Genomic DNA, 93,137 nt, shown 5'->3' with positions numbered 1-93,137 from the left:
TTTCAGGATAGTTGAATAAGAACGGTGAAGTTCTACCTTTCTGAACATTTTTTGACTATAAATTTTGATGAGGTTTTGTTCTTCTGTATAATGAACCACGCGATCAAGGTCAAAATTTTTAATTTATGACTACGAACATAAAAATGGGAACAAAAAAAGACCGACAAAACGTCGATCATGTTATGCAACTAACGCACCCGTTAGCTGAACAAATATATTCAATATTTTTAAACTATTTTGTTCTCTGTTCCTTTTAAAATTCTCTTTATATTTTGTCGATGAAGAATGATTATTGATACGCTTATTAGTAGCGATAATGTTATGATAACTTTATCTTCAAATATTAGACTGTAAATAAATAATACTATACTCGCCAACATTGAACTTAGTGATACATACTTAGTAAATAACAATGTTAGTAAAAACACAACAAAACCAACCAAAACACCTAAAGGTGTCAAAAATAAAAAAACTCCAGTTGTTGTCGCAACAGCTTTTCCGCCTTTAAAATTAGCAAATACAGAAAATATGTGTCCTAATATAGCTAATAAACCACAAACAATAGGGTTAATCGTAGAACTAAGTATTAGTGGAAGTAAACAAGCAAGTGTACCTTTTAATATATCACCAATTGCAACAATTGCTCCTGCTTTCTTTCCAAGAACCCTATAAGCATTAGTTGCACCAAGATTTCCACTACCATAATCACGAATATCTTTCTTATAAAACACTTTACCGATTATTAAAGCAAATGAAATTGAGCCTATTAAGTAACTCAAAATCAGAGTTAGAATGTTCAAATTAGGTATTATCTCCTCACTTAGTTTGTTATTTTAAGTATTTCTATTTGTTGTATATCATTTCCTGCAATGCTTCTTGCACTAAACTGCCATTTACTTCAATAAAAAAACGAGCTGCAAGCAACTCGTAATCTTCAACTAAAGCATGCGTTAGTTGAACAACGATTTCTAGACTCCTCAATCAATTATGTTCATAACAATCGTTAATAAAAAAGCAATCAAAAAGAAAAAAATGATAAAATAGCCTAAATATTTAATGGGCTTGGGTAAGCTATTGAGCTTCGCATTTGAAGCGCGAGGAGTATTTCCCTCAATTTTATTAAAATGGTCAATCACATCATTAAATGGCTGTCTTTCACTCAATACCTGTATTTCTTCTAATGACTGTGTTTCCTTTAATGATTCTTCATCTTTTTGCATTTCATCACCCCTAATAATTTTAAATTACCTGATTGAACTATACAGCTATAGAGTGAAAAAGAGATTAATTAACGATAATCTTCTATTTATTATTCAACTAAAGCATGCGTTAGCCATCCATGAACCCTCGATTCACAACAGTGAATGGAAGTTTATATACTCCCATGGTAGTTCAATAAGAATGTATAAATAGAAACGAATATATTGAACCCAGATACAAGTATAAGTGAATAATTAAGAGGTTTTCGTTTTTCTTGCAAACCCATTATCAATAACATTACTCCTAAGAAAAATAACATATATGGCATTACAACAAATCTATCTGTTATTAAAGCATATACTGCTAAAACAAATGCAAATAGTCCAAAAACATTTTTGAATATTTTTAACAAAGAACTACCTCCTTAATAAAAAATTTAAATGAATCCCATTAAAATTCTACCATATTATTCCAATTTCGTGTTTTAAACTTTCGCTAATTAACCTGCCAGTTTTTTCAATAAAAAAAGCCACATATGCGACTCTTGATCTTGTTCAACTAAAGCATGCGTTAGTTACATATCACGAGTTGCTCGCAGCTCGTTTTTTTATTGTAGTGACTGGCAAATTAGTTAACAAGTAATGTAATTAATAAACTCATCTAGATTATCTCAATACCGATAATTTTAAAATATCTACATATATGTATTAGTAAAAGTTTAGTTTTTTGAAGGTAGTTATACCCTTATGCAAAGAATAAAATTTATGATTAAATCGTTTATGAACGAGCCATTGTGGTTCAAAATACTAATCTCTACAACTTTTCTTGCTTCAATAATTTTAAGCAGTTCAGTTTTTTCAAACTATGCTTATTTGCAAAGTTGTTCTAAATTAGCTGCGGCTATTTTCTTTGGTGCTTATGGTATTAAAATTAGGAAAAATTTTAAAAGAGCGCTAGTATTAATTGGTTGTTCTCTTATATGTATTTACCTATCAATCATGTCAATATATTAATGTTACTAGTAATTTTTAATGAAATGAATTAGAAACATATCATCCTTTAAATATTCAGTATTAACTCAACTAACGCATGCGTTAGTTATATAAGGAAATTTAATTGTTTCTTAATTTTAATAATCAAATAGTATTGACTAAATATAAAATGTAAGAATCACTTGCAATAATAAAAAGTACCAGTACTAACATCGAAAAAAATATATTTGAGGTGATTTTATTTTTCTTATTTAACATTTTTAATTTAAATAAAATTATTAAACACAAAATAATACTTACCCCAAGAAGCGAATTTAGGAGCAAAATTTTTCTCCTCTCATACTAAATTTAATTATTAAATCTCTGTCTAAGAACTAAATTACCATAACAGTTCAAATGATCTTTAATTAACGCATGCGTTAGTTACATAAGGTTTTACATTATTTTTTCTTCTCTAAAATACTAATTCTCTGTTCTAACTCATTAATCTGTCTTTTTAATGTCGATGAATTATTCGTTATAAATTCGATTACTTTTTTTATGAGTATGAATAGAACAAATCCAATTAAAAATACAATTGATAAACTAAATAACGTATTTATTAAACTAAAATGCCCCAATTTATTCTCTCCTTACAATCGTATTTTCATTTGTATTATTGAATTTTATTATTAATTATATCAATTGCGTAAGTGCTTGTAACTTGGGGGAATTTTATGCTTGGTTACTTGTAAAACTACATAAATTTGAATGTTAATATGTCGAAAACCCCCAAAAAAAAAAACACAGAATATGTAATATTTAGGCTAAATTTAATGTGTCATCAAACAAAAACAAGGGGGAATTTTAATTTATTCTATTAACTAACTTAATTCAACTAAACTGCCATTTAGCTGCATAAGAAAAACGATCCTTCGTTATTGAAGAATCGCACACGTTATTTAGATAAGGAATTATTAGTCTTATCAAAAATTAATTTGTAAACGAAGATATAAATTTAAAGAAAATTCTGTCTTTTTTTACTTTGAGGTAGTTACAAAGCATCAAAATTTTTACTAATTGTAATAGAATTACTTAATTTCATTGTTAGTTTCTCAAAATCTTTTATTAATAAATTACTTATAAAAATATCAATTTCTTCCCCAGAATGCGTTGCTAAAATGAATTTATCACTAATTATAAAAGCTCTTTCTATATCTTCAACTTTTATTTCCTTTCTAGAACTAAATATACCTTGATGATGGATAGAGAGTATATTATTCTCAAACCTCAAATAATCAATTGAATTAAGTTTAATAAAAAATAAAGCTTTTGGAATAAACAACAAAATAAAGATTATGAACGGTATTAATGGTATTAATAATAAAAAATACGTATGACTGAATACATCCCAAAATGAATATACGAAAAATAGTATGAGTAAAAAAAATATAAAATTACTCAGTAAAATACTATATCCAAACATCTTCGCTTTGGGAAGTTCTTTGTATTTCAGTTTCAAAATTCTACCCTCTTTCTTAGATTTTAAATCCTTTATTAATTGTATAATTCGCTAGATACATAACAAACTCCTTGTTCAACTAAACTGCCATTTTGTTGAATAAAAAAAAATCGACTATAAGGAAAGTTATTTATTTTTAATTTCTTCTAATAAAGTAATCATTTCTTTATTTTGTTTAATTAATTTGCTATATTTTGCTTTCTAAGATTTGCAAATTGAACGATACACACTATTAATATTATGATTATTAAAATACTCATCTTACACCTCCAATTTTAATAGGAATTACTTCAACAAGGTTCACCTAAAAACCTTTGCATCGAAGGCGGGTTATTTTACTCTTAATCTAAAAGTATTTTAAACATGAGCAGGGAAATAAAAATACGAGCTGTACCTAACAGCTCGTGATCTTCAACTAACGCATGCGTTAGTTCAATAAGAATTCATATACTCTTCAATTTTATCTATAATTTCATCTTTTTTCTTTGAGATAAATTCTACTAAAGGATTTTCCCAGTTAAGATTCTGAATTAGATTTATTTTAAAAAATCCAGATTTCAAATTGCGTTCTCCATACCAACCTAAATCCAAAATTAGATTCTTATCGCTGTTTTCAAGTTGCAATAAGTCTTCATTAAATTCCCACCAGTTTTCATCATCGTCATCAATTAATTCTTGTGGATCCACTTCCATGAAAGCGTTGAAGCAAACTTTCCACCCAGTTTGAATCCGAAGAGGTTGTAATTTTTTCATTAAATCCTCCTAATATACAAGATTCTCTGCACAATCTAATGCAACTAAAGCATGCTTTAGTTGAATAAGAACTCCAATCAATGACTAAGGCTTTGTATAAAAACTCCTTGTACACATATGTTATTAATGGAGGTGTAGGAATGAAAAAAATATTTATAGTCTCAATTTTATTCAATTTCCATCGGTATATCTGCCTTTTTGGGTGTAACCAATGCAAGTAATAATGAAGTGATAGATGTTTCATCAATGAAATTTTCATCGTTAGACAAAGTAAATAATCGATTTTACGAAACCTTTGTACTAGATCTTTATCGTAAAGAAATAATGAACAGTATCAAAAATTATTATAAAAACAAAAATGAAAAAGTTCGAGGTTATGTGACCCCAGAAGATGAAAAGTATGTTTCCATACAATCAGCAAGAAATGTAAAAGGTTTAGAAGGAAAATTTAGTTATGTATTAAAAATTACAATACGTCCAGTGGAAAAAGATGAAAGCATCCTTGGTCTAGACACATTATATTTAGCTGTTGAACCATACAGAATGGACATGACTAATCTTCCTAAAGGTCTTACAAAAACGAAGTTATTAAAATATGATCATAAGGAAGTAAAAAAATAATATTAGTTATTAATTTTTATTTACATAAGAATATATATATAGGAAATAAAAGGGGACTTTCTCATGGAAAGTCCTTTTGCTACTTATCCAACTATCGCATGCGTTAGTTGCATAAGAAATTTTTTTAAATGTCTTATTTCATATTTTCTTTACAACGATTAAACCATCTTTTTCTTATAATTCATTCCACTCTTCACGCAACAACCCCATACGAATTGAGTCATAATAATTCCCATCATAAAAACGACATTTTCTTAATCTTGCTTCCATTGTCATTCCCAATTTTTCTCCAACTTTAATCATACGATGATTACCCGACCAAGTTGTATAACCTACACGTACAAGAGGTAGTGTATTAAATAAATGATTAATCCAAAGTTTTAAAGCTCTTGTACCAAAACCTCCACTCCAATAGTTGGGATCATAAATACCTATCCCCATTTCAAGCCAATTAGATGGTTTATGTTCCCAATAGAAGCTGACTGTTCCAATGACTTTCCCATCTACCTCTATAATCCATTTATCCTCTTGATTTACAACAGAATTCTTAGTTTTTAAATAGTCCTCAAAAGTGACAGCTTTATGTTCAAAATATGGTGCATCCCATTTCTTCCACTCTGGTGAACTCTCTTTATACATCAAAGTCCAAAGTGAAAATAAGTCCTCTTCATAAATTGGTCTAATTCGTAATGGTAAATTATTATTCAACTTATTTGCTCCTTCAATTATTAAAAATATTGGTAGATTTCAAAATACCTAAATTAGTTAAAATTTTATTCAACTTATGCATGCTTTAGTTGAATAAGGTTATGAATAACCAAAATGAAATTGGTGCTAAAACAAAGAGAAGAATGAACAACCAAATTAAGACTCCTCTTTTTTCAAACCATGCTTTTATAAATCCTTGTCTTATCTTTTTATTAAAAATGCAGATTCCTATTAAAACCAATAATGCAATTAAATCGCCGAATTTAGTATATTTTAGAAAAGGTATTGTTAATGCAATAATAATGACTAAAAATACTTTTCCTGATCTTTTCATTGTCATTTTATATCCTCATCTACCAACTTTTTTAATAAGATTCTACCATTAATTGTCCCTTCCTTGTTCAACTAATGCTTGCTTTAGTTGCTATCCCATTAAAAAAATTTCTCCTCTTTATAGCTTAATTTGATGACGAAAGGGAAAAAAATAATAATAAGTATAACGAATATCCAACTTAAATATCCTAAGCCCAATATAACTTCTTTATCTTTAAAAGTTGCAAATTGTTTGGTTCTGCAATTTGGACATTCTTTCCCTTTTTTAGTAAAACCGAGTTGCCATATGTCTTTTGCTTTCCATTTATAGTTACAATTATTGCAATGTGCCACAATTTACCTCCATTCCCACTATCACGCTTTTTTTAAAATACTTCTTTAAGAAAATTATACCTATAAAACGGGTATTAGTAATTTGGGGGAATTTCGCCTTTTTTCACAAAAAATAAATCATTCATATTCAACTAAACTGCCATTTTGTTCAATAAAAAAGGACCGACAAATCGTCGATCACGTTGTTCAACTAATGCATGCGTTATGTTAATCTCATATTTCCTTCTTTTTATAAAAGCCTTCTAAATCTTAAGACCTTAATCTCATTTATTGGTTTGTTAATTTCAATTGACAACTCAGATTTAATAAGTTTATCCAATTCAGTTTCATTTTCTGTATGAGCAACTTCTATTATAGAGCTTCTATTATAGTTTTCTGCTATGTAGTTACGACCGTTCCAATTAAACAACCTATATTTGACTTCTATTTTCATTTCATCACCTCTCTAATCATTTCGACAAAGAGAAATTTTAATCCTTTAATTCAAGAACCACAACTAACGCTGACCCCAAACATAGTTAGTATAAGTACAAATAAAAAATTTAGATTTGGAAACGTTCTTGCTTCCATAGATATTTTCAGTATGATTCTGAAAGAGGAAAATAAGATTCCAAATAATAATAGATTGAAGAAAAAAATTACTAGCCAAATGTTAGCTCGAGACATCTAAACGGTTCCCCTTTAAATAATTATTGATAAATTAACTAAGATGTTTTTCTAATTAATATCGTTAATCATTTTTTTAAACAGTTCCAATGGAATAATAAACTTAGTTGTATTCTCATTCTTCCAATAAGTGATAATTTCTACTTGATTCCCTTTTTTCTCAACTTCCAGTAATGAATTCTCCCCTTTATCTCTTACAGAGACAAATCGGTTACCATTTTTCTTCTCTTTTTGTTTGTATTCGTAATTTAAATTTATATATTTCATATATACACTCTCCTAATAAAATCCGTAAATTAATATTACCATATATTGGAATTATCAGTTCTTTTTTACAAGGATTTTCTTAAACTATACTGCGAGTTACTTAAATAAAAAAAGCCGCATTAAGCAGCATGTGTACTTCAACTAACGCATGCGTTAGTTACGTAAGAACTAGTTAAATATATTCTTTTTGCCTATATATTTTTTGTATAAAATATAGAACCAAAACTGAAGTAGCAACTAATAGACAAAAACCAATAACATTGATTCTAAAACCATGTTTAAAGAAAATAAAAGCATTTAAAATATTAGTGTTAAACAAGTGACCTATAAAAAAGTAAATAAAGTAAACAGCGAGTATTACAAATAAAACAAGTATTTTTAATCTCTTATTTTTTTTAGAAAACATAACAAATATGAGGGGTATAACAATTCCAATAAAAGGAAAAATCTGTTCAAATAAATCCACGACAATAATTCACATCCTCTTGCACAATGACTATTTGCTTAATCCAATTTTATCAAATCTCAACTAATGCAATGCGTTAGTTGCATAAGAATGGCTGAATATGTTAGTAAGTAACGTTACCATTTGAAATCCACGAATTTATACAAGAAAATGTACAATTAAATGCACAATATTTGTTCTCCGAGGTAATACTTATAGTTCCCTATTTAATTATTCATCTTTTTTATTAATCCAACATCTGAGTATTTAATATACGTTATTTTGCCATCCTTGTTGAGATATACTCTTCAGGTCCAGTAAACTGTTGTTTTAAGACTGATTTGATTGTTGTAATGTTTTTGTCTTGGGGTGCTGCGTTTAATGATTTAATTCCAGAACAACCAGTTACTAAAATAATTCCGAATAATAGTAACGACATAACTTTCCATTGATAGAATAGTTGCTTAATTTTTTTTTTCATTTGTTCCTCCAAATTTCGATAAAATGAATGATATTTACTTAAATACATTCCATTTTTCCCCTCAAAACTCCTTTTCCTAATACAACTAACCTGCCATTATGTTGAATAAGAAAAAGCGATCTTCTATTGAAGTATCGCATGCGTTAGTTGAATAAGGTCTTCTAGCAATTAACATATTATAGTAAATTTGCATTCTTTAATAAACCAAATAATACCAGTAGAAGACCTAAATAAAATAGACTAGTAAGTCCAACAAATGGCTCTAAAACAAAATTAAAAAATACACCTAATCTATCCTTTGTAGATGTTGCTTTCTTGATATCATGTAAAAAGATACCTAACGAAATTATTAAACAAATACCACCCGCAATTAAAGATAAAATTCCCATTTTTTCATCACCATCTTTTATTAAATGAACTTGTTTTCAGATCAGCTGCCGAAACAGTCCCAGTGTTATTCAACTAACGCATGCTAGTTGCATAAGGTTCCTGTAATAAATTATTCTAAATACCTTTTTACAACTTGTTGCTGTTTTTTACTAAGAGATTCAAAACTTGAATAGAGATTTAATTTTTAAAATAATTTATCATAAATGTAATATCCTTTTTCCCCTATAAAATAATATGATCTATAAAATTCTTTATATTGGGTAATTGAGGAATCTAATAGTTCTTGATTCTTGTAAAATTCTACATTTTTTACAATAGCCGACGACTTATCATTAGGAATTGTTTTTATAATTATTTTTAATTCCTTATTTAATTTAATGACGTGATTTATAACAAACTCTCTGTTTATTTTATTTACACTATCAGCAAAGTAAAAAAATATTAATAGCAAGATTATAAATATACTTCCATACAAGTCCAACTAGTTATCCTCCTAAAAATAAAAAGTCCCATTTGATATTAATATCATTTTACCATTTTTAAATATAACCGTTTTAATATAATGATTATTACTGAAAATTTGTTATTCAACTAAACTGCCATTTAGTTTAAGTGTAATCCTTCACAATATCATTCTTCAACAAACTTCATTTAAAATTTTCATTGTTTTTCCATCAAAATCATGTCAAAAAAAGAAATTAGAGATCTATATATTTTTTAAAACATTTCGAAACAAATATGTATTAATCATTAATTTATTAAAATTGATAAGTACTTAAAAATTAAATAGTGAATGTTTGAGTTCTAAATGTTGATTCCCATTCTTAATAGCTATATACACACAGATAACCAACCTAACTCAAACTATTAGGTTGGTTGGTTGCTTACTACCGATATTGAACTTCCGCAAGAGCTGTAAAATAGCCCACTAACATTGATGCATCACTCATAAACATCTTTTTCTTTAATAAGATAATCTTCAAATCCTCATTTAACTTTCGTTTAAAATCGGTCTTGGATGTCCAATCACGGAGTGTAGTGACACGTTCTTCGATGAATTGGTGAAACTCCACCGCAATACTCTTTAACTCATCCTCATCTTTTTGTCCTTCAAACACTTCGAATAATTTATTATAGAATGGCTCTTGTTCCGAAGATAATCCGCTTTTGGTCTGACCTTCGACTTTTTTTACTAGGTCCTCACGAGTCTCATAGAGCTTTTCGATTAGTTCATAGATATTCATTTATCGCTCTTTAAATTTTTCTAACAAGTCCTCGACCTTTTTCTTGAGAGACGTGTAAAATACTTCATCTTCTTTCATTCGGACGGAAATTTCATGTTTGATTGCATGCTCAATTTGAGCAGCCTTTGTTTCTGGTAAAACATATGCCTCTACTTCTTCCTTAATAGAAGCATCTAAAATAGATATTGGATCACGTACAACAAATACCTTCTGATTGTAAATGTTTATAAACGAGATTTCGAACCTTTTCCCCGCAATCGGAAATATCCAGTCCGTCATCTACCGAAAAACGTGATTTCGCTAACTGACGAATTATCCCAAGATGTTTTAAATCACCTACAAATTTTTCAGCTTTCGGACTTGGCATAACTTTATCCATACTTTCTGCAAATCGTTTATAAGCAATATCAAATTCCGCCCGGGCATCTTCATCCGAAAGGCGTAGAACACTCTCTTCTTGCTGTGTTTTCTTTAGTCCATCAAAAAAAACGCATGGAGGAACGATGACGCTGTTCCAATCGTGGTAACTCTTCGTCAATCGAGTGTAGAGCTCCTTTCACATCATTCGCACTAAAGATTTCAAGCGCTTGATCGTGGCGGCCTTGCCGTAAATGGAACAGGAACCTACGGAATGTTCACGCTCGTCCGTACAGACCGTGGTTATCGGTCCATTTAACACCGAAGCGACACATACGGAAATGACAGTAATGTTCACTTTTCCTTACTGATCGGTCCGTCGTGCTGCCCGCCTGACTTACATTCTTAACGTTCATTCAATTACTTTTCATAAGAAAATAGGTTGCTAGAAGGCAACAAGTTTTTCACTTACCAGCAGATGTCAGGACGATTTGCTTGTATTTATCTGAGATCGCAGCCACCCATAAATATTCGACGTTACGATGACGACATTCTTCTATATAAAATGGCGCATCGATAAGAAAAACTTCTTCCACCAAGAAGACAAATCGAAGTTCAAGTAACAATCTCATTGTGTAACTAAAGCATCCGTTTTTACCGAAGTCTATAACTGAAAAGGAGGACTCTTCAACTCCTTCTACTTCCTGTTCAAATATTTCAAATTCTTCTTCATCTTCAAGGCAAAACCAAAAATGAACAATTAAACGTTAAATGACAATATAATTGTTCAATTAAAGGGCCATTTTCTGGAATAACACTTAATGGGGTACCACCACATACCCATTAAGTTAAAGTTTTGTAGTACCCCCAGAACGAAATTTTGGACTTTCTTGTAACTTATAAGCTCAATTTATCGTTTTGGGGGTGACCTATTTTCTTGGCTTGATGGGCATGCGGATTTCCTCGTTATAGGCTACTCAGCTCGATTATGTGAATTGTACAAGAGGGAAATCTAATCATCAAAAAATAGGAAAATAATCATTATTGGTGCGTTGATCCAGGAAGGATTAACGCTTTTTTTGTTAAGTTTATTGTATTAAGGAGCAGCCTGAAATTTTATTATTTATTTTAAAATTTTTTTTATTTAAGATTGACATTTATGCTAAGATTGTTTATATTAACATTGTTTATATCAACATTGTTTATATCAACATTGTTTATATCGATGTTATTAATATAGATAATGTCAATATTAATATTAATATTAAACAACATAAGTAAATTAAAGGAGGATTACTGAATTGAAAAATGTATATTTATCCTTATTAAAAACGCCGAGCGTTATTATTGGGTTAATAACTGCAATTATTTTTCAGGTGTTATTTAGCATTATCTGGCTTACAGGATATGATCATGTTACTGACCGTACTGATCAATTTAAAATTATTATTGTAAATGATGACTCTAAAATGGGGGCACAAATAGCAAAGAATTTAGAAGAAAACTTAAAATTTAAAATTACTCATTCTTCAGTCTTAAAAAGTGCAAAGGAAAAGCTAGATGATCGTAAAGTTCAAATGGTAATCTATATACCAGAAGATTTTACTACTACGCTTCAAAATAATGAAAAGATGGCAAAAATCATTTACTCTTTAAATGAATCAAATCCAAGTATGGTAAAAAGTGTAATGCAAACAGTTGAGGATAAAGTAACTAGTACGATTAATAACGAATCGGTAAAGTCGGGCTTAAAAGTTACTTTTGAGCAAATGCATGTACCTTCCAATCAAACTATTGGATTATCTCAAGGACTATCAGAACGTGTACGTCCTGTTGTTGATGATATTAATAAAGTTTCAAATTTTTCAAGATTGATGGTTCCAATGATGTTAGTAATGGCATCCTTTACTGGTTCAATGCTATTTATTATGGAAATGAACAAAGCTGTTAAAGCTTACAAGAATTTATACAATCGTTGGCAAAGGTTCGGGGCTAGAGTTCTTTTAATTGTTACGGCTACCATCCTGATTTCTACCTTTGGATCTATTATGGTTTATGTAATGGGCGTACATTCTCCTCAAGGGTTTATAACAATGTGGTTTTTCCAAATAATATATGTACTAACATTCCTATTCCTTGCCCAGGTTCCATTTTTTATTGTGGGTGATGCAGGTGGATGGGTAAATATTGCTATGTTATCTTTTCAACTGTTATCATCTGGTGCAACTATACCAAGAGAGTTATTGTCATATTTTTATCAAACCGTAAGTAACTTTCTACCAGCAACTTATGCAGTTGAAGGAATTATGAACCTGGTTACTGGAGGTCCATCCATTTCTCATGAGATAATTATGCTTTGCAGGATTTTAATGGGTATTATCGTCATTACATTAATACTAGTGGCTCTACAAAGGGAAAATAAAAAAGAAAACATTCATAAATACACTTTTGAAAAAACGGTAAAATATAAAAAAGAGGTATAAACAATGAACATACAAAATGTTATTCTAGGATTTTTGTCCGAAGAACCAATGAGCGGATACGATATTAAAAGAAAAATGGAAGTAACAGTTGCTCACTTTTTTGATGCTTCTTTTGGAGCAATTTATCCAGCATTAAGAAGAATGGAGAAAGACGGATATGTAAAAAAAGAAGTTATTCAGCAAGAAGGGAAGCCAAATAAAAATTTATATGTGATTACCAGTAAAGGACAAGAGGAATTTCAGCAGTACATGGAAAGCCCAATAAATCCGACCATTATGAGGTCAGATTTTTTTATCCGATTGTTTTTTGGGAAATTTACAAAGAAAGAAAACATTCTTCAATGGATGGAAAATGAAAAAGAGCATGTTAAACGAGATCTAGAAAGTTTATTGAAGGTGCAATCAAATTCACCAAATACTGATAAATATAAAAAAATAACACTTGAGTATGGACTGGAATATTCAAAAATGACAATAAAGTTATTAGATACACAAATTAAGTTTTTAAGGGAAGAATATAAAGGAAAATTCTAAAAGTTAAATGCTGTTAGGATTCTACATCTTGGAAGCACTTCACATATTTGTTTAAGTACAGAATTATTATTTCACCTGTTGACAAAATAGTTACATGTAAATTAAATGGATACATGTAATTGATGTTATTACAGGTAGAACTAAATTGGAGGGAATATTAATGAAAATATTAGTTACCGGAGCAACAGGGAAATTAGGTTCAAAGGTTGTAGAATCATTATTGAAATCTATACCTGCAAGTGAGCTGGCAGTGAGTGTTCGAAATCCAGAGAAAGCAGAAGGACTTCGTGCTCGTGGAATAGAAGTTCGTCAAGGAGATTTTGATAATCCAGAAACATTAGACAATGCTTTTACGGGGATTGACCGTTTATTAATTATTTCTGCCGATGGTGACAATGAAACGAGAATTCGTCAACATACTAATGCTGTTCAAGCAGCTGAGCGTGCAGGAGTAAAATTTATTGCTTACACAAGTATAGCGAATGCAACAGAAAGCAAAAATCTAATGGCTCCACCTCATGTTGGGACAGAAGCAGCTATCATTAGAACGGGTATTCCATATTCTTTCTTGCGTAACAATTGGTATCTAGAAAATGAAATCGGAAGCATTCAAAGTGCTATGGCAGGAGCTCCATGGGTAACTTCTGCTGGAAAAGGTAAAGTAGGCTGGGCACTGCAACAAGATTATGCAGATGCGGCGGCAGCAGTTCTTGTTGGAAACGGTCACGAAAATACAGTGTATGAACTTTCTGGTCCCCTTTTAACTCAAGAAGAATTGGTATCTGCTCTTGGGGCTGTATTGGGTAAAGAAATACCTGTACAACAAGTTAGTGACGAAAAATATGCAGAGATTATGAAAGGCTTAAGTTTACCTGATTTTGTGATTCCGATTGTAGTAGGAATTCAAGAAAGCATTCGGAACGGTTCACTAGAAGTTGAAAACAATGATTTTGAGAAAGTTCTGGGTCGTCCAGTTACGCCGATAAACGAAGCACTGACCCAACTTGTTAATTCAATTACACAAAAAAGTTAAAAATGAACTAAAAAAAACCGACATTAGTTGTTTTTTTTTGCAGAATTATGTTTGCAAACCTAAAAAGGAGGTTCTATAAGAATCTAACTGTAAAAGAACTGAATCTGATATCAGAATTTAATTTATCAATCAATTTACATTGCAAATTTCAGATTTGTTATTAGGATAATCCTCTCAAAATATATGTATTTTACACATTATCATTATATTTAATGATTAACTAAGGAAAGTCTATAAAGCCTGGCACCGTATTGTCTGATGTAGAAAATATAGACACTGCTGCAGTCGTTGCTCATGCGCTACGTCTAGATATCCCAGAAAATTGGGATGCACAACTTCCTACGGGACTGTTTCAACTCAAAAAATAGGAAAGTAAAAAACAGATACATTTTTCATGAATTCTCCATTTATTCCCTTTCATAAAGAAATTAATTATATTTTTTAAATCAAGACGACGCAATATTAAAAATCGGTGAGACCAATATCATGATTGCTGATATGTTTCCAGGTTTACAATATCGAAACGGCAACAATGTTAACATCTGTATTACTACCAATGAAATAGAGAAAACAAATAAGTTTTACGAATTGTTGAAACAAGATGGTCAAGTGGTGATGCCACTGAAACAAGTTCATTTTAGTCCTGCTTACGCTATTGTAACCGACAAATTCGGTATTACCTTTCAAATTTTCACAGCACTATCAGAAGAGGCTGTAAAAAGAGGTCATCAAAAAGAAAATTGACCGTTATGAATTTATTGCACAATAGGCAACTATTTAATACCTAATTTTAAATTAGGTATTTTTTATAGGTAATAAAAGTTACATTATAGCTATTGACCTTATTACCTAATGCATTTGTAGTGTTTAAATATTTGGCTCTGTTAAACTAAAATATGAGTTAGTTGATTAATGAAAACAAAAGAACCTTCCATGATAGAAGGTTCTTCTTTCTATTCTCCAGTTTCAGCAAACTGTTTAATACGAAGTCCAATTTGGTCACGAACTCTTTGGAACACATCCCATTCTTGACCTGCAGGATCATCAAATCCCCAATGAACACGTTTCACTTGTAGTGGCGTTACTGGACATACATCATTTGCATGACCACATAAAGTTACCACTAAATCTGCATTATTTAAGATATCATTATCGATTACATCTGATGTTTGATTTCGGATATCGATGCCAACTTCATCCATTGCTTTAATAGCATTTGGATTCACACCGTGTGCTTCAATCCCAGCCGATAAGACATTCCATCCATTTCCTAAATATTGTTTCCCCCAAGCTTCTGCCATTTGACTGCGGCAGGAGTTTCCAGTACATAAGAAGTAAATTGTTTTTTTATTATCTGCCATGTGGATTCCACCTTTATTTAAATTTATATTGTTGTTTCTTTTGCAAAATATTTTCTTCTCATCCACAACGCTGCGTTAACCAACGCAATCATTACGGGTACTTCAACCAATGGACCAATTACTGCTGCAAATGCTGCTCCTGAATTAATTCCAAACACTCCAACCGCAACTGCAATTGCTAATTCAAAATTGTTACTTCCAGCTGTGAAAGCTAGAGTTGTTGAAACTCCATAGCTTGCTCCTGATTTCTTCCCTAAGAAGAAAGAAACAAAGAACATAATGATGAAATAGATCAATAAAGGAATTGCTATACGAACAACATCTAAAGGAAGCTCTACAATTACTTCTCCTTTCAATGAGAACATCACAATAATTGTAAACAATAATGCAATTAACGTAATTGGACTGATTTTTGGAATAAATTCTTTTTCATACCAATCTCTACCTTTGGCTCTTACAAAAATTAACCTTGTAAATAGTCCTGCTAAAAATGGAATTCCTAAATAAATGAAAACTGATTTTGCCACTTCTGGCATTGTAATATCGATTGACATACCTTCTAATCCAAAAACTTTTGGTAATACTGTTACGAAGAAATATGCGTAAACAGAGAAGAAGATCATTTGGAAAATGGAGTTAAAGGCTACTAATCCCGCCGCATATTCACGATCACCATCAGCTAAATCATTCCATACGATAACCATCGCAATGCATCGTGCTAAACCGATCATGATTAAACCAACCATATACTCTGGATAATCTCTTAAAAAGATAATTGCTAATAAAAACATTAATACTGGTCCAATTAACCAGTTTTGAATTAATGATAGAAATAATACTTTTACATCTTTAAATACTCTTCCGATCTCTTCATAACGAACTTTAGCCAGTGGTGGATACATCATTAAAATCAATCCAATAGCTAAAGGTATTGAAGTCGTTCCAACTTGTAATTTGTTTAGGCTATCTACAAATCCAGGTGTTGAAATGCCAAGAATTATCCCAATTGCCATTGCTACGAATATCCAAAGGGTTAAATATCTGTCTAAAAATGATAATCGTTTCATTCTCTTCTCCTTTTACACACTAACAACAAGAATTAACTTTAGATGCAGTGGAAGTATTACAACAAGACTTATTTTCTATTTTTTGAACATCACTATCTGCTTTGGTATAGAAGAATTCCCACTCATTTCCGTCTGGATCCGTTAACCAAAACTTATCTTGAACCGCATAACAACAAGTTGTATCCATTTCTTCACGTGCAAAGAAACCTTCTTTTTCTAGTCTTTCCTTATGGAATAAGATTTCTTCAGATGATTCAACTTGAAAACCAAAGTGATTTACTTGATTACCCTCAACTTGATCACGAACATTTAGAGTGAAATTAAGACCTGGATTTTCTAACAGAAACTTCGTATATCCTTCTTTCACTTTAATAGGTGCTAAACCGAATACCTTTTCATAAAAAGCGATTGATGCCTCTAAATTTGTTACGTTAACCCCTACATGAACATATTTCATACAGAATTCCTCCCTTAATTTATTAAATCAAAAAAAATTGATTTAATGATTAAAAAAATTAACAACAATTACTGTTACGTTTACCGTTATCTGATTTTCGGAAAATACAACAAAGCTCTTCTGAAAGCAAGTTGTTAACTTCTGTGTCGTTCAAGTCATAATAGCTCCATGTACCTTTCGTCTCTTTTACGATGAGCCCTGCATCCAGTAAGATTTTCAAATGATATGATAGCTTTGATTGTGTCATATCGAACGCTTCCGTTAAATCACATACACATGTACTTCCTCTTTGACAAAGCTCATACATGATTTCTAGACGCTTCTGATCAGCTAACGCTTTAAATTTCTGCTCATATTTCAGGAACTGTTGTATCATCTCAGTCATATGCTTACTCCTTTATCAACTTTTCTTGATGAATTTAGTTTATGTTAATTTACCAAATAAATGCAACATATTAATCAAAAAAAATTGATTTATTTTAAAACTTCTAATGCAACTAAACTGCCATTTAAACAGCCAAACAAAAAAACGATCAAAAATGATCGTTTTAGTTTTAATTAATTGGTGCCCCATATTTAACAGGATATAAGCTTCCTTTATAAGCGAAAGATATATTTCCTGTTTCTTCTGATACAACTAGGGCAAGTGCATCGCTTTGTTCGGAAATTCCAACTGCTGCTCGGTGCCTTGTTCCAAGTTTTTTATTATCGTATGTAATTTTAGAAAGTGGAAGTACATTACCTGCTGAAATGATCATGTTATTTTCAACTAGTACTGCTCCGTCATGTAACGGGCTACCTGGATAAAAAATTGATTCTAATAATGCTGGGGACAGTTTTGCTCCGACGTGGATCCCAGAACTCATCAATTCTTCAAGTGAGTCGTCTCTTTTTACAACAATTAATCCGCCATGTTTGCGTTTGGATAAGTGTTGAACTGTGATTGCCAATTCATCAAAGATATCAGTGTACGGAGAAAGATATGAATTTAAATAAAATGAGGCTGCATCCATTTGTAAATTATTAAAGACGCTATGGATATTTTCAAATTCAGTTAAAATGCCGCATCCTTTATTTTCAATTCTTCCAATCATGCCTTCGATTTTTAAATTAAGTTGAGTTAGTGTTTTTGTTATATTTTTTCTTACAGTGGGATTTAATTGAGACTCGAATTCATCCATTTCAATTTTTCATCTCGCTTTCGGACCGAATTACCTCCACTTAAGTTTCCCAAAGTTGACTGTGTTATACCAATCATTACCATACTTGAATCAATGACAATTGATGGTACGTAACGAACTTGAGTTGATTATCTTGCTGCCTTTGCTTCAACTTCTATTTTAATATCTGGATTTGCTAAAGCTGATACATAAGCATAAGTTGTTGCAGGTGGGTTACCAGAATGAAATTGGCTCCAACAGTTTTGTACCTACCAAAGTACAGGACCAACAGATTGGGGAAAATACAAAAATTTAAGGCGTATAAATTTTGGAATAGTTTACCTATTAGTAATTTATACATGATATTATGAAAATGAAAGGTGGTGATATTGTGGTATGGTTTATTGTAATTGTAATTGTAATAATAGGTATTATACTTAAAATGAATAGCACTTCTAGCCATAACGAAGAAAAACATTCTCTTGAAGAAATCGTAGAAATTGCAGAATTCGAACTTAAATTCAGGTCAGAATTTGCAAAAAATAAAATGTTATTAAAGAGTGGTAGGATAACAGATAGACAATCAATGGAATGGTCAAAAAACTTATTGGAAGAACACAATGAAATTCAAAGAAAATACAATATAACAGAAGAAGAAATGTCTGAATACTATGAACTTGTATATTCTAAATCAAGCGTGCGTTTATCATAATTAAAATTATTTTTAATCCTTAGTAAAACTAGGGATTTTTTTGTAGTCCCTAAGTTCCGGACAAACTTGACCTGATAAAACAACTAGTTCTGCATGTCTTGGGACAATTGTGACATGACTATATTGGCCAACTGGTGCAGCAACAGATTCGGGATTTACTTTTTTAATTTTCATTTTTATTTCCTCCTTTTTTCTTTCAAAAAACCTCAAATGCCATAAACATTTGAGGTAGTCACTTTATATGTATACATATTATCTTAATAATTCTATTACTCTAGCTAATCCTGTAGGTGTTATTGAAATATTAAATAATGAAGCAATTTCTTTTTGATCTATGTCACTTTTAATCCAAGTTAATCCGTTTATAAATCCTTGCATTTCCAATTCTATTAATGCAGGTTCGACATCATCTATTTCTACTCCTACTTCATTATGAAGCCCTTTTTCAAAGTCTGGCTCTTTTTCTTGAAGTTCTTTAAAAATAGCCAATAGCATTAATCCTGCATCTGAAATCTTACTAGCCAGAAAGAACACCACCTTTTTAGACTATTTTATTCGACAAAAGGTGGTAATTTCCTTTTTTTGCTAATTTTTCTACTTATTTAATAACTTATTTGTTTTTTCAACGAGCTTTTGAAGATCCATCGGCTTTACTTGATTATTATCTAGTTTATATTTTTGTTTAAGTAAAATGATTCGTTTTACACTCTCGTTTATACGTTCTTCTGAAATTGTTTTGTTTTTGACGGCTGTTTCGATTTCTTTATAAACAGCTTTTACTTTGTTAGGATCATGAGCAACCATAATGATATCACTTCCAGCTAAAATGGAAGTAACTGCTGCTTTTTCTAAATTATAATTTTTTCCAATTGCATCCATCGTCATATCATCCGTCATGACCACCCCATCATATTTTAAATCATCCCTTAACATTGAAGTAATGATCATTTTAGACATTGAAGCCGGGTATTTGGGATCAATTTTTGGTAATAAAATATGCGCAACCATAACAGCATCTGCGTTTTGGTTGATCGCGTCCTTAAACGGTATTAATTCCAAAGATTTTAAATCAGTATACGATTTGTTTACAACTGGTAATTCTAAATGGGAATCAACTGAAGTATCACCATGGCCCGGAAAATGCTTTACAACCGGGATGATTTTCTCTGATTGAATCCCTTTCATTGTTTGTATTCCTAAATTACTTACTATTTTTGGATTATTACTAAATGAACGATCACCAATGACCGGATTTTTAGGATTACTATTTATATCTAAAACAGGTGCAAAGTCCATATTTAAACCAAAAGCTTGTAGCTGTTCTCCTAGTATTTGACCAATTTCAAATGAGAATTGTCCATTATTTTTCTTTCCAATTATTCCATTTGACGGGATCTGACCAAGATTTCCTGGTAAACGTGATACCCTCCCGCCTTCTTGATCAACTCCGAATAAGATCGGTAAATGATTATTTCGATTAGCAGCCTTTATAGAATTTACAAGTTTTACCGTTTGACTGTTATTCGTTAGATTTTCATTGTAAAAAATAAATCCACCAATATGATATTGTTCAACTAGTTCTTTTAAACTATTTGAGTAATTCGTTCCGTAAAAACCTGAGATAATCATTTGACCTATTTTTTCTTGAAGTGTCATCGCATTTAAAAGCTGATCTAGATTAGTGCCAGTACTAGGATTAAGCTGCTCAATAATTGATACTGATGTATGATGCAATGTTGGATTATTATTTTCACTAGTTGGTCTTGGTAAGATAAACTTCAGATCAATATGATTTGGCAGTTCATAAACTAAAATAATTTGATCAACTTGTTGGTCCTTATAATATTTAATCTTACTTGGCTTTTTTAATTGTTTCAGAATATCGTCATAGTGAATTTGTTTTAAATTAGAATCATATGATCTTACTTCATAAATTCGATTTTGATGATCATATCCTACTACAAATCCCTGTTTTTGATAGGTTAAGTAAGTACCATTAGCAACCTGATCTTTTTGGGTAGATTCCCCAAACTGCTCCGTTAGATCTTTTAAAGCAGTCTTCCCTACTTCTATATTTTTTTGGTTTGGAATTCCCCCTTCTTTAGCGCTTGAAAGTATATTATTTAAAATTTCTTCCGTTGAAAGTTGACTCGAATGATTAGTCTCCGTTTCCGTTTGATGATTTGTATTTTTATTTGGATTTGATTTTGATGAATCTTGGAAAACTTTATCTTTTACCGCAAAGTAAACACTTGTACAAATAATTAACAATAGTATTAATAAAAAAATAGCTTTTTTGATAATATTCTCCTCCTAAAAATATTATTTTCCCCTCTTTACTTACTTATATTTCCATTAGTTAAGTGGGCACCTTCTAACGAATAGGTGCATACGATGAGAAAGATTAACGAGGAGGGACTAATTAGCATGACCAGTAAAAACTCCCATGAAATGATTCAACCTATAAACTACAGAAATCAAAATATGAATCCAAATCAGAATAATCCTTACTATGATTATCACCAATATTGGTATAACGAATATCCATCATATCCTATTCATCAACAGCATCATTCAATTGACCAATCTGACATTTTTTATCGTCAGCATGCTCAAGCTACTTTCGTTTTAGTTCACGGCTCATGGGTTGATCCATTCTTTTGGCATGGAATAACACGAGAACTACAAAAAATGGGACATATTGTTCACACACCACAGTTACCTGGGCATGGTACAGATAAAGATAAAAATGTAAATCATGAGATGATTACAAAACAAGTTGTTCATTATATAACGTCTAATAAGCTTAATAATATTATTTTGATAGGTCACAGCTTTGGTGGTACTGTCATTCAAAAAGTCGCTGAACAGCTTCACGACCGAATTAAACGATTAGTTTTTTGGAATGCTTTTGTTTTAAATGACGGTGAAAGCCTGGCAGATCAATTTCCACCACAAGCACAAAAATTCCTTTTAGACTTAGCAAAACAATCTTCTGATAATACAATCAAACTACCATTTCAATACTTCCGGGATGTGTTTGTTAACTTGGCTGATTTACAAACGGCGCGGCAAATTTATAATGCGACAACACCTGAACCGGCAACGCCCCTTGTCGAAAAACTAGATTTAAAAACGTTTTACCAATTATCTACTCCAAGAAGCTTTATTAATTTACAAGAGGATACGGTAGTACCTGCCGGCGAAAATTCGGGTTGGTATCCTCATATGGCTAGTAGATTAGGAGTTTATCGTTTTATTCAAGGAAGTGGCGATCATATGTCAACTGCTAAAATATACCCAAGAAGAATGGCACAATTAATCGTAAATGCCTCACGAGATTAAAAATGGACTTTGCTAGTTTATGATTGTATCACTTAATTTATTTACCTTTAAGTGAAGTGAATTGATTTAACTTCATTTAAAGGTAATTTAAATTAGATTTAATCCTATTAATATATATTTAATATTTTTGTAACATGTAATATACTAATAGTATGAAAAATTTTAATATTATATTATTAGGAGACCGAAATGAATAAATTTAAGAAAATCGCAACTATAGCAACTGCAACAACTCTATCAGCAGGTATTCTATTAGGTATGCTACCAACTGAAACACAAGCTGCAACGAATACTAAAGTTGTCCAAGCTCAAAATGATTTAAAAAAACAAGTAAGCTCTTATATTAAAGTACTAAACAGCTTAAAAAGTGAAATCTATTATACAGATCAAGATGTTTATGATTATTATAAAGAATTACAAACTGATGTTACTTTATTTAATAAGTACGGATATACAGGTAAAGACGAACTAGTGAAAAAAACAGCGAGCTTTAAAACAAGAATTGATAAAGCACGTAAAGATAATGCAGCAGTAGATATGAAAAAAATAACAGCACAGTTTAATACATATATTAAAAATGTAGATTCAAAGGGTGCTAAAACTTACTTTACAACACAAAAAAATAAATTGACGGCAATTAGAAATTATCAAAACCACACATATGATTCGATCGAGTCATATGTATACGATATCGAGGATCAAATTTATACGGAAAATGAAATTTATATTCGTAAGCAATTACCTGCTGAATATAAAAACTATGAAACTGAATATTCTTTAGTAAATCAGCACTTTTTTGGGATAACAGCTAAAGATCAAGAAATTATTAGCTATGCATATGATGTTCTTGATATGGATTACACAACACATCGTCAAATCGAAAAAGATCTAGATTCTATGTTTGATAAGTATTTTAAAGATGGTTTTGATGAGATCTATGATATAGAAGATAGTGAAAGCTTAGATAATGCAATTCAAAAAAGAGATGTAGCAAAAGCAAAAGTTGTTCTTGTAAATTCAACTGCCGTTTTTAAAAAATTTAATACTTATTACAATCTATTTGAAGCTGCGGCCAACACATATAAAACAAATCTAACAGTTAAATTCGCTGATAAAGTAAAAAATGCACCTGCTACACAACAATAAGATCAGCATCTAAATAAAAACAGTCCTTTGTTTGAAAATCATCTTTTCCAAAGGACTGTTTTTTATGTTTAACTTGATTTAATTTTTCTTGTTTCGTTTTTGTTCTACGCGTATTTAAATCTAACATCGCAAACGAACTTCTACTTAATTCTGGATTTCGGTTACCTTCTCTAACTAGTTTGTCTCGTAATTTTCTTGCTTTTGATTTGCTCATTCTTTCCACCTCTTTTAACTTTATTCTTCTATTATATACATGCTTTCAAACTTTTCCACTAACACTTCATAATTTATTTTTTTGAAATTGGAATAAAGTGATTAAATAAACCGACAACCTTTATTTCCTTGTCTAAGGCCTTAACCTCGTAAACTGAAAAAAAGACATAATCTTTTTTAGTTGTAACCTTACTAATAAGTTTTTCACCTAATAAGTCAATCCCAAAATCAACATATTTATTTTTTGATTCCAATTTAAGTTGATCCTTTGCCCAAGTGACAAACTCTCCTTTAGATGGATTTGTTTGTACAGAAATAATTAAACAGATTGCTAAAGCCCCGATAACAAGTAATTTTTTCATAAAGTCACCTTTTCATTATTTTTACTATTTATATGATAAAGGATATTACTGAATTGTCCAGAAAATATCCATATTTATTAATAAAATGTCTAGAAATAATAAAAAAGGGTCCTAATTGAGACCCCTAAAAGTAAAAATAAGTTCATTTTGAAACTTATTTAATTACTGCATTTTTTACAATTTTTGAATCTAAAAATGGAATCACTGAAAAAATTTCATTAATGCCATGTTTTGATATAGCATCTAAAGCAAGTTCATTAAGTAGGTCACCTTCAATAAATGGACAGATTGGTGCTAATGACTTGATCCCATGTAATTCATAACTCTTTCTTGTGCATTCATCAATTATTTCATCACTAATAAATGGCGCCATCGATGCTAGTCCATTCATACCATTTGTTTCAAACTCTTTCTTTGCACATTCATCGATGATCTCGTCGCTAATAAATGGTGCCACCTGAGTTAATCCTTTTATTCCATTCGTTTCAAACTCTTTCTTTGCACATTCATTCATTACTTCTTCGCTGATAAAAGGTGCCACCCGAGTTAATCCTTTTATTCCATTTGTTTCAAACTCTTTTTTTGCACAATCATTCATTACTTCTTCACTGATAAATGGTGCCACCTGAGTTAATCCTTTTATTCCATTCGTTTCAAACTCTTTCTTTGCGCATTCATTCATTACTTCTTCACTAATAAATGGTGCCAAAGTTGTAAATCCTTTTATTCCATTCGTTTCAAACTCTTTTTTCGCTAATTCATCAATTAACTCTTGAGATATAAATGGTGCAACTCGTGTTAATTCTTCAATTCCATTGGATTCAAACTCTTTCTTCGCAAATTCATCAATTACATCGTTACTAATATAAGGTGCTATCCTTGATAATTCTTTGATTCCATTCGAATCAAATTCTTTCTTTGCACATTCATCGATTAGATCTTCACTAACAAATGGAGCAATATCCGCTGTATCACTAATCGTAAGATCATTCTCAACGTTTCTAAAAACTAAATCTGCTTGATCGATATTAAGAATCGGTGCAACATTTAAAAATTCTTCTTTTTCAACTTTTAACTCAATTGAAGAATCAGGATTATCTTTTTCTATTAAATTATTGATCAACTTCACGCCTTTTTCATTTCCTAAAATTTCATCAATGCTTACATTAAATATTTCAGCAAGCTCGGGTAATTTTGAAATATCAGGCATTGTCTCTCCACGTTCCCAGTTACTAATTGCTTGAAAGCTAACACCTAATTGATCAGCTAGCTTCATCTGTGTAATCTTGTTTGCTTTCCTTAATTGAGCGATTTGTCTACCTACTTTTTTCATATCAAACAATTATATCACCTCTATTTAAAAGTTAATTTCATTGTATCTAGTTAATAGAATAGTTAAAATCAAGTGTTACTTGAATTGAGGAAAAATGGACTCAAGTAATACTTGAGTTACTAAAAAGGCTGCCATTTTAGTAAAGTTTTGTAATTAACTTAAAGTGTAGCTTTCTGTCTTGAACTTAACTTAATGCTTAATTTATTATAACAATTTTTATAAGTTTAAGTATTTGAATTTTCAAGCAATAAAAAAAACAACCCAAAATGAGTTGTCTTCAGAAATAGCATTAAGTTTAATCTTTTGTAGTCCATTCGTAAAGTGCTTCAAAATTTAATTTTTCTAACCAATGTCGTTCCGCTAAAATAACTGGGTGAATCAATATATCCTTCCGATTTGAGTCATCACAAAAATTAAATAATTTATCTTTATAAGGTTCTAGCAGATCTAGAACTTCTTTTATTCGCCACTTAAATCGTTTACTTGAACCCCAACCTACTATAATAATGTCTGCATTACTAATCGCTAATTTAATTGCTTCATCGTTATGTTCGCCAACTTCGCATTCTTTCCCTCTTAGCTTTGTTGAATCCGGTTCCATTAATGCAAAAAGATTTACTAGTTCTAGCGAGCCGAAGTTACCTTTCTTATAATCTATAAAAAAGTTAAGACATCTCGCCAATATATAATCACTCTTTAGATGGTTTGCTCGACAAGGATTAAGTAATACAAGAGTAGCTTTCTTTTTTGATTCATCCCAAGTTCTTGTAAGCGAATATCGCATTAATTTATTTTGTTTATCGAAGACCGCCTTCGTATTAATTTGCATTGAATGACAGTTTACAAAATCTTCAAATGACATATACTCACTCTTTTCATCATTAATTAAAACAAAATCAACAAGGTATTATATTCCATTTAATCGTCATTTGTACTATATTCTTCATTTAAAATAAATAATCACTACATTGTATCTAAAAAAAAGTAAAATTTTAGTAGCTTCCTATTTACTAATTCATATTTTCCTAGTACGATAGTGGATAATTTATACAGTTCATATTAGGAAGGGGCTTTTTTATGATTAAAGGAATCATTTTTGATTTGGATGACACATTACTTTGGGACCAAAAAAGTGTTCAAGTTGCATTCACAAATACATGTAAGCTAGCTACAGAAAAATACGGTATTGATCCAGCTGAATTTGAAAATGCCGTTCGTGATGCGGCTAGAAAGCTTTATGAATCATATGATACATACGAATTCACAAAATTAATTGGCATTAATCCATTCGAAGGACTATGGGGGAATTTTTTAGATGATCATGATCAATTTCCAAAAATGAGGGCGAATTCACCTACCTATCGAAAAAATGCATGGACGCTTGGCTTAAAAGCATTTGGAATAGATGATCCAGAATTTGGTCATTTATTAGCCGAAACATTCCCTGAAGAACGCAAAGGAAATCCTTTTGTATACGATGAAACATTTGATGTGCTTGATCGATTAAATGGACAGTATAAACTACTCTTACTAACAAACGGCTCCCCTGATTTGCAACATACGAAACTTTCAATTACACCAAAGATTAAAGAATATTTTGATCAAATTCTAATTTCTGGAGACTTCGGAAAAGGTAAACCTGATCCAAGTATTTTTGAACATGCCTTATCATTAATGGAACTATCAAAAGAAGAGGTCATGATGGTTGGAGATAATCTTATGACTGATATTTTAGGCTCAAGCAGAATTGGAATGAAAAACGTATGGATTAATAGGCATAATAAAGAGCGAAATGAAGTTGTACCTACATATGAAATTACTCATTTAGAAGAGCTTTATCCGATTATTGATTCTTTGAATAAGTAGGTTTTGTTAAAAAAATCTAGTGGTCCATTATTGTGGGGACTTGCTGGATTTTTTTTTGATTGGGTATTAGTTCGTAATTCCTCAAGCATGTGCAATTAAATTCCCGAAATCGCAATTAAAAATGGCAAATCTGCAATTAAATTCACGGAATCGCAATTAAAAATTCTAGAAATGCAATTAAAAGGATGAAAAACGCAATCAAACTAAAAATATACCCATACTACTACCCGTATATCGGACTACTTTTTATCATTAGCTGATGCCTTTAAAGAATTTTTTTAGTCTAACTAGTCAATTCGTTCAAAAAATCAAATCAAATTTGCAAATTCACATCGACATTATTTTATAAATATTACGATTTTGACTAGATATACCCCATATTTATGTCAATGATCTTAAAAATCTTTCCTTTGAAAGACTGCTCGTCCTATAAATTTTCTTAACTAATGAAATTGACCGTTTCGATGAGTAGGATTCGTTACATAAAATGTGGTATCAAGTTTATGGAGGTTAACTATTGTCGGAACAACTTGGAATTAGCATATCTAAAAGTACTTCACCAGAGAATAGAAGTCATGTTTTAAAAAGAGCTCAGAAATTACTTGGGAAAAAGGTATTTTTGGAGACATTTTTATTTAATTATAGAGGAAGATTAGTATCAATTAATGAAGACCATTCATTAAATATTATCATTTTGGCTTCTGATGAGGTGTTTAGGCAAATTAGAATTGATTTAGCGTTGGTGATTGAGATTGGTAAATTATCTTGTAAAAGTGTTTCTTCAAGAAATGAGCAAGGAGATTTTTCAAGTAATAAGTCATGGCAGGAAAAGAGACATTATATAACTGTATCTGAAACAACGTCTCCTCAAACACAAAAAAGGATTAATCGTCTTGCAAAAGAGTTTAAAGGTGAGGTTGTCATCGTAAAAACACTAATTTATCATTATGTAGTTTGCATTAATGAAATTCATGATTCATATATAACAGTCCACCAACTCATTGATTTTGATCCACATTTTGCCATTGAGTTTAGGATTGATAAAAATATTATTTATGAAATTGTTGATTTTCCAATTTAATATTAGAGCTAAAATAAAAAGTACTTTCTAAGAAAATTTTAGAAAGTACTTTTTTATCAACTAGAGATTAACATAATGTATTGCTACTAGATTTAAGTAAAGCTTGTTGTAAGTCCGAAACGATATCTTCCCATGCTTCTAATCCAACTGACATGCGTAGCATATTTTCTGTTATGCCCATCTTTTCTCGTAACTCTTTTGGAACGACTGCATGTGTCATCGTCGCTGGATGCTGAACTAATGTTTCTGTATCACCAAGACTTACTGCTATTTTTATCATTTCTAAATGATTAATAAATTCCTGTGTATCTGCCTTTGTCCCGTCAATTGTAAATGCGAAGACTCCTCCGCCTTTTTTCATTTGCTTGCTTGCAATAAAATAATTTTGACTTTTAAAATCTCCAGGGTAAAATACATCCTTTACCATTGGATGCGATTGTAAAAATGAAACGACCTTTTTGGCATTTTCACATTGACGGTCCATTCGAACTGCTAACGTCTTTAATCCTCGAAGCAGCAGCCATGCATCAAATGGTGACATAATCGCTCCTATATCTTTTCGAATAGGGATCATATGATCAGCTAACTCTTTTGTTTTACAAACAACAATTCCTGCAACTACATCACCATGACCACTAATATATTTCGTTGCACTATGTAGCACAATGTCACAGCCTAGTGTTAATGGCTTTTGTAAATAAGGTGAACAAAATGTATTATCAACTACTACGGTAATATTATTTTTCTTTGCAACTTCGACAACCATTTCAATATCAATGACTTTCATTGTAGGGTTGATCGGTGTTTCAATAAATATAACTTTCGTGTTTTCTTGGATTAAGTTTTGAATTTCTTCCTCAGTATCCATTTCACAAAAGTTATGTTCAATTCCAAATTTGCTCTCAAGCATTTCTAAAAATCCATACGTACATCCGTATATGCCTTTTGAGCATAAAATATGGTCTCCGCTGCTAATTAAAGAGAAAATTGTAGCAGACACAGCAGCCATTCCAGAACCAAACGCTAACGCTACTTCTCCTTCTTCTAACGCAGCCATTCGTTCTTCCAAAATTTGAACAGTTGGATTTCCCAACCTTGAATAAATAAAGTCATCTCTTTCTCCAGCAAAGGACTGTTCTCCATGTTGTGCAGATGGAAATGTATAGGTAGACGTATGAAATAATGGAGGAGTTAAACTCCCGTTATACTCACTAGTTTTGTAGCCTTCGTGAATCAACTTTGTATCAAACTGATTTTTCTTCATTTCTAATTAGCCTCCTTAATTAAGTGCATGTTGATCAAACGTTAATTAAAGCAAAAAACTAAAATGAAAACCCTTACAAAATATTCACTTAGACTACTTCTATATATAGGAAAGTAATACCTTTAAACAGGTCTTACTATAGGTAAGATTACACAATTTTAAACCAACATAGTACTCAAATTTAAAATAGAAAGAACCAAAATATTCTATTTTATATTGGTTCTTTTTAATTATTTATCATAATTTTTCTATCTATCTTTTTCCCTATTACATTTTTCGTCAGTAGAGCTTTTACATTACCTGATTTAATGAATTCAGGTCACTATTATCAAACAAAAAGGAATCAGCCTATTTAACTAAGCTGATTCCTCTATCTTAATAGATAATGTAAAAAAGTACTCTCTATAAACTAGAAAGTACTTTTTTATTTTCATTTTAATCTTATTTCGTTAATCTTCTAACCACTTCAGAATTTCATCAATCCCAATCGCTTCTTCAACTTCTGGAAATTTCTTAATAAAATTTAAATCGGTATCATTTGGTATCAATTCATCAAATTCGTTTGGATCATGGAAGCTCATTGACTACACCTCTTTAGTAAATTTTATTTAATTTTTGTATTGTTAACAAACTTACTTAATTAAATACATATCCAATTTTTAATGAAAAAAGTACTTCGATTAACGAATGAATTAATAATAATAATAGTTCGTAGTTTTTTTATTTTTTCCTCTTTTTTATCACAAAAAATCTTGTACAAATTAGTTCATAGTCTAGTACAAACTCTTCCTTTCGAACATTTAATATAATATCTATTTAATTAGATCTATTTTATGATCATATTTATTACCGAGTCTATATAACGAAGATTTTCTACAACATTTTATTACTGATTATAAAATCATCCCTATAATTACTTCTTCTAGCCTTATATTTAATCTAAAATTAGCACTTTTCAATTCGAAACTTCTTCTCCTAAACTACCCTTTCCACTTTTTCCCCGAATTGATTTTAAAAGTAATACAAGCCATTATGAAAAAATTTCATTTATGTAGATTTCGGTCCAAATAAAGTAGGTGTTATCTCAGATAGAAATAACATCTACTTTTTATTTACGTTCCTAAACTTCCTTCTTACTTCACCATTCCATTCCTAAGTGCCGTTACGACTACTTGTGTTCGGTCTTCACAGCCAAATTTTTGTAATATACGATGGACATGTGATTTAACAGTACCTTCCGTTATAAATAATTTCTTACCGATTTGGTCATTTCGAAGTCCATAGGCCATTTCCTGAAGGATTTCTTGTTCACGATCCGTTAGTTTTTCGAACAGAATTGATTCACCTTTTTTACTTGGTATGGCAAATCCAGAAACAATCGCTCTAGAAAGTGCTTTTGCTGCAAGGGTTGTTTTAAAAATGGCTTCACCTCGAAAGGCTGAGCGAATCGCATCAAGCATTTCTTCAACTTCAGCATCCTTTAATAAAAATCCTACAGCTCCTGAGCGAATTCCTTGGTAAATATATTCTTGTTCATCAAATGTAGTTAAAATAACTATTTTCGTCATAGGTAATTGTTTCATTATTTCTTTTGTAGCATCTATTCCTGAAAGATTTGGCATTTGAATATCCATCAAGATGACATCTGGGAGTTTTTCTTTTGCTAACTTGATTGCTTCTATTCCGTCGGACGCCTCACCAATTAAGTTCATATCATCTTGTAGATTTATTACATAACTAAAACCTTGCCTAATCATCGTTTGATCATCAACTAGTAAGACTTTTATTTTTTCATGTGACATATTTTCTCACCCTTTCCTTCGTCACAATGGTATTTTTGCAACGATTTCAAAGCCATGTGGAAAAATAACTGAATAAGAAAGACTACCATTCATTTTCTCTAGTCTTTCTCTCATTGATTTTAATCCAAATCCTTCACTAATTTTTTGAGCATTTTCTAAATCCCCATTATCCCTTATGGTCATATTGATGACTTCAGATTCCTTTTTTAGTACAACATCTAGTTTTGTAGCTTGAGAATGACGTATAACATTTGTAATTGATTCTTGTAAAATTCTAAACAGTATTTTGTATACCTCTACGTCTATTTCAACATCACCAATCTCCGCTTTAAAGGAATATTGAATAGTTGATGAGGACTCCATATGTGTCAATAAAGTTTCTAATGTGCCAATTGCAGATTGAGGTAGATCATCAGCCAGAGAATGAACGGATTTTCGTATATCATCTAAACCTTTTCGAGCAACTACTAACATATCCTTTAAACTTTGTTCGGCTTGATTTGGATCCTTTTTTATCATATATTGTACAGCTTGCATTTGAACGATGATTGAAGTTAAACTATGTCCCACGGCATCATGAATATCTCTTGCAATTCGATTTCTCTCTTCTAAAACTGCATTTTGCATAACAGTAGAAGACGCTTCTTGTAATTGACTGTATGCTTTTTCTAAATTAACGACATATTGTTTATTCAATTCATACATTTCATTTCGCTGCATTCTACTTCTAATATTTAAATAAATAATAATGGAGATCAAAATATAAGTTAAAACATTTAATAAATCTTGGTGTCCGAATCGCGTATAGATTAAAGCAATGACAATCATAACGATCATTGATGTAATCGGAGTCCTCGATAAAGATGACCGAATAATCGTTACGTGAAACATAAATGCTAAAAAATACAACACATTTATTTCTTTAAACAGAATTAATCCTACCAACGCTTCAATCACCATAATACTAAACGCAATAACTAAATTTACATTCGACCATTTATCTTTAGGAATCAATAAAATACATGTTAAAGTAACCCAAATCGTTAAATAAAGTGCCGTTTTAAGAGGTGGTCCATCAAATAATTTCCCGGTACTCATGAAAATTAAAATAATAGTAGCACCTATGATTGGTCTTAATAAGAAGACATTATTCTCCTTCAAAATAAACTTACTCCTCTCAATTACCCTTTAAAAAAATTCACTTTTAATTTTAATCAATATTCTTCCTGTTTTCCTCTATCTCTAGTTATAGACTTTATGAATAAATTTCTATCAAATAGAAGTCGATTCAAAATAAATAAAAGAATATCATATGAACATACAATACAAATTAAGGAGAAAAAAATGAATCAACAATATATTTTTATTGGAGTTATTATTTTACTTTTAGTTTATCGCATCCTTAAAAGGGTCCGCCGAAGTATTGGATGGCAGCAATTGAATAAGAAGAGAATGCGTATAAGTACAGTTATCTTCTTTATAATTGGAGCATTAATACTATTTCAAGGTGGTTTAAAACCAATTATTTTAACTTCAGATATTGTTGGTATTTTAATTGGGATTGGGCTAGCTTATTTCGCTTCAATCAAAACAAATTTTGAAAATAGAAATGGAGTATGGTTCTATCATACTAATATTTGGATAAGTGGTACTGTTACACTACTATTCTTCGGTCGCTTGGTTTATCGAATTTATGATATTTATTCAATTGAAAAACTAAGTGGATTACAAAATGATGTTTTATCTAACAGATTACAGAGAATGGCTTCTGGATGGTCTGCTGGGCTAATGCTAATCATGTTTGCCTATTATATTGTCTTCAATTTATATATGATTCGAAAAGAGAAAACACTTGCTCAAGCAAACAACGATTTCCCTATTGAAGGTTAATTACTGTACACCTTACTGAAATAGTTCTAAATGGTGAAATATGAAAACCCACAAGGAATTTTTTATACCTTGTGGGTTTCTTTTATTATTGAATATCTAAAGCAAAATCCACAGCACTTTCAGCATGAATTCTTGTTGTATCAAAGACAGGGATATTGCAATTTTCCTGAGAGATTAACATCGTTATTTCAGTACATCCCAAAATAACCGCTTCCGCTCCGTGTTCAATTAAATGATCGATTATGTTTAAATAAACTTGCTTAGATTCCTCTTTTACAATTCCAAGACAAAGTTCTTCATAAATAATAGTATGTATCAGTTTTCTTTCCGCTTCATTTGGGACAATAACATCTAAACCAAACTGCTCAATTAATCTTCCTTTATAAAAATCATGCTCCATTGTAAATGCTGTTCCTAACAAAGCAACTTTTTTAATTCCATTAGTAACAATTTCTTTAGCAGTTGCATCTGCAATATGTAATAAAGGAATTTTGACGGATTCTTCAACTTTCTTTGCCATCTTATGCATTGTATTCGTACAAATAACAAGGCAATCTGCTCCATTTGTCTCCAGCTTTTTAGCAATTTCAATCATAATTTTCGTTAACTCATCCCATCGATCCTCAAACTGAAGCGTTTTAATTTCTTGAAAATCGACTGAATACAGTAAGCTTTTTGCGGAGTGATGTCCGCCAAGCTTTTCTTTCACACGTTCGTTCATAATTTGATAATACAGTAATGAAGACTCCCAACTCATACCACCAATCAGCCCAATTGTTTTCATCATCATTCAGCTCCTTTTTTTAAAAAAATTTTTACTCATCTGTTCATCAAAAAATTCAAAATCTATTAATATCTCTTAGTTTAACAAGGAAATTTAACAAGAACTATAGAATAGTTTAAGCACATTAATATGAAGTAGGAGAGAACAAAATGCATATTGAAAAAGAAAAAATATACCCTAATTGTCCATTTATTACTAGAATAGTAGAAATTGGTGGCCAAACGAAATCCCAGTTAATCGAGAAACTAAAACAAGCCTCTATCTCAATGAACGAATATGGTGAGATGCTATTAAAAGATGATCGATTTACAGTATCAAATATAAAGTACAGCCTTCAAACAGTTGAACTAACGGTTGGCGATCTTGGATTTTTAGAAGGAGCTACAACACCTCAAATTTATAAAAAATCAAAGGAACTAAATTTGCACTTGTGCCCTCTTGAGCTAGGACCTTACATAAGACTATCCTATTTAGATCAACCAGAAGGTTTTATAGGGAATTCTGTAAAGCAACATCAAGCTCCATCCGGTTCAATCACAATTTCATCTGAGGCACTATCTGAAGATGAAGATTTTCCGAAAGGTTTTTACATTAGACGAATTAATGGTGTACTATGGCTTCGCGGATACCGTGCCGACCATCTACATGTTTGGAACAACGATGATCATTTTATCTTTTGTCAAAAAGAGTGATTAGTTTGCTTTAGATAATCGATCAATTGCTTCTAGTTCTGTTGTAACAAAAAATACATTATTCCCTTTATTACACTCATAAATGAAATCTTTTAGTGACTTACTTGTATAACTAGAAAAGTCACCTATAATCGCAAACTTAATATTGTAGTTAACGAACTTTTGAAGCACCGCACCTGCAAGTTTTGTACTAAGATTGAAAAAATCTTCTGAAATTGCTTCTTTGTTAAGTGCTATACGATTACTATTATGCTCATAGCTTATTGTCATAATCAGATCTAAAGCACTTTGCTCATCTGTAAGAATTACTGAATCTAAATTGGCGATTGCAATTAGATGTCCATTTACTTCAGTTGTATTAATATTCATCTACTCTTCCCCTTTTCAAAGTTTTTATTATTTCTACTATTTTAAAACAAAGAATATGTAGCATGAAGCGATACTTTTGTTTTTATTTTTAATAATTCATTATAGATGAACACCAAAATACCATCTATTTTTGTCGGACTGATAAAAATAGATGGTATTAAAATCAAACTCGGGATAACTTTCTTTGAAGACGGGAGACTACCAACAGCTTCAAAAAAAGTCATAAACCCTAGCAAAAAATCATTTAATAAATTTGAATAAGAAGTTAGGACCTAATAAGCTTGTCCTTTTCTTCTCCAAATATTATTAGCCGAGTTTTGCTACTACTTGTGCTAACAATGCAATTGCAGCTTGAATGACTGCTTCAAATTGCAGTTCAGTTTGTGTTACGACAATTCCATCTGCTTTTTCAATGAAAACAGATTGTGATTGTAATTGAAGGTTTTCTAAGGATTGAGCAACTTTTTGAAGTTGACTAATTCTTGGATCATCACCAAAAATAAGAACCACAGCTTCAATTGCAGCACTTAGTGAAAGTTGTACTAAAACTAAAGCTTGAGCTTCAGTCTGAGCAACTGTAATATTGTGTGCATCACGAATTACTAATCTTTGAACTTCTGCTTGTGCATTTTCTACTCTATTAAAAGATCCTTGTCTTTGATTTACACTAGCATTAGCAACTGGACGAATTGAATGCATTAAATCACCTCCTGATATTTTAATATAATTTATTCAAAATACTAGAAAGTAGATTGGACAAGTATCCTAGTATAAATATGGAAGTTTTAATAGATTTCGATTTTTTAAATGGCAAGCTGGAATAAGTCATCTAATTAAGACCGAGAAAAGATAAGCTGTTTTGTACACAGACCTAATAAAATTAAAAGTCTTTTTTTAAACCTCAAAGTTCTTTATAGTAATGAGTAGTTAATCACGGATGTAAGTTTCATCCAACTTACTTAAAGAGAGGAATCACTATGAAAATCGATACACCTACTATCCCCAAAGAATTAATAGCTAAGAATTTTTATGATATTTTTTATGAAGAGGACCCAGAATTAGGAATGTGTGAGATTTCTGGCTCTGTTTTTGAAAATGAAGTTGTAGATCGAGTATTTTTATATAAAGCGGTCATCAAGAATTGTAAATTTACGAATTCAGATTTTAAAAATATCAGTATGACTGATGTATATTTTGAAGACTGTGATTTATCTAATTGCAATATGAGAAATTCTTCGATCCACAAAGTTATCTTTAAAAATTGTAAATTATTAGGTGCAAATTTTACGGAATCTAGCATTGGTAATGTACAGTTCGAAAATTCTGTTTTGAATTTGTCACTATTCGGTGATTCAAAACTAGAAAAGGTAATTTTTCGAGACTCAGTTCTAAAAAGTACTGATTTTTATGATTGTAAATTCAAAAAAGTTGATTTTAATAGATGTAATATTGATGGAGCAAATTTTGAACAAACATCTCTCAATGGCATCGATATTAGTAGTTCTACTTTTAATGAATTAACAGTTTCAATTAGTAATTTAAATGGCTGTAAGGTTTCATCAAATCAAGCCGTTCAATTTGCAACATTGATGGGTCTAAAGATTGTAGATTAAAAGTAGAGTATTTGATTAAATCTTAAGATTTTAATTAGAAGTACGATTTAAATCCTGTTAGTAATTGGAGGTAAAAACATGAATTATCCTTCACCGAACAAAACGGAGTTAAAAGTGAAAAAGTGGACTAAAGATGCTATAGCAGCAGGTTATCGTCATTCCGTCGGGCTTATATCGGATGGTACTGTGACAGCTGTTGGTGATCATAAATATGGCAAACTAGAAGTAAACGATTGGTGCGATATTGTGGCGGTTGCTGCGGGGAACGCTCACACGGGAAATTCTCATACAGTTGGACTTAAATCAGACGGTACTGTTGTTGCTGTGGGATGGAATAAGCATGAACAATGCAATGTAAATGGATGGTTTGATATTGTGGCGATTACGGCTGGTTGGCGTCGTTCTGTCGGACTTAAATCAGATGGTACGGTTGTAGCTGTAGGTCGAAACAACGATGGTCAGTGCAATGTAAGTGATTGGCACAACATTGTGGGGATTGCGGCAGGTGACTGGCATACAGTCGGACTTAAATCGGATGGCACAGTTACAACTGTAGGTAATAATCGGTATGGCCAATGTAAAGTGAGTGGATGGCATGATATTGTTGCGGTATCGGCGGGTTATCTTCATACCGTCGGGCTAAAATCGAACGGCACGGTTGTCGCTGTAGGATTGAATAAGGATGGTCAATGCGATGTAAGCGAATGGCACGACATTGTAGCGATTTCGGCTGGTAGTAATCATACAATTGGACTTAAATCGGACGGCTCAGTTATAGCTACCGGGTTGAAGAGACATGGCGAATGTAATGTAAGTGACTGGTGCGATATTGTAGCGATTTCGGCGGGTTGCACACATACTATCGGACTTAAAGCAGATGGCACAGTTGTAGCTGTAGGTAGTAATGAATTTGGCCAATGTGATGTAAGCAACTGGCACGGTATCCAACCAAATGCAAAATAGATTTAAATTACAACAGGCAAAAATTTGCTGAAAATACCCCTTCTACTCTACTGTCAATAATGATATATTTTCTTCTATAAGGTGTAAAAAATATCCAATTATCTAAGGGGAGATTTATAAATGAAAAAAACAGCTCTATTAGTAATTGATGTACAGGCTTTTATGTTCTCCGAATCTAATCCGGTTTATAAAGGTGAAACATTATTAAATAATCTAAACAAATTGATCGATCAAGCAAGAGCTACGAATACTCCAATCTTTTATATACAGCATTCTGAAGAAGGTTCTCCACTTGAATATGGTACACCTGGTTGGGAAATTCAGTCAGATATTGCTCCAATTGATGGTGATATCATTATACATAAAACAACACCAGACTCATTTTTTAAGACGAATTTAAAAGAAGAGCTGGCAAAACAGGAAATTAATCATTTAGTCATGGCGGGAATTCAAACGGAAATCTGTGTTGATACAACGACTAGAAACGCCTTTGGAAATGGCTATGAAGTTACACTTGTTACGGACGCACATAGTACATGGAATTCAGATGAGCTGACGGCTGAGCAAATTATTAATCACCATAATCAGACACTGCGCTGGTTAGCTGAGCCTAAAACTACTAGTGAAGTTGAATTTTAATAGCCAAGCAGCTAATAAGCTGCCTGGCTTTTGTTAACTTACGCTCTCTTTCTTCTTTGCTTCGCCTATCTGGTACTCATTTACGTCTTAGGTAAATTCACCCATCAAAAGGCAAGCACTTGCATTCAGTCTAGAAATCTTCTGAAGGGATGCCTTGTTTTCCCTTAATTCTTAAGTATGCGAAACAATTATTTCACAATCTCCATCTAAAACAAATTCTCCAAATCCAACAGGAATGATGAAGTTCGAGCCTTTTGATAAAATATATTCTTCTCCGCTATGGATCAGTTTTCCATTACCGTTTATTACAGTTAAAAGTAGATATTGATCATTATAGGTTAAATAAGCTTTTCCAGTAATATCCCATTTATATACGGTAAAAAAATCCGAATCTACAAATGTATTAATCTTTATATTTTCTTTTTCTTCCGTCTTGAATTCCACCTCTGTTTCTTGATGGGGAACTGTTGTTACATCGATTGCTTTATTTAAATGAAGCTCTCTTAAATTTCCTTCATGATCTTTTCGATCATAATCGTATACCCGATAAGTTGTATCAGAGCTTTGTTGTGTTTCTAAAACAAGAGTTCCTTCACATAATGCATGAATGGTTCCACTTGGGACATAGAAAAAATCACCTGGCTTAATTTTTACTCGGCGAAGTAAATCTGACCATTCGCCTTCTTTAATTTGGCTAATTAGATCTTCTTTTGTTTTGGCATTATGGCCAAAAATCATATGTGCATCTTCTTTACAGTCAAGAATATACCAGCATTCTGTTTTACCGAGATCACCATTTTCATTAACTTTTGCATAAGAATCTTCAGGATGTACTTGAACAGATAAATCCATGTTTGCGTCTAATATTTTCGTTAAAAGCGGAAAAACTTTTTCCTTTGGGTGACCAAATAATTCGGGTTGCTTTTTCCATAATTCATTTAATGCTATACCTGCAAATGGGCCATTTTCAATAATAGATGCACCATTAGGATGAGCTGAAATTGCCCAGCATTCACCTGTATTTTCATTTGGTATATTATAGTTAAAATCTGATTTTAAAGCTGTTCCACCCCAAATTCGTTCTTTAAATACTGGTTTTAAAAATAATGGTTGCATGCTCATTTCCTCCTATAGGCTATTTATACTAGTGCATTTTTAGTTAAAGCATTATGTGCAAGCAAAAGAGCTCCAGTAATTCCAGCGTTATTACCTAAACCAGGTGGTACTATATACTCATTCAATTCTGGTAAACTAACATAATCGCAAACTAGCTCATTCAAATATTTGTAAACACTTTCAAAAACTTGCTTTTGATTCATTACGCCCCCACCAAGAATGATTTTCTTAGGCGAAAGAATTAATATGTATTGCATAAGTGCTTGGGCAATATAATATCCTTCTAAATCCCAAACCTCTTTTCGATTGATCAGATTTGAACCTATTTTCCCCCATCGTGCTTCTATTGCAGGACCAGAGGCTAAGCCTTCTAAGCAATCACGATGGTATGGACAGTTCCCTACAAACTCATCATTCGGATGACGTCTCACTAATATATGTCCCATTTCAGGGTGTGTGATTCCTTGAAGTAAATTGCTATTTACGACAGCTCCAGCCCCTATACCCGTACCAATTGTTAGATATAAACAGCTATCTAACCCTTTTGCTGCACCTAAAGTAGCTTCACCTAGTGCCGCTGCATTCACATCCGTATTAAAACCAATTGGAACAGAAAAATGCTGACTTATTGCTTGTACGAAAGGAAAGCCTTGCCAAGCCATTTTAGGGGTTGATGTAATCGATCCATAAGTAGGGTTCGTCTCGTTAACATCAATCGGACCAAATGATCCAATACCAATTGCTTTTATGGGATAGTTCTTAAAAAATTCAATTACTTGTGAAATCGTTTCATCTGGCACAGTTGTCGGGAATTGAATACGCCTAATTAAATTGCCATTTTCATCTCCGATAGCACATACAAACTTTGTTCCACCTGCTTCGATTGCACCTAACATTTGCCATTACCTCCAATTAAAATAAACTAATTAAACCTTACATTATTTAAAGTAGTTAGAAGCTCGCCTTACTTTTTTTGTATATAGAAACATTTTCAAAGAAAATAATGCAATTAATTTCATATGATTTATTGGACAAAATATATTTTTTAATCCATATATACTTATGAAAGTTATATAAAAATAAGACTCTTTTCATCTTCAAAAAAAGAAGCCCCTCTCCCTCGAGCGACTTCCTTTTTAGTAAATTTAAAACTAAACTCCAAACGCCTAATTAACCGATTTGCCCAATCCTAAGCTAAATAAATACATGGAATTGCATATCATATTTATTAAAATCAAACACTTGTCCATATCATTTTGCTTGTCCAATCATAAGATATCGAGATGAAATTAAAGGAAAAGGTAGTGTTATAATGGGTTGCAACTGTAACAATGGAAGAAATAATGAGAGAAATAACGAAAGATTTAGTGATAGAAATAACGAAAGATTTAATGATAGAAATAATAATAGAAATAATAGAAGAAATAACGAGGTTACGTTTAATGCGAGAATCACAGTTGATCAAGAAGACTTCTGTCGTGCAGTAGATCGTTGTGACGATGAAAGACGAGATAATTCCGGTCGTCGTAGTGACAGATGGTGGAACTTTTAAGTTCAAAAAACAGAAAAAAGGAAATACGATTTTTTACTATACTATGAATTGATTAAATTTTAGTATATTCTTAGATTCTTTTACGAGAACATCTGTCCCTGCTTTTAATTGGATAGATGTTCTTTTGCATTTAAAAAATGAAAAATTGAATTGATTAATTCTCGCAAAAATAGAATTATGACAATTTCCCATATAATAGAAAATGAGATTGTATTAGAAGTTATTTCAAGGAGGAGTTTAGTGCTTGCTATACTACCAGTGTTATTTCTAATTGGGGATATCGGTTTTAGCTGTTATAGTAATTGTATTTATCTTTGGTGCTGTTACGTATTTAAATTTATCAAATTAAGGGTCCCCTACGAATGTCCAATTAGGCATTCTTTTTTCATAAAAAAAGAAGCCGCTATAACTCAAGCGACTTCCTATTATAATACTATTTAAACTAAACTCTCCAAACGCTTATTTAACCGAATTCTCCAATCCTCGGCTAACTCAGGAACTTCCAATATCGCTTTTATTCCTTCAATATTTTTTGGATCGTGGAAATAAATCTCATTACAATTAAGAACCGAAACTTTATTTTTTTGAGTTTCGATTAATTCTATTTTCGAATCTTTTCTAATTGTTCCCTCTTTTAATACACGGCATAAGTAGCCTGTAAAACCAGTTTCTACGATTCTCTTAAGTGCCACATTCGTTCTCCTTGTAATTGTGTCACAAGGTATTCTGCTTTGTGTAATTTGTATAATTGCATCGCCAATTTGGTAGACATCGCCAATGCATACTTCTTTTTCTAACATATTTGTGACAGTAATATTTTCTCCGAATGCCGAAAGTGGTAAATTTATATTAAACTCTTTTTCCCAAAGTTCGTAGTGTTCATATGGATAGACACATACAGCTCGATCTGGCCCACCGTGATGTTTTAAGTCAGCTACTCCATCACCTTTAAAGCCTTCTTTTGATAAGTAAACTTCTTCTATTCCTTCTTTACAAATCCCCGTTATCATTTCTTTGTTTTCGCCGTATTCCATTTTACTCGGTAATCCTACTGCAAGATTAATTAACTCAACTTTATTTGCCATACCTTCCACCCTCTCATTTTTAAGTTTCTAATTGTAAAACTGGGCTTTATTTTATGTAAACTAAAATTTTGGAATTAAAAGGAAAAATATCCTATATACAGCATTATATACTAATTAGAGACAATACTAATCTGCAAAATCATTTTTGTTTCAATTGTACGACTAACAGCATAATAAAAGAAATTAAGACCATTGAAAGTACCCATAACCAAGCCATTTTCATATTTCCAGCATCAATTGCTAAATAAATTGCTGTCGGGACAGTTTGTGTTTTTCCTGGAATATTTCCTGCAAACATAAGTGTAGCACCGAATTCCCCTAGTACTCTTGCAACGCTTAATATACTCCCTGAGATAATGGCTTTTAATGAAAGTGGAATTGAAATCAAGAAAAAGACATTCCATTCATTTGCTCCACAAACTCTTGCTGCCTCTTCAATCTCATTGTCTACACTTTGAAATCCAGTTTTTGCAGATTGATACATAAGTGGAAACGCTACAATAATTGATGCAATTACAGCGGCCCACCAAGTAAAAACAATTGGTTGATTAAATAACCATTCGATCATTTTTCCAACGAAGCTTTGTCTTCCGAAAATGACTAATAGTAAAAACCCTACAACCGTAGGAGGCAGAACTAAAGGTAACATTAAAATTGTTTCTAGAAGTGTCTTACCTTTGAAGGATTTCATAGAGAGAATTCTTCCAGCTATAGTCCCTAAAATAATAACGATAAAACCTGCCACGATCGTAACCTTAAGGGAAATCTTAAGGGGAATTAAAAACTCTTCAAACAATTAAAATTCCTCATTTCAAAATAAACCATATTTTCATCTGTTTTTTTGATTTTCTATGAAATTACCTTTTGACATTTCATTCATCAAGAAATCTAAATAATGTTCTTCATCATAAAGATGGAAATATTGATAATCTTTCAATCGATCCTCTTCAATCTCAAAATGGCTGATCACACAAATAATATTCGTTAATGAATCGAGTAAATTTAGATCATCCTCACTTCTTATTAATACTACTTTTGGATAACTTTCCCTTTTATAACCTTCAATAAAAATAATATCTGTTGAAAAAAAGCGATATAATTCAATTGTTTTCTTTAAATCCCAATTAATAAAATTTGTTCTTAATTGCAAGACTCCATCACCTTCAACACTAGAAACAATTGCTCCAGCATCCAAGTGACGACTACTATCTTTACGTTCTATTTCTAAATCAGGCGCACCGCCATGACCATGATGTTTTATAGTAGCAGCTGATAATCCTTGGTGATTGGCCTGTTTAATGAGTTTTTCAATAAGAGTTGTTTTCCCACTATTTTGATAGCCTACAATTTGCAAAATGGAATAGTTCTTTTTCATCGCTCTCAATTCCTTTTTATTAAATAATTTTATTATAAGGAGCCTACTGAAAAAACACCATTAATACAAAAATCAATTTAATCGATTCTTGTATTGATGGTGGAGCAGTTTAGTAAAGCCTTTAAGAAGATGTTCCCTAAAAGTTTTTTCCTTTAAATTTTCTAATCATTGTTTTATGATAAGAAAAACGAAAATTAATTTAAGGGGTATATGTAATGTCAAAAGTCATCCATGAATTTAATGACTATATACGAAAACTGCGTAAAGAATTATTTGGAAAAGGCCCTGAAAGAATTCATACTGTTTTTGTTGAAAATATGGCTGTTTCAACTTTGTATGGAAATCTGACACCTACTGAGCTATTTATCGCTCAAACTTCTGAAGGCCGTGATATCGTACATAATGCTAGAACTAAGATGATTCAAGATGTATATGCGAAAAATCATCCAGTTAAGCTAGAAGAAATTGTTGATGCAAAGTTTATCAATCTTTTCTCGGATATGAAAGTTGAAGAAGATATTGCAATTTCCGTTTTTTTATTTGATAAAAAATTAGAAAACTTAATTGATTAGATCATGCTACTAATCAATTAAGCTTTTGTTCCAATCTTATTTATGGAAAAAGTCGCCGCTTTTGCCACCTTTTTTTTGAACTAAAAACGTTTCTTTTATGACCATACTTTTATCAACGGCTTTACACATATCGTAAAATGTAAGGCCAGCTATACTTACAGCTGTAAGTGCCTCCATTTCAACTCCAGTTTTTCCACTGCATTTCACTGTCGCACGAATGATTAAATCATATCCATTAGATGCCTCTACGTATTCGAATGTAAAGTCGGTTCCTGAAAGTGCGATTGGGTGACACATTGGAATAATGTCAGAAGTTTTTTTAGCTCCCATAATTCCAGCAATTTGTGCAACATTTAGTGGATCACCTTTTTTAATTAATCCATTTTGAATTGCTTCATATAATTCCGTTGAGATTGCAATTGTACTTTGCGCAATTGCAACTCTTGTAGTGATGTCTTTGTCTGATATATCGACCATTTTCGGTCTTCCTTCTTCATTCCAATGTGAAAATTCACTCATGGGAGTCCCTCCAGGTAAGTCTTAAATTTGAAAATTAAATCCAGTCATTCGGACTATTGATATTCTTAAAGATGAGTTCGTCACTTGAAAATTGAACAGTCATTACATTTACTTCAGTGAATAATAACTGAACTTTTCGATTGTTTTTATCTAAAATCTCTTTCATTTTTTTGATGCAATTTCGATGATAGAGCGCAAATAGTGGTTGAAGTTTATCGGACTGGATTGGAACGATTGCATCAACATTCGTATTTGCTGCCCTTTCGACCATGTTTTTTACAAAGTCAGCTGTAATAAAAGGTGTGTCGCAAGCTAGGACAAAATACCAGTCTTTGTTTGGTATGTTTGAAAATGCATTATACATCGCATACAAAGGTCCTTGGTATTCTTTGGCTTCTCCTTCAATGACAAAGTCTAGATCATTTTTACTAAAATACGGAACTAGTTTTTCGTTCGTTGAAATGATAATTGGAGAAATTGAATTTTCCTTTAAAGCTTCTACACTATATTCATACAATAATTTATCTTTATAAGTTTCAAACATTTTTGGTTTACCGTAACGGGATGACCTTCCACCTGCTAAAACGACGCCAGCTATATTCATTGCCTGTTTAATTCTTCCATAAAGTGTTGGCATGTCGGTAAAATTAGTTTTGTCATTGCTAGATTTACTGCGTTTTTTGAACCTGGAATTACGTAGATCGCTTTATCATGAAAGCTACCTGCGATTGCTCTACTGAACATAGCTTTTGGACCGATTTCTGTATAACTTAAGGAACGGAACAATTCTCCAAATCCTTGCATTTCTTTATCGAGTATTTTTGAAATTGCTTCATATGTAACATCTCTTTTCGTAAAACCAGTGCCACCTGTTATGATCATAACTTGAATCGTCTCAGCTTCACTCCATGTTCTAACAATCGCTTCGATCAATGGTATTTCATCTTTTGTGATTTTATAATCATGGACGATATGTTTTTGCTCGTCTAATAAAGCTTTAATTAGAATACCGCTCTCGTCATTTTCAACAGTTCTAGTATCACTAACTGTTAAAACCGCTGCGTTAATAATCGCTTTTTCATTATGTTTATGCATCATTCTACCTACTTTCAAGCTTTATAAAATCCATTAGCCCCCACTTACTGGTGGAATAAATGCGACAGTATCTCCATCATTTACAATTTCTTCATCCGTTACAAACTCTTCATTTACTGCAGTCATAATCTGATTCAGTTGTGGTAAATCATAGTTAGTCATAAGCCAATCTTTTAGCTCTTTTACGTTTATTCCATTTTTATCCGTCACTGTCAATTCATCCGTTCCAGCTTTCTCTCGTAAATGAGCAAATAATAAAACTTTAATCATTTTGATTCCTCCACACTTGGTTTTCCTTCTTGGTATGGTGTATTTTCTAATTGGTCACCGATCCACATCGTACCATCTTCCCAAAACTCTTTTTTCCAAATCGGAACGATTTGTTTAATTCGTTCGATTGCGTATTCGTTTGCTTCGTATGCCACTTTACGGTGCGGAGAGGAAACTGCAATCACAACGGCAATATCGCTAATCTCTAATCTTCCAACTCGATGAGTAATCGCAACAATTGCTTCTGGCCATTTCCCGTTAATTTCATCACCAATTTGGACAAGTTTTTTTACGGCCATTGATTCATATGCTTGATACTCTAGCGATAAAGTCTTTTTTCCTTTTGTTAGCTCTCTAACTGTACCAATAAAAACTGTAATGGCTCCTGCATTTCTACTTTTTACTTTATCTGAAACTTCCTCAACAACAATCGGTGTATCGACAATCTTAAATAATGTTTGTTCCAAGTAAATCACTTCACTTTTCTTAAATTAATAGCGTTCTAATTATTTACTTATATGCAGGTATGAAGCCATACCAAGGCCATTTACTTCCTTCATGGTCTTCTAATAATAATAAGTCGACCGACATACCTTTTTCATATTTTCTAGTTCCTCCAGGTAAAACAATAAATGCATCCGTATAAGCTAATGAAGATACGGCGCTAGACTTATCAAAACCTGCTGGAACTGCTGTTAATTGACCTTCATGATAAACAATTTTACCTCTTACAAATCTTGTAAAAGGATTTGGTTTTGGAAAATTTTCTCCTAAAATTGCACTTACTCTTTTTAAATGTGGCGTTTCGTTAAATAAATAAGTTTGGATAATCGGTCTAACAAATAGCTCAAATCCAACAAAACAAGCAGATGGATTCCCAGATAAACCGAATAATAATTTATTTTCAAAATGCGCTACTGTTGTTACACTACCTGGACGCATGGCAATTTTATTAAATAAAACGGTTGCTCCTAATCTTACGTAAATATCTGGTAAATAGTCATAATCACCGACAGATACACCACCGGTCGTAATTAGAAAATCAACTTGCTCTAAAGCATTTTGAACTTCTAAAAAACAAGTATCCAAATCATCGCTAAACTTTCCTAAATATTTAGGGATTGCACCTGCTTTTTGAATTTGAGCGAGAACCATATAGGAATTACTATTGCGAATTTTACCAGGTTCAAGCGGTTCATCGACATCTAAAAGCTCACTTCCTGTTGCAATGACTCCGATGACTGGTTTTTTTGCTACAGGTACTTGACTATATCCAAAAGTAGCAAGTAAAGCGATCACTCCCGGGTTAATTTCAGTTCCCTTTTTAACTAGAATATCACCTTTATGCGTTTCTTCCCCTTGGAATGAAATATTATCACCTTTTTGATAAGAACGTTTTATTTCAATAAAAGTTTTACCTTCAGTTTTAATCTCTTTCGCTAATTCAAGCATGACAACGGCTGAACAACCTTGAGGTATTTGAGCCCCTGTCATAATACGAACGGCCTGCAATGGTTCTACTTCATTTGGAAAAACTGAACCAGCCCCAATTTCGCCAACTACTTCAAAGATTGTTGGATTTTCATTGCTTGTAAGAATAGTATCTTCCGCTCGAATCGCAAAGCCATCATATGGAGAGCGGTCAAAAGCAGGTATATCTTGATCAGCTTTTAGATCATCAGCTAATACTCGTCCATATGCTAAATCGATTGATACCATTTCTTTTGATCCGTGTTTGGCAAAATCCATTACTTTACGAACTGCTTCTTCGATCGGTAGTGGCACTCGTTTTTCAACCATTCTTTTCATCCTCTCTCTATTAACCTAATAAACGATAATATAGTTTTTTAGCTTCCTGTATATCATTTGTTCCGTGAACAAAAACCCTTCCATCCTGAAAAACAACAAATCGATAATCTTCTATCTGACAAGAGATCAAATAAGGATTTCGTTGAACTTTTCCGTGTTGTATTAGTTGGATTTCTAGTTCATTAAAGTCATAATTTTTAGTCGTTGAAGGTCTAATTTGAACCGTGTTTCGCCCACAAAGTGTACTTGTTTTCGTTTGATTTTCAAATGCTAAATAAGGATACGTCCTATTTGTTCCACATGAAGGACAATCATCTGATTTGAGTTTAGATAATTTAAATGAAAAATGTTGATTATTCCATAAATCAAATGTTAGAAATTTTGAATTGATAGCTGAATAATCCTCAACTAATAGTTTTAATCCTTCAGCAACCTGGTATGCCGCTACTAATTGTACCGCAGGACTAATGACTCCAGCTGTGTCACAAGTCAGACCAGGTACTGGTAAACTTTTTAATATACAATTTAAACAAGGAGTTTTACTAGGTAGAATCGTACAACACATACCAAAGCTCCCAACACAAGAGCCATACACCCACGGAATTTCATATTTCTGTGATAAATCATTTATGATAAAGCGAATATCAAAATTATCTGTTGCATCAATCATTACATCAGTGTCCTTCAAATGGACTTCCATATTATCTGCACTTGCATCCATTACTAGTGCATTGATGAATACATCTGAATTTATTTTTTGGAGACGGTTTTTAGCGGCAATAACTTTCGGCAATTTCTCAAATGCATCTTCTTCAGTATAAAGTTGCTGCCTTTGCAAGTTACTCATTTCAACATAATCTCGGTCAATTAAAGTTAACTTCCCAATTCCAGCTCTAACAAGTGCCTCCGCGCTAGCACTTCCTAAAGCACCTGCCCCAACAATTAAAACATGTTTCTTGCTAATTAATTCTTGTCCATTTTCACCAATCGGGGTAAAAAGTTGCTGACGTGAATAACGTTCTGACATAAGATATCCTCCATTAAAGAGCAGGACCTAGCGAAAGAGATAAATAGTTTTCTCCGGGTATCCTCACCAATTTTTTCTGCTTTTCTTGTTTTCCCTCTATTAAATAAAGCAGCATTAAGAAATCCCCATCATATAAGGAGTTCTGAATGCTGCTTAATTTCTCTGCTAATCGAACAGAGATACCAATCATCACTTTCTAATTTTAGTTAGAGCATTATACCGAAATTGCATAAACTCCAGACCTTCTATTATTGGTAATGATTAACCACCTATATGGGACATTTCAATTTTATGTGATGACTTATCATTCATTTTTTTCGTATTACTTAATCGTTCATCTGAATAACGATCAGTTCGATTGCTCCATATTGATAGAATTGTTTCTTTTATTTGTTCATCATCTTGGTTAGACCTGACCAATTCTTTTAGATCATAACCTTTTGTTGCAAATAAACATGTATATAATTTTCCTTCTGCAGATATACGCGCCCTTGTGCAAGTTGAACAAAATGAATCGGTCACTGATGAAATAATCCCAATTTCATCATCACTATCTTTGTAACGGTATCGATTAGCAACTTCTCCTACATAATTAGCTTCTGTAAATTCTAAAGGCATGACTTCATTGATTAGATCAATGATTGTTTGTTTTCCTACAACTTCATCGAGCCTCCAGCCATTATAATTTCCAACATCCATATACTCAATAAATCGAAGAATATGTTTTTTCTCTTTAAAATATTGTGCCATCGGGATAAGATCTTGTTCATTCTTGCCTTTTTGAACAACCATATTGATTTTAACCTTCATTCCGATATCAGAAGCAGCTTGTATCCCTTCAAGCACAGACTTTACCTTTCCTCGATTACCACTCATATATGCAAATCGTTCTTCATCTAAAGAATCTATACTTACGGTCACTCTTCTTAAACCGGCTTCATATAAATCTTTTGCAAACTTTTTAAGTAATGTACCATTTGTTGTTAAAGCAATATCTTCAACACCATCAATTATATTTAATCGTTCAATCAGTTTAGGTAAATTTTTACGTAATAAAGGTTCTCCACCAGTAATTCTAATTTTTCTTACCCCTAAAGATACAAAAATACGTGTTAATCTTTCAATTTCATCAAAGGATAGTATTTTATCTTGTGATAAAAAAGAATAGTCCTGACCAAAAATTTCTTCCGGCATACAATAACGGCAACGAAAATTGCAGCGATCGGTAACAGATATACGTAAATCCTGTAAAGGTCGATGATGTTTATCCAATGCAACATTTTTCATAACCATTGCCTCACTTCTTTTTATTTCATAAATGATTTGTTTAAGTCACTATCTCACAATACGTTTTGAATGAGTATAAACATTAAGTGACTGATTTCGAATAAATCCAACTGTCGTAATACCTAATTCTTCAGCTAGTTGAAGAGCTAATTCTGTTGGAGCTGATTTCGTCAGTATGACCTCACAACCAATTTTAGCTACTTTTAGTAAAATTTCTGAAGATAATCGCCCACTAAAAACAATTATTTTATCTGAAATACGAATATTGTTTTTTAGACAATAACCATAGATTTTATCTAATGCATTATGCCTACCAATATCCATTCTATTCAAAAGAATCCCATTTAAATCACATAAAGCAGCATTATGGACTCCGCCTGTTTCATGAAACAAAAATGCGGACTGTTGCATTTCTTTCATTAATCGAAAACAATCTTGAAATGATAGTTGAACATTCACTTCTTTCATTTTTTTTGCAGTTAATGCATCATTTACAAAAACAAACCCTTGTCTACTCATTCCACAGCATGATGTAATATATCTTTTACTTTGAATATCTTTATAATATGGATTAATATTCTTTGTTTTTACATGGACAAAGCCTTCTTTTTCTTGGAACCATATGTTTTCAATATCCTCAAATTTTCGGATAACCCCTTCGGATGCTAGAAATCCTACGACCATATCCTCTATATATTCTGGGGTACTGACCATCGTAACAAATTCTTGTCCATTGATTTTTACCGTGACGGGAAATTCTGTGACAACGCTGTCTTCAATATCGTTTGTTTCACCATTTTCAAAGCGGAGAATTCTTCTTCTCACTTCAGTTGGTAGCATCGTTAAAGATTCCCTTCTTCTTGAACTATTTTTTATATCGTATTTTCTCAAAAAAATATTCATTAAGAGACAAACCTTTCAATTTTTTTGATTAAAAGGTTCATCTCTTATTATTAAACTCTTTTCTATGAAATACAAATTGTTTTTTCTATTATTCTTTTAGACCTTTTCCCATACCTTTTAGAAAATTAATACCAAAACCAACTGCACGATTTACATCAGGATCTTTTAAAACTTTTACTAAATCAAGAATCCCTACTTTATCATCCTTTTCAAGATGTTTATTTCCTTCATCGATTCCTTTTGTTACAGAATTGATTAGCTTTGTCGTTAACTCCGGGTCCACATTTGAAAGTACACCAGCAGCGCCCATAATATTATTGATAATATTCGTGACTGGCTCGCGGTTCATTTGTCCTAAAGCAATTTTTGTAATCTTCTCTTTCGATTGTAGCATTGAATTTGCAGCTTCAAGGACACCCGTATCATTTAATTCAGAAACGATGTTTAAAATTTTATTTAAAGAGTCTTCATTTTCTGCTAATAAAAGCTTCAAATCCTCTAGTTTCTGTTGATTTTGCTCTTCTTTAGTTGGTAGGTATTTTTGAATCGTCGTGATTGGTTGTGCCATCTTTTTTCCCCTTTATTTTGTCGTTAAGTGGACGTATCCTTTTCGTTCCCATTTACGCTGAACCTCAACTCCATTTTGAGGGTTGCGCTTTTTATTACGTGGGTTCGACTTTGGCAACGGACTTTCACCTTCTACACGTAATACTTCCATCCGTACTTTCGTTTGTTTATAAGCTGGTGTATTTGTACGGTGATCTTTAGCTGGACCTGTTAAGAAATTGATAGCAGATTCTTTATTTGTTGAATTCATCGGTAAGAACAACTCATTTTTTTGAACTCGGTCCGTAACTAGTGCTGGTAATTTCAGCGCTCCATACGGAGATACTAATCGAACTAATGAGCCATCTTTAATGCCACGTTCACTCGCAAGCTCTGGTGAAACCTCTACAAAAATCTCAGGTACTTTTAATTGAATACCGTATGATTTATTCGTCATATTCCCTTCATGGAAATGCTCAAGCATTCGACCATTATTTATTAATAGGTCAAACTCTTCTGCAAACTCAACAGGTTCCATCCAATCAGCTAAAGCAAATCTTGCCTTTTTATCAGGGAAATTAAAACCATTCTCATAAAGAAGTGGCGTACTTGCTCCGTCTAAGCTACCCCAAAGGAAACTATCCCAGCCTTCCATTACATCGTAGCTTGCTTGTGAGAATAGTGGTGCTAAACTTGCCATTTCAGCGAAAATATCACCTGGATGCTGATAATTCCAATTTGCACCTAATCGGTTTGCAATTTCTTGGACAATCCACCAGTCAGCCTTTGATTCACCAAGAGTCGGTAATGCTTGATATAATCTTTGTACTCGACGTTCAGTATTTGTAAATGTTCCTTCTTTTTCAAGTGATGGCGCAGCAGGTAAAATAACATCCGCGTATTGCGCTGTTTTTGAGAAGAATAGATCTTGTACGACAAAGAAGTCCAAATCTGATAAAACTTCATGTACGTGGTTGGCATTACAATCGACAAGCGCCATATCTTCACCAACTAAGTACATAGCTTTCATTTCGCCTTTTTCGATCGATTGAAGCATTTGGATATTATCTAAACCAGGTTTTCCTCCGATTTCAACGCCCCACGCTTTTTCAAACTTCATGCGTGCCGTATCATCCGTTACATGTTGGTAACCAGGAAGCCAGCCAGGAAGAGTACCCATATCACAAGCACCTTGTACATTATTATGACCACGAAGCGGATAAGCGCCAGCACCAGGGCGTCTGTAGTTTCCTGTTGCAAGTAATAAGTTCGAGACCGCTGCAGATGTATCAGAACCACCAGTGTTTTGTGTCACGCCCATGCCCCATAAAATACAAGTACCATCCGCTTCATGAATCATTTCAGCTATTTGAATTAACGTTTCCTTTGAAATGCCAGTTACACTTTCGGCATATTCAAGCGTATATTTCTCAAGTACAACTTTAAAATCTTCAAAGAAATGAACATTCTCATAAATGAATTTCAAGTCATGCCAGCCTTGGTCAATGATATATTTCGTTACAGCCATTAACCATACTTGGTCTGTCCCTTGTTTTGGTCTAATAAAGATGTCAGAGCGTTCTGCCATTTCATTTTTACGAAGATCGGCAACAATCAGTTTTTGACCATGTAATTTATGTGCTCGCTTAACTCTTGTCGCAAGTACAGGATGACCTTCTGCTGGATTCGCACCGACGATTATAACTAGTCCAGCCTTTGCGATATCCTTTATCGTTCCTGCATCTCCACCCATACCAACTGTGCGGAATAATCCATCTGTTGCTGGTGATTGACAGTAACGTGAGCAATTATCAACATTATTTGTTTCAAATACCTGTCGTGCCAACTTTTGAATTAAATAGTTTTCTTCATTCGTAATTTTTGAAGATGAAATAAATCCTACAGAACCTTTTCCATATTCTTGTTTAATCGAACCAAGTTTACTTGCAACTAAATCAAGGGCTTCATTCCAGCTCGCTTCTACAAATACGCCATTTTTTCGAATTAAAGGTTTTGTAATTCTCTCTTCTGAATTTACAAAATCCCAACCAAATTTACCTTTTACACAAGTTGATATTGCATTAACTGGTGCATCAGAGCTTGGTTGAACTTTTAAGATTTTTCGATCCTTCGTCCAAACCTCGAATGTACAGCCAACACCACAGAAAGTACAAACTGTTTTTGTCTTTTTCGTACGTGTTTCTCGCATTGCTGCTTCAACCTCTGAAACAGCAAAAATCCCACTATATCCAGGTTCTACTTTTTTGACTAAATCGATCATCGGATCAAGTAACTCGTCGTTTAATCCAGTCATAAAACCAGCTTCACCAAGCATTGATTTTTCCATTAATGCATTACAAGGACAAATTGTTACACATTGTCCGCAACTTACACATGAAGAATCATTAATCGAAACACCCTTGTCCCAAATAACACGTGGACGCTCAGCTTCCCAATCAATTGATAATGTCTCATTTACTTGAAGATTCTGACATACTTCCACACACTGTCCACATGCAATACATTGATTTGGATCATATCGATAAAAAGGATGTGTCAAGTCTACTTCACAAGAAGCAACCTTTGGCTCATAAGGATACTTTTGATGTTCAATGTCCATTTCTTCTACTGTGTTATGTAGCTTACAATTTCCATTGTTATTATCACAAACTGTGCAATATAATAAATGATTTTCTAATAAACGATCCATTGCTTCAGTTTGAGCTTCCTTCGCTCTAGGTGAAGTCAATTGAATATTCATTCCGCTCATTGCTACAGTTGAACATGAGCGCTTTAGCTCACCATTAATTTCAACAATACAAGTATCACAAGTTTGAATTGGATCGACTTCAGGAACATAACAAATTTGTGGATGACTAATTTCATTTTGATTGATGATTTGTAAGATTGTAGAACCTTGATTTGCGATTACTTCTTTCCCGTCAATCGTGATTGTAACCATGTTATTTTTCACGGTTTTCCTCCCCTTTTTTCACATAAAGAAAACTCGCCGAATACTCCTTCATGCAGCCAACTTATCTTTTTTTCACATAAAAAAATCCACCATGAAATACACATACCCTTTAAATAGGTTTAATGTCTTCATGGTGGAATAGTTTATTAGCAAATCGTACTAACATACCAATCCATTTTTTTGTTTACTAAATTGATAGAGTCATAACATCTCCCATACTATGATTCCATCTCAATAAGTTTATTATAATCTTTAAATGATAATTAAACAATAGATTCAAGATATGAAAGTAAAACGCTTACAATATTATTTATTTACTTACTGCTGATTTTAATTTCTCAGCATTTTGATTTAGTTTATTAACTGCCTCACTATACTCTTCTTCCAGCTCATCTATTATGTCGGCAATTGAACTGATTTTTGTAATTGCCCCAACACCGTGACCAGCTGACCATATTTCTTTCCAAGCCTTTGCATTCGATTCATTTTTCATTCCATCGAAATCGACTTTATCTTTCTTTTTCAATGTTTCAGGATCAAGACCAGCCTTCACTATGCTAGGAATTAACATATTCGCTTTCACACCAGAAAATGCATCAGTTAGGACAATATCATCTTGTGTTGCATCAACTAGCATTTGTCGATATTCATCATTTGCTAGGCTTTCCTTCGCAACAATGAAGCGTGTTCCCATATAAGCTAAATCAGCGCCCGCAGCTTGTGCAGCCAATATACTTTTACCAGTTGAAATCCCACCTGCTAACACAATAATACCGTCCCAGAACGTACGAACACTATCAACGAACGCAAATCCATTTAAATTTCCAGCATGACCACCAGCACCTGATGCAACTAAAATTAGTCCATCTACACCCGCCTCAGCTGCTTTTTTAGCAAACTTCATATCACTAACATCTGAGAATACTAGTCCTCCATAACTATGTACAAGATCAACTACTACTTTTGGAGAACCTAATGAAGTAATAACAAGCTCAGGTTTATGTTTTTTCAATAGCTCAAGCTCTTCTTGTAATCTACTATAAGAGCTATGAACGACCATATTCATTGCCCATGGTGCAATTTTACGCTCCGGCTCATTTGCGCGCGCCAAAGCAAGATGATCATTTAATTGCCCCATCCATTGATCAAGTACCTCAATTGGGCGAGCATTCGGTGCTGGAAATGACCCAATTACACCATTTAAGCATGCTGCCTCTACTAGCTCAGGTCCAGAAACTAAAAACATCGGTGCAGAAATTGCTGGCACCCTCAGTTGACTCCACCATTTTTCAGGAATTTGTTTACTCATTTACATGACCCTCTTTTCTTTACGGAATATTCTGATTATTAATAATGATACATTAGTAAACTATTCTTTTCAACTCTATCTCTTTCAAAAATGCTTTTTCAATGCTATACGTAATAACGAGGATACTAAACTTGATATACAAATATAATATAGTGAATAGTAAATAAAGGAACTTATAAACTCAATACACTAATAGATTCGTAAATTTAACAATCTTATACTTCAATAGTAGATAGAAATATATTATTAGAATGACAGTGAGGCATTATATAATTAATTTAAACTTTTTAGTCCTATCCTTTCACTAAGCCTGCTAAAAATAAGAAAAGGAAAAAATTTCTACAACTAAACAAATTGTGACAGAGTTCGACCGAAGAAAATTGTAGAATAGTCACATATAAGTAAATAATGTAATATAATTGTAATATTTTAATCTGAATTTCAGTAAACATTGATAGATGGACTACTTGGTTATGGGAGGAATTGTTTTGGAAAGCACTTTAAATGTAAAAGGAAATAATATTCAACAAAGAAGATCATTTAAACGGTCTTTGCCTTGGCATTTCATTTTGATTGGTATCATTATTATTATTACACTCTTCATTGTGTTCAGCTATCGGGCTAATCATTTTAATGCTCAAATCAAGGTAAACGGCATAAATTTAGGTGGACTGAATGCTGACGAAGCACTAAAAAAATTAAAAACAAGCAAACTTAAAAACATCGTTTATGTGGGCGACCAGAAAATCTTGGATGGAAAAGATACAAAAATGAACTTTACGGAAAGTGATCTTCCGGCTATTAAAAAAATAGTAAAAAACCAGCGCACGTTTTTTCCTTCTTCAAAAGAAAAAAATTATTCTTTAATACCGAGTAAACGAGATGAAGAACAAATTGACACAATGAAAAAACAGATTGAAGATAAGCTTCTCACTCTTAATAAGAGCTTAAAAGCTCCAAAAGATGCGACTGTTCAATTGAAACAAGGTAAAATTATTGTCTCAAAAAGCATTAGCGGTGAGCAATATGATGTCGATCGTCTATTAAAAGACTATAAGGGACAAGAATATACTAGTATCATCCGTCTAAACCCTGTATACATACAGCCACTCAAAGAAGATAATCAAATTGTGAAAAATGAAAAGAAAAAACTTCAGGAACTACTAGGGCGTACAGTTCAGTATAAAGTTCAGGATAAAGTTTATTCTTTAAATGCGAGTGAATACATTCAAAATGCTTCTGTGTCAAAAGATATGAAAGTTACGATCGACTCTAGTAATCTTAAAAACAAGATTGCTGAAGTAAATAATTCTCACTCTACATTAAATAAAAATTTTACATTTAAGACACATTCAGGATCAGTCATTTCAGTTAAAGGAGAAGGCTATGGCTGGGCATTAGATGTTGATAAAGAATCTACACTAGTTCAGAAGGCTTTTGAAACAGGAGAAAAATCGATTACTCCTACTCATATTATCGGAAATGGCTGGAACAATGAAGGTTATGGATATAATACGACCACAAATAATGGGATTGGCGATACATATGCTGAAGTGTCGATTGCCGAACAGCGTATTTGGCTTTATAAAAATGGCAAATTGGTTATCACAACGAATGTCGTTACTGGTAAACACATCACTGGTGAGGATACTTCAAAAGGAGTTTGGTATATCCTTTATAAACGAACACCATCGATCCTCAGGGGTTCACATGTAGGTCTTGGTTCTTATGAAGTTAAGGTCGATTATTGGGCACCATTCACAAACAGCGGACAAGGTTTCCACGATGCTAGCTGGCGAAGCAACTGGTCAGGTAATGCCTATCTATCAGCAGGATCGGGTGGCTGCGTTAACACACCACCAAGTCTAATGAAAACCGTATATGATAATCTCAGCACATATGAGCCAGTAGTCATCTACTAAAAAAAGCATAATAAAAACACTGAAACCATATGTAACGTTTCAGTGTTTTTTTATGCTTAATTTAATATCGTTACTTTCACTTGTTTTCTTCCAAAATTAATCGCATCTTGTTTATTTGGAATAAATACATCAATTCGGTTTCCCTTGATGGCACCGCCAGTATCTCCAGCTATTGCTACACCATAACCTTCTACATTCACTTTACTTCCAAGCGGGATTACACTTGGATCAACTGAAATGACTTTTGTATTTGGATTCTCTTTTAAATTGATTCCAGTAGCTGTAATGCCAGTACAACCTTTACAAGAAGCTGTATAAGCTGATGCTTCCATTGTTATTACTTTTAAACCAGCTGAATCATTTGTTTTAGATTCACTTTCTTTTGTTGCTGGTACACTTTCCTTTGTTGCTGGTGCACTTTCTTTTGCTGCTGGTATACTCTCTTTTGCTGCTGGTACACTTTCCTTTATTGTTTGTGCACTTTCTTTTGTTGTTGGTACACTCTCTTTTATTGTTGGTGAACTTTCTTTTGTTGTTGATGTATTATCCTTTGTTGCTGGTACAATTTCCTTTGTTTTAGGAACATCTTCTCTTGATACTGATGCAGTCTTTGAAGATTCATTTACTGACTTCACTGTTGAAGTAGTTTTAGAATTTGTTACAAGATTGGTATTTGTCATTTTTGATTGAGCTATATTTTTTACGCCTTCAAAAATTACTAGGTTTAATCCAGGTTGAATTAGATCCGTATGTATATTGTTCCATTCTTGAATTTGCGATACTGTTACATCATGATTTTGTGCAATATCCCATAACGTATCACCTTTTTTAACTTGATAATGTTTTTCTGGTGCAATGATAAGTTTATCACCAGGATGAATTAAGTCTGAAGTAATCCCGTTTATCATTTTAGTATTTTCAACGGTGGCATTATTTGCACGTGATAGATCCCACAAGGTATCCCCTTTTTTTACATTAATAGTAGCAGCCTGTACATTAGCACTTACAGATACTGAGAGTGCAGCAGCTGCTAAAATGGTTGTAACTTTAACTTTGTTAATCATTTCTTTTTACCCTCCATGTTCCTTTATTTGCTAATTTTCACTAATCGTAACATAGATTTTTTCCAAATAAAGTAACAGGGAGATGATAAATCATTTCCTTTCATCGCATGTTTATTACAGGTATTTAACTAAAATTACTGAGTCAACAGCCAAAAAACGGCTTTTTCTCAATCTCTTTTCAAATAAAATTGCCCGGACTACTCGGTATTTAGCCCATCCTTTTATTCGTTAAGGACTATTACAAAATCTCGTGAAGGAAATTACATAAATTACAATAAATAAACAATTTCAACAATGCTTTTTTTCTATAAAGGCTCTTTTTGAGTAGATTGTTGATTTTTTTATTCAAGTAAATGGCAGATTAGTTGCATAAGAAAGATTAAATTTTTGTAAAAATAGTGAAATTCCCCCAAATCAAAGTAGTGGATATACAATGTATAATTAAATTGTGTGGAAGTTATTGGAATTTTCGTTCATTTAAAAAATAAACGAGGTGATAAAATGAAGCAAATAACGTGGAAAAAAATTATTCTGATACTTTGTCCAATCATTTTATTTTATGTTTTACATTCTTCACCTTCAATTGCGTTAAGGACATATGTATTGTTTCACGGTCACCCTATTTTAGCAGTAAAGACTAATATAGTAGATGACGCAGAACATAATGAGATGGATTGGGAATACTTAAAAGAAAAAAGTGCAAAATGTTATTCTTTAACTAAAGCACCAAAAGACATAGCAACCGATTCTTTTTTAACAAATTATATCGTTCAAAAAATGGGTATCATCTATGTAGCTGGTTATTATGGAGATGCCTAAGATTTAATTTATTTACAAGGTAGATTTTTAATTCATATTCATCTAACCCGTGCAATTCAAATTTCAGGATAGTTCAATAAGAATGCAAGTTCTTTGTTTGGAGAAAATACCTACCAAATAGTAGAAAGTAGGTATTAAATTTGAGAAAAATCATTTTGATTAGCTGTCTGATGACTTTTATTACATTATCTCCTGTTCAAGCCGAAACTGATGCTTCACGTTATGAAATGATGCTTGAAGATATAATTTATACATTTTTATCCCCATTAGAATCTAAAGCAATCAATGATTATTTTGGAGAAATATACCTATCTCATTTTTGTAAGATTGTAGAGGTTAAGACGAGGCCAGAACAAGCATACAGTTATGAAATAACCTATCAATTTGTCACATATGAAAGGGCAATAATGCCTCCATTTCACCTGTTTACTTTGAAGGTTCAAAACAAATCTCGAACAGATTGGATTATTAAAGATGTAAATGTAAGAAAAATAGCCGAGAAAGAAGATTACGCAAAGATATGTAGAAAACCAATGATAATACAGTAATCAACAGCAAGGTAAGTTGTGATAAAATCCTTTTTGATTTATTCAACTAAGGTAGTGCTTAAGTTGAATAAAACGAGTTGCGATTAAAAAAGAAACGAGATAAATGAGTATACTTACTCATTTACCTCGTTTTTTAAAATCATTGATACTTGCACTTATTTTGATTCACTTGAATTAGCTGGTAATTGATCAAGCTCAAGATGATTTCTCAAACTATTTGTTATAGCATTTACGCTAGTTTGATCAGGCATATAATAGTAAATTCTGTTAATATAATCGTCTTTTCCTTCTAATTTTAAAGTCGTGATGTTTTTAGGGTTAGCTTCTTTCATGTCATTAAATAAGAATAATCCTTCAGACAAGCTCATATTTGTTTTGACATTTTTACTAAATACACTAGCATAATTATCTATTTTAAATAATGTTTTCGGAGACTTTAATTTATCGATAATTGCCAGCATAGCTTGTTGTTGACGTTCTTCACGTCCAAAATCACCACGGGGATCGCGCTTTCTCATTCGAGCATAGGCTAAAGCTTCTGTTCCATTTAGATGTTGATTTCCTTTTTTGAAGTAAACCTTATAACGTGGTTTAGTATCTGTATATTGCCAAAAATCAAATGGAACATCAACATCAATTCCACCAATCTCATCGACAATATTTTTAAAACCACCAAAGTCTACAGTAACATAATAGTCGATTGGAACATGTAAAAAGTTTTCTACTGTATTTACAGTTGATTGAAGACCACTGTTATATGCACCATTAATTTTAGATTTTCTTTTTTGAGCTGGAATTTCCACGTACGTATCACGAGGAATACTCATTTTTTGTATTGTTTTATCTTTGGGATTAACAGTTACTAAAATGATGGAATCAGTTCTACCACCTTTACCCTTTGTTGCGTAGTTTTCAATTCCAAGAAATAAAATGGAAAAAGGTTGGGTATCTTTTATTTCTTGTTTACGCAAACTTGAGTGAAGAACTTCACCCTGGGTAGCATTCTGTAATTTATAATATGTTTTTATTCCCTTATATCCAATAAATGCTATAAGAATTAGAACGATCAACAGCAATATTTTAAGTGGCTTTCTTTTTGTTTTTTTGATTTTATTACGCTTTTCTTCCATTTGAGCTCCTTTTGAGATAATTGTATGGTCTCTATTTTTTAATCAGAATAGTTAAGATGAAAAATGACTAGTATAATTTAAACATTTATGTCGTTATACTACAATACAGATTTTGTTAAATTTTTTTAATGAATAAATTAAAAAGAATAAATTTAAATACAATTTTAGCAACGTAGTTTTAAATCTAAACTTGATTATTTTATATCTATATTGTTAGCGGCATTAGGGGAAATTATCATATTTAATAAGTAACAAATTTTTTGCTGGAATTGTTACTCGAACTTTAGACTAATTTTGCTTCAAAAATCAACGTTTATATTAAACAGAGCCCCTCTAAAAAAGAAAAAGGACCTATAATAATAGGCCCCTACAAAAAATTAAACGCGATACTCATCCGCTCGCCAATTTTTAATATTTTGTTTAATCTCTTTCGAACTCATTCCTTCATTTACCGCTCTTTCACTTAACGCTACAAATTCTTCATCACTTGAAAATCGTAATGCAATGATTTGCCCCATTTTTAATTGAGGATTTAACGGTTTACCAGTTAGCGTAAAGTGACGAAAATTTTCTTCCATTCGAATGACACGGTCTTGCACTTTGTTGGAATAAAGTCTTGTTAGAAAAAACGAAACAACTAATAAAAGCGAAGTGACTAAAATAAATACTGCTAACCAAATGTGATCGCTATTTTTTATCGCGATACACAAGTTAACGATTGAACCAATGATTGTGATTAACGCTAGTGGTGCCCCAAAAAAGTGGAAAACTGGATGATATCTAACGTGATGATCTAAGCTTTGCTGTTTCATATGTACATCTCTCCTCTAAATATGTTTTATGTCCCTATTCTAACATTATTATTCTAACTGCTTTTTTATCATTAAAGAATTTTTATTTACAATAAAAAAATCTAGTAAGTCTAAAGGCTTACTAGATTTGAATCAAAATTATGTCCTTTTTTCTGACACCACTTCGCTTATTACACTATACATATCTTCAACACCTTCATTAGAAGCTTCAAATATATAAGCATTTTCTTTTAAAATTCCTAGGCTACTTGCTTCTTTTACTACATCGATATTTGCTCCCATAAATATAAAATCCCAGTTATACTTTTCTTGTTGATGATGGATCAGTTGTTTCACTTTACTATACGTAAATTCAACACTTGCATTCTCTAACCCATCAGTCGTAATAACAAAAATGACTTTAGCAGGTCTTTCCATCTCGTTACATAAAGACAATCTGTTGCCTACATTTAAAATGGTTTTACCTAATGCATCTAAAAGTGCAGTGGTCCCCCTTACAAAATACTCTTTATCCGTTAATTTTACTTCATGTGCATTGCACCCATTCCATAAGACTTCATACTGGTCGTCAAAAAGCACTGTTGTTACATTCGTTTCCCCATCAAAACTACTTTGTTTTTTCATAAAAGCGTTAAATCCACCGATCGTATCACTTTCAAGTCCTGCCATTGAACCACTTCTATCGATTAAAAATATGATTTCTGTTTTATTACTGTTCATTCTAAATCAGCCCCTTCATTCTTGATGTTATAATAGTAACTGAATTAACTAGTAGATAGGTCGCCCTAAAAGAGACATTTTGGAAAGGGGAATTCAACATGCTTAACCAAGAATTTTTGATTGAATTAGAATTATATGTAAAACGCCATTTAGAAGAAGTAAAAATAGAAGAAATACATTTTAGTCAGAATGAAATGTATGCAGCTGAGCCTTTAGAAAATATAGAGATTGAAGCATTTATTAAAAACAAACTGAAACCAACATTTAAAGTGCTCTTATTTAACTTTATTGAAAAAAAACATCTCAGTGATCCACTAATCTATAAAAAGGCGGGAATTGACCGAAAACATTTTTCAAAAATTCGCTCCATTCCTAATTACCTTCCAAAGAAAAATACAATAATTGCTTTATCACTAGCACTTGAACTAGATAAAATTGAAACGAGCGATCTCTTAAGTTCTACTGGCTATACATTATCAGACAGCGATTTAACTGATTTAGTTATAAAATTTTTCTTAGAGAAAAACATTTATGATATCGATTTAGTCAACGAAGCATTGAACCATTTTCATTTAAATCCACTATTAAAATAAAGCAACAAAATAAAAAACATCTTAAATCACCTTTTTCTGAAGTGATGAATAGATGTTTTTTTATTTAATATATTTAGTAACTCACTTGATCCCTGCCATTATGCTTTGATCTGTATAATGCCTGATCAGCTTGCTTCACTAGCTTTAAGTAATCTTGTTCAGTTTCAGCAATCAATGAAGCTACACCAATACTTAATGTAACTAATTTTTTCTCTGATTGCTCATGTTCAATCTTTAATTTTTTTATATTTTTACATAATCGATTACCTATTTTAATTGCATCATTCAGATCTGAATTCAGTAACAAGATTGAGAATTCCTCTCCACCATACCGTGCAACAATGCCTGATGCGCTTGTTGTCTCTAATTGCAAACTAGTTGCTACTTTTCTTAAGCATTCATCACCTTTTGGGTGACCATATAGATCGTTATATTTTTTAAAATAGTCCACATCAATCATTAATAATGTCATTGGTATGGATGTATCATAGGATTTGGAACATCCCTTTAAAAGTTGTTTTTCAAAGTATCTACGGTTATATAGTCCGGTTAGACTATCCACATTTGCGATATTTTCCATTTTCTTTAATTTTATTTCTGTATTACGTGTTTGATAGGCTATAAAATAACTTAAAAATAATGCTGGAACAAACATTAAAATCCAAAACCCAATCGTTTGAAGTAATCTTTCTGATACAATCGAACCAATTGGTTTTAGCATCCATTTATCGATTAAATAAAAACCGATACATCTAAACAAAATGATAATAGGAGTCAAAATAAGAATTCTTTTCTTTTCATCCCATTTTTGATAATTCATATAAAAACCAAAAAATAAAACAATTAATAACAAAAGTGAATCAATTAGGTAAACATAGTTAAATCCTTTAATAAAATAAAAAGCAATAATATCGAAGAAAAACATTGTCACTAAGGTAATATTCCCAAAAAAGATTGCTGCAATTTCCATTCCAAGAGCTCTAATTTGAATATTTGTTCCATGATCTGTGAAAATCGGGAAATTTATTAATACAATTGTTAATACACTCAATAGAATCCCGATAAAAAATTCTTGAAATTTTGATTTCCCTGCAAACCTTTGTCTTGCTTCTCCCCATAAGATGGAAGACGTTAGATAAAAAAAACTAATGATGATTGTATAGGTTATGAAAATATTTTTAAAAAGCATAATCCCTCCAGGAATTACCTTAAAAGAAACTGATCTATGGATTAAATTATCTTATACTTAACTTTTCCGTAATATTATTTTAATATACTTACTCAATCGTTTGTATACATTTTTTATACAATGTTCTTAATTAAAAAAGACGTCTATCTGTCTAACAATGACCATAAGACATCCTTTTTTAGTTCCATTCAGGTTTTAATAGTTCTTCTATTCATTCAAAACATGATCTATTCAACAATTCCTGTATGAAGTATATCTAAATTAACCTTTACTTTAATTTTTGCACTCGAATACTGTTTCCTCCATTTTTTTCCATCAAATTCCCTGTTATGTGCTTCTAATTTTGAGCCGAAACCAATTGGATCAACATTATTTTTTTGAAGGAGTGAAATAAGCTCCTTTGCATTTTTTTCAATATCCCTTTCAATTGCTTTACTTATTTGTTTAATATGTTTAGGAAGTACTATTGGTTTATCACCAGTATATTCTTGAATTCTGGCATTCATTTTCATATGAATTGTAAACTCTGGTTGTCCTTTTTTGATTTTGATATCATATTTACTTTTAGATTTTATATTATCAATTGCTACATAATCTCCATCAATTTTGAACTGATGTAAGCCTTCTTTATAATTTTCTTTCAACCCTTTAAAAATGAAAGCATATTTCCAAGGAATAATTGTTATAAGTTTATCTCTTTTGAAAGTTGCAATGCCATTTAATTTAATCTTGTCATTCACTATTTTTAACACTGGTAAATACGGATCCTGCCCTACTTCAAAATATTGATAGACAAATGTTGAGAAATCGGTATAGGGAAAAGGTCCAGTCTCTGAATTGTGTACAAGCATATCGTAAAGATATAAAGCAATGTTTTCATTTTTATACTGTGGTAATGAAAGTAAATCACTTGTTTCACCATCAACAATCGCTAATTGTATGATATTCCCAACGGCCGGGTCCCGATTAAACGTATCAACAATTGGGAAAAAACCTTTTTTGGCTAAGTCTAGACTGAATGTAACAACACGCATCTGACCTGACATTAACCGATACCTCATTTGACTATCTAATCTTTCCCTTACTTTCTTTATTGTTTCTCCACTTGCAGAAGACACTTTAAATTCGATCTGTCCAGATGGTCGAAACACAGGGAAAACAACAGTCCCTTTCAGTTGTTCTGGTTTTGGAAGGTCGAAACCAGCTGCTTCAATAATATTAAGTTCATTAACATTCGCAGACGGTACAAGTGCACAGCCATTTAAAGTTAATGCAATACAAATAATAAAAAATAGAAGATATTTTTTCATTTTACTTTCCCAGACTTCATTATCATAAATAGGATTGAAAAAAGTGGTATATAAATATAAAAAATGTATAGAGAAATTCTACTTGTATAATCTGTAAATGCATTAATTTGATATCGAGTTTCAAGTAATTGACAAACGATAAAACTAATTACACTAATCAATATTAATGTATACTTTTGCTTCCATTTAAAAATTAATTTTAAGCCTCTGCTTGAGCTCCATAATAATAGAGCTAAAATTGAAATAACCTTTATTAAAAAACTGGAAATTAGTATATATTCAAATCTTTCTAAAAATGGAAAATGAATTAATTTAGCTATATAGAGTCTCGCCCAGATTACATGTTCAATTTGTTTTTCACTTAATAGTAAAAAAGTTGTAAAAGCCGATAAAGTGAAGACTAAAGTTGAAAAAACGATTCCCCATTGAGCATACTTTTGAGAAGAATTTCCATTTCGAATAAATGGAAAAACCATTAGTAATATTTCAAACCCCGCCATTGTATAGATTGATTTTTTTGCAGACAATAACAAATCTTTAAACGAATGATCAAGAATAGGTAAAATATTATCCATATGAATATATTTATGTGGCAAATGAAATAGCAAAGCCCAAAGCAATGCCGTAAAGATTCCAGATAGAAATGCAATCCCAACTACTACACGAAACCCACCTGATACAATATAGTAGCATAATAATAAAATGATACTCGATAATAGCCACGTTGATATAGACGGAAACATCCAAACTTGAACGATTTCAATATATAATCTTAGAACAGATATTGCTAAAATTAGATAATAGATTAGAATAACTAAACTTAAGATTGATCCGATAATATTACCAAAAAATTGCTTATGCGCATCAATAATATCTCCTTGTGCCTTTGTTAACATTTTATACATAAACCATACAACTGCATTAACAATAAACCCAGCAATAATTACACTAATCCATGCATCATAACCAGCATCTTGTGCGATGAGTCGTTGAAACCCTAAAACACCTACGCCTATTTGAGAGCTTGTAATAATAAAAAATAGGAGATACGGTGAAACTTGTTGTCTTCTATACGATGCCATTAATAAATCTCCCCTTTTTATTCATCGAAATCACTCGGTGGACCTGGACGTTTTATATCATTTGTTGCACGAAAAAGTGTAGCCGGTCTTAAATTAGTAGGTCTTTTTTTCTGCTTTGAAAATGGTAATCTGATCCACAAATCATTAAATGCCGTTTTCCTAAACGGATACGTTCCAATATAGGGTCTTCCTAAAGAGGTTAATCGAAGCAAGTGCGTCATTAAATAGATAAAGCCCATAAAAATCCCTAAAAGCCCAATTAGCTGAGCCATTATGATGACTGGAAACTTTATAAATCGAATCGTATTGTTAAATTTATAGATTGCAGATGTGTAGGATGCAAGTGTACCAAGTCCTACTAAGATTAATAGAATATTACTCGTAAGCTTAGCTTCTACAACAGCTTGCCCAATTACAATACCACCAACAATACCAAGCGTTTGTCCAATTTTTGATGGTAATCGAAGTCCAGCTTCCTTTACTAGCTCGATCGTAAGTTCTAAAAATAACACCTCAAAAATTGGAGGAAATGGTACAGATGCTCTAGATATGACTAATGATTCAAGTAAGCGAGGTGGAATTAGCTCATAATGATAGGTCAGAACTGCAACATAAAAAGGCGTTATAAATATCGAAAGTGCAAAACCGAATATTCTTAGTAAACGGAAAAATGTAGCAAGTTCCCAATTGACATAATAGTCTTCCATCGCGATAAAAGTCTCATCTATTAAAGCAGGAGTCAGAAGAACATTTGGAGAACCGTCAACAACAATGGCGATTTTCCCTTCAGTTAAACCTCCGACTGTACGATCAAGTCTTTCAGTTGGAATCGATTGTGGAAAAATAGAATGCGTGTTATCACCAATCATAGACGAAATAAACGAACTATCCGGAATATGATCATATTGGATATCTTTTATCCTCTGAGTAACTGTATTAATATTTTCATCATCAGCAATACCACTTATATAGATAACAGCAACACTCGTTTTTGATAGCTTCCCAACTACCAATTCCTCGACATGAAGATCAGAAATTGGTAATTTATTTCGAATTAAATTGATGTTTACATCCATATCTTCTACAAATCCAACTTGCGGACCTAAAGTAGTAGCTTCCATTATAGGAGGACCAATCGTTCTTGAAACATTATTCGATATATTTACAAGTAAACTATCAGTTTTATTCTCACCATACTGAATTGCCATATGACCTTTTAGCAATTTGCTTTTGATTTTAGAACTATCTGAAGTAATCGTAAGTTGTTGAACTGGAAGTTGAGACATCAAATCTTCAAGAGTATAATTCCTTGTCAAATATGGAAGTATTTGATCATGCATGATCTCAGACCTTATTAATGTTCGGTAAAAATAAATACTATAGTAACTATCATTCTGAAGATCACTTGAAGTTATAAATTTAATAAAATCATTTGATTTCGATAATTCATCAATCCAATTTTCTTTTGAGGAATCTTTTTTCATACCATCTTTATAAGTTCTCATACCATTCCCCTATTTTGATTTTATTTTATCATTTGAATTGGAGATGGAAATTATTCTAATAAATGGAAGAAAAATACATCGTTTAATTAATCAATAAAAAGTTGATATTTAAATTCAGATAATAATCAACCTATAAATATTAAAATCACCTATATTCCTTTATCAAAAATTGAATTATTTTTTTCTATAGCTTATCAATTGGATTTTTAATGTATACTATTAAGGATTAAATAAGAAGATCTTTTATGAAACAGTTAATACATTTATAGTAGGAGAATAAAATGGCAAAAGAGAAAACTTTAGAACAAATTGCATATGAAAAATTAAAAAGCTTGATCCTAACAGGTGAGTATCAAACCGGTATGCATTTGAAAGAAACTGCACTTGTATCTGAATTACAAATGAGTAGAACACCGATTAGAAGAGCACTTGGAAGACTTGTTTCTGAAGGGATGTTATCACACAACAACTTTCATGGAACGACTGTTACATATACTCATTTTACATTAAATGAAATTATTAATATGATTGAAATTCAATGGTGCTTTGCTGTATTTTGTGTAGAAAAATCCCAAAGGAAGCATACTCCATTTAATGTTAAAATACTTAGAGAAATTATTGCCTCTATGGAAAAGGCATATAATCAAGATGATGCCCACAATTATCACCGAGCATTGACAGAGTTTTATAAAACATTCTTACTAAATTCTCAAAACAATTTAATCATCGAAATGCTTGATCATCTATGGAAGAGATTTACTGAAGAAGCAACGTCATCTAATGTATTTAATGTTAGAAAAAATAGAATTCCACACACATTGGGCTTATATAGCTCTCTTATTGATTGTGTGGAAAAATCCGAATTTGATAAAGCAACTGACATATTAACTCAACTGAAAGAAGAAGCATTTATGGATTTAATGTTTTAAGTAAATTGAATAAAAAACATCTAAACCTTTTAAGGCTTTAGATGTTTTTTTATTGATTATCGAGAATTAACTAATAAAAATATTTTTGTATACAATTTTTATACTTAAATTAATATAACTTTAACTTATTTACTTCATAATTCTTTAAACATCCGCTTACTTCATTTATCACTTTAATTAATCTGATTAGATATTTCCCTTTATTTCCATATAATTGAAACAATTATTTTTCTATACTATTTAATCAAATTTATTGTATACTTTGTGTATAATATTAGTTCTTTCTTAGAGCTAAAAGAAGATTAGTAAAAGCTGTGGGACAATACATTAGATTTGTTCGTATAGTGAGTGGATTAATAAAAAATCCCTACCCTTGTTTAGCTACGCTTTAAAATAACACTAAAAAGTAGGATGGTGAAACACTTGCCAAATAATATAACACTAGAACAAAAAGCATATGAAGAAATCAAAAAATTTATAATACAAGGTAAATATTCTCCTGGAACATATATAACTGAAGCATCACTTGTAAATGATTTGAACATGAGTAGAACTCCTATTCGAAGGGCGCTTGTCAAATTGGAAACAACTGGTTTCGTTAAACATTTTAAAAACCAGGGCTCAATGGTACAAAATATTCAAATTACAATGATCGATATCGTTAATTTTTTAGAATATCGTTTATTTTTAGGCATTGGAAGCATTGAAAAAGCGAAAAGGAAAATGCTTGATTTCCCAATTAATGAACTGAATGAATGCATTCAGTTATTGAAAAATGCGGTAGCTAATGAAGAGCATCATTTATATTTCGATGAAGCAAATCGCTATCATAATCTTATTTTACAAACGAGCCAAAACGATTTAATGATGGAAACGATCGGAGCTTTACAAAATAAATTTGAGATTATTGCAAGTAAATATTATTCCTATAGAAGAAGTTCAGTTAAAAATCATATTAAGCAGTACGAAGAATTAACTAAATTTTTTGAAGAAAAAGAGTATGACCAAGCATTGAAACTGTATAATGAAATGATGAAAGAAAAAATACAATCATTATTTTAGAAATATGAAAAAGCCTTATTCTTCAATTTGAACAAGGCTTTTTCAATGAAATGACTATTTAAAAGAACGCCCTAACAACTTAAGCTGTTACATCTCGTTTTGAAAATACAACTAATGATAATCCTAGGAAAATAACAAAATAGACTAATAGCATGATTACTGAAAATGTCATTGTCATCCCTTCAACTGGTGGAGTACCAATGACGTACTGCATTAAGTTTGTATTGGCAAATAAGATAAACTTTGTCCAGTCAAAGAATCCAGCCAAAATAACTGTTACCGTATTTCCAACTGTTAATAGTAAAATTGAGATACCAATCGCAATTGTATTGTTCCTAAATACTGTTGAAACCATAAACGCCATCGTAGCAAGCATAAATGTTTCGATAAAGCTCATTACGTATAGCTTTGCAGAATAGACAAGTCTACTTTGCTCTTCAACATGGCCATTAACATATGCTAAGTATGAAGTATTCCCACTACCCGTACCAAAAAGTGCTAAACCTAATAGATTCGAAACTACAAATAAAATAAATAACATCGCAAAACCAAATAGAATACTAGTTAAATACTTTGACATAATGATTTTTTTTCTAGAAAATGGACGGATTAGTAATAGCTTTATCGTACCCCAGTTAAATTCACTTGCCACAATATTGGCAGAAACGATAATTGTAAATAGTCCTACTAATATAATTAAACTTGATGAAACATCCATAAAAGTCCAAACATTCGTCTTTTCATTTGGTGATATATTATGATCGATTCTGTACTCATTAATTGCAATTGATCGTTCTAAAAATTGTCTTTCTGGGTCATTTTTATCACTTATACTTTTTAATTGTTTTTTATCTTCTGCTGTTTGTACTTGTAATGTTTGCTTCCAATTCTTATCTGCATTTTGCTCTTTTTTATGTTCATTATATTTTACAAAAGAACCCATAGCTCCTACTAGTAAAATAATAAGAGCAACCATCACAATTGTACCTGGTCTTTTAATAATCTTTATCCATTCATTTTGAATCAATTTTAACATGATTTAAGTTCCTTTCTTTTTGAAATTCAGCATCAACAAACTAATGAAACTTCTAAAGAATTGTTAAACATTCGTAATTTCTAAGAAACGATCTTCCAATGTTTTTGCATTTGCCTTAAATCCATATACGCGAATGCGATTTTCGACTAATAACTCAATTACATTCGGTACATCTTCTCTCGTTAATTCAATATGTATTTCGCCATCAACTAACTGAGCATTATGTTTAGAAAGTACTTTAAGTGCAGTTTCATTATTATTCACTTCAATTGAATACGTTTGGATATCTTCAGTTGTAAGCTCTGTTACAGTCTGTACATCTATTAGCTTTCCTTGTTGAATAATACCAATTCGATCACACATCATTTCCATTTCTGCTAATAAGTGACTCGATACAATGATGGCCATCCCTTTTTTCTTCGTAAGAAGCTGCAGGTGATCCCTCATTTCACGAATTCCCGCTGGATCAAGTCCATTCGTAGGTTCATCAAGAATTAAAACCTTCGGGTCATGCAATAAGCATTGAGCTAGACCAAGACGCTGTCTCATACCAAGAGAATACGTTTTAACTTTTTGACGAATAGCTCCAGTTAAACCAACAAGCTCAACAACTTCATCAATTTTCTCTTTTGATACATTCTTATCCATTCGAGCATATTGCAATAAATTATCATAACCACTTAGAAATTTATACAATTCTGGATTCTCTACAATTGCCCCTACATTCTTAATTGCATCTTCAAAGTTGGACTTAATACTATGACCATTAATGATAACGTCACCTTCAGAAATATTCATCAAACCAACCATCATCCTGATCGTCGTCGTCTTACCAGCTCCATTTGGACCTAAGAATCCAAAAACTTCGCCTTCAAAAATATCAAAGCTTAAATCAGAAACAATCTTCTTCCCTTTTATTTCCTTTGATAAGTTCTTAATTTGTACAATTGCCTTTTTCATTTCGTCCTCCTTATTTCCAATATTTTCTATATTTCTAATTCTATTTTAACAAAACTAATTTAAGAGCAAAACGGTCTAAAGTCTGAGTTTGTTAAAAACTGGAATAAATTGTTACAAAAATATGAAAAATATTACATATTTCACTGTTTTGTAACCATTTTCAGAAATATTTAATTTTAAGTGTGTTAATTTAGAATTATAAAATATAAGGGGAATTGGTAGAGTTATCTTTAAATTGAGCGTTACCTATAATTTCAATTTCCATAATAGATCGCAAAAGATCAAATATATTTTATTCTTACTATATTAGGAATACTTTTGACCAAAAAAAAAATAGCCCTAACCCTTTAATTTGGGCTAAGGCTATTTTCTAGGAAATTAAGTTAGTTTAACTTTTTGATATTGGTGCTAAAATTTTATACTTTTTATGGCTGATTACAGTGTGATCATGTTCGTAATAATGTCCGTGGTTACGATCATTTCTCATATCCACAATCACAGAGTTTGAAAGAACTTTTGTTACAATTCCTTTTACCAAATTCGGTTTGATCTCTTTTACTTTATCCTCTTTTGGCATAAATTCGATTTCGTCACCTGGTCTTACATAATATTTATTCATTGTTATGATTGTTTTATTATTTTTGCACATATGTTTATCACCTTTTTATTTACTTTTATTTAATATTACAAAAATATCTGAATATTCAAAAGTGAACTGGATACTAGATTTCATCGTGACCGTGTACCTAAAAATGGGTGTATAAACAGTGCTAGATAACTAATGTTTTATTCTTTATGTCAGGATGCTTTATTAGTCTAGTCTCTTAGGATTATTGTTTTATTGACTTTTATTAGATAGGACTTATTTAGGAGAATTGTAGGAAATTAATACCAATCTCATTGGATTGAATGAGGTTTTTTAAATCATGTATCTTTCCTCAAAAAATTTTACTAAATCAATTACAAAACAAAAAAGACTGTAGGCATACACGATTTTCTTCGAGTTTTTCTACAGTCTTTCCCCTTATAGTTCTATGAACATGGGGATAAATCTATTACTAATTCTAATTCAAATATATCCAAGCAAAGTTTGAATCATTACCCCTTAGGCAAAAAACCTAAAGTAGATTCTCTTTTAACTAGTGCAACTTCTAGTTGATATTCTTCGGTGTCATCTGTCTCTTCTATTAAATGGATTAATTTATTAGTTGCAGTGACGCCGATTCGATAGATTGGTTGGACGATTGTACTCAGTTCAGGTTCTACCATTTCAGCTATTTTAATTCCATCGAATCCAATAATGGCAATGTCAGAAGGCACTTTGATATTCAGCATTTTTAATGCCTTTAAAGAACCAATTGCCATTAAGTCATTAGCAAGAAATATACCATCTACTTCTGGATGATCCTCAAGCAACTTTTGGGTTAATTGCTTGCCACTTTCCATCGCAAAATCCCCTTGGTATACAATTGGTTCTTGTAATGGGAAGTATTTTTGCAAAGTATCTAGATATCCACTCAGCCTGTCATTCGCAGGAATAAAAACATCAGGACCGCTAATATGAGCGATATTTTTACATCCAAGTTCATATAAATGTTCAACAGCCATTACAGCACCTTGGTAATTATCCACGCCTACTGAATTAGCTGTATGCGTATCGACTGCACGATCCACTCTAACAAATGGTATTTGTAAATTCTGTAAGCTTTTTAGAATCTCTTCATTAAATTCAAATGATGCCAACACAAAACCATCGATATATCTGCTTTGAAATTCCTTCCAAAACATAGGGTTTTTTAGATCATCATTATTTGAATTAACTAGTATTAGGCCATACCCTTTTAACTTAGCAACTTCTTCAATTGCAACAACCAATTCTGGAAAGAACGGATTTGAAATATCAGGGATAATTAAGGCAATTGTTTTCGATTTTTGTTTCGCAAGTCCTCTAGCAATCTCGTTTGGTTTATAATCAAGCTTTTTCATAACTACTTTAATTTTTTGTTCGGTTTCGGGACTAATATAACTTATTTTATTTATATATCTTGATACCGTAGCTACAGAAACACCAGCTTCTTTTGCGACATCTCGAATCGTCGCTTTCTTATTCTTCACTAGATTTTACTCCCCTAAAATGTAACATATTTTCTAAATTTATTATCTTCTTATTCTGATTCAATTAAACGTTTTACTGTATCCGTAATCGTTAAGCCCTTTAAATAAGGGACACAGAAGCCTTTAAGTGTATCAACACTATCTACCCAACTTTTCGAAATTGATTCTATTCCGTTCATTGCGCCTGCCAATGCACCAACCATTGCTGGCATACTGTCGGCTTGTTTAGGTAACATAAGTGACATCATGATACTCTTTTCAAAACTTCCTTCTGTAGCAAGAATTATAGCATAGGCAACCGCTAATGTCTCAGGAGCAATATTTCCATAGTTATAAATTGAGTTGACTAGTTGATTATTCCAAAGTGGGATCGCAGCAAATCCATCGTTATTAGTTGAATCCAAAATCGAAAATGCTTGGCTTAATTTTCTACTTAACCATGTATTCTCGGGGATCTGTTTTAAACCTGCGTCAATAACTTCCTTTGGTGAAGCTCCATCAAGAGCAATTGCAATACTAGCAGCCATAGCCTTTGCAGCATATACTCCATCTTCTGCGTTCGTAATGGATGCCATTTTTTCTGCTACAGCCGCTGCTTTTTCAGGGTTTCCATTAAACTTAATACCAATTGGTACTGCTCTAGCAACAGCTCCATCATCGAAATGATGAGGATTGTCATTTCCCGTTGCAGGTGGAATCAAACCTTTTTTAATATTTTCAATCGAAGCGCGCTCACTAATTCCGCTCCAAATTTCGCTTTCGTGATCGACGACAAGTTTTTTCCACTGTTTAAAAAATTCTTCTTCACTATATTGAGTGCTTTCAAGTAATGTAAGTGCAGAAATCATCGCAAATTCAGTATCATCAGTGCCCGAAAAGTCTAGAATACTTTCATCTATTGCATGCGTAAATGGTAACGAAAACTTATTAATTTTATATTCATCAGTCTGTTTACTAAAGTCCCAAAGGCGATTCCTTCTTCTAGTAGGTAAAACCGAGGTGCGATGGTACATTGCGGGAAATCCTAATGAATCTCCAACTGAGAGTCCTAAAAATGCTCCACAAGCTTTGCTATATAAAGTTTGGTAATTCATTAGATCCCTCTCCCAACTATGACATCTGTAAATTTTTCACTTAAATCACGAATATCGATTCCTTTAGTTTTCTTTACACATACTCCTTTAATGACATTGATTCTGCTCTTCCAGTCCTCTGGAATCACACTAGCACCGTTTAATGCGCCAGATAATGCCCCATTCATAGAAGCAATCGTATCCGAATCTCGACCAATATTTGTTCCACCTAAAACTGCTTGTTTATAATCTCCTTTGGACGCAGCAAATACACCATACGCTAAAGCCGTAGCTTCAGGTGCAACGTCAGCCCATGGATAATAGAAAATTGAAACTTTATTGTATAGTTCTTCCATTGCATCTTGAACATTGGAATATTTCATCCCTATATTTACGGCTTCACTTATTTTACGATAAGACCATGAATCTTTCGGTAATACGTCTAGGCCATTTTGAATGACCTTTTCCCAAGAATTTCCTGTCATAGCATAAGCAACACTAGCAGCAATCGCCATTCCACAATAGACACCGTCTCTGTCGTGGCTGATTCTTGCCTCAATTTCTGCTATTTTTGCAGCTTTTTCTGGATCTCCAGCAAAATAAACACCAACTGGAGCGATTCGCATTGCAACACCATCACTCCACATTTCATGATTATCCATACCAGAATAAGGAGCAACGAGACCTTTTCTTAAATTAAAAATAGCATCGACTTCACTAAAACCTCCGCCTTTAAACCCACCATTTTGATCTAATAAGTATTGGCTCCATTCATACGTCATATCTAGATAAGTTAAATTCTCACCATATTTTAGTAAAATTAGGGAAGTTAACATCGAGTATTCTGTATCATCTGTCCCAACAGGATCGTCTGAAATAAAGCCATCTACCCAATTGTATTGCTCTTTAATTCCTTCTAGTGTCATACCCTCCGTTGGCGCGCCAAGTGCGTCACCAACAGAAAGACCAATCAGACACCCGTATACTTTATCGTAAATTTCTTTCCGATTCATTCTATTCACCTCGTTAGATTAATCAAAAATGTGATTGACGGTATAATAAAAGGTAGCTAAACGCTACCTTTCATAAACTTCATCCTTATAATTCCTTCACAGAAAAATAAGATATAATTGATTCTCCTTGTTCTATCATTGCAAATCCGACCATTCCTCGATTAAATCGATCGTGCTCATATGAGAGTACTTCATCACTATTAATAGAAAAGCGGATTTCATTATCTTTGCATTTCAATTCAAACTGATATTCTTCATCATGTTTCCATTCAAAAGGGACAGAGTGTATACGTTCAATTCCAAAATCGTTCGCAATGAGTGAAACTTGATTTTTCCCATCAAAACCTACTTGGTAATGACGTTCTACTCCAGATGCTCTAAATAGTAGATTGTGAGAGTCACCTTTCTTTGGGATAATGGATGCATTAATGACTACATCTTTTGAATAATAGTTTCCTGTAAATGCTGCACAGTCTGTTAAACTACTAACCTTCATTTTCCCGTTTTCAAGAGTCCACTCTCCTCTATGATGAGAAAATGGAGTTACACTTAGAAATTCAATTGCTTGCTTAGAAAAATCGATTGAATAGCATGACTTACCAAAAATCCTGAATTCATCAACATATAATTTTCCAAAAGCTCTTTTTGTTAGTTCTGAAGGACTTTCAATTATAAAGCCTACTTCATCAATTAAATCACCATCTGTATCTGGCACGATAAATTCGATCGAATTCCATTCACCATTTGTAAGTGTAATAGAATTCAGTTTTACAGTTTCTTTTGAATAAGTATTCCGAATATAAGGTGTTAAAATAAAGTCTTCACCTTGAATTTTATCTGAATAGATTTTTAAAGAGACGCTTTGTCCACTATAAATTTGAGGGGCAAACGTTGGTTTATATTTTTCATCATTAAATTCTTCTCTTCGGTAGAAAGGCTTATAGAAAACTTTACTACTTTCACCTTTTACCATTCTGTCGATAAAGATTTCAAGTGATCCTTTCCTTTGATACCCATGCTCAGAATTGTGCTTTAAGAAAGTTTTAAAAGGAAAGTCCGTTCGCAATCCATGTGTTGAACCTGGTAACGTGAAATCAAAATAAATTTCTTCTTCTCGAAAACTATCTATTAAATCTATAGGTGGCTCTTGATTTACCATCTTGTATCCTAAGATTGCTAGTGATTTAGAGAATGTAGGAATATCTAAAATATTTAAATAACCAGAAACACTTGAAGTGGCGATAAAATCATTAATTGGTTTTCTATAACGATCAGCTATTCCGCTAATTCCAGTGAAAACACCTAAAATTGTTCCAACGTTTCCAGCATTACAGTCTGTATCCCAACCGCACATTGTTGCAATTTCAATTGTTCTTGCAAAGTCGCCATTTCCATAAAGTAAAGAAAGGACACATACTCCTGCGTTTGGTATAATATGACAAACTCCTGGGTATTTATCATATCCCCATTCGTCTTCAAGATATTGACGGCAAAGGCGGAAGTCGTTCGGTACCTGCTTATGAAAGTCAAGAACTGCTCTAACAACTAAAGCATAAGTAGATTCTTCTGGTATTTCTTTTAAGCCGGCTTCAATAATCTCTTTGATTGATTTTGCAGAGAACGCCTGAGCAATACATGCAGCAATAAATCTCGCCCCAAACAATCCATTTTTATCATGCGATACGCTTGCTGCAATCTCAGCATAATCAGCTGCTTTTTTTGGATTATTAGGTAACAATAACCCCCAGCTATCAACGAATATTTGCCCACCAATTTGCTCTGCAAGGACAATCCCATTCACTTCAGAAGAACCAGATTTTGGCGCAGAAATGCCTTTTTTCAGATTATTATAGGCAGTATGTTCTGTGCTAATACCCTCTCCGCCCCACCAAAACATTCCGATTCCTTCACGTGTATAGTTGAGCCATGCACGGCCTACGTCTTCTGGAGTTAATTCACGATCTTTCGCGTCATCATATAATGCACGAAGGAAAAATACCGGTCCATTTGCATCATCATCTGCTGAGAAAGTTTTATAATCTTTTAAATATCCATTTATATCACCATAAACGTCCTGAATTATTTCTGGTGTCCACTCAGTAGGTTCTACAGGGGCACCAAGTCGGATTCCAGCATTCATTCCTAAAAATCCAGCGTATACCTTCTCTAAATAATCATTCGAAATCATTTCATTCACTCCACTTCCAGGTTACACTTTTGCTCACAGTAATCTTTTTCTTTGTTCATTTAGATTTAAATCTTGTAAAATAATCTCTTTTGCAATGTCAGCAAATGTATCTGATAATTCGGTTAGATTCATTTTATTTTTCGATTCTAAAAGTTGAATATCTTCTTGATGAATAACCGCAGATCCATATTTTGCTCCAAGAATTACGCCAATCATAACGCCAATGGAATCTGTATCACGTCCCGAATTTATACCATCGTAAATAGATTTATAGAATTCACCATTATTTAAAACGATAAATGCCAACGCCATAGGTAGCTCTTCAATTGAAAACAGTCTACTCGGTGTATAATGATTTGATGGAATGCCAACTTTCTCAATTTTTCGATGTACATCATCTTTCATTGGTGAAAACTTAGCAATGACGTTTTGGAAAGTTTCAATGACTTGATCCATTTCTGCATGCTCTGCTCTAAGCTTTCTTGCCGCTTCAGTCATTTCAATAATCGCTTGTTTTGTACCGTCTTTTGCAAATAAAATAGCAGTTTCAACTATTTTTTCAATGCTTACATTTTCTTCAAAAGCTTTCGCCACACATGCAGCTAAAACTCCTGCCGCTTCAAGCCCGTAACTGCTTTGATGGCCCATCGCAAATAAAATGGCTTCATCATAGGCTGCTTTCGGATTGCCTGCATTAACAACTCCAATTGGGGCAATATACATAGCTGCTCCACAATTGATCATATTTCCAATACCAGCTTCTCTAGGTTCACAATTAGCCAAAACATGTCGCATAAATATATATTTTTCAGGATAAAACAGACGATCAATAATTAATGCTTCGCGACCAAATTCAGGAATATATGTCTTCTTAAAAGCAATCTCTTTCACGAATTCATTTCCTACATCATAAGCATCAAGATGTCTTTTTTCTTTTAAATAAACATTAATTAAGGCTGCGGTCATCAAGGTATCGTCTGTTACGATACCTTGTCCACGCATTTTACCAAGTGTTACTTCATATGGAGCATCTTCTTTATACCAACTTGTATTCAATGACTCTACTCGTCTATATTTCTCTTTTATTTCTTCATAGGTTAACTTTTCAATAGGTGCCCCAAGTGCATCACCTAAGGCTGTTGAAAGAATAACACCTCTTACACGATCCTGAAACGAAACCATACTTTAGAACTCCTTACTTTATTTTGTCATTTGCATATTTAGTAAGCTCATCTCCGCCAGCTTTTTTCCATTCTTTCACAAACTTGTCGAAATCACTTACTGGGCGTTTTCCTGTAATAATATCAGTAGCGTACTCTTTATAAAGATTTTCCATCGCATCCCAATTTGCTACGAATTTCTCCGGCAAAATAAAACTATTATCTTCCGTATAAGATTGTTTAACTAATTCTTGTGATTTTAAAGCCGGTTCGCTTAAAAGAGGTGTTTTTAATGGTTGCTCTGTTTTAAATTCTGTTGGTTCCCAATATCTAGCAAACCATTCACTATAATATTTATCTGTTAAAGCAATTTGACCGTTTTCAATTTTATATTCTTCATTTTCAAATCCAAGTCGATCTAACATTTGACCTTTTGGACTTGCTAAGTAATCTAAAACTTTAAACACTAAATCTTTATGTTTTGATTGAGAAGAAATCGCATAACCACGAGATTCTTTCGTTACATCTGTCTCACCGAAACCTTGGTAAACTCCTTTAGCAGCTGGAAGAACGACTAACTCAGCTTGCTTACCGTTTACTTGAGTCATTTTACTATTGTAAAGATCGATAACTTTACCATTTGTTCCTGTAATAATTGCAGCTTCCCCATCATAGAAAGCTTTTTCTTTTGTATCCCATTGTTTTGTTAAGTATTGAGGATCTAAGATTCCATCTTTATAAAGCTTGCTATAGTAAGCTAATAACTCTTTTTCATTATTTGATACTTTTGAGTAAACATATGTTCCATCACTATTTTTTAACCATGTTTGATTCATTCCGAATGCCATTTTAAACATAGAATCTAATTCTGAAATATCTCCTGCTGCTGTTAAGCCATAAGCAGGTTTGTTAGCCCCTCCTGGATGTGTAGAAACTAATTCTTTTAAAAACTTATAATAATTATCTGTTGTTGGATTTGCCATTAATTCTTGAGAGCTAGCCATCTTATCAAACCAGTCTTTTCGAATAACAGGTGTCTTTTTATCAAGTGGTTTAATCCATAATAAGTAAGGATAATTTTTTAATCTTTCTTGGTTATAAGGTTGAAGTAAATTTTTAATATACTTAGACTTATCAATATATGGAGTTAACTTTTCTAAAAGTTGTTGTTGTGAAATCTGCTGATCTCCACCTTGGAAATAAATTAAATCTGGAATATCTCCACCTGTTAATAATAGATTTAATTTTTCAGCATAATCCCCTTGTGGAACTTCTACTAGTTTAAATTTTACGTTAAGGTTTTCATCCCTTTTTAAGGCTTTTTCTAATTCATTGTAATATTTTACTGAAGCAGGATTTGATGGTGAATCATCTTTTGCAACCACACGGATAATTGTTTTTCCATCGGCTGTTTTGTCATTTGCATTCGTTGCTTTATCATTCGAACAAGCAGCTGATGTAAATACTAATAATGCACTAAAAATCAACATAAGTAATTTCTTCATTGGTTTTTTTACCCCCTGATTTAATGTGTGTTATTTTTAAAAATTAGACTATTTATTAGTCTTTTACTCCACCTTCAAGCGCACCTTTAGCGTAATATTTTAAAATTAATGGATACAAAATTAGTAAAGGTATCATTGAAATAATGATTGTCCCCGCTTGTAAGGAAGCAAAGTCTAGGTTAGCAATTTGTTTATATGATCCACTAGTTAAGTTTCCTAGCATTGAAGTATTATCTCTCATCACAACAAATTGTCGTAGAACAACTTGTAATGGCCATTTATGTGGATCCGTAATATAAATGGTTGCTCTAAAATATTCATTCCAGTGATAAACCCCGTAAAATAATCCAAGCGTTGCAAGCGCAGGTTTCGATAGAGGAAGCATAATTTTAGTAAATATTTTGAAATGTCCCGCCCCATCTATTCTTGCAGCCTCTAAAATACTATCCGGAACATCTTCAAAGAATCTCATTAAGATGAACAAATAGAATACGTTGATTGCCTTGTAAAGAATTAATGATGAGTAAGTATTCAGTAATCCTAGATTTTTAACAAGCAAAAATTCCGGGATCAAACCTGGTTCGAAAACCATAAGAACAATTAGGAAAACCATAATCACTTTTTTTCCAATAAAATTTGTTCTAGCTAACACATAAGCTGCCATTGCTGTCAAAAACAGATTTAATGCAGTACCAACGATTGTAATTAGAAACGTGTTGAAAATACTGCGTATAATTAGTGGATTTGAAAGCAATATTTTATAATTAATCAAAGAAAAACCTTCTGGCAAAATACTTAAACCTTTTAATTTATGAACTTTTAATGGATCCGAAAGGGACATTGCCAGTAAGTTTAAAATTGGAATTAATATTGATATAGATAATAAAAACAACACTAAATAGATAATCGTTCTTGTCAAATTAATCTTCTTCAAATCTACACCCCCCTTTTACCAAACACCTTTACCTGAAATCCTTTTTGAGATAAAGTGTGTTCCAAGAATTAAAACTACGCCAATTACACCCTTAAATAAACTAGCCGCTGTTGCATAGGAGTATTGAGCATTTAAAATACCAATTCGGTACACATAAGTATCTAAAATATCAACTTTACTAATAACAGAGTCATTAATTAAGTTAAACACTTGATCGAATCCAGCGTTTAAAAAGAAGCCTAAATTTAAGATAAAAACAGTAACGATTGTACTTGTTAATTCTGGTAAAGTAATATATCTCATTTGTTGTAAACTAGATGCGCCATCCATTCGCGCAGCCTCATATAATGATGGGCTGATTTTCATAATTGCCGCTAAGTAAAGAATCGAGTCCCATCCAGATGAACGCCACATTTCTGAAAAAACTAAAACCCAACGAATATGGTCCTTACTAGTCATAAAATCAATAGATGGTAGATGAAAAAAGTGACGAATTATATTTACGCCTCCATCTTGCGGATTTAATAGACTGATCCAAATACCGGCGATGACAACCCATGATAGAAAGTGAGGTAAATAAACAACTGATTGAACATACTTTCTAAAAGGCCCTGTTCGAACTTCATTAATTAAAAGTGATAAAATAATTGGAATCGGAAAAATAAAGATAATTTTCATTGTACTGATAATAACCGTATTTTTTAAAACATCTAAGAAAGCCGGTGAGCTAAACAACACTTTGAAATGCTTCATCCCTACCCACACATTATCACCAATAATCCGATAGTCCTGAAAGGCAAGCTTCATTCCCAGCAAAGGTATTACATTAAAAATAATGAAATAAACAATTGCTGGAAGAAGCATTAAATAAATGACCCAATCTTTTTTAATTTTCGATAACGTGGTCTTTACCTTCATGTTGCAACTCCTCTTTCCATAAAAGGTCTACTTCGTCTCGATATGGCATACCTGTTTGAGCACCTTTTTTCGTAACAGATAAACCAGCTACAATTGTTCCGAATCGGATACTGTCATAAAGATTTTCCACTTCAGAAACTGCTACAGCAAACCCTCCAGAAAATGAATCTCCTGCACCAGTTGTATCGACTGGTTCTACTTTTATAATTGGTACTCGAACTATATCTTGTCCATCATGATAAACAACGCCATTCTTCCCACATGTAATAATTAATTGATTTGGATAGTTCTTAAGTAATTCTTCCATTGGAAGTTTGCAATCAAATACGATTTCATACTCGTGCTCATTTGGTGTTAAATAGGTGATCTTTTCTAGTAAATCTTCTTTAATTTTTTTAGCAGGAGCAGGATTAACGATAATAATTTTTCCTTTTTCATGTAGAATAGGAATCAAGTATTCTATTAATTCCATTGGTGTTTCCATTTGGAATAAAACGACATCATAAGTGAGCAATTCGTCTAAAACTTTAGTAATATAGTTAACATCAGTAAAGTCATTTGCCCCAGGTACAACTAGAATTCTATTCACGCTATTACAAATTTCTATAAATGCAACGCCAGTATGACTTCCTTCAACTACATTTAAATTCGTTATATCTACTGTTTCATTTTTCATATTTTCGATAAAAATTTCGCTAATCTCGTCTTTACCAACCGAGCCAAATAAAGCAACTTCAGCACCTAAACGAGAAGCGGCTACAGCCTGGTTAGAGCCTTTACCGCCTACCGATAAAAAGAAATGATTCCCTAACAGGGTTTCACCTATTTCCGGTAATTTTTCTGCTTCAACAAAATAATCGATATTAATACTACCTACAACTGCAATCTTCCTCACTAGTCATCTCCGCCTCATCAAAAGTAATCTTCATTAATGGTGCATGTTGTTGCGCACCATATACATCTCTGTCTCCAACACTACCTGAAGAGACATCTCTTTCAATCGTAATTTTGATTCCCAATGCTTGGTCAAAGAAAACAAAATGGTGAATCTGTTCTTCTCGTAAATTATATAAGCGACAAATTGTCTCTTTCGTAATCTTTCCTGAGTTTTTTACCATTTGATAGACATGTTCTGAATCAAATAATATATCTAACGTTAATTCAAATGGACCTGAATTTTTACTTCTAAGTACTTTAGCTAAATCAAACAATGTAGTCATTACTTCGCCCTCCTACAAGTACTCAACTTGAAACGGATTATGATGTATTTCCATTAAATGATAAATAGAGAACTCGTACACCGCTCCAAATTCTACATCACTTGGTGCAAATGGAAATGCTAGATTTCCAGCAGTAGACTTGCGCTTTTCATAACCAAAATGTAGAAAAGTTGATCTGACTGTCGCACAAATACTATTTGCTAGTTCTTGAGTCTTAGCAATAACTTCAAATAAAACACCAATCTCATGGCCTTTAAATGACTCTATTTCTTTTGAGCCAAGAACTGCATTCATTCCATAATTTAAAAAGTTAATTTTATAATCATTTCGGTCAATTTCTGGATAGTATTCAAAAACTTGTTCCTTTACGCGATCCTCAATCTCATGAATATTTTCAATTAAAATTGGATCCCTGATGCCTGCCATCACAAATGTTCGATAGGCAGCCTTTTTTGCTCCTTCAAGCTTTATGAATGTAGTGTCTTCAGGAAAAAATCGGCTTTTCGATACTTCTACAACGCCATTTCCTAAGTCATGAAACTCGCATTCACTTAGATCAAGTCTGAATCCAGGACCATGTAATATGTATGGATGTTCTTTTTCATAAAAAGTATGAGCTGCCACGCTAATCGTTGTACACTTTCGTAATGGATTTAATGATTCAACTGTGAAAGAATCATCCTTTAAAACGCCTAAAATACTATCCTTTGTCGTTCCAGGTTCCGCACACAGTGCACCGCATTCTAAAATTTTGCCTAAATGATAAGCTAGTCCTGGATCTTTTTGATGATAAATTCCAATCGCCGCAAATGGCGATGGATCATAAGCTCGGCCACATATAATAATGTCACTATCATTCTCTAAAGCTTCTAAAATTGGTTCATGCCCCATTTGGGCAACGATTTGAATAGTTTCTTTAATCGTCTCTTCCTCTAGTTCAGGAATATTCTGACTTAAAGGTTTAATTTTATGAGCACGATTTGCTTCAATAATTTGATCTTGAGTAAAATCAGCCCAAATCACTGCAACCTTAGCACTTAATTCTTTTTCTTTTAATATCTTTTTTATAATAGAAATCGTTGCTTCTACATGTGGTCGCGCTCCCGCTCCTCCAGCAGATCCTATGATAATCGGAATTTTTCTTGGAACACCATTTGTTATAATTAATTCTAAATCCTTCATTAACGCCCGTTCACTAACGATTGAAACACCTGCCCCTAATTTATGAGGGCCCGCATCCGTAGAACCAGCATCAACGACGATTCCATGTATTTTATCTTTTAGTCCATTTAAAAATGAAGCGGCTGGAAATCCATACCCAAGCATCCCACATGGAGACAAGATTTTAATTTCTTCTGACATCATTTCTACCTTCTAACATAGTCAATTTTTATATGTAACCGGTTACATATATTTTAAAAAATAAAAGCTACATTACAATACCATTTTATCTTCATTGATATGTAACCGGTTACATATGTTAATCATAATAACGAATTACGCATACGTCAATAACTAATTTTAAAATCTTTAGAATTAACTGATTATAATGTCTTTGTACGCATTTCTAACCTGCTTATTTATTCAACTTCTTAATTTAATCATGGCTCTGTTAAAGTAAATTAAATTTTTATCAAATAAGCTCTTTTCGAAAATATAGTTGCTCAGATGAAATAAAACCCACCATTGATTGGTGGGTTCGATCATATTATTTAACCAACGTTTACACGAAGTCCGTTGCTAGCTAATTTATCCATATTTAGAAGTAGCGTTTTAACTTGTACAAAATCATTAGCACTTTCTAGTTCAAAAATTGCAACTAGATTGTTGTTATTGTCTTTAGAAACCTTCATTTTGTATTTACGTTTTCGGAATAGTCGTTCTACCTTTGTTCCACGAGCTACAGAAATTCTGTAAGTGTCATTATTATAGACTGTACCCGCATCAAATCCATTATATGAAAAATTTGTATAATCCTCAGTAGGTATAGATACATCGATGTCTAATTCTTTGTTAAGAATAAAATCTTTCAGTAGGTCTAGTTTAGTCATTTTCAATTCCTCCTTAGCCACAATGGCTTCTCTTGTAGTCGGAAAGTCAACCTCTGAAATATTAAAGGTCAGAGCTCATATAAATAGCTCTTCTTCCTATTCAAATTATCATTTACCTCAAAATGAACTTGAATAAGATTAATTTTATCATAATAATCCAAAAACATATAATAGTACCTATTTTTTTTTATAATGTCAATTCCCACAACTTCATTTACTTTCAATTAATTTGTTCAGGCTATTATCAAAAAAGGCAGCCTTTTTCTTAAATAAAGGCTACCTTTCTATCTATACAAATCATGTTAACTTAACCAATCTATGCAAGATATACCTCCATAAAGTATTTTCTATATTATAAGACACTTCATTCTTGAAAAATTATAATAAAATAGAATTTTTTATAAAAAGTTGTTTTTTATATCTTAAAAATAATAAAGCCGTTATCTTATTGACAACGACCTATAACTTAATAATATTAAATTGAATTATTAATCCAAATCTCATATATTATCTTTTAATTGCTTTATTTTAATACTTTTCCACATTAAAACAACTATAAGCCTCAAAAAAATTCTACAACTACTTTATTTAAAATTAATGATTATATTTCATATTTTGTAGACTTTGTCTTAGAAGAAATCGAATGAGTTGAGATTATTCCACCTTTATTTACTTTAATCCCATGTAAAATCCCACCATATGCAGCTGCCCCATCAATACAGATTTTCGTTTTACAAGGTGAATACCAAATATCGTATTTCCCTTCAGTTTTGTGAAGGATTGATGTTGGGGTATGGCCGAAAATAAATGTTTTATTTGTTTCATTTTTTCCGTAATGGAACTCATCGCGAATCCAGTAAAAATCCTTGTCAGTCGATTCTTTCCAATCTTCAAGATTAAGATTGACTCCGGCATGAACGAATACATAATTTTCCCATTCGAAATACAATGGTCTAGATTTAATAAATTGTAGTTCAGATTCAAATTGCTCTTTCATTAATTGTGCTACTTCATTAGGACCTCTTTTATTTGTAATTTCAAATTTAAAAAATGAATTAATTGTTTCTAAGCCACCTTGTCCGTAGTAATACGCTTGTTTAAATTCAGGTTGCCCAAGCCAGTCCAATAACATTTGCTCATGATTTCCTAGTAAAACAACCGCTCCATATTCTTTTTCTAATTGCTGCGCTCTTATTAAAACCTCGTATGGATTCTCACCACGATCTACTAAATCTCCAAGTAGGACTAGCCTTTCATGATCTGGATTCCATTGTTTAAGTAATTTTTCTAATTCATTTATACTGCCGTGTATATCTCCAATTGCAAATACCGTGTCCTTATCCATACATCCAACCCCTTTTGTAAACCTATTATTCCCACTAAATTGTTTAAATAATATTAATAGTTTAACAAATACGAATTATTAAAGTAAGTTATCCGTTTTATACCTTTTTTTCGTAATAAAATTTTATTTTAATGTCCAATTAAAGCTAGGATAGTTTTTTTACCACAGGGAATAATGAAAAGGTAAAATTTTGGTAAAGGGGATTTTTGAAATGAGTAATGAGAATAAAGATTTAAATAACAGTGACTTTTTTATTGCAGATTTAACGAATGATGCTAAGAGTAAGATTGAGAATTTGGAAGAGGAATTGGATATTACTTTGGTTGCTTATGATTGTAAGAAGTAAGTTTTAGATAATATGGTAAAACGACTGCTATTAGTTAGTCAGTCGTTTTATTTTGGTAATTGAAGTTATTTTTTTCTTTTACAAAATAAAATCCTGTCCCATTTTCCTGTGGAACAAAACCTTGCTGTGCTGGACTATTTTCAACCATCTTTTGCTCGTTCCAGAAACAGTTGTAATGTTATCTCCACCACCAAAACCTTCAGAATAATTTTGTTTTTCTACAATATGAACACATTTTGAAGATCCGCTAATTTCACTTTTGGATCCCGGTTTTAAAAAGAAAATCAACAAAAAAACGATCACAATAAAAGTTAAATAAGAAATAATATTACTCAAAAAACTTCCCCATTATACTCACCTATTTCTTGATATTACTATCTAAAACCATTTAAACCCCAACATAAACTAAGATAATCCAAAGAGTTGATACTAGTATTAAACTCAAACTTAGACCAATGTTGAGATTTTCTTTCCATCTCCTATCTGATGAAATGATTGAAACCAGAAAACTCAGCAGGCTTAATATAATACTAATGCAATTTAAAATTAAAAATAGATTGAAGTTGTTAAATCCGTTGAAGGTGACATTTAAAATGAAAATTGAGTAACTAAAGATAAGATAGTAGAAACTTTTCAAATTTAACCCATCCCCAAGAAAACGTTTTGTATTTTTGATTATATTAACATATTAATTTTTGGTAAAATGTTCTAAATTTGAATAATGTATGTAGTTGAACTAATTATTAGCGTTTGTTCCTTAAATTGTAACAATTAATCATAATCTCTTTTATATTAGATGTTATATTGAATTTGATTGATGGAGTAATAATCGAAGCTGTAATCCCACTAATTTAAAAAGGAGTAACCAAAATGAATATGGTTACAAAGATTACATTAAGTTCAACTATCGTTTTATTTGTGGTTGGTGTACTTTATTCTACTAATACGCCTAATACAGTAATTATTTCAAATGCAGAATATGAATTTGATATTAATAAAAAGGAAAATATTACAGAAGCAGCAAAACAATTGTTTGTAGGAAGAGTAGTCGAATAATTAGATACAGAATCAGATGATGGTGGGCCATATACACCATATAAGGTTGTAGTCGAAAATAATTTAAAAGGTGAATTGGAAGCAAATCAGGAAGTTATTGTTGAACAACGTATTGGTTATGAAAAAAGTCACAAAGCTATAAGAAAGATGGAAGCTGAAGATGATTTTTTAACACTTGAAAATTCATTTGTATTCGCAACTAGTAATATAAAAGATAAAGAACGATATAGAATAATCGTTCCGTTAAAAGGTAATGTAAAAATTAAGGGTAAAAATGATAGATTTCCAAATGAGGAAATTTTAAAAGAATTTAAAAATGCATTAAAGAAAAACGAATTATGATTAATGCTTCCCCTCAATTATTGAGGATTTTATCAATTATAATCACCACATTTGAAGGTTCCCTAAGATCACTTCATTTGTTGAAAAAATTCATCCAATGCTCCCCTCATCAATTTGTTCGGATAAGAACGTAACTTGTATAAAGGCGTGTCATTAAGATCAAGATTTAAGTGAAGCAATCTAATTATTTCATTTTCCTCTACCCTGTGGTAAACATAAGATTCAGCAAGATAAATCATATCATTCATTTGCGAAATAATACTTCGATCGCTTGTCGCAGTGTATTGAACTTCACCTAGTTGTTTCATATATTGATCAACTTTCTCAACATCAAATTCATTTGCCAGAAAATTTGTCACAATATTTCTCTTCATTAACTCTTCAAAATTTGTAAAATCTTTTTTTAATAGACCATACATAACAAAACAATATCTTGTTACATTATTCATTACCAATACACATTTTTTACGGCCAATTTTAAAGATATTAGCGTGCCAGCAAAAAAGTTGATTCTCGTTTGATAAATCTGGTTTCTCTACTTTTATTTTCATTTCATCTGAAAGTTTTTTGTTAATTGAATGAACATTTCCACGGACCTCGTTTATTAAATATTTTTAGTTATATTCTAGCATTTCATCAAACTAATTCCAGTATATAAAACAAAAAAAGAGAATCGTAAGTGATTCTCTTCTTAAAAAATTTTAAAAATGTTACTGCTTAAAGCTTAACGCTCTTGAATGTTGTCCAACCACTATATACTTTAGTAGTTCCAACTGTTCGATACGTTCTTACTTTATAGTAGTAAGTCTTTCCTTTTGTTAAACCACTATTTGTATATGACATTGAAGTTGTTCTTTTTACTAAACTATATGATCCAGCACTTGAGGTAGATCTGTAAATTTCATAACCGCTTGCTCCACTCACAGAACTCCAAGATATTTTTGAACTAGTTGAATTTACTTTAGCGACATTGAAATTAGTTGGAACTGATGGAATTGGTTTTGCGCTAACTATTGATGAATAATTTCCATAGACCTTCTTACTTCCGACTATTCTGTATGTCTTTACCTTGTAATAATAAGTTTTATTTGTTGAAAGCCCTGTATTATTAAAGCTTGTTGAAGTGGTTGTACCAGCAAGTGTATATGTTCCCGTGCTTGTCGTTGAACGGTAAACTTCATATCCACTTGCTCCACTTACAGCTGCCCAACTCGTTTTTACACTATTGTATGAAGATGAAACTGCCTTTACGGATGTTGGTGTAGACAGGACCGGTTTTGCAGATACTGCCTTACTATAATCACTGTATTGTGTAGGTGTTCCTGTTTTATAAGACTTAATCTTATAATAATAAGTTGTACCTGTATTTAAAGATGTATTAGTATACGAAGTACTTGAAGTAGTTGCTATTTTCGTATATGTACCTGTACTGGAAGTAGAACGATAAATTTCATAACCTGTCACATCATCCGCTTTTGTCCAGCTTAATTTAACGCTATTATATGTACTAGCTGCTGCCTTTACGTTAGTAGGTGAAAGAATAGGTTCCACATAATTTGGATCTGTTGAGAACCATCCGTATATCGTTTGATCTTCACGAGCATCATAACCCATCCCGATTCGAATAATTGGATAGCCCACTGTTTTTTTCACTAATATACCGTAATAAACTTCAGATTCTGCACCCGGATATAGCTCAACATCGTCTTCACTTAAACCTTCTAACTGGTCTGAAAATGAAGCTGTATCGATTGGGTTAACTTTTTGACCAGCCTTCGTATAAAAACTATCATAACTATTAACCACATCATAAGCGTATAAAGGTTCTTCTGGCCCTGAGACATATTTTAAATTAAATCCCATCACAATCCATTCTTCATCATCTGCAGGTTTAGTATTAAACATATTTTCATTTGCAACAATTTCATTTGCTTCTTCACCTGTATACATATCGAATAATTGCAATTCTACTTCTTTAGGTGTATCCCACTCATATTCTTGAAGTGAAAAATTATAATTAAACCATGCACTATAAGGAGTGCTACGATCTCCTATTTCAGCAAAAGCTGATTTTGAATTAAATGAAAACATAATTAAAAATGTTAAAAATAAGTACATAAAACTTCTTTTCTTCATGATTTTCCCCCTTAAATCTTTCATTCTATTGAATTACCACATAAAGCAACGCTCTACTATTTAAACCTCCTAAATTTGATAACTTTATTATATAAAGTGAGGTGTTCAAAAAATTGAACATCAAAAAGGAGAACCCTAAACATGATTCTCCGATTGTACGCATATAATATTAGTTTCATAAATTATTAACCTAATCCTAAAACCTTGTATAGGTTACATTCCCTCATTATTTAAAGTATTTTTTGATAAATATTCATCAATACTTTTCCTATAAGTTTCGTAGAATTCATAAAAATAATTAAGTTAGACGTCTTTAAAAATATAGATTACTCTTCTATCTTTCTTTTGATATTCTCTAATTTTAATATTGTTTAACATTTTGGTTCTACCCTTTTCCCCGCCTTCGTAATCTATGCTATTTGATGAATGAATAGTTATATTTGTCTTATTTGAAAGATGCACATCAATATATGGAGAAAGGAATCCATCATCAATAACATATACATTTTTCACTTCAAATTCGGAAGGAATAAGAATTGTTTGGTTACTATTTAATTTTTTACTTATTTCATTTTTCTCTATTTTAATCATTGTATCCGAGGGTGGTAGCAAAAACATTATGTATAGATACATTATTAAACCGATTACTACAATTGATATACAAGAAAAGAAAATTACCTTTTGCATGATTCTCATACCTCACATCATATTTAAAATAGCTTCACTTGTGAAAATAGTAACATACTTAAAAGCATTTTATTTAAAGCAATTTTGAATTTAATATGAAGGTTTTATAATGAAAAAAGAGCATCCCCGAAAGATACTCCTTTTAGTAAAAACTTATTGTTGGAAATTCATACTATACAACTTACTCATCTCAAAAATTTGCTCCTGAACTTTATCTATCACTGATGGCGGACTTATAACCTGAGCATCTTTACCCCATGTTAAAATCCAAGTAATCAATCCATCACTTATCGCAGCTTTTGTAGTTAAAATGAAATTCTCCTCATCCACTTGCTGAATATCAGCCTTTAATCCAAATCGGTCTAGTACGACATTTAATAAGCCTTTTTTAAACTTGATTTTTACATAATCAGGTTCTCCAGCAAACATATTAAAAACTGTACTCAAATATTCATCAACGTTAAAGCG

107 protein-coding genes (1 of these 107 cut by a window edge) are annotated in these 93,137 nt (G+C 32.1%); 26 read left to right on the top strand and 81 right to left on the bottom strand.

From position 1 onward, the window contains the following. Window positions 1-227: 227 nt before the first annotated feature. The 6 genes from plsY to COI44_RS04385 all read right to left on the bottom strand — a co-directional run bounded on the left by plsY (window position 228) and on the right by COI44_RS04385 (window position 4,446). The gene (gene plsY / locus COI44_RS04410; RefSeq protein WP_098426847.1) at window positions 228-800 is read right to left on the bottom strand and encodes a glycerol-3-phosphate 1-O-acyltransferase PlsY; all 573 of its coding nucleotides are present in this window, start codon (window positions 798-800) and stop codon (window positions 228-230) included. A gap of 177 nt (window positions 801-977) precedes the next feature. Then, window positions 978-1,220, bottom strand: a complete 243-nt coding sequence (locus tag COI44_RS04405; protein ID WP_098426846.1) for an amino acid transporter — start codon at window positions 1,218-1,220, stop codon at window positions 978-980. Window positions 1,221-1,372: 152 nt separating this feature from the next. Beyond that, a complete protein-coding gene (locus COI44_RS24485; RefSeq protein WP_286163756.1) occupies window positions 1,373-1,519 on the bottom strand; it encodes a DUF3953 domain-containing protein in 147 nt (48 codons plus the stop codon). A gap of 1,113 nt (window positions 1,520-2,632) precedes the next feature. After that, window positions 2,633-2,812: a hypothetical protein gene (locus COI44_RS04395; RefSeq protein WP_098426844.1), complete on the bottom strand. Its 180-nt coding sequence runs from the start codon at window positions 2,810-2,812 to the stop codon at window positions 2,633-2,635. A 413-nt stretch (window positions 2,813-3,225) separates the two neighbouring features. Then, window positions 3,226-3,693: a hypothetical protein gene (locus COI44_RS04390; protein WP_098426843.1), complete on the bottom strand. Its 468-nt coding sequence runs from the start codon at window positions 3,691-3,693 to the stop codon at window positions 3,226-3,228. A 432-nt stretch (window positions 3,694-4,125) separates the two neighbouring features. Then, on the bottom strand, window positions 4,126-4,446 hold the full coding sequence (locus tag COI44_RS04385) for a hypothetical protein (RefSeq protein WP_098426842.1): 321 nt from the start codon (window positions 4,444-4,446) through the stop codon (window positions 4,126-4,128). Between the two features lie 246 nt (window positions 4,447-4,692). Between COI44_RS04385 and COI44_RS04380 the strand changes: the two genes are divergently transcribed. Further along, a complete protein-coding gene (locus COI44_RS04380) occupies window positions 4,693-5,067 on the top strand; it encodes a DUF3888 domain-containing protein (RefSeq protein WP_098426841.1) in 375 nt (124 codons plus the stop codon). 174 nt (window positions 5,068-5,241) lie between these two features. Here COI44_RS04380 and COI44_RS04375 read toward each other — a convergent pair whose 3' ends face one another. The 10 genes from COI44_RS04375 to COI44_RS24475 all read right to left on the bottom strand — a co-directional run bounded on the left by COI44_RS04375 (window position 5,242) and on the right by COI44_RS24475 (window position 10,213). Continuing rightward, entirely contained in the window at window positions 5,242-5,775 is a 534-nt protein-coding gene (locus COI44_RS04375; RefSeq protein WP_098426840.1) for a GNAT family N-acetyltransferase, read from the bottom strand. Window positions 5,776-5,860: 85 nt separating this feature from the next. Next, the gene (locus COI44_RS04370; RefSeq protein WP_098426839.1) at window positions 5,861-6,115 is read right to left on the bottom strand and encodes a hypothetical protein; all 255 of its coding nucleotides are present in this window, start codon (window positions 6,113-6,115) and stop codon (window positions 5,861-5,863) included. A 92-nt stretch (window positions 6,116-6,207) separates the two neighbouring features. Then, window positions 6,208-6,441 carry a hypothetical protein gene (locus COI44_RS04365; protein WP_098426838.1) on the bottom strand — a complete coding sequence of 78 codons (234 nt, stop codon included), beginning with the start codon at window positions 6,439-6,441 and terminating at the stop codon, window positions 6,208-6,210. Window positions 6,442-6,670: 229 nt separating this feature from the next. Next, on the bottom strand, window positions 6,671-6,874 hold the full coding sequence (locus tag COI44_RS04360) for a hypothetical protein (protein ID WP_098426837.1): 204 nt from the start codon (window positions 6,872-6,874) through the stop codon (window positions 6,671-6,673). Between the two features lie 284 nt (window positions 6,875-7,158). Next, window positions 7,159-7,374 (bottom strand): hypothetical protein, encoded by a 216-nt coding sequence (locus COI44_RS04350; protein WP_098426835.1) that lies wholly within the window; start codon window positions 7,372-7,374, stop codon window positions 7,159-7,161. Between the two features lie 722 nt (window positions 7,375-8,096). Next, the gene (locus COI44_RS04340; RefSeq protein ID WP_142329223.1) at window positions 8,097-8,300 is read right to left on the bottom strand and encodes a hypothetical protein; all 204 of its coding nucleotides are present in this window, start codon (window positions 8,298-8,300) and stop codon (window positions 8,097-8,099) included. Between the two features lie 176 nt (window positions 8,301-8,476). Beyond that, complete coding sequence (locus tag COI44_RS04335; RefSeq protein ID WP_098426832.1) at window positions 8,477-8,689, bottom strand: hypothetical protein; 213 nt, start codon at window positions 8,687-8,689, stop codon at window positions 8,477-8,479. A gap of 185 nt (window positions 8,690-8,874) precedes the next feature. Next, the gene (locus COI44_RS04330) at window positions 8,875-9,171 is read right to left on the bottom strand and encodes a hypothetical protein (protein ID WP_098426831.1); all 297 of its coding nucleotides are present in this window, start codon (window positions 9,169-9,171) and stop codon (window positions 8,875-8,877) included. A gap of 406 nt (window positions 9,172-9,577) precedes the next feature. After that, window positions 9,578-9,934, bottom strand: coding sequence for a type I restriction enzyme endonuclease domain-containing protein (locus tag COI44_RS24480; RefSeq protein ID WP_286163750.1), 357 nt, complete (start codon window positions 9,932-9,934; stop codon window positions 9,578-9,580). Further along, window positions 9,935-10,213, bottom strand: coding sequence for a hypothetical protein (locus COI44_RS24475; RefSeq protein ID WP_286163749.1), 279 nt, complete (start codon window positions 10,211-10,213; stop codon window positions 9,935-9,937). Window positions 10,214-11,592: 1,379 nt separating this feature from the next. On the opposite strand from COI44_RS24475, the gene COI44_RS04320 reads away from it, so the two are divergent. From COI44_RS04320 to COI44_RS04300, 4 genes are all read left to right on the top strand, one after another. Next, a complete protein-coding gene (locus tag COI44_RS04320; protein ID WP_286163748.1) occupies window positions 11,593-12,774 on the top strand; it encodes a YhgE/Pip domain-containing protein in 1,182 nt (393 codons plus the stop codon). Between the two features lie 3 nt (window positions 12,775-12,777). Then, on the top strand, window positions 12,778-13,308 hold the full coding sequence (locus tag COI44_RS04315; RefSeq protein WP_098426829.1) for a PadR family transcriptional regulator: 531 nt from the start codon (window positions 12,778-12,780) through the stop codon (window positions 13,306-13,308). 160 nt (window positions 13,309-13,468) lie between these two features. Further along, entirely contained in the window at window positions 13,469-14,341 is an 873-nt protein-coding gene (locus COI44_RS04310) for an SDR family oxidoreductase (RefSeq protein ID WP_098426828.1), read from the top strand. 486 nt (window positions 14,342-14,827) lie between these two features. After that, window positions 14,828-15,085, top strand: coding sequence for a VOC family protein (locus COI44_RS04300; protein WP_098426827.1), 258 nt, complete (start codon window positions 14,828-14,830; stop codon window positions 15,083-15,085). A 209-nt stretch (window positions 15,086-15,294) separates the two neighbouring features. Here COI44_RS04300 and arsC read toward each other — a convergent pair whose 3' ends face one another. From arsC to cdaS, 5 genes are all read right to left on the bottom strand, one after another. Continuing rightward, on the bottom strand, window positions 15,295-15,702 hold the full coding sequence (gene arsC / locus COI44_RS04295) for an arsenate reductase (thioredoxin) (RefSeq protein WP_098426826.1): 408 nt from the start codon (window positions 15,700-15,702) through the stop codon (window positions 15,295-15,297). Window positions 15,703-15,725: 23 nt separating this feature from the next. Continuing rightward, window positions 15,726-16,769, bottom strand: coding sequence for an ACR3 family arsenite efflux transporter (gene arsB / locus COI44_RS04290; RefSeq protein ID WP_098426825.1), 1,044 nt, complete (start codon window positions 16,767-16,769; stop codon window positions 15,726-15,728). Window positions 16,770-16,788: 19 nt separating this feature from the next. Continuing rightward, window positions 16,789-17,226 (bottom strand): ArsI/CadI family heavy metal resistance metalloenzyme, encoded by a 438-nt coding sequence (locus COI44_RS04285; protein WP_098426824.1) that lies wholly within the window; start codon window positions 17,224-17,226, stop codon window positions 16,789-16,791. A 58-nt stretch (window positions 17,227-17,284) separates the two neighbouring features. After that, entirely contained in the window at window positions 17,285-17,602 is a 318-nt protein-coding gene (locus COI44_RS04280) for an ArsR/SmtB family transcription factor (protein ID WP_098426857.1), read from the bottom strand. A gap of 178 nt (window positions 17,603-17,780) precedes the next feature. Then, window positions 17,781-18,407, bottom strand: a complete 627-nt coding sequence (gene cdaS, locus COI44_RS04275; protein ID WP_098426823.1) for a sporulation-specific diadenylate cyclase CdaS — start codon at window positions 18,405-18,407, stop codon at window positions 17,781-17,783. Between the two features lie 370 nt (window positions 18,408-18,777). On the opposite strand from cdaS, the gene COI44_RS04265 reads away from it, so the two are divergent. After that, window positions 18,778-19,098 (top strand): hypothetical protein, encoded by a 321-nt coding sequence (locus COI44_RS04265; protein ID WP_098426822.1) that lies wholly within the window; start codon window positions 18,778-18,780, stop codon window positions 19,096-19,098. Window positions 19,099-19,110: 12 nt separating this feature from the next. On the opposite strand, the gene COI44_RS24020 is transcribed toward COI44_RS04265, so the two are convergent. From COI44_RS24020 to nagZ, 3 genes are all read right to left on the bottom strand, one after another. Further along, the gene (locus COI44_RS24020) at window positions 19,111-19,272 is read right to left on the bottom strand and encodes a hypothetical protein (protein ID WP_176525884.1); all 162 of its coding nucleotides are present in this window, start codon (window positions 19,270-19,272) and stop codon (window positions 19,111-19,113) included. 78 nt (window positions 19,273-19,350) lie between these two features. Beyond that, complete coding sequence (locus tag COI44_RS04260) at window positions 19,351-19,587, bottom strand: hypothetical protein (protein ID WP_049813506.1); 237 nt, start codon at window positions 19,585-19,587, stop codon at window positions 19,351-19,353. A gap of 105 nt (window positions 19,588-19,692) precedes the next feature. Further along, a complete protein-coding gene (nagZ, locus tag COI44_RS04255) occupies window positions 19,693-21,369 on the bottom strand; it encodes a beta-N-acetylhexosaminidase (protein ID WP_098426821.1) in 1,677 nt (558 codons plus the stop codon). A 156-nt stretch (window positions 21,370-21,525) separates the two neighbouring features. Between nagZ and COI44_RS04250 the strand changes: the two genes are divergently transcribed. Both COI44_RS04250 and COI44_RS04245 read left to right on the top strand, forming a co-directional pair. Continuing rightward, entirely contained in the window at window positions 21,526-22,443 is a 918-nt protein-coding gene (locus COI44_RS04250; protein ID WP_286163747.1) for an alpha/beta hydrolase, read from the top strand. A 189-nt stretch (window positions 22,444-22,632) separates the two neighbouring features. After that, window positions 22,633-23,589 carry a hypothetical protein gene (locus tag COI44_RS04245; protein ID WP_098426820.1) on the top strand — a complete coding sequence of 319 codons (957 nt, stop codon included), beginning with the start codon at window positions 22,633-22,635 and terminating at the stop codon, window positions 23,587-23,589. Here the strand turns inward: COI44_RS04245 and COI44_RS04240 are convergent. The 4 genes from COI44_RS04240 to COI44_RS04225 all read right to left on the bottom strand — a co-directional run bounded on the left by COI44_RS04240 (window position 23,576) and on the right by COI44_RS04225 (window position 26,359). After that, the gene (locus tag COI44_RS04240; protein WP_098426819.1) at window positions 23,576-23,803 is read right to left on the bottom strand and encodes a hypothetical protein; all 228 of its coding nucleotides are present in this window, start codon (window positions 23,801-23,803) and stop codon (window positions 23,576-23,578) included. The genes COI44_RS04245 and COI44_RS04240 overlap by 14 nt on opposite strands. A gap of 73 nt (window positions 23,804-23,876) precedes the next feature. After that, window positions 23,877-24,164 carry a hypothetical protein gene (locus COI44_RS04235; protein WP_098426818.1) on the bottom strand — a complete coding sequence of 96 codons (288 nt, stop codon included), beginning with the start codon at window positions 24,162-24,164 and terminating at the stop codon, window positions 23,877-23,879. 154 nt (window positions 24,165-24,318) lie between these two features. Further along, complete coding sequence (locus tag COI44_RS04230; RefSeq protein WP_286163755.1) at window positions 24,319-25,497, bottom strand: helix-turn-helix domain-containing protein; 1,179 nt, start codon at window positions 25,495-25,497, stop codon at window positions 24,319-24,321. 295 nt (window positions 25,498-25,792) lie between these two features. Beyond that, complete coding sequence (locus COI44_RS04225; protein ID WP_098426816.1) at window positions 25,793-26,359, bottom strand: DUF1643 domain-containing protein; 567 nt, start codon at window positions 26,357-26,359, stop codon at window positions 25,793-25,795. A gap of 215 nt (window positions 26,360-26,574) precedes the next feature. Here COI44_RS04225 and COI44_RS04220 point away from each other — a divergent pair, with 215 nt between their 5' ends. Together COI44_RS04220 and COI44_RS04215 are read left to right on the top strand one after the other, a co-directional pair. Then, entirely contained in the window at window positions 26,575-27,363 is a 789-nt protein-coding gene (locus COI44_RS04220; protein WP_098426815.1) for an HAD family hydrolase, read from the top strand. A gap of 517 nt (window positions 27,364-27,880) precedes the next feature. Next, window positions 27,881-28,444: a hypothetical protein gene (locus COI44_RS04215; RefSeq protein ID WP_098426814.1), complete on the top strand. Its 564-nt coding sequence runs from the start codon at window positions 27,881-27,883 to the stop codon at window positions 28,442-28,444. 67 nt (window positions 28,445-28,511) lie between these two features. Here the strand turns inward: COI44_RS04215 and megL are convergent, their stop codons facing one another. The 4 genes from megL to COI44_RS04200 form a co-directional block, all read right to left on the bottom strand. Then, the gene (gene megL / locus COI44_RS04210; protein ID WP_098426813.1) at window positions 28,512-29,708 is read right to left on the bottom strand and encodes a methionine gamma-lyase; all 1,197 of its coding nucleotides are present in this window, start codon (window positions 29,706-29,708) and stop codon (window positions 28,512-28,514) included. A gap of 449 nt (window positions 29,709-30,157) precedes the next feature. Continuing rightward, a complete protein-coding gene (locus COI44_RS24470; protein WP_282439847.1) occupies window positions 30,158-30,289 on the bottom strand; it encodes a hypothetical protein in 132 nt (43 codons plus the stop codon). A gap of 552 nt (window positions 30,290-30,841) precedes the next feature. Then, window positions 30,842-31,510, bottom strand: coding sequence for a response regulator transcription factor (locus tag COI44_RS04205; protein ID WP_098426812.1), 669 nt, complete (start codon window positions 31,508-31,510; stop codon window positions 30,842-30,844). Between the two features lie 21 nt (window positions 31,511-31,531). After that, window positions 31,532-32,671, bottom strand: a complete 1,140-nt coding sequence (locus COI44_RS04200) for a sensor histidine kinase (protein ID WP_098426811.1) — start codon at window positions 32,669-32,671, stop codon at window positions 31,532-31,534. Between the two features lie 183 nt (window positions 32,672-32,854). Between COI44_RS04200 and COI44_RS04195 the strand changes: the two genes are divergently transcribed. Then, window positions 32,855-33,400: a CcdC protein domain-containing protein gene (locus tag COI44_RS04195; protein ID WP_098426810.1), complete on the top strand. Its 546-nt coding sequence runs from the start codon at window positions 32,855-32,857 to the stop codon at window positions 33,398-33,400. A gap of 85 nt (window positions 33,401-33,485) precedes the next feature. On the opposite strand, the gene COI44_RS04190 is transcribed toward COI44_RS04195, so the two are convergent. Beyond that, window positions 33,486-34,184 (bottom strand): aspartate/glutamate racemase family protein, encoded by a 699-nt coding sequence (locus COI44_RS04190; RefSeq protein ID WP_098426855.1) that lies wholly within the window; start codon window positions 34,182-34,184, stop codon window positions 33,486-33,488. Between the two features lie 149 nt (window positions 34,185-34,333). Between COI44_RS04190 and COI44_RS04185 the strand changes: the two genes are divergently transcribed. Then, on the top strand, window positions 34,334-34,876 hold the full coding sequence (locus COI44_RS04185) for a helicase (RefSeq protein WP_098426809.1): 543 nt from the start codon (window positions 34,334-34,336) through the stop codon (window positions 34,874-34,876). Here COI44_RS04185 and COI44_RS04180 read toward each other — a convergent pair whose 3' ends face one another. Together COI44_RS04180 and COI44_RS04175 are read right to left on the bottom strand one after the other, a co-directional pair. Further along, a complete protein-coding gene (locus COI44_RS04180) occupies window positions 34,877-35,245 on the bottom strand; it encodes a DUF4180 domain-containing protein (protein ID WP_098426808.1) in 369 nt (122 codons plus the stop codon). A 306-nt stretch (window positions 35,246-35,551) separates the two neighbouring features. Beyond that, window positions 35,552-35,944: a spore coat protein gene (locus COI44_RS04175; protein WP_098426807.1), complete on the bottom strand. Its 393-nt coding sequence runs from the start codon at window positions 35,942-35,944 to the stop codon at window positions 35,552-35,554. 278 nt (window positions 35,945-36,222) lie between these two features. On the opposite strand from COI44_RS04175, the gene COI44_RS04170 reads away from it, so the two are divergent. From COI44_RS04170 to COI44_RS04160, 3 genes are all read left to right on the top strand, one after another. Next, the gene (locus COI44_RS04170; RefSeq protein ID WP_098426806.1) at window positions 36,223-36,858 is read left to right on the top strand and encodes a pentapeptide repeat-containing protein; all 636 of its coding nucleotides are present in this window, start codon (window positions 36,223-36,225) and stop codon (window positions 36,856-36,858) included. Between the two features lie 78 nt (window positions 36,859-36,936). Further along, complete coding sequence (locus tag COI44_RS04165) at window positions 36,937-37,821, top strand: RCC1 domain-containing protein (protein ID WP_098426805.1); 885 nt, start codon at window positions 36,937-36,939, stop codon at window positions 37,819-37,821. A 120-nt stretch (window positions 37,822-37,941) separates the two neighbouring features. Further along, the gene (locus tag COI44_RS04160) at window positions 37,942-38,460 is read left to right on the top strand and encodes a cysteine hydrolase family protein (protein WP_098426804.1); all 519 of its coding nucleotides are present in this window, start codon (window positions 37,942-37,944) and stop codon (window positions 38,458-38,460) included. Between the two features lie 171 nt (window positions 38,461-38,631). On the opposite strand, the gene manA is transcribed toward COI44_RS04160, so the two are convergent. Together manA and COI44_RS04150 are read right to left on the bottom strand one after the other, a co-directional pair. Next, a complete protein-coding gene (gene manA / locus COI44_RS04155; RefSeq protein ID WP_286163745.1) occupies window positions 38,632-39,582 on the bottom strand; it encodes a mannose-6-phosphate isomerase, class I in 951 nt (316 codons plus the stop codon). A gap of 17 nt (window positions 39,583-39,599) precedes the next feature. Next, window positions 39,600-40,472, bottom strand: coding sequence for an ROK family protein (locus COI44_RS04150; RefSeq protein ID WP_098426802.1), 873 nt, complete (start codon window positions 40,470-40,472; stop codon window positions 39,600-39,602). Between the two features lie 416 nt (window positions 40,473-40,888). Between COI44_RS04150 and COI44_RS04145 the strand changes: the two genes are divergently transcribed. Then, window positions 40,889-41,128, top strand: coding sequence for a hypothetical protein (locus tag COI44_RS04145; protein ID WP_098426801.1), 240 nt, complete (start codon window positions 40,889-40,891; stop codon window positions 41,126-41,128). 437 nt (window positions 41,129-41,565) lie between these two features. Here COI44_RS04145 and COI44_RS04135 read toward each other — a convergent pair whose 3' ends face one another. The 3 genes from COI44_RS04135 to mobB form a co-directional block, all read right to left on the bottom strand. Further along, complete coding sequence (locus tag COI44_RS04135) at window positions 41,566-42,213, bottom strand: MOSC domain-containing protein (protein ID WP_098426799.1); 648 nt, start codon at window positions 42,211-42,213, stop codon at window positions 41,566-41,568. A gap of 139 nt (window positions 42,214-42,352) precedes the next feature. Continuing rightward, entirely contained in the window at window positions 42,353-43,009 is a 657-nt protein-coding gene (gene modB / locus COI44_RS04130; RefSeq protein WP_098426798.1) for a molybdate ABC transporter permease subunit, read from the bottom strand. Window positions 43,010-43,042: 33 nt separating this feature from the next. Beyond that, complete coding sequence (mobB, locus tag COI44_RS04125; RefSeq protein WP_098426797.1) at window positions 43,043-43,588, bottom strand: molybdopterin-guanine dinucleotide biosynthesis protein B; 546 nt, start codon at window positions 43,586-43,588, stop codon at window positions 43,043-43,045. 215 nt (window positions 43,589-43,803) lie between these two features. Here mobB and COI44_RS04120 point away from each other — a divergent pair, with 215 nt between their 5' ends. Further along, complete coding sequence (locus COI44_RS04120) at window positions 43,804-44,160, top strand: Na-translocating system protein MpsC family protein (RefSeq protein WP_098426796.1); 357 nt, start codon at window positions 43,804-43,806, stop codon at window positions 44,158-44,160. 36 nt (window positions 44,161-44,196) lie between these two features. Here COI44_RS04120 and moaC read toward each other — a convergent pair whose 3' ends face one another. The 12 genes from moaC to COI44_RS04060 form a co-directional block, all read right to left on the bottom strand. Continuing rightward, entirely contained in the window at window positions 44,197-44,679 is a 483-nt protein-coding gene (gene moaC, locus COI44_RS04115; RefSeq protein ID WP_098426795.1) for a cyclic pyranopterin monophosphate synthase MoaC, read from the bottom strand. 34 nt (window positions 44,680-44,713) lie between these two features. Then, window positions 44,714-45,283: a molybdenum cofactor guanylyltransferase gene (locus tag COI44_RS04110; protein WP_098426794.1), complete on the bottom strand. Its 570-nt coding sequence runs from the start codon at window positions 45,281-45,283 to the stop codon at window positions 44,714-44,716. Next, window positions 45,280-45,774 (bottom strand): MogA/MoaB family molybdenum cofactor biosynthesis protein, encoded by a 495-nt coding sequence (locus COI44_RS04105; protein ID WP_098426793.1) that lies wholly within the window; start codon window positions 45,772-45,774, stop codon window positions 45,280-45,282. The genes COI44_RS04110 and COI44_RS04105 overlap by 4 nt, the downstream gene beginning before the upstream one ends. A gap of 33 nt (window positions 45,775-45,807) precedes the next feature. Then, window positions 45,808-46,044, bottom strand: a complete 237-nt coding sequence (moaD, locus tag COI44_RS04100) for a molybdopterin converting factor subunit 1 (protein WP_098426792.1) — start codon at window positions 46,042-46,044, stop codon at window positions 45,808-45,810. Beyond that, window positions 46,041-46,511, bottom strand: coding sequence for a molybdenum cofactor biosynthesis protein MoaE (locus COI44_RS04095; protein ID WP_098426791.1), 471 nt, complete (start codon window positions 46,509-46,511; stop codon window positions 46,041-46,043). Before COI44_RS04095 ends, moaD begins: the two co-directional genes overlap by 4 nt. A 43-nt stretch (window positions 46,512-46,554) precedes the next feature. After that, a complete protein-coding gene (locus COI44_RS04090) occupies window positions 46,555-47,844 on the bottom strand; it encodes a molybdopterin molybdotransferase MoeA (RefSeq protein ID WP_098426790.1) in 1,290 nt (429 codons plus the stop codon). A gap of 19 nt (window positions 47,845-47,863) precedes the next feature. Beyond that, a complete protein-coding gene (locus tag COI44_RS04085; protein WP_098426789.1) occupies window positions 47,864-48,880 on the bottom strand; it encodes a molybdopterin-synthase adenylyltransferase MoeB in 1,017 nt (338 codons plus the stop codon). Window positions 48,881-49,141: 261 nt separating this feature from the next. Beyond that, a complete protein-coding gene (moaA, locus tag COI44_RS04080) occupies window positions 49,142-50,167 on the bottom strand; it encodes a GTP 3',8-cyclase MoaA (RefSeq protein WP_098426788.1) in 1,026 nt (341 codons plus the stop codon). 48 nt (window positions 50,168-50,215) lie between these two features. Beyond that, a complete protein-coding gene (gene fdhD, locus COI44_RS04075) occupies window positions 50,216-51,007 on the bottom strand; it encodes a formate dehydrogenase accessory sulfurtransferase FdhD (protein ID WP_098426787.1) in 792 nt (263 codons plus the stop codon). Between the two features lie 151 nt (window positions 51,008-51,158). Further along, on the bottom strand, window positions 51,159-51,638 hold the full coding sequence (locus COI44_RS04070) for a helical membrane plugin domain-containing protein (RefSeq protein ID WP_098426786.1): 480 nt from the start codon (window positions 51,636-51,638) through the stop codon (window positions 51,159-51,161). 12 nt (window positions 51,639-51,650) lie between these two features. Then, a complete protein-coding gene (gene fdhF, locus COI44_RS04065; protein ID WP_142329226.1) occupies window positions 51,651-54,578 on the bottom strand; it encodes a formate dehydrogenase subunit alpha in 2,928 nt (975 codons plus the stop codon). 322 nt (window positions 54,579-54,900) lie between these two features. Next, a complete protein-coding gene (locus COI44_RS04060; protein ID WP_098426784.1) occupies window positions 54,901-55,899 on the bottom strand; it encodes an NAD(P)H-dependent flavin oxidoreductase in 999 nt (332 codons plus the stop codon). Window positions 55,900-56,372: 473 nt separating this feature from the next. Between COI44_RS04060 and COI44_RS04055 the strand changes: the two genes are divergently transcribed. After that, window positions 56,373-57,821 (top strand): L,D-transpeptidase family protein, encoded by a 1,449-nt coding sequence (locus COI44_RS04055; RefSeq protein ID WP_098426783.1) that lies wholly within the window; start codon window positions 56,373-56,375, stop codon window positions 57,819-57,821. A gap of 56 nt (window positions 57,822-57,877) precedes the next feature. Here COI44_RS04055 and COI44_RS04050 read toward each other — a convergent pair whose 3' ends face one another. Further along, entirely contained in the window at window positions 57,878-58,885 is a 1,008-nt protein-coding gene (locus COI44_RS04050) for a LysM peptidoglycan-binding domain-containing protein (RefSeq protein ID WP_098426782.1), read from the bottom strand. Between the two features lie 501 nt (window positions 58,886-59,386). Between COI44_RS04050 and COI44_RS04045 the strand changes: the two genes are divergently transcribed. Together COI44_RS04045 and COI44_RS04040 are read left to right on the top strand one after the other, a co-directional pair. After that, complete coding sequence (locus tag COI44_RS04045) at window positions 59,387-59,704, top strand: hypothetical protein (RefSeq protein ID WP_098426781.1); 318 nt, start codon at window positions 59,387-59,389, stop codon at window positions 59,702-59,704. Between the two features lie 155 nt (window positions 59,705-59,859). After that, entirely contained in the window at window positions 59,860-60,252 is a 393-nt protein-coding gene (locus tag COI44_RS04040; protein ID WP_142329222.1) for a DUF3888 domain-containing protein, read from the top strand. 155 nt (window positions 60,253-60,407) lie between these two features. Here the strand turns inward: COI44_RS04040 and COI44_RS04035 are convergent, their stop codons facing one another. From COI44_RS04035 to COI44_RS04025, 3 genes are all read right to left on the bottom strand, one after another. Continuing rightward, window positions 60,408-61,382 carry an LCP family protein gene (locus COI44_RS04035; protein WP_098426779.1) on the bottom strand — a complete coding sequence of 325 codons (975 nt, stop codon included), beginning with the start codon at window positions 61,380-61,382 and terminating at the stop codon, window positions 60,408-60,410. Between the two features lie 377 nt (window positions 61,383-61,759). Then, window positions 61,760-62,194 carry a DUF6526 family protein gene (locus COI44_RS04030; RefSeq protein WP_098426778.1) on the bottom strand — a complete coding sequence of 145 codons (435 nt, stop codon included), beginning with the start codon at window positions 62,192-62,194 and terminating at the stop codon, window positions 61,760-61,762. A 138-nt stretch (window positions 62,195-62,332) separates the two neighbouring features. Then, window positions 62,333-62,914: a vWA domain-containing protein gene (locus tag COI44_RS04025; protein ID WP_098426777.1), complete on the bottom strand. Its 582-nt coding sequence runs from the start codon at window positions 62,912-62,914 to the stop codon at window positions 62,333-62,335. Window positions 62,915-63,012: 98 nt separating this feature from the next. On the opposite strand from COI44_RS04025, the gene COI44_RS04020 reads away from it, so the two are divergent. Next, window positions 63,013-63,507 (top strand): hypothetical protein, encoded by a 495-nt coding sequence (locus COI44_RS04020; protein WP_098426776.1) that lies wholly within the window; start codon window positions 63,013-63,015, stop codon window positions 63,505-63,507. A 73-nt stretch (window positions 63,508-63,580) separates the two neighbouring features. Here the strand turns inward: COI44_RS04020 and COI44_RS04015 are convergent, their stop codons facing one another. The 4 genes from COI44_RS04015 to COI44_RS04000 all read right to left on the bottom strand — a co-directional run bounded on the left by COI44_RS04015 (window position 63,581) and on the right by COI44_RS04000 (window position 68,593). Beyond that, on the bottom strand, window positions 63,581-64,696 hold the full coding sequence (locus COI44_RS04015; RefSeq protein ID WP_098426775.1) for a GGDEF domain-containing protein: 1,116 nt from the start codon (window positions 64,694-64,696) through the stop codon (window positions 63,581-63,583). Between the two features lie 227 nt (window positions 64,697-64,923). Further along, window positions 64,924-66,006 carry a Ger(x)C family spore germination protein gene (locus COI44_RS04010; RefSeq protein ID WP_098426774.1) on the bottom strand — a complete coding sequence of 361 codons (1,083 nt, stop codon included), beginning with the start codon at window positions 66,004-66,006 and terminating at the stop codon, window positions 64,924-64,926. After that, the gene (locus tag COI44_RS04005; RefSeq protein WP_098426773.1) at window positions 66,003-67,088 is read right to left on the bottom strand and encodes a GerAB/ArcD/ProY family transporter; all 1,086 of its coding nucleotides are present in this window, start codon (window positions 67,086-67,088) and stop codon (window positions 66,003-66,005) included. Before COI44_RS04005 ends, COI44_RS04010 begins: the two co-directional genes overlap by 4 nt. A gap of 17 nt (window positions 67,089-67,105) precedes the next feature. Then, window positions 67,106-68,593 carry a spore germination protein gene (locus tag COI44_RS04000; protein WP_098426772.1) on the bottom strand — a complete coding sequence of 496 codons (1,488 nt, stop codon included), beginning with the start codon at window positions 68,591-68,593 and terminating at the stop codon, window positions 67,106-67,108. Window positions 68,594-68,874: 281 nt separating this feature from the next. Here COI44_RS04000 and COI44_RS03995 point away from each other — a divergent pair, with 281 nt between their 5' ends. Together COI44_RS03995 and COI44_RS03990 are read left to right on the top strand one after the other, a co-directional pair. Continuing rightward, complete coding sequence (locus COI44_RS03995; RefSeq protein WP_098426771.1) at window positions 68,875-69,522, top strand: GntR family transcriptional regulator; 648 nt, start codon at window positions 68,875-68,877, stop codon at window positions 69,520-69,522. Window positions 69,523-69,945: 423 nt separating this feature from the next. After that, entirely contained in the window at window positions 69,946-70,584 is a 639-nt protein-coding gene (locus COI44_RS03990; RefSeq protein WP_179887006.1) for a GntR family transcriptional regulator, read from the top strand. Window positions 70,585-70,663: 79 nt separating this feature from the next. On the opposite strand, the gene COI44_RS03985 is transcribed toward COI44_RS03990, so the two are convergent. From COI44_RS03985 to COI44_RS03910, 16 genes are all read right to left on the bottom strand, one after another. Further along, window positions 70,664-71,620 carry an ABC transporter permease gene (locus tag COI44_RS03985; RefSeq protein ID WP_098426769.1) on the bottom strand — a complete coding sequence of 319 codons (957 nt, stop codon included), beginning with the start codon at window positions 71,618-71,620 and terminating at the stop codon, window positions 70,664-70,666. 63 nt (window positions 71,621-71,683) lie between these two features. Beyond that, the gene (locus COI44_RS03980) at window positions 71,684-72,580 is read right to left on the bottom strand and encodes an ABC transporter ATP-binding protein (RefSeq protein ID WP_098426768.1); all 897 of its coding nucleotides are present in this window, start codon (window positions 72,578-72,580) and stop codon (window positions 71,684-71,686) included. Window positions 72,581-72,968: 388 nt separating this feature from the next. Then, window positions 72,969-73,229: a DUF2187 family protein gene (locus COI44_RS03975; RefSeq protein ID WP_098426767.1), complete on the bottom strand. Its 261-nt coding sequence runs from the start codon at window positions 73,227-73,229 to the stop codon at window positions 72,969-72,971. A gap of 449 nt (window positions 73,230-73,678) precedes the next feature. Continuing rightward, window positions 73,679-74,695: a LacI family DNA-binding transcriptional regulator gene (locus COI44_RS03970; protein WP_098426766.1), complete on the bottom strand. Its 1,017-nt coding sequence runs from the start codon at window positions 74,693-74,695 to the stop codon at window positions 73,679-73,681. A gap of 50 nt (window positions 74,696-74,745) precedes the next feature. After that, on the bottom strand, window positions 74,746-75,789 hold the full coding sequence (locus COI44_RS03965; protein ID WP_098426765.1) for an ADP-ribosylglycohydrolase family protein: 1,044 nt from the start codon (window positions 75,787-75,789) through the stop codon (window positions 74,746-74,748). Next, entirely contained in the window at window positions 75,789-76,781 is a 993-nt protein-coding gene (locus COI44_RS03960; RefSeq protein ID WP_098426764.1) for an ADP-ribosylglycohydrolase family protein, read from the bottom strand. Before COI44_RS03960 ends, COI44_RS03965 begins: the two co-directional genes overlap by 1 nt. Before the next feature lie 85 nt (window positions 76,782-76,866). After that, window positions 76,867-78,969, bottom strand: coding sequence for an ADP-ribosylglycohydrolase family protein (locus tag COI44_RS03955; protein WP_098426763.1), 2,103 nt, complete (start codon window positions 78,967-78,969; stop codon window positions 76,867-76,869). A gap of 33 nt (window positions 78,970-79,002) precedes the next feature. Then, complete coding sequence (locus COI44_RS03950; protein ID WP_098426762.1) at window positions 79,003-80,151, bottom strand: ADP-ribosylglycohydrolase family protein; 1,149 nt, start codon at window positions 80,149-80,151, stop codon at window positions 79,003-79,005. A gap of 13 nt (window positions 80,152-80,164) precedes the next feature. Then, window positions 80,165-81,634 carry an extracellular solute-binding protein gene (locus tag COI44_RS03945; RefSeq protein WP_097974085.1) on the bottom strand — a complete coding sequence of 490 codons (1,470 nt, stop codon included), beginning with the start codon at window positions 81,632-81,634 and terminating at the stop codon, window positions 80,165-80,167. A 55-nt stretch (window positions 81,635-81,689) separates the two neighbouring features. Continuing rightward, on the bottom strand, window positions 81,690-82,568 hold the full coding sequence (locus tag COI44_RS03940) for a carbohydrate ABC transporter permease (RefSeq protein ID WP_098426761.1): 879 nt from the start codon (window positions 82,566-82,568) through the stop codon (window positions 81,690-81,692). 15 nt (window positions 82,569-82,583) lie between these two features. Next, the gene (locus COI44_RS03935) at window positions 82,584-83,486 is read right to left on the bottom strand and encodes an ABC transporter permease (RefSeq protein WP_097974082.1); all 903 of its coding nucleotides are present in this window, start codon (window positions 83,484-83,486) and stop codon (window positions 82,584-82,586) included. Further along, complete coding sequence (locus COI44_RS03930) at window positions 83,455-84,381, bottom strand: ribokinase (protein WP_098426760.1); 927 nt, start codon at window positions 84,379-84,381, stop codon at window positions 83,455-83,457. Before COI44_RS03930 ends, COI44_RS03935 begins: the two co-directional genes overlap by 32 nt. After that, window positions 84,356-84,706, bottom strand: coding sequence for a DUF4387 domain-containing protein (locus COI44_RS03925; RefSeq protein ID WP_098426759.1), 351 nt, complete (start codon window positions 84,704-84,706; stop codon window positions 84,356-84,358). The genes COI44_RS03930 and COI44_RS03925 overlap by 26 nt, the downstream gene beginning before the upstream one ends. 12 nt (window positions 84,707-84,718) lie before the next feature. Continuing rightward, window positions 84,719-86,068 (bottom strand): acyclic terpene utilization AtuA family protein, encoded by a 1,350-nt coding sequence (locus COI44_RS03920; RefSeq protein ID WP_098426758.1) that lies wholly within the window; start codon window positions 86,066-86,068, stop codon window positions 84,719-84,721. 350 nt (window positions 86,069-86,418) lie between these two features. Next, entirely contained in the window at window positions 86,419-86,757 is a 339-nt protein-coding gene (locus COI44_RS03915; protein ID WP_098426757.1) for a hypothetical protein, read from the bottom strand. Window positions 86,758-87,358: 601 nt separating this feature from the next. Continuing rightward, on the bottom strand, window positions 87,359-88,102 hold the full coding sequence (locus COI44_RS03910; RefSeq protein WP_098426756.1) for a metallophosphoesterase family protein: 744 nt from the start codon (window positions 88,100-88,102) through the stop codon (window positions 87,359-87,361). 211 nt (window positions 88,103-88,313) lie between these two features. Between COI44_RS03910 and COI44_RS24465 the strand changes: the two genes are divergently transcribed. After that, on the top strand, window positions 88,314-88,448 hold the full coding sequence (locus COI44_RS24465) for a hypothetical protein (RefSeq protein ID WP_286133442.1): 135 nt from the start codon (window positions 88,314-88,316) through the stop codon (window positions 88,446-88,448). A 78-nt stretch (window positions 88,449-88,526) separates the two neighbouring features. On the opposite strand, the gene COI44_RS03905 is transcribed toward COI44_RS24465, so the two are convergent. Further along, on the bottom strand, window positions 88,527-88,784 hold the full coding sequence (locus COI44_RS03905; RefSeq protein ID WP_098426755.1) for a hypothetical protein: 258 nt from the start codon (window positions 88,782-88,784) through the stop codon (window positions 88,527-88,529). Between the two features lie 534 nt (window positions 88,785-89,318). Between COI44_RS03905 and COI44_RS03900 the strand changes: the two genes are divergently transcribed. Next, window positions 89,319-89,504: a hypothetical protein gene (locus COI44_RS03900; RefSeq protein WP_098426754.1), complete on the top strand. Its 186-nt coding sequence runs from the start codon at window positions 89,319-89,321 to the stop codon at window positions 89,502-89,504. A 75-nt stretch (window positions 89,505-89,579) separates the two neighbouring features. Next, window positions 89,580-89,846, top strand: a complete 267-nt coding sequence (locus COI44_RS03895) for a hypothetical protein (protein ID WP_098426753.1) — start codon at window positions 89,580-89,582, stop codon at window positions 89,844-89,846. A gap of 68 nt (window positions 89,847-89,914) precedes the next feature. On the opposite strand, the gene COI44_RS03890 is transcribed toward COI44_RS03895, so the two are convergent. From COI44_RS03890 to COI44_RS03875, 4 genes are all read right to left on the bottom strand, one after another. After that, window positions 89,915-90,421, bottom strand: a complete 507-nt coding sequence (locus COI44_RS03890) for a DUF6933 domain-containing protein (RefSeq protein WP_483295462.1) — start codon at window positions 90,419-90,421, stop codon at window positions 89,915-89,917. A gap of 142 nt (window positions 90,422-90,563) precedes the next feature. Then, window positions 90,564-91,982 carry a fibronectin type III domain-containing protein gene (locus COI44_RS03885; protein WP_179887005.1) on the bottom strand — a complete coding sequence of 473 codons (1,419 nt, stop codon included), beginning with the start codon at window positions 91,980-91,982 and terminating at the stop codon, window positions 90,564-90,566. 303 nt (window positions 91,983-92,285) lie between these two features. Continuing rightward, window positions 92,286-92,669 carry a hypothetical protein gene (locus COI44_RS03880; protein WP_098426750.1) on the bottom strand — a complete coding sequence of 128 codons (384 nt, stop codon included), beginning with the start codon at window positions 92,667-92,669 and terminating at the stop codon, window positions 92,286-92,288. 153 nt (window positions 92,670-92,822) lie between these two features. Continuing rightward, window positions 92,823-93,137, bottom strand: partial view of a helix-turn-helix transcriptional regulator gene (locus COI44_RS03875; protein WP_098426749.1) — the 3' end only. The gene runs 675 nt beyond the window's last position; only the last 315 of its 990 coding nucleotides appear in the window; its start codon lies beyond the right edge, outside the window; its stop codon occupies window positions 92,823-92,825.

The organism is Bacillus sp. AFS088145, assembly GCF_002564465.1.
In the GTDB taxonomy this organism is placed as follows: domain Bacteria; phylum Bacillota; class Bacilli; order Bacillales; family Bacillaceae_G; genus Gottfriedia.
The sequence above is the reverse complement of the archived record's forward strand: the minus strand, read 5'-3'. Positions and strand labels throughout refer to the sequence as shown.

What these genes read in the sequence shown, in the direction of transcription:
- COI44_RS04405 (WP_098426846.1), bottom strand. Translation starts at nt 1,220, where the DNA reads ATGCAAAAAGATGAAGAATCATTAAAGGAAACACAGTCATTAGAAGAA.
- COI44_RS24485 (WP_286163756.1), bottom strand. Translation starts at nt 1,519, where the DNA reads ATGTTATTTTTCTTAGGAGTAATGTTATTGATAATGGGTTTGCAAGAA.
- COI44_RS04385 (WP_098426842.1), bottom strand. Translation starts at nt 4,446, where the DNA reads ATGAAAAAATTACAACCTCTTCGGATTCAAACTGGGTGGAAAGTTTGC.
- COI44_RS04380 (WP_098426841.1), top strand. Translation starts at nt 4,693, where the DNA reads ATGAAATTTTCATCGTTAGACAAAGTAAATAATCGATTTTACGAAACC.
- COI44_RS04370 (WP_098426839.1), bottom strand. Translation starts at nt 6,115, where the DNA reads ATGACAATGAAAAGATCAGGAAAAGTATTTTTAGTCATTATTATTGCA.
- COI44_RS04360 (WP_098426837.1), bottom strand. Translation starts at nt 6,874, where the DNA reads ATGAAAATAGAAGTCAAATATAGGTTGTTTAATTGGAACGGTCGTAAC.
- COI44_RS04350 (WP_098426835.1), bottom strand. Translation starts at nt 7,374, where the DNA reads ATGAAATATATAAATTTAAATTACGAATACAAACAAAAAGAGAAGAAA.
- COI44_RS04340 (WP_142329223.1), bottom strand. Translation starts at nt 8,300, where the DNA reads ATGAAAAAAAAAATTAAGCAACTATTCTATCAATGGAAAGTTATGTCG.
- COI44_RS04335 (WP_098426832.1), bottom strand. Translation starts at nt 8,689, where the DNA reads ATGGGAATTTTATCTTTAATTGCGGGTGGTATTTGTTTAATAATTTCG.
- COI44_RS24480 (WP_286163750.1), bottom strand. Translation starts at nt 9,934, where the DNA reads ATGAATATCTATGAACTAATCGAAAAGCTCTATGAGACTCGTGAGGAC.
- COI44_RS24475 (WP_286163749.1), bottom strand. Translation starts at nt 10,213, where the DNA reads ATGACGGACTGGATATTTCCGATTGCGGGGAAAAGGTTCGAAATCTCG.
- COI44_RS04315 (WP_098426829.1), top strand. Translation starts at nt 12,778, where the DNA reads ATGAACATACAAAATGTTATTCTAGGATTTTTGTCCGAAGAACCAATG.
- COI44_RS04310 (WP_098426828.1), top strand. Translation starts at nt 13,469, where the DNA reads ATGAAAATATTAGTTACCGGAGCAACAGGGAAATTAGGTTCAAAGGTT.
- COI44_RS04300 (WP_098426827.1), top strand. Translation starts at nt 14,828, where the DNA reads ATGATTGCTGATATGTTTCCAGGTTTACAATATCGAAACGGCAACAAT.
- arsC (WP_098426826.1), bottom strand. Translation starts at nt 15,702, where the DNA reads ATGGCAGATAATAAAAAAACAATTTACTTCTTATGTACTGGAAACTCC.
- arsB (WP_098426825.1), bottom strand. Translation starts at nt 16,769, where the DNA reads ATGAAACGATTATCATTTTTAGACAGATATTTAACCCTTTGGATATTC.
- COI44_RS04285 (WP_098426824.1), bottom strand. Translation starts at nt 17,226, where the DNA reads ATGAAATATGTTCATGTAGGGGTTAACGTAACAAATTTAGAGGCATCA.
- COI44_RS04280 (WP_098426857.1), bottom strand. Translation starts at nt 17,602, where the DNA reads ATGATACAACAGTTCCTGAAATATGAGCAGAAATTTAAAGCGTTAGCT.
- cdaS (WP_098426823.1), bottom strand. Translation starts at nt 18,407, where the DNA reads ATGGATGAATTCGAGTCTCAATTAAATCCCACTGTAAGAAAAAATATA.
- COI44_RS24020 (WP_176525884.1), bottom strand. Translation starts at nt 19,272, where the DNA reads ATGAAAATTAAAAAAGTAAATCCCGAATCTGTTGCTGCACCAGTTGGC.
- COI44_RS04250 (WP_286163747.1), top strand. Translation starts at nt 21,526, where the DNA reads ATGACCAGTAAAAACTCCCATGAAATGATTCAACCTATAAACTACAGA.
- COI44_RS04245 (WP_098426820.1), top strand. Translation starts at nt 22,633, where the DNA reads ATGAATAAATTTAAGAAAATCGCAACTATAGCAACTGCAACAACTCTA.
- COI44_RS04240 (WP_098426819.1), bottom strand. Translation starts at nt 23,803, where the DNA reads ATGAGCAAATCAAAAGCAAGAAAATTACGAGACAAACTAGTTAGAGAA.
- COI44_RS04235 (WP_098426818.1), bottom strand. Translation starts at nt 24,164, where the DNA reads ATGAAAAAATTACTTGTTATCGGGGCTTTAGCAATCTGTTTAATTATT.
- COI44_RS04230 (WP_286163755.1), bottom strand. Translation starts at nt 25,497, where the DNA reads ATGAAAAAAGTAGGTAGACAAATCGCTCAATTAAGGAAAGCAAACAAG.
- COI44_RS04225 (WP_098426816.1), bottom strand. Translation starts at nt 26,359, where the DNA reads ATGTCATTTGAAGATTTTGTAAACTGTCATTCAATGCAAATTAATACG.
- COI44_RS04220 (WP_098426815.1), top strand. Translation starts at nt 26,575, where the DNA reads ATGATTAAAGGAATCATTTTTGATTTGGATGACACATTACTTTGGGAC.
- megL (WP_098426813.1), bottom strand. Translation starts at nt 29,708, where the DNA reads ATGAAGAAAAATCAGTTTGATACAAAGTTGATTCACGAAGGCTACAAA.
- COI44_RS24470 (WP_282439847.1), bottom strand. Translation starts at nt 30,289, where the DNA reads ATGAGCTTCCATGATCCAAACGAATTTGATGAATTGATACCAAATGAT.
- COI44_RS04205 (WP_098426812.1), bottom strand. Translation starts at nt 31,510, where the DNA reads ATGTCACATGAAAAAATAAAAGTCTTACTAGTTGATGATCAAACGATG.
- COI44_RS04195 (WP_098426810.1), top strand. Translation starts at nt 32,855, where the DNA reads ATGAATCAACAATATATTTTTATTGGAGTTATTATTTTACTTTTAGTT.
- COI44_RS04190 (WP_098426855.1), bottom strand. Translation starts at nt 34,184, where the DNA reads ATGAAAACAATTGGGCTGATTGGTGGTATGAGTTGGGAGTCTTCATTA.
- COI44_RS04185 (WP_098426809.1), top strand. Translation starts at nt 34,334, where the DNA reads ATGCATATTGAAAAAGAAAAAATATACCCTAATTGTCCATTTATTACT.
- COI44_RS04180 (WP_098426808.1), bottom strand. Translation starts at nt 35,245, where the DNA reads ATGAATATTAATACAACTGAAGTAAATGGACATCTAATTGCAATCGCC.
- COI44_RS04175 (WP_098426807.1), bottom strand. Translation starts at nt 35,944, where the DNA reads ATGCATTCAATTCGTCCAGTTGCTAATGCTAGTGTAAATCAAAGACAA.
- COI44_RS04170 (WP_098426806.1), top strand. Translation starts at nt 36,223, where the DNA reads ATGAAAATCGATACACCTACTATCCCCAAAGAATTAATAGCTAAGAAT.
- COI44_RS04165 (WP_098426805.1), top strand. Translation starts at nt 36,937, where the DNA reads ATGAATTATCCTTCACCGAACAAAACGGAGTTAAAAGTGAAAAAGTGG.
- COI44_RS04160 (WP_098426804.1), top strand. Translation starts at nt 37,942, where the DNA reads ATGAAAAAAACAGCTCTATTAGTAATTGATGTACAGGCTTTTATGTTC.
- manA (WP_286163745.1), bottom strand. Translation starts at nt 39,582, where the DNA reads ATGAGCATGCAACCATTATTTTTAAAACCAGTATTTAAAGAACGAATT.
- COI44_RS04150 (WP_098426802.1), bottom strand. Translation starts at nt 40,472, where the DNA reads ATGTTAGGTGCAATCGAAGCAGGTGGAACAAAGTTTGTATGTGCTATC.
- COI44_RS04145 (WP_098426801.1), top strand. Translation starts at nt 40,889, where the DNA reads ATGGGTTGCAACTGTAACAATGGAAGAAATAATGAGAGAAATAACGAA.
- COI44_RS04135 (WP_098426799.1), bottom strand. Translation starts at nt 42,213, where the DNA reads ATGGCAAATAAAGTTGAGTTAATTAATCTTGCAGTAGGATTACCGAGT.
- mobB (WP_098426797.1), bottom strand. Translation starts at nt 43,588, where the DNA reads ATGAAAAAGAACTATTCCATTTTGCAAATTGTAGGCTATCAAAATAGT.
- COI44_RS04120 (WP_098426796.1), top strand. Translation starts at nt 43,804, where the DNA reads ATGTCAAAAGTCATCCATGAATTTAATGACTATATACGAAAACTGCGT.
- moaC (WP_098426795.1), bottom strand. Translation starts at nt 44,679, where the DNA reads ATGAGTGAATTTTCACATTGGAATGAAGAAGGAAGACCGAAAATGGTC.
- COI44_RS04110 (WP_098426794.1), bottom strand. Translation starts at nt 45,283, where the DNA reads ATGAATATAGCTGGCGTCGTTTTAGCAGGTGGAAGGTCATCCCGTTAC.
- COI44_RS04105 (WP_098426793.1), bottom strand. Translation starts at nt 45,774, where the DNA reads ATGCATAAACATAATGAAAAAGCGATTATTAACGCAGCGGTTTTAACA.
- moaD (WP_098426792.1), bottom strand. Translation starts at nt 46,044, where the DNA reads ATGATTAAAGTTTTATTATTTGCTCATTTACGAGAGAAAGCTGGAACG.
- COI44_RS04090 (WP_098426790.1), bottom strand. Translation starts at nt 47,844, where the DNA reads ATGGTTGAAAAACGAGTGCCACTACCGATCGAAGAAGCAGTTCGTAAA.
- COI44_RS04085 (WP_098426789.1), bottom strand. Translation starts at nt 48,880, where the DNA reads ATGTCAGAACGTTATTCACGTCAGCAACTTTTTACCCCGATTGGTGAA.
- moaA (WP_098426788.1), bottom strand. Translation starts at nt 50,167, where the DNA reads ATGAAAAATGTTGCATTGGATAAACATCATCGACCTTTACAGGATTTA.
- fdhD (WP_098426787.1), bottom strand. Translation starts at nt 51,007, where the DNA reads ATGCTACCAACTGAAGTGAGAAGAAGAATTCTCCGCTTTGAAAATGGT.
- COI44_RS04070 (WP_098426786.1), bottom strand. Translation starts at nt 51,638, where the DNA reads ATGGCACAACCAATCACGACGATTCAAAAATACCTACCAACTAAAGAA.
- fdhF (WP_142329226.1), bottom strand. Translation starts at nt 54,578, where the DNA reads ATGGTTACAATCACGATTGACGGGAAAGAAGTAATCGCAAATCAAGGT.
- COI44_RS04060 (WP_098426784.1), bottom strand. Translation starts at nt 55,899, where the DNA reads ATGAGTAAACAAATTCCTGAAAAATGGTGGAGTCAACTGAGGGTGCCA.
- COI44_RS04055 (WP_098426783.1), top strand. Translation starts at nt 56,373, where the DNA reads ATGGGAGGAATTGTTTTGGAAAGCACTTTAAATGTAAAAGGAAATAAT.
- COI44_RS04050 (WP_098426782.1), bottom strand. Translation starts at nt 58,885, where the DNA reads ATGATTAACAAAGTTAAAGTTACAACCATTTTAGCAGCTGCTGCACTC.
- COI44_RS04045 (WP_098426781.1), top strand. Translation starts at nt 59,387, where the DNA reads ATGAAGCAAATAACGTGGAAAAAAATTATTCTGATACTTTGTCCAATC.
- COI44_RS04035 (WP_098426779.1), bottom strand. Translation starts at nt 61,382, where the DNA reads ATGGAAGAAAAGCGTAATAAAATCAAAAAAACAAAAAGAAAGCCACTT.
- COI44_RS04030 (WP_098426778.1), bottom strand. Translation starts at nt 62,194, where the DNA reads ATGAAACAGCAAAGCTTAGATCATCACGTTAGATATCATCCAGTTTTC.
- COI44_RS04025 (WP_098426777.1), bottom strand. Translation starts at nt 62,914, where the DNA reads ATGAACAGTAATAAAACAGAAATCATATTTTTAATCGATAGAAGTGGT.
- COI44_RS04020 (WP_098426776.1), top strand. Translation starts at nt 63,013, where the DNA reads ATGCTTAACCAAGAATTTTTGATTGAATTAGAATTATATGTAAAACGC.
- COI44_RS04015 (WP_098426775.1), bottom strand. Translation starts at nt 64,696, where the DNA reads ATGCTTTTTAAAAATATTTTCATAACCTATACAATCATCATTAGTTTT.
- COI44_RS04010 (WP_098426774.1), bottom strand. Translation starts at nt 66,006, where the DNA reads ATGAAAAAATATCTTCTATTTTTTATTATTTGTATTGCATTAACTTTA.
- COI44_RS04005 (WP_098426773.1), bottom strand. Translation starts at nt 67,088, where the DNA reads ATGGCATCGTATAGAAGACAACAAGTTTCACCGTATCTCCTATTTTTT.
- COI44_RS04000 (WP_098426772.1), bottom strand. Translation starts at nt 68,593, where the DNA reads ATGAGAACTTATAAAGATGGTATGAAAAAAGATTCCTCAAAAGAAAAT.
- COI44_RS03995 (WP_098426771.1), top strand. Translation starts at nt 68,875, where the DNA reads ATGGCAAAAGAGAAAACTTTAGAACAAATTGCATATGAAAAATTAAAA.
- COI44_RS03985 (WP_098426769.1), bottom strand. Translation starts at nt 71,620, where the DNA reads ATGTTAAAATTGATTCAAAATGAATGGATAAAGATTATTAAAAGACCA.
- COI44_RS03980 (WP_098426768.1), bottom strand. Translation starts at nt 72,580, where the DNA reads ATGAAAAAGGCAATTGTACAAATTAAGAACTTATCAAAGGAAATAAAA.
- COI44_RS03975 (WP_098426767.1), bottom strand. Translation starts at nt 73,229, where the DNA reads ATGTGCAAAAATAATAAAACAATCATAACAATGAATAAATATTATGTA.
- COI44_RS03965 (WP_098426765.1), bottom strand. Translation starts at nt 75,789, where the DNA reads ATGAATTACCAAACTTTATATAGCAAAGCTTGTGGAGCATTTTTAGGA.
- COI44_RS03960 (WP_098426764.1), bottom strand. Translation starts at nt 76,781, where the DNA reads ATGAATCGGAAAGAAATTTACGATAAAGTATACGGGTGTCTGATTGGT.
- COI44_RS03955 (WP_098426763.1), bottom strand. Translation starts at nt 78,969, where the DNA reads ATGATTTCGAATGATTATTTAGAGAAGGTATACGCTGGATTTTTAGGA.
- COI44_RS03950 (WP_098426762.1), bottom strand. Translation starts at nt 80,151, where the DNA reads ATGGTTTCGTTTCAGGATCGTGTAAGAGGTGTTATTCTTTCAACAGCC.
- COI44_RS03945 (WP_097974085.1), bottom strand. Translation starts at nt 81,634, where the DNA reads ATGAAGAAATTACTTATGTTGATTTTTAGTGCATTATTAGTATTTACA.
- COI44_RS03935 (WP_097974082.1), bottom strand. Translation starts at nt 83,486, where the DNA reads ATGAAGGTAAAGACCACGTTATCGAAAATTAAAAAAGATTGGGTCATT.
- COI44_RS03925 (WP_098426759.1), bottom strand. Translation starts at nt 84,706, where the DNA reads ATGACTACATTGTTTGATTTAGCTAAAGTACTTAGAAGTAAAAATTCA.
- COI44_RS03920 (WP_098426758.1), bottom strand. Translation starts at nt 86,068, where the DNA reads ATGTCAGAAGAAATTAAAATCTTGTCTCCATGTGGGATGCTTGGGTAT.
- COI44_RS03915 (WP_098426757.1), bottom strand. Translation starts at nt 86,757, where the DNA reads ATGACTAAACTAGACCTACTGAAAGATTTTATTCTTAACAAAGAATTA.
- COI44_RS03910 (WP_098426756.1), bottom strand. Translation starts at nt 88,102, where the DNA reads ATGGATAAGGACACGGTATTTGCAATTGGAGATATACACGGCAGTATA.
- COI44_RS24465 (WP_286133442.1), top strand. Translation starts at nt 88,314, where the DNA reads ATGAGTAATGAGAATAAAGATTTAAATAACAGTGACTTTTTTATTGCA.
- COI44_RS03900 (WP_098426754.1), top strand. Translation starts at nt 89,319, where the DNA reads ATGAATATGGTTACAAAGATTACATTAAGTTCAACTATCGTTTTATTT.
- COI44_RS03885 (WP_179887005.1), bottom strand. Translation starts at nt 91,982, where the DNA reads ATGAAGAAAAGAAGTTTTATGTACTTATTTTTAACATTTTTAATTATG.
- COI44_RS03880 (WP_098426750.1), bottom strand. Translation starts at nt 92,669, where the DNA reads ATGCAAAAGGTAATTTTCTTTTCTTGTATATCAATTGTAGTAATCGGT.